103 protein-coding genes, 3 tRNA genes, 1 pseudogene and 1 other annotated feature (2 of these 108 only partly in view) are annotated in these 115,343 nt (G+C 37.7%); of the genes and pseudogenes, 92 read left to right on the top strand and 15 right to left on the bottom strand.

The genetic code is table 11. The annotated features are described in order from the left end of the window. The 19 genes from KQI83_RS15030 to KQI83_RS14940 form a co-directional block, all read left to right on the top strand. Positions 1–979: the 3' portion of a glycosyltransferase family 2 protein gene (locus tag KQI83_RS15030; protein WP_216559734.1), read on the top strand. Its footprint begins 53 nt before the window's first position; the window shows 979 of its 1,032 coding nt (coding positions 54–1,032); its start codon lies beyond the left edge, outside the window; the stop codon is at positions 977–979. Positions 980–993: 14 nt separating this feature from the next. Further along, positions 994–2,580, top strand: a complete 1,587-nt coding sequence (locus KQI83_RS15025; RefSeq protein WP_216559732.1) for a methyltransferase domain-containing protein — start codon at positions 994–996, stop codon at positions 2,578–2,580. A gap of 97 nt (positions 2,581–2,677) precedes the next feature. Next, entirely contained in the window at positions 2,678–3,025 is a 348-nt protein-coding gene (locus tag KQI83_RS15020; RefSeq protein ID WP_216559730.1) for a molecular chaperone, read from the top strand. Positions 3,026–3,101: 76 nt separating this feature from the next. Continuing rightward, positions 3,102–4,142, top strand: a complete 1,041-nt coding sequence (locus tag KQI83_RS15015) for a hypothetical protein (RefSeq protein WP_216559728.1) — start codon at positions 3,102–3,104, stop codon at positions 4,140–4,142. Positions 4,143–4,162: 20 nt separating this feature from the next. After that, the gene (locus tag KQI83_RS15010; RefSeq protein ID WP_216559727.1) at positions 4,163–5,047 is read left to right on the top strand and encodes an NAD-dependent epimerase/dehydratase family protein; all 885 of its coding nucleotides are present in this window, start codon (positions 4,163–4,165) and stop codon (positions 5,045–5,047) included. 15 nt (positions 5,048–5,062) lie between these two features. Then, positions 5,063–6,106, top strand: a complete 1,044-nt coding sequence (locus KQI83_RS15005; RefSeq protein ID WP_216559725.1) for a sugar phosphate nucleotidyltransferase — start codon at positions 5,063–5,065, stop codon at positions 6,104–6,106. A gap of 18 nt (positions 6,107–6,124) precedes the next feature. Then, entirely contained in the window at positions 6,125–7,909 is a 1,785-nt protein-coding gene (locus KQI83_RS15000; protein ID WP_216559723.1) for a thiamine pyrophosphate-binding protein, read from the top strand. A 17-nt stretch (positions 7,910–7,926) separates the two neighbouring features. After that, positions 7,927–9,060: a LegC family aminotransferase gene (locus KQI83_RS14995; RefSeq protein ID WP_216559721.1), complete on the top strand. Its 1,134-nt coding sequence runs from the start codon at positions 7,927–7,929 to the stop codon at positions 9,058–9,060. A gap of 27 nt (positions 9,061–9,087) precedes the next feature. Further along, positions 9,088–9,981: a methionyl-tRNA formyltransferase gene (locus KQI83_RS17150; RefSeq protein ID WP_330622450.1), complete on the top strand. Its 894-nt coding sequence runs from the start codon at positions 9,088–9,090 to the stop codon at positions 9,979–9,981. Continuing rightward, positions 9,974–10,972, top strand: coding sequence for an N-acetylneuraminate synthase (neuB, locus tag KQI83_RS14985; protein WP_216559719.1), 999 nt, complete (start codon positions 9,974–9,976; stop codon positions 10,970–10,972). Before KQI83_RS17150 ends, neuB begins: the two co-directional genes overlap by 8 nt. Continuing rightward, on the top strand, positions 10,969–12,132 hold the full coding sequence (gene neuC / locus KQI83_RS14980; RefSeq protein ID WP_216559717.1) for a UDP-N-acetylglucosamine 2-epimerase: 1,164 nt from the start codon (positions 10,969–10,971) through the stop codon (positions 12,130–12,132). Before neuB ends, neuC begins: the two co-directional genes overlap by 4 nt. Positions 12,133–12,143: 11 nt before the next feature. Further along, entirely contained in the window at positions 12,144–13,124 is a 981-nt protein-coding gene (locus KQI83_RS14975) for an NAD-dependent 4,6-dehydratase LegB (RefSeq protein ID WP_216559715.1), read from the top strand. A 24-nt stretch (positions 13,125–13,148) separates the two neighbouring features. Further along, positions 13,149–13,844 carry a hypothetical protein gene (locus KQI83_RS14970; RefSeq protein WP_216559714.1) on the top strand — a complete coding sequence of 232 codons (696 nt, stop codon included), beginning with the start codon at positions 13,149–13,151 and terminating at the stop codon, positions 13,842–13,844. Between the two features lie 25 nt (positions 13,845–13,869). After that, positions 13,870–16,230, top strand: coding sequence for a glycosyltransferase family 2 protein (locus KQI83_RS14965; protein WP_216559712.1), 2,361 nt, complete (start codon positions 13,870–13,872; stop codon positions 16,228–16,230). Continuing rightward, a complete protein-coding gene (gene rfbF, locus KQI83_RS14960) occupies positions 16,227–17,000 on the top strand; it encodes a glucose-1-phosphate cytidylyltransferase (RefSeq protein ID WP_216559710.1) in 774 nt (257 codons plus the stop codon). Before KQI83_RS14965 ends, rfbF begins: the two co-directional genes overlap by 4 nt. A gap of 2 nt (positions 17,001–17,002) precedes the next feature. Beyond that, complete coding sequence (rfbH, locus tag KQI83_RS14955; protein ID WP_216559812.1) at positions 17,003–18,340, top strand: lipopolysaccharide biosynthesis protein RfbH; 1,338 nt, start codon at positions 17,003–17,005, stop codon at positions 18,338–18,340. 2 nt (positions 18,341–18,342) lie between these two features. After that, on the top strand, positions 18,343–19,416 hold the full coding sequence (gene rfbG / locus KQI83_RS14950; RefSeq protein WP_216559708.1) for a CDP-glucose 4,6-dehydratase: 1,074 nt from the start codon (positions 18,343–18,345) through the stop codon (positions 19,414–19,416). Beyond that, entirely contained in the window at positions 19,388–20,695 is a 1,308-nt protein-coding gene (locus tag KQI83_RS14945; RefSeq protein ID WP_253295647.1) for a glycosyltransferase family protein, read from the top strand. Before rfbG ends, KQI83_RS14945 begins: the two co-directional genes overlap by 29 nt. A gap of 69 nt (positions 20,696–20,764) precedes the next feature. Beyond that, positions 20,765–20,971: a hypothetical protein gene (locus KQI83_RS14940; protein WP_216559706.1), complete on the top strand. Its 207-nt coding sequence runs from the start codon at positions 20,765–20,767 to the stop codon at positions 20,969–20,971. On the opposite strand, the gene KQI83_RS14935 is transcribed toward KQI83_RS14940, so the two are convergent. Then, positions 20,968–22,074: a polysaccharide pyruvyl transferase family protein gene (locus KQI83_RS14935; RefSeq protein WP_216559704.1), complete on the bottom strand. Its 1,107-nt coding sequence runs from the start codon at positions 22,072–22,074 to the stop codon at positions 20,968–20,970. The two genes, KQI83_RS14940 and KQI83_RS14935, sit on opposite strands and share 4 nt — an antisense overlap. 101 nt (positions 22,075–22,175) lie before the next feature. On the opposite strand from KQI83_RS14935, the gene KQI83_RS14930 reads away from it, so the two are divergent. The 5 genes from KQI83_RS14930 to KQI83_RS14910 are packed head-to-tail and all read left to right on the top strand — an operon-like array spanning position 22,176 to position 27,793. Then, positions 22,176–22,643, top strand: a complete 468-nt coding sequence (locus KQI83_RS14930) for a hypothetical protein (RefSeq protein ID WP_216559702.1) — start codon at positions 22,176–22,178, stop codon at positions 22,641–22,643. A gap of 11 nt (positions 22,644–22,654) precedes the next feature. After that, a complete protein-coding gene (locus KQI83_RS14925) occupies positions 22,655–24,238 on the top strand; it encodes a DUF4422 domain-containing protein (protein ID WP_216559700.1) in 1,584 nt (527 codons plus the stop codon). Then, positions 24,225–25,595 carry a glycosyltransferase gene (locus tag KQI83_RS14920; protein ID WP_216559698.1) on the top strand — a complete coding sequence of 457 codons (1,371 nt, stop codon included), beginning with the start codon at positions 24,225–24,227 and terminating at the stop codon, positions 25,593–25,595. The genes KQI83_RS14925 and KQI83_RS14920 overlap by 14 nt, the downstream gene beginning before the upstream one ends. A 1-nt stretch (position 25,596) precedes the next feature. Further along, positions 25,597–26,667, top strand: a complete 1,071-nt coding sequence (locus KQI83_RS14915) for a glycosyltransferase family 4 protein (RefSeq protein WP_216559696.1) — start codon at positions 25,597–25,599, stop codon at positions 26,665–26,667. A gap of 16 nt (positions 26,668–26,683) precedes the next feature. Further along, complete coding sequence (locus KQI83_RS14910) at positions 26,684–27,793, top strand: glycosyltransferase family 2 protein (RefSeq protein ID WP_216559694.1); 1,110 nt, start codon at positions 26,684–26,686, stop codon at positions 27,791–27,793. A gap of 109 nt (positions 27,794–27,902) precedes the next feature. On the opposite strand, the gene fliD is transcribed toward KQI83_RS14910, so the two are convergent. Beyond that, positions 27,903–29,198 carry a flagellar filament capping protein FliD gene (fliD, locus tag KQI83_RS17145; RefSeq protein ID WP_216559692.1) on the bottom strand — a complete coding sequence of 432 codons (1,296 nt, stop codon included), beginning with the start codon at positions 29,196–29,198 and terminating at the stop codon, positions 27,903–27,905. A gap of 358 nt (positions 29,199–29,556) precedes the next feature. Here fliD and rpmG point away from each other — a divergent pair, with 358 nt between their 5' ends. From rpmG to tuf, 13 genes are all read left to right on the top strand, one after another. Continuing rightward, positions 29,557–29,706, top strand: coding sequence for a 50S ribosomal protein L33 (gene rpmG / locus KQI83_RS14900; RefSeq protein ID WP_117697288.1), 150 nt, complete (start codon positions 29,557–29,559; stop codon positions 29,704–29,706). Positions 29,707–29,732: 26 nt separating this feature from the next. Next, complete coding sequence (gene secE / locus KQI83_RS14895) at positions 29,733–29,939, top strand: preprotein translocase subunit SecE (protein ID WP_216559690.1); 207 nt, start codon at positions 29,733–29,735, stop codon at positions 29,937–29,939. A 16-nt stretch (positions 29,940–29,955) separates the two neighbouring features. Next, positions 29,956–30,471: a transcription termination/antitermination protein NusG gene (gene nusG / locus KQI83_RS14890; protein WP_216559688.1), complete on the top strand. Its 516-nt coding sequence runs from the start codon at positions 29,956–29,958 to the stop codon at positions 30,469–30,471. Positions 30,472–30,501: 30 nt separating this feature from the next. Further along, a complete protein-coding gene (gene rplK / locus KQI83_RS14885; protein ID WP_216559686.1) occupies positions 30,502–30,927 on the top strand; it encodes a 50S ribosomal protein L11 in 426 nt (141 codons plus the stop codon). A gap of 136 nt (positions 30,928–31,063) precedes the next feature. After that, the gene (gene rplA / locus KQI83_RS14880) at positions 31,064–31,756 is read left to right on the top strand and encodes a 50S ribosomal protein L1 (RefSeq protein WP_216559684.1); all 693 of its coding nucleotides are present in this window, start codon (positions 31,064–31,066) and stop codon (positions 31,754–31,756) included. Between the two features lie 33 nt (positions 31,757–31,789). Beyond that, positions 31,790–31,932 (top strand) — a sequence feature (ribosomal protein L10 leader region). 50 nt (positions 31,933–31,982) lie between these two features. Next, entirely contained in the window at positions 31,983–32,519 is a 537-nt protein-coding gene (gene rplJ / locus KQI83_RS14875) for a 50S ribosomal protein L10 (RefSeq protein ID WP_216559682.1), read from the top strand. Between the two features lie 133 nt (positions 32,520–32,652). Beyond that, a complete protein-coding gene (gene rplL / locus KQI83_RS14870) occupies positions 32,653–33,030 on the top strand; it encodes a 50S ribosomal protein L7/L12 (protein ID WP_216559680.1) in 378 nt (125 codons plus the stop codon). A 508-nt stretch (positions 33,031–33,538) separates the two neighbouring features. Further along, complete coding sequence (rpoB, locus tag KQI83_RS14865) at positions 33,539–37,396, top strand: DNA-directed RNA polymerase subunit beta (protein ID WP_216559678.1); 3,858 nt, start codon at positions 33,539–33,541, stop codon at positions 37,394–37,396. Between the two features lie 21 nt (positions 37,397–37,417). Continuing rightward, complete coding sequence (rpoC, locus tag KQI83_RS14860) at positions 37,418–41,068, top strand: DNA-directed RNA polymerase subunit beta' (RefSeq protein ID WP_216559676.1); 3,651 nt, start codon at positions 37,418–37,420, stop codon at positions 41,066–41,068. A gap of 244 nt (positions 41,069–41,312) precedes the next feature. Beyond that, positions 41,313–41,735, top strand: coding sequence for a 30S ribosomal protein S12 (rpsL, locus tag KQI83_RS14855; protein WP_216559674.1), 423 nt, complete (start codon positions 41,313–41,315; stop codon positions 41,733–41,735). Between the two features lie 202 nt (positions 41,736–41,937). Beyond that, on the top strand, positions 41,938–42,408 hold the full coding sequence (gene rpsG, locus KQI83_RS14850) for a 30S ribosomal protein S7 (protein WP_216559672.1): 471 nt from the start codon (positions 41,938–41,940) through the stop codon (positions 42,406–42,408). 46 nt (positions 42,409–42,454) lie between these two features. After that, on the top strand, positions 42,455–44,572 hold the full coding sequence (gene fusA / locus KQI83_RS14845) for an elongation factor G (RefSeq protein ID WP_216559670.1): 2,118 nt from the start codon (positions 42,455–42,457) through the stop codon (positions 44,570–44,572). Positions 44,573–44,728: 156 nt separating this feature from the next. Then, positions 44,729–45,916 (top strand): elongation factor Tu, encoded by a 1,188-nt coding sequence (gene tuf / locus KQI83_RS14840; protein WP_216559668.1) that lies wholly within the window; start codon positions 44,729–44,731, stop codon positions 45,914–45,916. A gap of 68 nt (positions 45,917–45,984) precedes the next feature. On the opposite strand, the gene KQI83_RS14835 is transcribed toward tuf, so the two are convergent. After that, on the bottom strand, positions 45,985–47,031 hold the full coding sequence (locus tag KQI83_RS14835) for a site-specific integrase (RefSeq protein ID WP_216559666.1): 1,047 nt from the start codon (positions 47,029–47,031) through the stop codon (positions 45,985–45,987). Further along, a pseudogene (locus tag KQI83_RS14830) lies at positions 47,021–48,484 on the bottom strand (IS1182 family transposase). The gene KQI83_RS14835 and the pseudogene KQI83_RS14830 overlap by 11 nt, the downstream one beginning before the upstream one ends. Positions 48,485–48,964: 480 nt before the next feature. Here KQI83_RS14830 and KQI83_RS14825 point away from each other — a divergent pair. The 7 genes from KQI83_RS14825 (at position 48,965) to KQI83_RS14795 (ending at position 56,059) form a co-directional block, all read left to right on the top strand. Then, entirely contained in the window at positions 48,965–50,428 is a 1,464-nt protein-coding gene (locus KQI83_RS14825; RefSeq protein WP_216559665.1) for a methyl-accepting chemotaxis protein, read from the top strand. A gap of 99 nt (positions 50,429–50,527) precedes the next feature. Continuing rightward, positions 50,528–50,878 (top strand): hypothetical protein, encoded by a 351-nt coding sequence (locus tag KQI83_RS14820; RefSeq protein ID WP_253295644.1) that lies wholly within the window; start codon positions 50,528–50,530, stop codon positions 50,876–50,878. Positions 50,879–50,936: 58 nt separating this feature from the next. After that, a complete protein-coding gene (locus tag KQI83_RS14815) occupies positions 50,937–52,310 on the top strand; it encodes an MATE family efflux transporter (RefSeq protein WP_216559663.1) in 1,374 nt (457 codons plus the stop codon). Positions 52,311–52,326: 16 nt separating this feature from the next. Next, entirely contained in the window at positions 52,327–53,556 is a 1,230-nt protein-coding gene (locus tag KQI83_RS14810; RefSeq protein WP_216559661.1) for a glycosyltransferase, read from the top strand. Between the two features lie 55 nt (positions 53,557–53,611). Beyond that, a complete protein-coding gene (gene rbr, locus KQI83_RS14805; RefSeq protein WP_216559659.1) occupies positions 53,612–54,232 on the top strand; it encodes a rubrerythrin in 621 nt (206 codons plus the stop codon). Between the two features lie 108 nt (positions 54,233–54,340). Next, the gene (locus KQI83_RS14800) at positions 54,341–55,201 is read left to right on the top strand and encodes a YitT family protein (protein ID WP_216559657.1); all 861 of its coding nucleotides are present in this window, start codon (positions 54,341–54,343) and stop codon (positions 55,199–55,201) included. A gap of 108 nt (positions 55,202–55,309) precedes the next feature. Next, positions 55,310–56,059, top strand: coding sequence for a LuxR C-terminal-related transcriptional regulator (locus KQI83_RS14795; RefSeq protein WP_216559655.1), 750 nt, complete (start codon positions 55,310–55,312; stop codon positions 56,057–56,059). A 1-nt stretch (position 56,060) separates the two neighbouring features. Here the strand turns inward: KQI83_RS14795 and KQI83_RS14790 are convergent, their stop codons facing one another. Continuing rightward, positions 56,061–56,843, bottom strand: coding sequence for a Tim44 domain-containing protein (locus tag KQI83_RS14790; RefSeq protein WP_216559653.1), 783 nt, complete (start codon positions 56,841–56,843; stop codon positions 56,061–56,063). Between the two features lie 33 nt (positions 56,844–56,876). Then, on the bottom strand, positions 56,877–57,539 hold the full coding sequence (locus tag KQI83_RS14785) for an HAD family hydrolase (protein WP_216559651.1): 663 nt from the start codon (positions 57,537–57,539) through the stop codon (positions 56,877–56,879). 118 nt (positions 57,540–57,657) lie between these two features. Here KQI83_RS14785 and pdaA point away from each other — a divergent pair, with 118 nt between their 5' ends. The 3 genes from pdaA to KQI83_RS14770 all read left to right on the top strand — a co-directional run bounded on the left by pdaA (position 57,658) and on the right by KQI83_RS14770 (position 60,068). Then, on the top strand, positions 57,658–58,470 hold the full coding sequence (pdaA, locus tag KQI83_RS14780; RefSeq protein ID WP_216559649.1) for a delta-lactam-biosynthetic de-N-acetylase: 813 nt from the start codon (positions 57,658–57,660) through the stop codon (positions 58,468–58,470). 128 nt (positions 58,471–58,598) lie between these two features. Next, positions 58,599–59,015 carry a hypothetical protein gene (locus KQI83_RS14775; protein ID WP_216559647.1) on the top strand — a complete coding sequence of 139 codons (417 nt, stop codon included), beginning with the start codon at positions 58,599–58,601 and terminating at the stop codon, positions 59,013–59,015. Positions 59,016–59,120: 105 nt separating this feature from the next. After that, the gene (locus KQI83_RS14770) at positions 59,121–60,068 is read left to right on the top strand and encodes a zinc ribbon domain-containing protein (protein WP_216559646.1); all 948 of its coding nucleotides are present in this window, start codon (positions 59,121–59,123) and stop codon (positions 60,066–60,068) included. Positions 60,069–60,071: 3 nt separating this feature from the next. Here the strand turns inward: KQI83_RS14770 and KQI83_RS14765 are convergent, their stop codons facing one another. Continuing rightward, positions 60,072–60,560 carry an HD domain-containing protein gene (locus KQI83_RS14765; protein ID WP_216559644.1) on the bottom strand — a complete coding sequence of 163 codons (489 nt, stop codon included), beginning with the start codon at positions 60,558–60,560 and terminating at the stop codon, positions 60,072–60,074. Then, positions 60,553–61,227 (bottom strand): Crp/Fnr family transcriptional regulator, encoded by a 675-nt coding sequence (locus tag KQI83_RS14760; protein ID WP_216559642.1) that lies wholly within the window; start codon positions 61,225–61,227, stop codon positions 60,553–60,555. Before KQI83_RS14760 ends, KQI83_RS14765 begins: the two co-directional genes overlap by 8 nt. A gap of 105 nt (positions 61,228–61,332) precedes the next feature. Between KQI83_RS14760 and KQI83_RS14755 the strand changes: the two genes are divergently transcribed. The 3 genes from KQI83_RS14755 to KQI83_RS14745 all read left to right on the top strand — a co-directional run bounded on the left by KQI83_RS14755 (position 61,333) and on the right by KQI83_RS14745 (position 66,538). Then, positions 61,333–62,043 carry a 4Fe-4S binding protein gene (locus tag KQI83_RS14755; protein ID WP_216559640.1) on the top strand — a complete coding sequence of 237 codons (711 nt, stop codon included), beginning with the start codon at positions 61,333–61,335 and terminating at the stop codon, positions 62,041–62,043. 35 nt (positions 62,044–62,078) lie between these two features. Next, positions 62,079–63,674: a hydroxylamine reductase gene (hcp, locus tag KQI83_RS14750; RefSeq protein ID WP_216559638.1), complete on the top strand. Its 1,596-nt coding sequence runs from the start codon at positions 62,079–62,081 to the stop codon at positions 63,672–63,674. Between the two features lie 164 nt (positions 63,675–63,838). Continuing rightward, positions 63,839–66,538, top strand: coding sequence for a hypothetical protein (locus KQI83_RS14745; protein ID WP_216559636.1), 2,700 nt, complete (start codon positions 63,839–63,841; stop codon positions 66,536–66,538). 100 nt (positions 66,539–66,638) lie between these two features. On the opposite strand, the gene KQI83_RS17140 is transcribed toward KQI83_RS14745, so the two are convergent. Beyond that, positions 66,639–66,938 (bottom strand): hypothetical protein, encoded by a 300-nt coding sequence (locus KQI83_RS17140; protein ID WP_330622448.1) that lies wholly within the window; start codon positions 66,936–66,938, stop codon positions 66,639–66,641. Between the two features lie 144 nt (positions 66,939–67,082). On the opposite strand from KQI83_RS17140, the gene KQI83_RS16870 reads away from it, so the two are divergent. The 8 genes from KQI83_RS16870 to phoU all read left to right on the top strand — a co-directional run bounded on the left by KQI83_RS16870 (position 67,083) and on the right by phoU (position 72,806). Next, positions 67,083–67,235 (top strand): LysR family transcriptional regulator, encoded by a 153-nt coding sequence (locus KQI83_RS16870; protein ID WP_253295643.1) that lies wholly within the window; start codon positions 67,083–67,085, stop codon positions 67,233–67,235. Between the two features lie 90 nt (positions 67,236–67,325). Continuing rightward, positions 67,326–67,925 (top strand): substrate-binding domain-containing protein, encoded by a 600-nt coding sequence (locus KQI83_RS14735; protein WP_253295642.1) that lies wholly within the window; start codon positions 67,326–67,328, stop codon positions 67,923–67,925. 19 nt (positions 67,926–67,944) lie between these two features. Next, positions 67,945–68,373 (top strand): SseB family protein, encoded by a 429-nt coding sequence (locus tag KQI83_RS14730; RefSeq protein ID WP_216559634.1) that lies wholly within the window; start codon positions 67,945–67,947, stop codon positions 68,371–68,373. Positions 68,374–68,605: 232 nt separating this feature from the next. Beyond that, the gene (locus KQI83_RS14725; RefSeq protein WP_216559632.1) at positions 68,606–69,523 is read left to right on the top strand and encodes a substrate-binding domain-containing protein; all 918 of its coding nucleotides are present in this window, start codon (positions 68,606–68,608) and stop codon (positions 69,521–69,523) included. A gap of 94 nt (positions 69,524–69,617) precedes the next feature. Then, on the top strand, positions 69,618–70,487 hold the full coding sequence (pstC, locus tag KQI83_RS14720; protein WP_216559630.1) for a phosphate ABC transporter permease subunit PstC: 870 nt from the start codon (positions 69,618–69,620) through the stop codon (positions 70,485–70,487). Beyond that, positions 70,484–71,344, top strand: a complete 861-nt coding sequence (pstA, locus tag KQI83_RS14715) for a phosphate ABC transporter permease PstA (protein ID WP_216559626.1) — start codon at positions 70,484–70,486, stop codon at positions 71,342–71,344. The genes pstC and pstA overlap by 4 nt, the downstream gene beginning before the upstream one ends. A 26-nt stretch (positions 71,345–71,370) precedes the next feature. Continuing rightward, positions 71,371–72,135 (top strand): phosphate ABC transporter ATP-binding protein PstB, encoded by a 765-nt coding sequence (gene pstB, locus KQI83_RS14710; protein ID WP_216559624.1) that lies wholly within the window; start codon positions 71,371–71,373, stop codon positions 72,133–72,135. Positions 72,136–72,137: 2 nt separating this feature from the next. Continuing rightward, entirely contained in the window at positions 72,138–72,806 is a 669-nt protein-coding gene (gene phoU / locus KQI83_RS14705) for a phosphate signaling complex protein PhoU (RefSeq protein WP_216559622.1), read from the top strand. Between the two features lie 28 nt (positions 72,807–72,834). On the opposite strand, the gene KQI83_RS14700 is transcribed toward phoU, so the two are convergent. Further along, positions 72,835–73,095 (bottom strand): hypothetical protein, encoded by a 261-nt coding sequence (locus tag KQI83_RS14700; protein ID WP_216559619.1) that lies wholly within the window; start codon positions 73,093–73,095, stop codon positions 72,835–72,837. Positions 73,096–73,180: 85 nt separating this feature from the next. After that, positions 73,181–73,426, bottom strand: a complete 246-nt coding sequence (locus KQI83_RS14695; RefSeq protein WP_216559617.1) for a hypothetical protein — start codon at positions 73,424–73,426, stop codon at positions 73,181–73,183. Positions 73,427–73,628: 202 nt separating this feature from the next. Between KQI83_RS14695 and KQI83_RS14690 the strand changes: the two genes are divergently transcribed. The 11 genes from KQI83_RS14690 (at position 73,629) to KQI83_RS14640 (ending at position 87,301) form a co-directional block, all read left to right on the top strand. After that, positions 73,629–74,477 (top strand): patatin-like phospholipase family protein, encoded by an 849-nt coding sequence (locus KQI83_RS14690; RefSeq protein WP_216559615.1) that lies wholly within the window; start codon positions 73,629–73,631, stop codon positions 74,475–74,477. Positions 74,478–74,502: 25 nt separating this feature from the next. Further along, complete coding sequence (locus KQI83_RS14685) at positions 74,503–75,669, top strand: exonuclease SbcCD subunit D (protein WP_216559613.1); 1,167 nt, start codon at positions 74,503–74,505, stop codon at positions 75,667–75,669. After that, positions 75,666–78,491, top strand: coding sequence for an AAA family ATPase (locus tag KQI83_RS14680; RefSeq protein WP_216559611.1), 2,826 nt, complete (start codon positions 75,666–75,668; stop codon positions 78,489–78,491). The genes KQI83_RS14685 and KQI83_RS14680 overlap by 4 nt, the downstream gene beginning before the upstream one ends. A gap of 302 nt (positions 78,492–78,793) precedes the next feature. Beyond that, positions 78,794–79,210 (top strand): hypothetical protein, encoded by a 417-nt coding sequence (locus tag KQI83_RS14675; RefSeq protein ID WP_216559609.1) that lies wholly within the window; start codon positions 78,794–78,796, stop codon positions 79,208–79,210. Between the two features lie 52 nt (positions 79,211–79,262). Further along, on the top strand, positions 79,263–80,285 hold the full coding sequence (locus tag KQI83_RS14670; RefSeq protein WP_216559607.1) for a hypothetical protein: 1,023 nt from the start codon (positions 79,263–79,265) through the stop codon (positions 80,283–80,285). Continuing rightward, positions 80,275–81,327 carry a hypothetical protein gene (locus tag KQI83_RS14665; RefSeq protein ID WP_216559605.1) on the top strand — a complete coding sequence of 351 codons (1,053 nt, stop codon included), beginning with the start codon at positions 80,275–80,277 and terminating at the stop codon, positions 81,325–81,327. Before KQI83_RS14670 ends, KQI83_RS14665 begins: the two co-directional genes overlap by 11 nt. Beyond that, positions 81,324–81,992, top strand: coding sequence for an ABC transporter ATP-binding protein (locus KQI83_RS14660; RefSeq protein ID WP_216559603.1), 669 nt, complete (start codon positions 81,324–81,326; stop codon positions 81,990–81,992). The genes KQI83_RS14665 and KQI83_RS14660 overlap by 4 nt, the downstream gene beginning before the upstream one ends. Positions 81,993–82,158: 166 nt before the next feature. After that, the gene (locus KQI83_RS14655; RefSeq protein WP_216559601.1) at positions 82,159–82,764 is read left to right on the top strand and encodes a histidine phosphatase family protein; all 606 of its coding nucleotides are present in this window, start codon (positions 82,159–82,161) and stop codon (positions 82,762–82,764) included. Positions 82,765–82,923: 159 nt separating this feature from the next. Then, positions 82,924–84,330 (top strand): radical SAM protein, encoded by a 1,407-nt coding sequence (locus KQI83_RS14650; protein WP_216559599.1) that lies wholly within the window; start codon positions 82,924–82,926, stop codon positions 84,328–84,330. Positions 84,331–84,594: 264 nt separating this feature from the next. Then, positions 84,595–85,527 carry a D-2-hydroxyacid dehydrogenase gene (locus KQI83_RS14645; RefSeq protein ID WP_216559597.1) on the top strand — a complete coding sequence of 311 codons (933 nt, stop codon included), beginning with the start codon at positions 84,595–84,597 and terminating at the stop codon, positions 85,525–85,527. Between the two features lie 25 nt (positions 85,528–85,552). Next, on the top strand, positions 85,553–87,301 hold the full coding sequence (locus KQI83_RS14640; protein WP_216559595.1) for a M3 family oligoendopeptidase: 1,749 nt from the start codon (positions 85,553–85,555) through the stop codon (positions 87,299–87,301). An 11-nt stretch (positions 87,302–87,312) separates the two neighbouring features. Here the strand turns inward: KQI83_RS14640 and pdxR are convergent, their stop codons facing one another. After that, positions 87,313–88,734: a MocR-like pyridoxine biosynthesis transcription factor PdxR gene (pdxR, locus tag KQI83_RS14635; RefSeq protein WP_216559593.1), complete on the bottom strand. Its 1,422-nt coding sequence runs from the start codon at positions 88,732–88,734 to the stop codon at positions 87,313–87,315. 127 nt (positions 88,735–88,861) lie between these two features. Between pdxR and pdxS the strand changes: the two genes are divergently transcribed. Both pdxS and pdxT read left to right on the top strand, forming a co-directional pair. Then, entirely contained in the window at positions 88,862–89,737 is an 876-nt protein-coding gene (gene pdxS, locus KQI83_RS14630; protein ID WP_216559591.1) for a pyridoxal 5'-phosphate synthase lyase subunit PdxS, read from the top strand. Position 89,738: 1 nt separating this feature from the next. Continuing rightward, positions 89,739–90,302 (top strand): pyridoxal 5'-phosphate synthase glutaminase subunit PdxT, encoded by a 564-nt coding sequence (gene pdxT / locus KQI83_RS14625; RefSeq protein WP_216559589.1) that lies wholly within the window; start codon positions 89,739–89,741, stop codon positions 90,300–90,302. Between the two features lie 88 nt (positions 90,303–90,390). On the opposite strand, the gene KQI83_RS14620 is transcribed toward pdxT, so the two are convergent. After that, positions 90,391–92,142, bottom strand: a complete 1,752-nt coding sequence (locus KQI83_RS14620; protein WP_216559587.1) for an LPXTG cell wall anchor domain-containing protein — start codon at positions 92,140–92,142, stop codon at positions 90,391–90,393. Between the two features lie 148 nt (positions 92,143–92,290). Here KQI83_RS14620 and KQI83_RS14615 point away from each other — a divergent pair, with 148 nt between their 5' ends. Continuing rightward, positions 92,291–93,049 (top strand): MerR family transcriptional regulator, encoded by a 759-nt coding sequence (locus KQI83_RS14615; protein ID WP_216559585.1) that lies wholly within the window; start codon positions 92,291–92,293, stop codon positions 93,047–93,049. 22 nt (positions 93,050–93,071) lie between these two features. On the opposite strand, the gene KQI83_RS14610 is transcribed toward KQI83_RS14615, so the two are convergent. Continuing rightward, a complete protein-coding gene (locus tag KQI83_RS14610; RefSeq protein WP_216559583.1) occupies positions 93,072–94,031 on the bottom strand; it encodes a zinc dependent phospholipase C family protein in 960 nt (319 codons plus the stop codon). Between the two features lie 389 nt (positions 94,032–94,420). On the opposite strand from KQI83_RS14610, the gene KQI83_RS14605 reads away from it, so the two are divergent. From KQI83_RS14605 to pulA, 12 genes are all read left to right on the top strand, one after another. Beyond that, positions 94,421–94,687 (top strand): acylphosphatase, encoded by a 267-nt coding sequence (locus tag KQI83_RS14605; protein WP_253295641.1) that lies wholly within the window; start codon positions 94,421–94,423, stop codon positions 94,685–94,687. Positions 94,688–94,706: 19 nt separating this feature from the next. Beyond that, on the top strand, positions 94,707–96,176 hold the full coding sequence (gene pap, locus KQI83_RS14600) for a polyphosphate:AMP phosphotransferase (protein WP_216559581.1): 1,470 nt from the start codon (positions 94,707–94,709) through the stop codon (positions 96,174–96,176). 15 nt (positions 96,177–96,191) lie between these two features. After that, positions 96,192–96,590, top strand: a complete 399-nt coding sequence (locus KQI83_RS14595; protein ID WP_216559579.1) for a PaaI family thioesterase — start codon at positions 96,192–96,194, stop codon at positions 96,588–96,590. A 298-nt stretch (positions 96,591–96,888) separates the two neighbouring features. After that, entirely contained in the window at positions 96,889–98,283 is a 1,395-nt protein-coding gene (mgtE, locus tag KQI83_RS14590) for a magnesium transporter (protein ID WP_216559802.1), read from the top strand. A gap of 136 nt (positions 98,284–98,419) precedes the next feature. Next, on the top strand, positions 98,420–98,971 hold the full coding sequence (locus KQI83_RS14585) for a TetR/AcrR family transcriptional regulator (RefSeq protein ID WP_216559577.1): 552 nt from the start codon (positions 98,420–98,422) through the stop codon (positions 98,969–98,971). Positions 98,972–99,011: 40 nt separating this feature from the next. After that, positions 99,012–99,521, top strand: coding sequence for a hypothetical protein (locus KQI83_RS14580; RefSeq protein ID WP_216559575.1), 510 nt, complete (start codon positions 99,012–99,014; stop codon positions 99,519–99,521). 65 nt (positions 99,522–99,586) lie between these two features. Next, positions 99,587–100,363 carry a hypothetical protein gene (locus tag KQI83_RS14575; RefSeq protein WP_216559573.1) on the top strand — a complete coding sequence of 259 codons (777 nt, stop codon included), beginning with the start codon at positions 99,587–99,589 and terminating at the stop codon, positions 100,361–100,363. A gap of 119 nt (positions 100,364–100,482) precedes the next feature. Continuing rightward, the gene (gene spoVT, locus KQI83_RS14570) at positions 100,483–101,031 is read left to right on the top strand and encodes a stage V sporulation protein T (RefSeq protein ID WP_216559571.1); all 549 of its coding nucleotides are present in this window, start codon (positions 100,483–100,485) and stop codon (positions 101,029–101,031) included. A gap of 97 nt (positions 101,032–101,128) precedes the next feature. Further along, positions 101,129–101,950, top strand: coding sequence for a bacteriohemerythrin (locus tag KQI83_RS14565; RefSeq protein ID WP_216559569.1), 822 nt, complete (start codon positions 101,129–101,131; stop codon positions 101,948–101,950). Then, positions 101,944–102,705, top strand: coding sequence for a tRNA threonylcarbamoyladenosine dehydratase (locus KQI83_RS14560; RefSeq protein ID WP_216559567.1), 762 nt, complete (start codon positions 101,944–101,946; stop codon positions 102,703–102,705). Before KQI83_RS14565 ends, KQI83_RS14560 begins: the two co-directional genes overlap by 7 nt. Before the next feature lie 71 nt (positions 102,706–102,776). Then, a complete protein-coding gene (locus KQI83_RS14555; protein WP_216559565.1) occupies positions 102,777–103,820 on the top strand; it encodes an aldose epimerase family protein in 1,044 nt (347 codons plus the stop codon). A gap of 110 nt (positions 103,821–103,930) precedes the next feature. Then, positions 103,931–106,546, top strand: coding sequence for a type I pullulanase (pulA, locus tag KQI83_RS14550; RefSeq protein WP_216559563.1), 2,616 nt, complete (start codon positions 103,931–103,933; stop codon positions 106,544–106,546). A gap of 111 nt (positions 106,547–106,657) precedes the next feature. Here the strand turns inward: pulA and KQI83_RS14545 are convergent, their stop codons facing one another. Next, a complete protein-coding gene (locus KQI83_RS14545) occupies positions 106,658–107,998 on the bottom strand; it encodes a butyryl-CoA:acetate CoA-transferase (protein ID WP_216559561.1) in 1,341 nt (446 codons plus the stop codon). Positions 107,999–108,242: 244 nt separating this feature from the next. On the opposite strand from KQI83_RS14545, the gene KQI83_RS14540 reads away from it, so the two are divergent. The 8 genes from KQI83_RS14540 to KQI83_RS14505 all read left to right on the top strand — a co-directional run. Continuing rightward, the gene (locus KQI83_RS14540; RefSeq protein ID WP_216559559.1) at positions 108,243–109,736 is read left to right on the top strand and encodes a methyl-accepting chemotaxis protein; all 1,494 of its coding nucleotides are present in this window, start codon (positions 108,243–108,245) and stop codon (positions 109,734–109,736) included. A 71-nt stretch (positions 109,737–109,807) separates the two neighbouring features. Then, positions 109,808–109,880, top strand: a tRNA-Phe gene (locus KQI83_RS14535). Positions 109,881–109,884: 4 nt separating this feature from the next. Then, positions 109,885–109,955: transfer RNA gene (locus KQI83_RS14530), tRNA-Gly, on the top strand. Between the two features lie 38 nt (positions 109,956–109,993). Next, positions 109,994–110,066 (top strand) — tRNA-Gly (locus tag KQI83_RS14525). Between the two features lie 140 nt (positions 110,067–110,206). Beyond that, positions 110,207–111,250 carry an HD-GYP domain-containing protein gene (locus KQI83_RS14520; protein ID WP_216559557.1) on the top strand — a complete coding sequence of 348 codons (1,044 nt, stop codon included), beginning with the start codon at positions 110,207–110,209 and terminating at the stop codon, positions 111,248–111,250. A gap of 43 nt (positions 111,251–111,293) precedes the next feature. Beyond that, positions 111,294–111,869, top strand: coding sequence for a TetR/AcrR family transcriptional regulator C-terminal domain-containing protein (locus KQI83_RS14515; protein WP_216559555.1), 576 nt, complete (start codon positions 111,294–111,296; stop codon positions 111,867–111,869). Positions 111,870–112,032: 163 nt separating this feature from the next. Further along, positions 112,033–114,117, top strand: coding sequence for an efflux RND transporter permease subunit (locus KQI83_RS14510; RefSeq protein WP_216559553.1), 2,085 nt, complete (start codon positions 112,033–112,035; stop codon positions 114,115–114,117). A gap of 17 nt (positions 114,118–114,134) precedes the next feature. Next, positions 114,135–115,343, top strand: the 5' portion of a protein-coding gene (locus KQI83_RS14505; RefSeq protein ID WP_216559551.1) for a hypothetical protein. It continues 930 nt past the right edge of the window; 1,209 of the gene's 2,139 nt are visible here — the first part of the coding sequence; the start codon lies at positions 114,135–114,137; its stop codon lies off the right edge, out of view.

Raw genomic sequence — 115,343 nt, 5'->3', positions numbered from 1 at the left:
AGAATGCCTGGAGTCATTGGAAAAGCAAACCATAGGAATGGAAAACTTACAAGTTATTTTAGTAAATGATGCATCTACGGATAATACATGGGAAATGATTTTAGAGTTCGAAAAGAGATATCCGGAGTCTGTAGTTGCCATAAATCTGCCGGAAAATCGCAGGCAAGGTGGAGCGCGAAATGAAGGGTTAAAGTATGCAAGCGGAGAATACATTGCCTTTTTGGACTCGGATGATAACGTATTACCACAAGCCTATGAACGGATATATCAATATGCTGTTAAGACAGATGCGGATATAGTTCAGTTTAATCACTATAATTATACGAAAAATGAAGAAGAGCTATGTGATAATTGCAAATTGGAAGGAACAATTCAGTTACAAGAAAAAGCCACCAGAAAACTATTTTTAATGACAGAAGCTATGACAATGGGATGTTGGAATAAGATATATCGTCGTAAGATGGTAGAAGAAAGTCAGGCAACCTTTGCAGAACATCGTATTTACGAAGAACCGAAGTTTGTATATCCACAAATGTTTTATGCCAGAAAAGTTTCTTGCATGAAAGATGCATTTTACCGAATACGAATGAATCAGGAAAGTACCATGCATTGCGAAGCGAAGAAAACAGGAAGATTGTTAGATCATCCGGAAGTGCAAATGCAGACATTTCAATATATGACCGAGCATCAAGAACTGATGAAGAATTATTATGAAGAAATAGAATTCTATTTTTTAAAGACTTATTATATCGAAACGTTGTTTTTCGCAGGACAGGGAAAACTACTGCTGGATGTTGATTACTTTAAAAAGATGCAGGACAATGTGAAGAATTTATTTCCCCGATGGAAAGAAAATTGCTATTTAAAGGAAAATGATGAGGAAAAACTAAGGAAAGTTTTGAGTACAGTACAAGAGACATATGATCAGGGAAAATTAAATGTATTGTGCGAAGATGTATATAACATTATGATGGGATGACAGAAGGTGAGAAAATGGAACAGCGCGAAGAGAAATTTGATACATTAGTAAGATTCATTGAAGAAGATGCTCTAAATGGGAAAAATTATGAGTATTTAGGTGATTATTATATGGAAGAAAACACAGAAAAGGCATATCTGTGTTATGAAAATGCACTCTTTTGGGGAAACGTGGATGAGGAAGAAATAAGAAATAAGATAAAGGAATTAGATAAGAAGAATGTTAATCACCATAAAGTATCTATTGTGATACTTTCTTATAATGCAAAAGAGATTATGAAAGGATGTATTGAAAGTATTCGTAAAAACAATCCTAAAACAGCATATGAGTTAATTGTGGTGGATAATGCATCTACAGACGGAGTTGTTGATTGGTTAAAGGAACAAAATGATATTGTTTTGGCATGTAACCAAGAAAATGTTGGTTTTCCGAAAGGGTGTAATCAGGGGATAGAACTGGCTGAAAAAGAAAATGATATTATGCTTTTGAATAATGATACCATTGTAACAGAAAATGCATTATTTTGGCTTAGAATGACCATATGTGAACACCCAATTGGGGCAGCCGGAAGTATTTCAAATATGACAGAAAAGGTATCGGCGACAGTAAAGGGAAAAGAAACAAGAAGTATGGAAGAGCAGTTGGAATATGCACGGTATAATAATGTATTATTAAAACATTCATTTGAATGCAGAGTGTCATTATTGGGATATGCCCTTTTGTTTAAGAGAACAGCATTAGAAAAAACCGGATATTTAGATGAGATATTTTCGCCGGGATGTTTTGAAGATTTGGATATATCGATTCGGTTGATTCAGGAAGGATACCAGTTGGCGTTGTGCTACAATAGTTTTATTTTCCATTACGGCAGTACAAGCTTTAAAAAGAATATTGATTGGTATGAAAATCTTATCACAAAAAATTTTTATGTATATAAAGAAAAATACGGATTTGATGTAGATTATTATATGAATCAGAGAGATGATTTGATTGAACATCTGCCAAACGACACCAATTGCGCATTTCAACTGTTAGATGTTGGTTGTGGGTGCGGAAGTACCATGCTGAGAATAGAAGGATTATATCCCAATGCAGAAGTAGTTGGAGTGGAAAAGTGTGTAGAAGCAGTGAAAATCGGAAAAAAATTAGCAGAAATTTATGAGATGGATATAGAAAAGCAAGAATTGCCTTTTGAAAAAAGCAGATTTGATTATATTTTTATGGGAAATGTTTTAGAACAGACATCGAATCCTAGAGAAGTTCTGCGAAAAGTAAAAAAATATCTAAAACCGCAAGGAAAAATCATTGCATCTATTTATAATTGTGGAAATGTAAAAAATATTTATGGATTAATGCAAGGAAAAGTATACGAAACAGAACGATATGGGCTTTGGGATATAAAAAATATACAGTGTTTTACAGGAGAAAAGATTCTACGATTATTTGAGAATGTAGGTTTGCAAGTTAAGGATATTACATATTTAGAGAATGAATTGTCCGAAGGAGAGGAACTGTTTTTAAGGCAAACGGAAGACATGCCAAACAGAGTGCCACAAGAGTTGTTGCGAGCCTATAATTATATTCTGATTGCTGAAAATTAAGTAGAAAAGAATAAGAATATAGACAATAAACATTAAGATATGTTAAGAAGAAACCGATATATATATTACATACAAAACCATGGAAGGAGAAAGAAAAATGCAGAATGAATTCAAGGAAGAAATAGAGGCAATGGAAACGTTAAAAGAATACAATAAAAAGGTTGTAAAGGCATTAAAAGAAATTGTACCGGAATTAAAAGGAGAAAAAAAGGAAGATACTGATGAGTATCTACAGCACATTTTAAAAGGGGTTAACTGGGAGATACAGGTGTTAAACGGTACCATGAATTATCTGAATCGAGAGAAGGAAGTCATTTCTAAGGAGAAGGCAAATAAAATCGTTACGGGCATCAATGAGGCAGTAAGCAGCAAGGATAATCAGAAGATAGCACAGGCGGTAGAAGAGGGCTTGCTTCCGTTTCTGGAAAAATTAAATGAAATATAAAATCCAAAATAGGGACTCTTAAAAAGAGTGCCCTGTTTTTGCATTAGAAAATTTACAGATTTTGGTGGGAAGAGAAATGGTATATTCGATGGCAGTTCCGCCATATACAATAGCGGACATAAATCAATATAATTGCAGTTATAATAATTTCCCGAACTATGCATTACTTTTGATAGATAAAGAAAGCTATATTTGTAGTTCGGTGATAGAAAATTCAGATGAAGGTCAAGTCCCTGATGATAGGGTGATACATAATCTTCAAGTAGGAAGATATTGTTCATTGTCAAATGATATATATTTTTTGATTGGCCGTGGAAAGGATTATAGTCGTATAACTACGTCTGCAGCAAAAGTATTTCATCAAGCGCCTAATGTGTTTCAAAAACACCGTGAGAAGGGAAGCATTATTATAGAAAATGATGTGTGGATAGGGCGCAAAGCATCGATTATGTCAGGAGTTACAGTACACAATGGTGCAATTGTGTCGGCGATGGCACATGTAGTAAAGGATGTTCCTCCATATGCAATTGTTGGTGGCAATCCTGCAAGGGTAATTGGATATCGTTTTGATGAGGAAGTCATAAAGAAAATGCAGACGATACAATGGTGGTATTGGACAGAAGAAAAAATTGAAGAAAACGCAAACTATTTCAATGACGATGTAGAGAGCTTTTGTTCACGGTTTTACAATGAGGCCAAAGAAGAAGTTGAGAAAATTGTTTCTAAGGCGGAAAAATGTGAGAAGGACAGATATTTCATCCTTTTGGATTATGATGACAATTATCCGGTGACACCAGATGTAGTAGACGAATTTTTAGATGTGAATGGAATGAACAAGGAGAAAGAGTTAATTGTATTTTATAATGGGGGTTCTCAAAAGTCGGGATTTGCAAGGCAACTTCAAGAGATAATAGCGAAATTTAATAAGAACCCACAGATACAATGTTCTATTCAATGGAGAGAAGGCGGAATGGAACAAATAAAGGAATTAATGCCAACTATAAAACATCTGATAATTAATAGAAGACCAGAAACGGTTCGACTAATGTGCTATGCGGATTTATATGGAGAAGAAGTAGAAATTATATCAGGTGTAGATTTACCTATTTTAAAATAATTTAAGAAAGAGAAGAACAGATGAAGATATTGATAACCGGAGCTAGTGGGTTTGTAGGAAGAAACGTAAAAGAGTATTTGGAAAAAAAGAATGAGGAATACGAGATATATGCTCCGACCAGTAAGGAATTAGATTGTTTAGATGAGCAGGAAGTAACGGAATATTTAAAAAAGCACAGATTTGAATATGTTTTACATTTTGCGGTATACGGAGACGGGATAGATAAAACCAAGGATGGCACAAAGATATTAGATTATAATCTGCGGATTTTTCTGAACTTTGCCAAGAATTCCATGTATTACGGAAAGATGTACTATACAGGCTCCGGTGCAGAATATGACAAAAGAAGTGAAATTGTAAGTGTGTCAGAGGAAGAAATAGGACAGTCCATACCGGTAGATCAATATGGATTGATGAAGTATACCATTCAACAGATAATAGAAAAAAGTGATAATATATATAATTTCCGACTGTTTGGTATTTTCGGAAAATATGAATATTATCCGGTTAAATTTATCTCTCTTGCATGCTGCAAAGCGATTAAAGGACTTCCACTTGCTATGAGACAGAATGTGTATTTTGACTATTTATGGATAGAGGATTTTTGCAGAATGGTAGAGCAGTTTTTATGGCAAGAACCTAAATTTCATACATATAACATGGTTTCGGGCCAAAAGATTAGTCTGGAAGAGATATGCAACATGGTATTGAAAGTAAGCGGAAAAGATTTACCGGTCTATATTTGCAAAGAGGGACTTGGAAAAGAATATACAGCATCAAACAAAAGATTTTTAGAGGAATGTCCGGACTTTGTGTATACCCCAATGGAACAGGTAATCGAAAAATTGTATCGATGGTATATGCAGAATGAAACAATGATTGACATATATAAATTACTTTATTAGGAAAGAGAAAAAACTATGAAGCTGGAAGATATGTTATTAACAGAAAAAGAAAGCGTAAAAGACGCAATTGTACGATTGGAAAAAGTAAGATGTAAAGTTGTCTATATCGTAAAAGGGAAAAAATTACTGGCATCGGTTTCGGATGGTGATATCAGAAGATTTTCTTTAAAATCCGGTGACATCAATGAGAGCGTTAGCTGCATTGCAAATTATGAACCCCATTCCTTCCGAGAGTACGAAAAGGATAAGTGGTTAGAAGTTTTTAAAGAAACACAGTTATATTCAGTTCCCATTACAAATCTGAATGGCGAGATTATCGGAATCGTATTCCGAAACGGAACTATCGTAAAAGAACAGAACAAAATGGATGTTCCGGTTGTAATGATGGCAGGAGGAAAAGGAACACGTCTTCATCCATATACGAAGATTCTTCCAAAAGCATTAATTCCAATTGGAGATATCCCTATCTCAGAGCATATTGTGAATCGGTTTTATGAAAGTGGATGTACAGAGTTTTTCTTTTTGGTAAACCATAAAAAAGGAATGATACAGTCCTATTTTGACAACATTGAAAGAAAGTATGCCATTCATTATATCGAGGAAACAGAGCCCCTTGGAACAGGAGGTGGTTTAAGCCTGTTAAAAGGACAGATTCAGCAGGATTTTGTTTTAACAAATTGCGATATATTAATCGATGCAGACTATACTGCAATATATAAAATGCATGAGAAAAAAGGAAACTTTATTACTATGGTGCTTTCAGAGTATAATGCACATATTCCGTATGGAGTAGTATCCATAGATGAAGAAAATAATTACGAAGGGGTAACGGAAAAGCCAACCCTTAAGTATCTGATAAACACCGGTGTATATATTGTAAATGCACGTGTAATAGAAGAACTTGCAGATAATACAGCCATTGGATTTCCTGATATTATTGAAAAATATCGAAAAGCGGGCGAAAAGATTGGCTGTTATATCGTAAATGAATCAGCATATATGGATATGGGACAATTTGAAGAATTAGAGAAAATGAAAGAACGACTAAATGTACAATAGAAGGAAAAGGACAGAAGGATGAAGAAACGAGTAGCAGATATTATCATGGATACATTGATAAAATATGGGGTCACAGATTGTTTTGCAGTTGTAGGCGGTGGAGCAATGCATTTGGATAATGCTTTGCTGGTATGCGACAAGATGAATAAATACTTTAATCATCATGAGCAGGCATGTGCTATGGCGGCGGAAGCATATGCGCGATACAGTGGAAAAATGGCGGCTGTTTGTGTAACTTCCGGACCGGGAGCTACCAATACACTAACAGGTGTTATGGGAGCATGGCAGGATAGTCTGCCGATGATTGTTCTTTCCGGACAGGTTCGCTATGAAATTTCCGTTCCGAAGTCAGGTCTGAATCTTCGCTATAGAGGTATTCAGGAATTTGAAATCATACCAACCGTAAAAAATATGACAAAATATGCAGCAATGCTTACCGACCCGTTAGCGGTAAAAAGAGAAGTGGTAAAAGCAATTCAAATCGCCATGGATGGAAGACGTGGACCGGTATGGCTGGACATTCCTCAGGATATTCAGAATGCAAGGGTAGAGGAAGAAGAATTGTATGCAATAGAGCCGTATCAAAGCAGTGTTCCAGAAGCGACAGGGGAAGAAGTAGAAAAGGTATTGAACATATTACAGGAAGCAGAAAGACCATGTATTCTGGCAGGTTCGGGAATCCGAAGCAGTCATTCTATGGAAGCATTTCTGAAATTTGCAGATAAAATGCAGATTCCGGTTATCGGAGGAGCATGGGTTGCAGATAATTTATATATGGAGCATCCACTTTATTTCGGACCATCCGGAAATATAGGACCAAGAACCGGAAATTTCATTTTGCAGAATGCAGATGTAATTCTTACTTTGGGAAATAGTCTTGGATTTCGACAGACAGGATTCAATCAGGAAGGATTTGCACCGAAAGCGAAAATCTATATGGTGGATGCAGACGCAGACGAAGCGAAGAAACCGGGAATAAAAATTGCAGGTTTCATACAGGCAGAATTGAATAAATTTTTTGAAACAACAGAAAGCCTGGAAATTCCGGTAAAAGAACATAAAGAATGGATGAATTATTGCAATAAATTAAAAGCAAGATTTTCTCCTTTTGAAGCAGTGGAAAAGGGAGTAGACCCGGCAGAAAGAGTTTGTGCCTACTATTTTTGGAAAATGTTTCGGATATATGAGCCGGAGGATAGCGTACTGGCACTTGGAAACAATACAGCAAATACAGCAAAACTTCAGGTCGGAGTACAAAAGAAAGAACAGCGTGTTATTACCAATTATACATGCGGTTCTATGGGATATGATGTGCCGGCAGCGGTAGGAGTAGCGGTAGCCTCCGGGAAAAAAGTATATTGTGTCACAGGGGATGGAAGTGTTATGATGAACTTACAGGAACTTCAAACCATTGTACAGTATAAGTTACCGATACATTTGACGGTATTTTCCAATGAAGGATACGGAGCAATCCGACAGACAAGTAAGAACTTTTTTAATGGAGCATATATTGGATGTACACCGGATACAGGAGTGAGCTTCCCGGATTTCAAAAAAGTGGCAGAAACATTTGGATTTCGATATATTTGTTGCCATAATAACGGGGAAGTGGAAAAGTGCATTCAGGAAATGATGCAGAGTAAGGAAAGAGTGTTACTGGAGGTGTTGCAGGCATTTGATGATCCGGTTACGCCAAAAGTTATGTCAAGATTGGATGAAAACGGAAAAATGCTGACACCTGCATTGCAGGATATGTATCCGTTTTTAGAAAAAGAAGAAATGGATAAGTTAATGTTTAATTAAGGACTGGGAGAAGAAAAATGATACATTTAGCAGAACCAAATTTAACAGGAAATGAGAGAAAATATTTAAATGAGTGTATAGATACCACGTTTGTATCTTCCGTTGGTGCATTTGTGAGCAAGTTTGAAGAGGAAGTGGTAAGGGTTACAGAAGCAGATTTTGGAACCGCAGTTTCTTCTGGAACCGCAGGATTACATATGGCATTGAAAGCAGTTGGAGTGGAAAAGGACGAGCTGGTATGTATTCCTTCTTTTACTTTTATTGCAACAGCGAATGCAGTAATGCATTGTGGGGCACAGCCGTGGCTGATTGATATTGCAAAGGATTCATGGACCATGGACCCTGATGTATTGGCACAGGAATTGCAGGAAAAGGCAGAGGTAAGAGACGGAAAAGTTTATCACAAGTCCAGCGGAAAAAGAATTGCAGCAATTATGCCGGTGTATACGTTGGGAATGCCGGCAGATATGGATAAGATAAAGCGTATTGCAGCAGAATATCACCTTCCGGTGGTTGCCGATGCAGCAGCGGCAATTGGTGCCAGATACAAGGGAAATAATATTGGAAAAATCGCAGATGTTACGGTATTTTCTTTTAATGGCAATAAAACCATTACCTGTGGCGGAGGCGGCGCACTTGTTAGCGCAAATCAGCAAATCATTGAAAAGGCACATCATCTGGCAACTACTGCAAGATGCGGTATCGAATACGAGCATGATATGGTAGGATACAATTATAGAATGACAAATATTCAGGCAGCAGTGGGTTGTGCACAGTTAGAGCGTGTAGACGAATTCGTAGAAAAGAAAAAATACATAAGAGAGTATTACAGTAAACATTTAAGTGGAATTAAAGATATTTCTTTCTTCCCGGAAGTAGAGTGGGCAGAAAGTGCATGCTGGTTTTCCGGTTTGGTTTTGAGTGATAAGTATGAAGTGAAAAAGGTTTGCGAACTTCTGAAAGAAAAAGGAATTGAAGCAAGAACATTCTGGAAACCGGTACATCAGCAGAAACCGTATGTGAATGAAGAACGGTCAGAAATGAAAGTTGCAGACAATCTTTGGAAACATGTATTAACATTACCAAGTTCCACAGGAATTACAGAGGAAGAATTGAAATATATTGTTTCAACTGTGAAGGAGATATTTTAATAATATAGGAAAAGAAGGTGTTTTGTAGTGAAAATAGGCTATTTTGGAGATGGAAAGTGGGCACATGAGGCTTTTAAAAAGATTATGTCTGATAAAGACTTAGAGATTGTTTTTGTGGTTTTAAGATATGATAAAAAGGACCAAGTATTACAAGAAATGGCTGAACAGGAGAATATACCGGTAATTGTTCATAAAAATATTAATTCAAAGGAATTTCAAAGTCTTATTTCTCAATATGAAGCAGATATATTTGTTTCAATGTCATTTAATCAGATTTTTAAAACAGAGACAATTAATCTTCCAAAATATAAGACCATTAACTGTCATGCAGGAAAATTACCGTTTTATAGAGGAAGAAATATATTAAATTGGGCTCTAATTAATGATGAAAAAGAATTTGGAATAACAGTTCATTATGTAGATGAAGGGATAGATACAGGCGATATTATATTACAGGAAACATATCCAATTACTGATGAAGATGATTATGGAACTTTGTTAATGCGCGCATATAGTGGATGCGCTGATGTACTTTATAGGGCGGTAAAGTTAATACAAGAGGGAAAGGTACAAAGAATTAGGCAATCTGAAATAGATGCAGTAGGAATGTATTGCGGAATACGAAAGGAAGGGGATGAAGTAATTGACTGGAGTCAGACAAGTCGGGAAATTTTCAACTTCATTCGTGCGTTATGTTTTCCGGGTCCCAAAGCTATATCGTGGATAGAGGGAAAAAAGATTAGTATAAACAAAGCTAGAATGATACCTGGAGCTCATAAATACAAAAATATAGAGGGACAGGTTTTGGGAAAGACAGATGGTGGCTTGATAATAAAAACAGGCGATACAGTATTGGAAGTATTAGAGTATGATTATGAAGGAATTGTTAGAATAGGAGATAGATTAAAGGCACATGAATAAAGTATTTGTTATTGCAGAAGCAGGGGTCAATCATAATGGAGATATCAATATTGCAAAAAAACTGGTTGATGTAGCGGTAGAAGCGAAAGTGGATGCAGTTAAATTTCAGACATTTAGAGCGGAAAGCTTAGTATGTAAAAATGCTCAAAAAGCAGAGTATCAGATGGAGACAACTGATAAGAAGGAAACGCAATTTGATATGTTGAAGAAATTGGAATTAACGCTAGATATGCATAAAGAATTAATAGAGTATTGCAAGCAAAAGAATGTTGCATTTTTATCTACTCCGTTTGATTTGGAAAGCATTGACTTGCTAGAACAATTAGGAATGGAAGTGTATAAGATTCCATCCGGAGAGATTACCAATCTTCCGTATCTTAGAAAAATTGGAAAGTTGGGAAAAAAGGTAATTTTGTCTACTGGAATGAGTACAATACAGGAAGTTCAAGATGCAGTAAAGGTATTAAAAGATAGTGGAAGTGAAGACATATCTGTACTTCATTGTAATACTCAATATCCAACTCCTATGGAAGATGTAAATCTAAATGTAATGCAAACAATGAGAGAGGCATTAAAAGTGCCTGTTGGGTATTCAGATCATACACAAGGGATTGAAGTGCCTATTGCAGCAACAGCCTTAGGAGCAACTGTAATAGAAAAACATTTTACATTAGACAGGAACATGGAAGGACCAGATCATAAAGCAAGTTTAGAACCCGAAGAATTAAAACAAATGGTTCAGGCAATTAGAAATGTGGAAAAAGCTTTAGGAAAAAAGGAAAAGACACCTACTGCATCAGAGAAAGATAATATTCCTATTGTTCGAAAAAGTATTGTGGCAAAAATACCAATTAAGAAAGGGGAAAACTTCTGTGAATCCAATATTACTACGAAAAGACCAGGAACCGGATTGTCTCCAATGTTATGGGACAAGGTAATTGGTCAAAAAGCGAATAGGGATTTCCAGGCGGATGAAATGATAGAGCTATGAAAAGGGTATGTGTAGTAACAGGAACGAGAGCGGAATATGGATTGTTAAAGCCCGTAATCAATAAAATTAGTAAAGATGATGAACTAGAGTTATGTTTGATTGTTACCGGAATGCATTTGTCTCCTGAATTCGGAATGACGTATAGAGAGATTGAGAATGACGGATATGAGATAGGACATAAGGTTGAAATGCTATTAAGTGCAGATACCCCTAGTAGTATTGTAAAATCTATGGGAGTTGAAATGATAGGTTTTGCAGATGTATATGCAGAAGAACAACCGGATATGGTAGTTTTGCTGGGGGATAGATATGAGATATTGGTGGCAGCTACAGCAGCAATGGTTCATAGAATACCAATAGCACATATTCATGGAGGCGAGTCAACAGAGGGAGCGATTGATGAGGCAATAAGACATTCTATTACCAAAATGAGTATGTTGCATTTTGCATCCACGGAAGTTTATAAAAAGAGAATTATTCAGTTGGGAGAACAACCAGAACGAGTATTTTCAGTAGGAGCTTTGGGAGTTGAAAATGTAAAGTCTCTTTCGTTATTGTCTAGAAAAGAGTTGGAAGAATCTATACAATTTTCTTTTGACAAAGCAACGGTAATGGTTACATATCATCCGGTAACATTGGAAAATGATACGGTAGAAAACCAGTTTACGAATTTATTGACAGTATTGAAAAAACATAAAGAGTTGCAAATCATTTTTACAAAGGCAAATGCAGATACAGATGGAAGAGTTATAAATCAAATGATCGACCGGTTTGTTTTAGAAAATTCTAACAGAAGTATTGCCTTTACTTCAATGGGACAATTACGTTATCTGAGTGCTTTACAATATTGTGTGGCAGTAGTAGGCAATTCCTCTAGCGGGATTATTGAAGTTCCGTCTTTTGGAATACCGACAGTAGATATAGGAGAACGGCAAAAGGGTCGTGTTCGGGCAGAAAGTGTTATTCATTGCGGAACGGAAGAAAGTGAAATAGAAAGTGCGATGAAAGAAGCGTTAAGTGATGCGGGCAGAGAAAAAGCAAAGCAGAGCATGAATCCTTATGAGGGAGTTGATACTTCCAAAAGAATTATAGAGGTAATAAAGAAATATTTGAAGCAGGGTATTGTATTAAAGAAACACTTTTATGATATAAATGGTTAGGAGACGGTTAGATGAAAAAAGTTTTAGTTACAGGTGCAGATGGGTTTATCGGAAGTCATCTTACAGAAAGTTTATTAGAAAAAGGATATGATGTAAAGGCATTTACTATGTATAATTCCTTTAATACATGGGGATGGTTGGATACATTACCAAAGGAAAAATTAGACCAGATAGAAATTTTCAGTGGAGATGTAAGAGACCCGAATGGAGTAAGAGAAGCAATGAAAGGAGTAGATGGAGTGTTCCATCTTGCAGCTTTGATTGCAATTCCATTTAGTTATCATTCTCCGGATTCTTATGTAGATACTAATATTAAAGGAACCCTAAATGTATTGCAGGCAGCACGGGAGCTGGAAACAGAAAGAATTATGGTTACATCAACATCAGAAGTATATGGTACAGCACAGTATGTTCCCATTGATGAAAAACATCCATTTCAGGGACAGTCTCCATATTCTGCAACAAAGATTGGCGCAGATAGATTAGCGGAAAGTTTTTATCGTAGCTTTAATCTTCCGGTATCAATTGTCAGACCGTTTAATACATATGGTCCAAGACAATCTGCCAGAGCGGTTATTCCTACCATTATAACCCAGTTATTAGCAGGAAAAAATGAAATCCAGTTAGGGTCCTTAACACCAACCAGAGATTTCAATTTTGTAAAGGATACTGCAGCAGGATTTATTGCCATTGCAGAATCGGATAAGACAATCGGAGAAGAGATTAATATTGCAACACAGCAGGAAATTTCTATTGGAGATTTGGCGCAGGAAATTATTCGACAAATCAATCCAAGCGCAAAGATTATTTGTGATGAGCAACGTTTAAGACCGGAAAAAAGCGAGGTTAATCGTTTGCTTGGTGCCAATGAGAAAATAAAGAGATTAACAAACTGGACACCAAAGTATACATTTGAAGAAGGTATCAAAGAGACCATTGCATGGCTTCGTGAGAATTTAGATAAGTATAAGACAGATATATATAACGTATAGAGCGAAAAAGGAAGTAAGAATGTTATGATATTAGCATTGACAAAGAACGAACTGAGAAATTATATGGGAAAACAATTAGAAAACTTTTTTCCGGATGGATTGACCGAGAAATATTACAAGGGAAGAGATATTGATATAGCCTTAGATTTGGCATTACAACGAACAGAAAATTGTTTTAAACATATTAATAATGCGGCATACAGTGATGAAAAGGGACAGACCTATTTTTCGCATTTGCACTCGGATCAGTATTCTCAGTTCTTATACTTTTTTATGAATAGCCTGTGGCAGGAGTCAGAAAATAAAAATATTTGTGATAAAATTATCGTATTGAACAGAACGCTAAACAGTATATTCGTATCATATAAGTGTGCACTACCGGATATTTTTTTCTTTGGACATCCGGTAGGTACTATATTAGGAAATGCTAAATATTCGGACTATTTATATGTATCTCAGAATGTAACAGTGAATACCGGAGGAAATGGCGCAAAGAGTTTGACACCGGAGTTGGGAAAAGGATTGTTTTTAGCGGCAGGAGCCAAGATTATAGGCGATGAGAAAGTCGGCGATAGAGTGGCAATCGGTGTGGATGCGGTTGTATATAAGCAAGAAATCGGTGATGATAAATTGGTAATTCGAGACGAAACAGGCAATATTGTAATAAAAGAAAATAAAAAATGTATACAACAATCTTTTTTTAGAACAACCATAAAGTGATTGGAAGAATAAGAGGAATGTAACTATGAAAACACAAACAGAAGAATATTATCAGGTGTTGAATAACATTGAAAATTCTTTGCCGGAAATGGCGATAGAAACAGCAGAAGCGTTACTGGAAGAGACCTTTCAGATAAAGCCGGTAAGGTTAAAGTGGTATCTGGTAAAAGCACAAGTTATGCTGAAAAAGGGCACTCCGGTAGAAGAGATTATTGAGTTTTTATCAGATAAATGTGCACCGTGGTATGATTATGATAATGTAAACGAGTATTTTGAAATGTTAAGTGAACTGTCAAAATACAAAGGAGATATTTTAGAGAGCGAGCGATATCGTTATAAAGAAAATAAAATGAATCTCTATTTTCATGGAGGCGAAGATAAAAACCATGCCATGGATGCAGAGCGTAAGAAACTTGTTTTAGAAATGGAAAAACAAGAGGAGTGGCAGCAGGAACAAATAGAACGGTTAAGAGACTTATATTATATGAGTGGAAATATTTATTTGTATTTGTTGTGGCAAACAGTGATAAATCGTCTGTCTGATGCAGAAGCACCGGTACATGAATGGATATTGAAGAAATTCAATGTGGGTTATTACTATGAAAGATTGCTTAGTGATATAGAAGAAACTTTTGTAGTTATGGCGTCCAATGAAGCAGAGGAAAAAGAGTGTCAGTTAATTGCAAGAGCGTTAAAAAGCTTGAAAAAACAGGCAATTGTCTTTTCTGCTCCTGTTTTATGGGAAGAAGGCGAAGATATAAAGGATGCAGTATTAAAAAGTGTAGAATCCATAGCACAAAAAGAGGATTATATGACGGCAACCGTTTACTATCTTGAAGCTCCGGAAGGGAGAAGAGATAGTAAGAAAGAATTGTTAGAATATGTAGAACGCTCTTACAGTCCAAGCGGAGTAGTTATGATATTGGGAAGCGGTATTCTCTTAGATCAGACTGCAATGGACAATCGTATGAAACCGAAATTCGAGCGTTTAACGGACGTGGAAGCCGATTATATGGAAGAGAATATGGCGGTAGCAAGGTATGGAGATTATCTTGCGTATATTTCCAATATTTATCTAACATCAAAGGAAGAAGTAAAGAAAGATTTATATAAAAAACCAACTTGTCGTTTTTCCATTATTATTCCTTGCAGAAATGCAGGAAACACCTTATATTACACCTTAAAAACCTGCTTGAATCAAAGTTTTCAAGGGGAATACGAAATTGTTATAAGCGACAATTCAGACAGAGCATGGGGAGCAGATACACCTACCTATCAGATTTGTCAAAAATTAAATGATAGCAGAATTAAGTATTATCGGGCACCCAGAGATCTTTCTTTGATGAAGAACTTTGAATATGGGTATTTGAAGGCAGAAGGAGAGTTTTTGCTTTCCATGGGCGCAGATGACGGTATATTACCATGGGCATTGGAGGAGTTAGACAGTATTCTTGCAGAGTGTCCGCAAAGACCTGTATGGTTATGGCATGAGGCGTTTTATAAATGGGCAGAGGTAGATAATAATATTATGGAAGGTTCAGGAAAAGCTGTCTTAAATGTGGAAAACACATATCAAAAGGGAAGCCCAAATATATTCCAATATGCTACGAAGGGTATCTTTCAGAATGCCTTTACGCAGTATGCCTATATGTATTATTTACCACAGATATATCATAATTCGGGAATACGACGAGAATATCTGGCAACGTTATATGAAAAGACAGGCGTATTGTGGGCAGGTATTTCTCAGGATATGTGTATGGCAGTGACAGTTGCAAATGTGGAGCAGGAATTAGGATTTATAGACAATCTGCTTACCATTACCGGAATCAGCAATGCATCTATCGGTGCTAACTGTCGAAGTGGAAACACAGATTTAGAACAGGAAACGATGGAAAAGAAAATGCAGAAAACATTTTCACAGGGCTGGCATGTGCAGGGATATATGGAGCGACTATTCCCGATTATAGGAACAGAATTTGCAGGATTATATGCTTGTATTATGTATGCATTTTCGATAGGTGTAATTTCGGAACAAGTTTTGGAAGAAGCAGATGCAAAAGTGATGTATGAAAAAATCATAAGAGAAAATGATAAGAAAAATATTTTGTTTGATTCTATTCTGCATCGAATTCGCTATGCAGTATCTCTTCAGGGCGAGGAACTTTTGGAATGGTTTGATAATAATTTTTATTATCAGTGCTTAATACCGGAGAGTGTAAAGAAGGAAGATATGAACCGGTCAAAAGAGGAATATAACGAAAGTATCGTTATAAATAATCAGATGATTGGAGCAGAAAAAGGCAGTATTAAAGATGTATATGAAGTATCATTATTTTTAGAAAAATTTTTTGCAAAAGAAAATAGAAATGGAGAAAGCGTATGAAGGTAGTAATTTTAGCCGGGGGGCTGGGAACCAGAATATCAGAAGAAAGTCATTTGAAACCAAAGCCAATGATTGAAATAGGAGAAAAGCCTATTTTATGGCATATTATGAAGGAATACTCTCATTATGGATTTAATGAGTTTATTATCTGCTGTGGATATAAGCAGCACATAATAAAGCAGTGGTTTTCTGATTATTATTTGTATAATAGTGATGTGACATTTGACTTTTCAGAACATAATAAAATGATTGTACATAACACAGAAACCGAAAACTGGAAAGTGACCGTTGTGGACACGGGATTAAATACCTTAACCGCAGGAAGAATTAAGCGGATTCAAAAGTACATAGGAAATGAAACCTTTATGATGACATATGGTGATGGGGTTTGTTCTGTTGATATTAATGATTTAGTACAGTATCACAAAAATAGCGGAAAAGCTGCAACCTTAACAGCTGCATTGGTAGAGCAGAGATTTGGTGTTTTAAGTATTGATGAAGACAATACAATTACAAGTTTCCGTGAAAAATCCAAAGAAGATGCTACCAGGGTAAATGCAGGCTATATGGTATTGGAACCGGAAGTATTTGATTATATTCCGGAGGAAGATGTTTATTTTGAGCAGGAACCATTAAAAAATCTTGCAAAAGACAGAAAGCTTGGTGCGTATAAGTTTAATGGATTTTGGCAGCCGATGGATACAATGCGTGACAAAGAAAAATTAGAGGAATTATGGGCGAGCGGACAAGCACCATGGAAAGTGTGGTAAAGATGTTTGAAGGAATGAATGAATCAGAGGCAAGACAGAAAATATTATCTGAAGTGGCAGAATATTGTCGTATTTATCATAAGAAAAAAGAGTATAAAAAGGGCGATAGAATATCCTATGCCGGAAGAGTATATGACGAGGAAGAAATGGTAAACCTTGTAGACAGTTCTTTGGAATTTTGGCTTACAGCAGGTCATTATACAGAGCAATTTGAAAAAGAGATGGCAGAGTATTTAGGAATAAGATATTGTGCCGTTGTAAACTCTGGTTCTTCTGCAAATCTTGTGGCATTTATGACGCTTACTTCTCCGCTGTTGGGCGAAAGACGAGTAAAGCCGGGAGATGAAGTTATTACGGTTGCAGCAGGATTTCCAACAACGGTAACTCCTATACTTCAGTATGGAGCAGTACCGGTATTTGTAGATGTTACCATTCCACAGTATAACATCAATGTGGAACAGTTAGAAAATGCACTTTCTGATAAAACAAGAGCGGTTATGATTGCTCATACATTAGGAAATCCATTTGATTTGAAATCAGTAAAGGCATTTTGTGACAAACATAACCTGTGGCTGATAGAAGATAACTGTGATGCATTAGGAAGTGTATATGAGATAGACGGAGTGCAAAAATTTACCGGAACAATTGGAGATATCGGAACTTCCAGTTTTTACCCACCACACCACATGACAATGGGAGAAGGTGGTGCAGTCTATACAGATAATCCGCTATTAAATAAGATAATCCGTTCTATGCGTGATTGGGGAAGGGATTGTATTTGCTCTTCCGGAAGAGACAATATGTGTGGACACAGATTTGACAAGCAATACGGAGAGTTGCCGTTAGGTTATGATCACAAATATGTATATTCTCACTTTGGATATAACTTGAAGGCAACTGATATGCAGGCGGCAATCGGATGCGCACAGTTAAAGAAGTTTCCGTCTTTTGTAGAGGCAAGAAGAAAGAATTTTGCGCATTTATCTCAAAGATTGCAGTGTGTTAGTGAAAAATTGATATTACCGGAGGCGTGTCCGAACTCAAATCCAAGCTGGTTTGGATTTATGATTACATGCAAAGAAGGTATTGATAAGAATAAAATTGTTACATACTTAGAAGAACATGGAGTACAGACCAGAATGCTTTTTGCAGGAAATTTAACAAAGCAGCCATGCTTTGATGAAATGCGTAAGAGCGGAGAAGGATATCGCATAGTAGGAAGTTTGGAAGTAACAGACAGAATTATGCGAGATACCTTCTGGATTGGAGTATATCCGGGAATGAATACAGAAATGTTGGATTACATGGCAGATACAATAATAGAAGCAGTGGAGAAATAGATATGGTAGATACGGGATTTTACAAGAACAGAAAAGTATTGATTACAGGACATACAGGATTTAAAGGGGCATGGATGTGTCAGGTATTAAAGGAATTAGGAGCAGATGTGACAGGATATGCACTAAAACCGCCAACAGATCCAAGCCTGTTTTTCTTGTGCAAAATGGAACAGTATATCCATTCGGTAGAAGGAGATATTAGGGATTTAAAACATTTGCAGCAGGTGTTTGAACGTGTGCAGCCGGAGATTGTAATTCATATGGCAGCGCAGCCAATTGTGCGGGAATCCTATAAAAATCCGGTTTACACTTATGATGTAAACGTAATGGGAACCGTAAATGTGATGGAATGTGTTCGATTAACAGATTCGGTAAAATCAGTAGTAAATGTAACAACAGATAAAGTATATAAAAATAAAGAGTGGGAATGGGGCTATCGGGAAAATGAAGAATTAAACGGATTTGACCCATATTCTAACAGTAAGTCCTGTTCTGAACTGGTAACAGAAAGTTATAAAAATTCCTTTTTTGCCGATAGGAAAACAGCAATTTCTACCGCAAGAGCAGGTAATGTAGTTGGCGGAGGGGATTTTGCAGCAGATAGGATTATTCCGGATTGTGTAAGAGCCATTGAAAATAATTGTGATATTGTGATTCGAAACCCTCATTCCACCAGACCATATCAACATGTACTGGAGCCGATTTTCGCATATTTAATGATTGCAGAAAAGCAGTATAAGGATGCGGCATATGCGGGTCATTATAATGTGGGACCGGATGAAAATTCCTGTGTTACTACCGGTGAGTTAGTGGGTACATTTTGTAAATGCTGGAACTCACTGACAGGGAAAACGCTGAACTGGGTACAGCAAGGAGATGGTGGTCCTCATGAAGCTAACTTTTTGAAACTGGATTGTTCTAAGATAAAAAGCAAATTAGGCTGGAAACCAAAGTGGAATTATGAGGAAATGTTGGAAAAAACAGTAGAATGGGTACAGTCCTATATTGCAAAAAAAGATGTATCGGAAGTAATGATGAGGCAGATTTATGAGTATAAAAAAGCTGGAAGAGAATAAGAAAAAAATTGCGTTTATCATGTGCAGTAATGACAAGCAAGAAACAGAGGAATGTCTTTTTTACTTAAGAAACTTGAAAATTCCAAAAGGATATGACATAGAAATCATTCCGGTTTATAATGCTGTGTCTATGGCAGCTGGCTATAATATGGGCATGAGAGAAAGCGATGCAAAATATAAGGTATATTTGCATCAGGATACCTTTATTATAGATACCGATTTTATATATGAGTTGTTAAAGGTGTTTGAAGCAGATTCTCAAATCGGTATGGTGGGATGTGTTGGACATCGAAGAATGCCCAAAGACGGATTCCCGATAGATAGTTGGAATACCGGAAAAGTTTATCATAATTTAGGTAGCTGCTGTCAATATGAACATGGTATTTGTGAAGTAGATGCAGTGGACGGATTATTGATAGCAACGCAATATGATATTCCATGGAGAGAAGATTTGTTTCAGGGATGGGATTACTATGATATATCCCAGTGTTATGAATTTCATCGTCAAGGAAGAAAGGTTGTTGTACCAAAGCAAGAGGGATATTGGTGCTATCATGATAACAAATTCAGTAGATTGGCAGATTACGACAGGTGGCGGAAGAAGTTTGTAGCGGAATATCAGGATGTATATCCTTTTGAGTATATCCCTCGTGTTACAGAAAATCAGAAGGAAATGGAGGAGTTGATAAAAAGTCTTTCTGATATTTTAAAACAGCATCTCACAAGAGGCGAAATGCAGGAATTTCATGCAATTTGTTCCAATAGTGAGATAAAACAAAAGCTTTGGGCAAGAGAATTTTGTGAGATAAGTAATATTTCCAGAGGAGAAGAAAACGGAAATACAGAAAAGCACATTTGCCAGAAAGATGCAGAAAGTACCTTAAAGCATTTGAGAAGATTAAGACACTTATTGAAGCGCGTGGAATATAATGCGGGGAAACAAGAAGATAACCTGCGGGAAATTATAGAAGGTTATTCTATGTATGCTATCTGTATAGTTTCTATTAGTTATTGTAAAAATAGAAAGAAGATATATGAAAGTCTGCAAAAATATGTGTTTGCAAAAAGTATAAAGGTAAGGGAATTATTTTTACTTGAGCAGATAAACAAAGAAGAAACGGATTTAGAAAGACCGCATATGTGTCCGCTTGTTTTACCAGAAGAAGATTGGAAAAAAGTTTCAGAGAAGCAAATATTAATAGTGGCAGATACAGTAGGAAAACAGAGGGAAAAAGTGCTGGAATTATGCCGAAACATGAAAAAGCATTATGAGGTCTGATTAGTTGTACAACAATATGAAGAAGATGTTTTACAAGAGTTGGACCGGATGCATATAGAAACTTTCTATATGGAAAAACCAATGTATTTGGTATGGGACATGAAAGAGAAGCTTTATCAACAGTTTGAAGAAGTTGTAGTAATAGGCACAGATATGAAACGTATCGTAGAACAGTGGCACCGTACAGATGTCCTTGTAAAATGGTATGTGGATAAGAAACAGGTGCAGGGTGCCACTAAATACAGTAATAATATCACAATCATAAACGAACATTAGGAGTGAGAGGAGAGATTCTCTAACTCCTTTTGTAGTCTATCGTTTTCTGTAAGAAGGGAATTGGAAATAGCAAGAACACGTTCTAGCGTAGAAGCATCCTTTTGGATTTGGTTTTCCAGTTCTTGACGAATCTCTAACATATGATACAAGGAGTTGCGCATATGCTGTGTACGGTCTATATAGAGAGAACGGTATAGAGAACAATCCGGAAGCAGGGAACAATCCGGGGTTTGGTTGTCTACTGTATTTATAAACTGGTTGCACCGTTCTATCATGCTATTTCTCAAAGGAAGACTATCGGTGTTTTTCGTAGGATGAAGTAACATATCATTTATGTTTCCGGCTAATAATTCTGTTTCATTGCAGCAGGTAAAAAAATCAGAAAAACTAGACAGTCGTTCGTAAAAATCAGTATCATATTTTCCAAGAAAAATAACAGGAGTCTCTAGCGCAACAGAAGGAAGCGCACAGTGTAAACGTGTTGTAATAACAAGGTCTGCGCCCTGATAAAGTTTCAGGTATTCTTCCAGACGCTGTTCCCGTTGAGACCAGGAAAGACCGACTTCCTGTGGTTCTAGCTTGTGTGTTTTACATACAATATTTTTATCAGGAAAAAGTTCTTTTATATAGGAAAGAACTTCATCAGAAACATCTGTTAAAACAATGCTATGATTTGGAGTTACATCCGGGAATTTTTTTAGTGTTAGGGTAAGGCATCCGGAAAAATAACTGTCAATTTCCTTTTGCCGGAGTACTTCCATGGTATGAAGGTCACGACAACCAATGGGTGCATGTTGTTGTAAATAGTCAGAAACATTTCCGTCTAAATAGGAGTAATCATTAAATATTTTCTGATCCTTACTAAAATGGGTTCCAATGAATAATGGAATAAGGTAAGGTGAGGGTTGAAAAGTATAGTGATAGTGAAGATACCAGCCATTTAAAATAGTTGCAACATATTCTTTTGTTTCAGGTAAAAATACATCAAGACTTTCACGGTCAATATAATAGTCAACATGAGGAAGAAACTGTTTTCCGGAATAACTTAAAATATCATCCCCAAGATTATCTGTATTATGGTAGTAAACCATTCCATATTTCATGAGTGCACCTCCGATTATTTTTAAGATAAGTATAAGGTATTTGAGGAATTTATACAACTATGTTAAAATAAAGGCAGTTGATTAATGGGAGAGGGTACAGAATGGAGAGCATGATACTTACCAATGAAACGGATATCTATGTTTTTTTTGAAATCATAGATAAAGTAGAAGCAGAGAGCATTTTAGATGTAGGAATGTTCTTAAAAAGAGTGGGAAGTGTGTCCAGACAGATTAAGGATAAGGAGATTTCCGGGGATAAGACGTTGGTAGGGGTAGATTTTTTCCCGGAGGTAATATGCCCGATTTGGAATCGTATATATAATGCGGTTTATACACCAGACCAGCTTTTTCAAAAGGAGCATACCCGGAAATATGAGCTGGCAACAGTGCTAAGGTTAAAGGATTGCATGAGTGACACAGAGGCTGCCACCATGTGGAAGTGGTTGAAAAAGCATGTGTCTTATCTGCTAACTGACTGGGATTTCACGGAGATTTCAAAGGTTATAGACGTAAGAAATGAAAGAAAAATAACAGTAGATGATAAGTCATATAGTTTCATTACTATGTAGGAGAGGGGATTATGGATACAAGAATTTATGTTATGACACATAAAAAAATAGAGCCAATTCAAAATGAGATTTATATTCCGCTTCAGGTAGGGAAAAAAGGCAAGGAAGACCTGGGCTATATAGGTGATGACACCGGAGATTCTATTTCAGAAAAAAACAGTAGTTATTGTGAATTGACCGGATTGTATTGGCTTTGGAAAAATGTAAATTGTGATATGGTAGGAATTTGCCATTATAGGAGATTTTTCGTAAAGAATGAGCAGATTCTGGATAAGGAATATATTGAAACCACGCTGCAAAGTTACGATATGATAATTCCCGATAGCAGATGTGCAGAGGAAGGATGTATGGAAGCCCATTATGCAGCAAGACATGATGTGGAAGACTTGGCATTGTGTGGCGAAGTGATACGGGAAAAATATCCGGAGTATACAACTGCATTTCAGGTAGCAATGCATGCGAACCTAATCACTATGGGAAATATGTGGATTACCCGAAAAGAAATTTTTGATGCATATTGCACATGGTTGTTTGATATTTTATTTGAAGTAGAAAAGAGAATAGATTTTTCAAAATACGATGATTATCAGGGAAGAGTTATGGGATTTTTATCAGAACGTTTATTTCGTGTGTGGCTGTTGAACCAGTCATATTCCGTTCGGGAAGAGTACGTTAAAATGATAGAAACAAAGGACTTCTTAAATGATATAAAGGGTATGCAACTCAAATACCAATATGTAAAAACAGTAGTAAAACCCTTATTGCAACTATATGAATCCTATGCAGGAAATAGGGAACAGATGAAAAGCCTGGCAGAAGAAATTTATCAAAAGGATGACTTTGAGGGAAAAATACCCATATGGGTGTGTTGGTGGCAAGGCGAGGATTCCCTTCCGGAGTTGGTACAGGTGTGCCTAAAGAGTATTCAGAAAAACATTCCCGGGGAAAAGGCAGTACTTCGTTTTATTACACTGGAAAACTGTATGGAGTATGTTACGTTTACAGATACAATCATCCGGAAGTTTCAGGAAGGAAAGATAACACTTACGCATTTGTCAGATATATTGCGGGCAGAACTGCTGTATCGTTATGGTGGAATGTGGATAGATGCTACCTATTTTGTTAGTGATAGCTTGGAAAAAGCACTTTTAGAAAAAGATACGTTTTGGACAATCAAATACCCCAATGCTATTTGGAAGTCGGATGTAGCACAGGGGCGATGGTCTTGTAATTGCCTGAAAGTTCCGCCAAAGAGCCTGTTTGCACGATTTTTAATGGAGAGCTTCTGGTATTACTGGGAAGTAAATGACTCTTTGATAGATTATTTCCTGATAGATTATGTGGCAGCGGTGGCATATGATACGTTTTCAGAAGTACATAAGATGATAGAAGATTGCCCGGTAAGCGATACGGTAGTATTTGAATTACAGAAGAATCTGAACCGAAAGTTTGACAGAAAGAAATATCGGGAGTGGACGACAAAAGCATCTTTTTTTAAACTTAACTGGAGAACAAATTTAGAAGAAACCACAATTACACAGAACCAGACATTTTGGGGGTACTTAAGAGAGAAGGAAGTTTATGATAGCGAATAAGAGACCAACGGATATGTGTTATCCAAAAACAGCCATTGTAATTATATCTTATAACAATGCAGAATTAACCAAAGAATGCATCAAGAGCATTCGAGTAAACAATCCGGCAGAAATATATCAGCTCATTGTAGTGGATAATGCTTCAACAGATGGGATTGTGGAGTGGCTAAGGGAGCAATCCGATGTTATATTAATTGCAAATACAGAAAACAAAGGATTCCCTTATGCTTGTAATCAGGGAATTGCAGCAGCGGACAAAGAAGCAGACATATTTCTTTTAAATAACGATACCATTGTACCGAAAAATGCACTGTATTGGCTGCGAAAAGGACTTTATTCCAGTGAAAAAGTAGGCGCGGTGGGAAGTGTTTCTAACAACGTGGTGAATTACCAACAAGTGCCGGAACAGTTTAATACCGTAGAAGAGTGGATGGCGTTTGCAGAGAAGAATAATGTAGAAATGGAATATCCTTATGAGAAAAAGGGATGGCTGGTAGGTTTTGCCATGCTGATTAAGCGAACAGCCATTAATAAAATATTAGAAGCCGAAGGAACAGCAAAGGACCGTTTGCCGGAGGTGTTGGATAATCGTTTTTCGCCGGGGAATTATGAAGATAATGACCTGAGTATTCGGTTACTGAAAAATGGATATGAATTGCTACTGTGCAAAAATAGTTTTATCTTTCATCATGGCGGAAAATCCTTTGGAAAACAACAGGAGAAATATAGAAAAATATTGCTGGAAAATCAGTCTAAACTGGCAAACAAATATGGAATAGACTATATTCCTTACAGCTATGTGGAATCAGCATTGGTAAATATGATAAAACCACAGCAAGAAGAATTTTCCGTATTGGAAGTAGGGTGTAAGCTGGGAGCAACACTGGCAAGAATTCAAAGTAAATATCCGCAAAGCCGTGTGTGCGGTATTGAGAAAAACGAAAAACTGGCAGAGCTTGCAACACATGTGGCAGAAGTAACATGCACCGATTTTTTAGAAACAGATATGTCATTGAAAGCGTATGATTATGTGATTTTGGATGGAGTATTAAACCCGAAAAAGAAAGCAGACAAAATGTTGAAAAAGGCAAGTAAATGTGTAAAAGCAGGAGGAAAATTGCTGCTCACTGTGGATAATAGGCAATGTATCAGCCGGCTTAAAGATGGATTTACATTGGATGAAATCGTAGCATTGTTTAATGAATGTGGAGTAGCGTTAAAAGACTTTCATTATAGAGCGGCAGTACTTAATAAGGAAGAAAAAAAGCAATTAGAGGAACTTATGGCAAGTAGAAATCCGGCAGAAAGACCACTGTATGAGGCAGAGCGGTTTGTTTTTGCAGCAGAAAGGCAATAAGATGAAAAAAATGACAGTGCTGGTACCGTGTCTGGAAGGAGCGGGAGGAATCGGTGTATTAAGAAATTTGTTGTGGGTATTAAAAGAAAAGTATGAGATTACGGTTATATCTCAGCTAGAAGGTGCCATGGGGCAGAAGTTTCAACAAATGGGAATGAAAGTTCAAATTGAACCGGATATGCTTTCAGAGACATTTCTTGCACAAGTAACGGAGGCAGACGAAGTTTTTGCAAACACACTTTCTATGTTACCGATAGTGGAAAAATTAAATGGATGTGGAAAAATACTGCATTGGTGGATTCATGAACCACCGGCTTATTTTAAAGTGTATAAGGATAACATAAAAGATGAGTTTTGGAATCAGCTTAACGAGAATGTGAGAGTATATGCAGCGGGAGACTTAGTACATGATTATATTAAGGAGACATATCATTATAATACCCAAGTGTTGAACTTTGGAGTAGAGGATATTGTGTCGGGACAAACAGAGGATGCGGCTGAACAATCCGCAGAAACGGTTTCTTCCAAGGTGCGCTTTTTACTTCCAAGCTACTATTTTGATTATATAAAAGGACAGGATTTACTGCTTAAGGCAATTCTTGATTTGCCCCAAACATTTTTAGAACGTTCCGAATTTTTCTTTTTAGGGCATGTGGAAGAAGATATGAGGCATTTATACCACATTATTCAAAAATTGGAAAATGCATGGGGGAATGTTCACCATTTGCCACCGGTGGAGCACGAAGAAGTGTTAGAGCTGATGAAAACCATGGACTGTCTGGTAGCACCTTCCAGAGAAGATGCAACGAATGCCTGTATCGTAGAGGGCATGATGTTGTCAAAATTATGTATTTGCTCGGATATGACGGGGGTGTCACGTTATTTAGAAGATTGCGTCAGCGCATTGGTATTTCCGGCAGGAAATGTAGAAGAATTAAAGAAACGATTGTTGTTAGTAATAGACAGTTTTCCGGAATTAAAAGTGATTGGGGAAAATGGAAGAAAAGTGTACGAAACAATTTTTTCTCAGAATGCTTTTGAAAAACGGGTGTGGGAACTGTTTGGAGAATAGGAAAAAGGAATATCACATGTTATCGGTTTGTATTATTGCAAAAAACGAAGAAAAGAATATTGCACGCTGTCTTCAGTGTTTAAAACCTTATGATTTTGAGATAGTAGTAGTGGATACAGGTTCTACGGATAGAACCAGAGAAATTGCAAGTCAATATACCGATAAGGTATATGAATTTGCATGGCGTAATGATTTTGCCCTTGCAAAAAATTATGCCATATCAAAAGCACAGCAGCCATATGTAATGGTGATAGACAGTGATGAGTTTTTAGAAGAAATAGATACGGAAAAACTATATGATTTGCTGAATGAATATCCAGAGCAGGTAGGGAGAATCCGAAGAAAAAATATTTTTACCAGAAATCAGCAGGAGCAGGAAAATCAGGAATGGATTAATCGTATTTTTTCAAAAGAAAGATTTTGCTATGAAGGAAGAATCCATGAGCAGGTTGTGGCAAAAGATGGAAGTCAGTACAAAACGTATCAGGCACCGGTTGTCATAGCACATACCGGGTATGATTTAACTCTGGATGAGCGAAAGAAAAAGGCAGAGCGGAATTTTCTTTTATTACAACAGGAACTACAATGTTTAGAAGAAGAGAAAGAGAAAAATAAGAAAGACACAACAGAATATCAGAAAATAGAAGAACAAATCCCATATATCCTCTATCAATTAGGAAAGAGCTGTTATATGGCAGAACAATATCAGGAAGCATGCGAATATTTTTCCAAGGGACTTTCTTATGACTTGAATCCGAAGTTAGAATATGTGATAGATATGGTAGAGGCTTACGGATATGCACTTTTGAATAGTAATCAGGCACAGACAGCACTTTTCTTTGAAAATATTTACGAAGAGTTTAAGGACAGCGCGGATTTCCAGTTCTTGATGGGGCTTATTTATATGAATAATGCATGCTTTACACAGGCGGTTGAAGAATTTCAAAAGGCAACGCAGCATAAAGAGTGTAAAAATAAGGGCACTAATTCCTATTCAGCTTATTATAATATAGGTGTTATATATGAATGTCTTGGAGAAAAAGAAGAAGCTGTTTGCTATTATAAGAAATGTGGCAATTATGAACCGGCGAAAAAAAGAATATTAGAAATAGAGGGAAGAATATAAAGAAAAAAGTGCTCCGCTGAGGATATATGCCTCGGGGAGATGAAATTAGTGGTAAACATACCACTTAAATACGAAAGAGTCCGACCAGCGGACTCTTTGTTTCTATACTTTAACAATACCGATCCATCATCATACCAGAATAGATGGAAGTGATGTATGGTGTAACCAGTGTTTTATTTGGATTTTTATAAACAACAATAATTTTATCTACATACTTCATTGGGTCGAGAGAAGCGGTAGTTGCTTTTTTATCTAACAGATTTTTAAAATCATTTAATACAGAAAAACTCTCATCCGGATGCTCCGTATCAACGGCATCTGCCAACAAAGCTTTGTCAACGTAAATCTCACCGTTAGATTCCACCATAAGTCCCACAGCCTCTAAATCATTTTGCAAAGTAAAAGCAGCACTACTCATATCATGGTATAAAAGTGCGCTTTGCGGCTGTGATTCGGAATATTTATCGGAAGTTTCGATAATATCGTTATAGGAATCAACCAGCGTCTGAATGTTATCGGCAATGGCATCTACATTTGCTTTAAAACCAATGGTAGCAGGATTTCCTTCCTCACTAATACTATGTAAGGTCAGTTCAAATGCATTATTAATACTGAAAGTATTGGTAAAAGAGGAACGCTCCTTGCCGTCTAAAAGAAATTCTGCATTCTGAGAAGGTTCAACAATACGGTCAATACCCAGAACATTCAAGGCGGTCATGGAATTATGGTTTCCCTGAGGGGTAATATTGAACAGATACTCCTCGCCAACATTACGTCCTGTATTTACGGATTCAATTCGAATAGCACTTCTGCCCTGTGAATCTTCAATTACAGAAGACTGCAAGTTAATGCCCGAATTTGTAATTAAATTTGCGATTTTTTCCTGAACATCGTAATTGCTATCGGTAGGTGCAACGGTAAATTGGAATTCATATGCGGCAGAATTTGTACTTAAATCAAAAGCATAGGTATCCGGTCTTAAGTCTAAATGATCTTTTGCCAGGAAAGAACCCAGATTTACCTGAGGTTGCGCAAGCTGCCGAACCTCTATTTCAAAACTGTTTATATTTTCAGCCTGCTGGGAAGTCCCAATATAATTAGCCGTTACAATATCCTCTTGAGTAGAAAAAGCAATTTTCTTTTGGAAAGCCTTGGTGATATCATCATCATCGGAAAGAGAAGCCACTACGTTCTTGATATTGCGGGCATTTTCTTTGATGTCAATGGCAAACCTTTGAACATCCCCTGTATTCTGAATCTTATATAGAGGGGACTCTTTATTGATTTTTACGATTGTGTTATAGATGTTACGCAGTTCGCTCTTTTTGTGCGTATCATAGCGGGATGCAGATTTACTGGCATAAGTACTAAGATAATAGCCGTAAGCAGTATCTATTGTAGCCACATCAATCCCCTCCTTTCATCCGTGAAATTCATGCCGAAGCATGGGGGTTTTGTTACTCCGTGTAATCCTTTATGGAGTATATCGGTTAATTATTGAAAAAAATTACACTTGATTTGTAAAATTTTTATAATTTCATATTATATAATAAGAAAAGAAGTTTGTCACTAGTAATTTATAACTAGTAAAATGAAAATAGAAAAAGACTTGATTTCTACTATATGTAGTGCTACAATATTTGAATCAGTCAATTATGTAAAAAAGAGTTGACGCGAAAAAGGGATTGTGATATATTAGACTAGCGATGGAAGTAGGTCTTTTTTTTATGCCTAAAATTAGAAATTAAGTGGAGGTGGAAGTTGTGCGCACAAAAATTACATTGGCATGTACAGAATGTAAACAACGTAATTACAACATGACAAAAGATAAGAAAGCTCATCCAGACAGAATGGAGACAAAGAAATATTGTAGATTCTGTAAGACACATACATTACACAAAGAAACGAAGTAATAGGATTGAGCAAAGGAAGTGACAAAATGGGAGAAACCAATACAGAAAAAGCTCCGAAGACGAGCTGGTTCACCGGTCTTAAGGCTGAATTTTCAAAAATTATTTGGCCAGACAAGAAATCACTTATCAAACAGACAACGGCTGTTACAGTTGTTTCAATTATCTTGGGTCTGATTATCGCCATACTGGATTCAATTATCAAGTATGGTGTGGATATCCTGGTAAAATTATAGGAGGCATAGGTGATTTATGGCAGAGGCAAACTGGTATGTAGTTCATACCTATTCTGGTTATGAAAACAAAGTCAAAGAGAACATTGAGAAAACAATTGAAAATCGGCACTTAGAAGATCAGATTCTGGAAGTAAGGGTTCCGATGCAGAGCGTTGTGGAAATGAAAAACGGTATGAAAAAGACTGTTGAGAAGAAAATGTTTCCGGGATATGTTCTTATTAACATGGTTATGAATGATGATATATGGTATGTGGTTAGAAATACCAGAGGCGTAACCGGATTTGTTGGTCCGGGATCCAAGCCGGTACCACTCACTGAAGCTGAAATGAGACCGTTGGGTATCCAGGTTGACAATGTGGTTGTAGACTTTGAGGAAGGCGATTCCGTAAGAGTTACCGGCGGCGTGTGGAAAGATACCGTTGGGCTTATCCAATCCATTAACCATGGAAAACAGATGGTTACAATCAATGTTGACTTGTTTGGTCGTGAAACACCAGTAGAAATAAGTTTCACAGATATTAGAAAGTTATAAGATGCAAAAATTTAAAGGAGGAATTTCCAAATGGCAAAGAAAGTAGAAGGATACATCAAATTACAGATTCCTGCTGGAAAGGCTACACCTGCACCACCAGTTGGACCTGCACTTGGACAGCATGGTGTAAATATCGTTGAATTTACAAAACAGTTCAACGCAAAAACAGCTGATCAGGGAGATTTAATTATTCCGGTAGTTATTACCGTATATTCAGATAGAAGCTTTAGCTTCATCACAAAGACTCCACCAGCACCAGTATTAATCAAAAAGGCATGTAACATCAAATCTGGTTCTGCTGTACCTAACAAAACAAAGGTAGCAACTATTTCCAAGGCAAAAGTTCAGGAAATCGCAGAATTAAAGATGAAAGATTTAAATGCAGCTACATTAGAAGCAGCTATGAGCATGATCGCAGGAACAGCTCGTAGTATGGGTGTTACTGTAGAGGAATAGGCTGAAAGCAACTTGGCAAAATCGAGCCCATGGCGAAGATTGCGCCTTAGTGAACAGAACTACCTTATAAATTGAATTGATATGTAAAATCGTGGGAGGGACCTACTCCCGATATTACCACTAGGAGGTTATTTTAATGAAAAGAGGAAAGAAATACGTTGAAGCTGCAAAAGCTATCGACAGAGCTGTGCAGTATGACACAGCAGAAGCAATCAGCTTAGTAAAGAAAGCAGCAGTTGCTAAATTTGACGAAACAATTGAAGCTCATATCAGAACCGGTTGTGACGGACGTCATGCAGAACAGCAGATTCGTGGTGCGGTAGTATTACCACACGGAACTGGTAAGACTGTAAAAGTTTTGGTATTCGCAAAAGGCGATAAAGTAGACGAAGCATTAGCAGCAGGAGCAGATCACGTTGGAGGAGAAGAATTAATTCCAAAGATTCAGAACGATGGATGGTTAGACTTTGACGTTGTTGTTGCTACACCTGACATGATGGGTGTTGTTGGTCGTTTAGGACGTGTACTCGGACCTAAGGGATTAATGCCAAACCCAAAAGCAGGAACTGTTACTATGGACGTTACCAAAGCTGTAAATGACATTAAAGCTGGTAAGATTGAGTACAGATTAGATAAAACAAACATTATCCATGTGCCAGTTGGAAAAGCATCTTTTACAGAAGAACAATTAGCGGACAACTTCCAGACTCTTATGGATGCCATCATCAAGGCTAAACCAGCAACCTTAAAAGGTCAGTACTTAAAGAGCGTTTCTTTAGCTCCTACAATGGGACCTGGTGTAAAGGTTAACACAGCTAAGTTTGTTTAAAATTGGTGTTGACATCTAATATAGACAGTGCTATAATAGCAAAGCATATTGCCGAAGACAGCAGGTGCCGTAAGGCATAACCATAGGACCTGCCGAGGAAATTTACCGAATGGTGAATACGAAATGATTATTTCAAGCCTCTTTGTCTCGGACAAAGGGGCTTTTAAAGTGCTTATTTGCAATTTAAAAGCCCGCATATAAAAATATATAAGGAGGTGCACGATTCGTGGCAAAAGTAGAACTGAAACAGCCTATCGTACAGGAAATTTCTGAACAGATTAAAGACGCACAGTCAGTCGTATTAGTTGACTACCGTGGACTTACTGTTGAAGAAGTTACAGCATTGCGTAAAGAATTAAGAGAAGCTGGTGTTACTTATAAAGTATATAAGAACACATTAATGAATTTTGCATTCAAGGGAACAGATTTCGAAAGCATGTCTTCTTTATTAGAAGGACCAAATGCTATTGCAATTTCTAAGGATGATGCAACAGCACCAGCAAGAATCCTTTCTAAGTTTGCAAAAACAGCACCAGCATTAGAATTAAAAGCAGGTGTCGTAGAAGGTACTTTCTATGATGCAGATGGAATCAAAGCAGTTGCTTCTGTTCCATCCAGAGAAGAATTACTTTCCAAATTGCTTGGAAGTATTCAGTCTCCTATTACCAACCTTGCTCGTGTTCTTAACCAGATTGCAGAACAGGGTGGCGCAGCAGATGCAGCAGTAGCTGCACCAGCAGAAGAAGCTCCAGCAGCAGAATAAGCAACCGCAGAAGCTGAAAACAACGAGAAATCGTTTGAATTTAGTGAGATAAACGAGTTGCAAATTTGTTCTTATGAAAGAACGATAGTAAAATAAGAAAAATAAAACCAATATTAAACGGAGGTAAACTATAATGGCAAAGTTAACAACAGCAGAATTTATCGAAGCTATTAAAGAGTTAAGCGTATTAGAATTAAATGATTTAGTAAAAGCATGTGAAGAAGAATTTGGTGTATCCGCAGCAGCAGGTGTTGTAGTAGCAGCAGCTGGTGGAGACGGAGCAGCAGCAGGCGAAGAGAAATCTGAGTTTGACGTAGAATTAACAGAAGTTGGACCAAACAAAGTTAAGGTTATCAAAGTAGTTCGTGAAGTAACTGGATTAGGATTAAAAGAAGCTAAAGAAGTAGTTGACGGAGCTCCTAAGGTATTAAAAGAAGCTGCAGAAAAAGCAGAAGCTGAAGATATCAAGACTAAGTTAGAAGCAGAAGGCGCAAAAGTTACTTTAAAATAATCGCGTAAGCATTGAGACGTGTAAAGCGGAAAGAAACCGCTCTGAGAGAATTTATTCTCGGCAGAGTGGTTTCTTTTTGCTTTATAGGGCGAAAGCCCGCGTTTCCACGGAAAACGAAGTTTTCTGTGGAAATCACGTCTCAATGTTGAAGTTGAAAGCGCAACGCGTGCCGGTGGCAGAGGATTGTCACTGGCAATCCGCTGAAAAGGCAATGCGATTTTGAAAGAATTTATTCTCGGCTCAATACTTAATGAGAAAATCCCATATATTTATTGAAAAAAATAATTTAAAAAATATCTTGACGTTTTATGGGGAGTTATGCTATCATATAGGGTGCACTATTGTGGTGACATAGGCTCATTTCATTAGGAAATATAGGAAAATCAAGCCTTGCATGCATTTTGTGAAATGTATGTGGATGAGTACAACATTTTGTTGTTTTTCATTCTGATTTAACTGCATATTGCTATTAGATAGATATAAATATAAAACGAGAGGTGAAACGTCAATGGAGAAAAACAGAATACGTCCGATTAAAGCAGGAAAAAGCGTTCGTATGAGTTACTCGCGACAAAAAGAAGTATTGGAAATGCCAAACTTGATTGAGGTTCAGAAGGACTCCTATCAATGGTTCCTTGACGAAGGATTAAAAGAAGTGTTTGCCGATATTTCTCCAATCGCAGATTACAGCGGACAGTTGAGTCTGGAGTTCGTTGATTTTACATTGTGTGAGGACGATGTAAAATATTCAATCGCGGAGTGTAAGGAAAGAGATGCAACTTATGCCGCTCCTTTGAAAGTAAAAGTAAGATTTTACAACAAAGAGGCTGTTGAAGAAGTTAAAGATTACGAAATCTTCATGGGCGATTTGCCTCTTATGACAGAAACAGGAACATTCGTAATCAATGGTGCAGAACGTGTTATCGTTAGCCAGTTGGTACGTTCTCCTGGTATTTATTATGGGATTGCACACGATAAAGTGGGTAAGACCCTTTATTCTTGTACCGTAATTCCAAACCGTGGAGCATGGTTAGAGTATGAAACAGATTCTAACGATGTCTTTTATGTGCGTGTAGACCGTACCAGAAAGGTACCGGTTACTGTTTTGATTCGTGCATTAGGTATTGGAACCAATCAAGAAATCATTGATTTATTTGGTGAAGAACCAAAAATCGTTGCAAGTTTTGGAAAAGATACAGCAACCAACTATCAGGAAGGTTTGCTGGAGTTATATAAGAAGATTCGCCCGGGTGAACCACTCACTGTAGAAAGTGCAGAAAGTCTTATTAATGCAATGTTCTTTGACCCAAGACGTTATGATCTTGCGAAGGTAGGACGTTATAAGTTTAATAAGAAACTGGCTCTTAAGAACCGTATCAGCGGACAGGTATTAGCAGAAGATGTAGTGGATGCATCTACCGGAGAAATCCTTGCAGAGAGCGGAACTCTTGTAACAAGAGAATTAGCAGAATCTATTCAGAATGCTGCTGTTCCGTTTGTATGGATTCAGGGCGAAGAACGTAATATCAAAGTATTATCTAATATGATGGTAGACGTTACAAGCTATGTTGATATTGATAAGGCAGAGGCAAAGAAACTTGGTATTACAGAATTAGTATATTACCCTGTTTTAGAAAAAATATTAGAAGAAAACGAAAGTTTAGATGAAATCAAAGAAGCGCTTCATAGAAATGCTACTGATTTGATTCCAAAACATATTACTAAGGAAGATATTCTTGCATCTATTAACTATAATATGCACTTAGAATATGGATTAGGAAACGATGACGATATTGACCACTTAGGAAACAGACGTATTCGTGCAGTGGGTGAATTATTGCAGAATCAGTATCGTATCGGTCTTTCCAGAATGGAAAGAGTAGTTCGTGAGAGAATGACTACTCAGGATTTACAGGGAATTTCTCCGCAGAGCTTGATTAATATTAAACCGGTAACAGCTGCGGTAAAAGAATTCTTCGGTTCTTCCCAGTTGTCACAGTTTATGGATCAGAACAACCCATTGGGTGAGTTAACACATAAGAGACGTTTATCAGCATTGGGACCAGGTGGTTTGTCCAGAGACCGTGCCGGATTTGAAGTTCGTGACGTTCATTATTCCCATTACGGAAGAATGTGCCCAATCGAGACTCCTGAAGGTCCTAACATCGGTTTGATTAACTCCCTTGCAACTTATGCGAGAATTAATGAATATGGATTCATTGAAGCACCATATCGTAAGATTGATAAAACAGATCCAAAGAATCCACGCGTAACCGATGAAGTTGTATATATGACAGCGGACGAAGAAGATAACTATCATGTAGCACAGGCGAATGAAGCATTAGATGCAGAAGGACATTTTGTTCGTAATTCTGTATCCGGTCGTTATAGAGAAGAAACACAGGAATACGAAAAGGCTATGTTTGATTACATGGACGTATCTCCTAAGATGGTGTTCTCCGTGGCTACAGCGTTAATTCCTTTCTTGGAAAACGATGATGCAAACCGTGCGTTGATGGGATCTAACATGCAGCGTCAGGCAGTACCGCTTTTGACAACAGAAGCACCGGTTGTAGGAACCGGTATGGAACCTAAGACAGCAGTTGACTCCGGAGTTTGTGTAGTTGCAAAAAATGCAGGTATTGTAGAACGTTCTGTATCTAACGAGATTACCATTAAAACAGATGATGGTAACCGTGATGTTTATAAATTAACTAAGTTTTCAAGAAGTAACCAGTCTAACTGCTACAACCAGAGACCAATCGTGTTCAAGGGTGAACGCGTAGAAAAGGGTCAGGTTATTGCAGACGGACCATCTACATCTAACGGAGAATTGGCATTAGGAAAGAACCCGTTAATCGGATTTATGACCTGGGAAGGTTATAACTACGAAGATGCTGTTCTGTTAAGTGAAAGATTAGTACAGGAAGATGTTTACACTTCCGTACACATCGAGGAATATGAAGCAGAAGCGCGTGACACCAAATTAGGACCGGAAGAAATCACAAGAGACGTTCCGGGGGTTGGTGATGATGCACTGAAAGATTTGGATGAAAGAGGTATCATTCGTATCGGTGCGGAAGTGCGTGCCGGCGATATCCTGGTAGGTAAAGTTACTCCGAAGGGAGAAACAGAACTTACAGCAGAAGAAAGATTACTTCGTGCAATTTTCGGTGAGAAAGCAAGAGAAGTAAGAGATACATCCTTAAAGGTACCACATGGTGAATATGGTATTGTTGTAGATGCAAAAGTATTTACAAGAGAAAATGGAGATGAATTGTCTCCTGGAGTAAATCAGGCAGTTCGTATTTACATTGCTCAGAAGAGAAAAATCTCTGTTGGTGATAAGATGGCTGGTCGTCATGGTAACAAGGGTGTTGTTTCCCGTGTATTGCCGGTAGAAGATATGCCATTCTTACCAAATGGACGTCCGTTGGATATCGTATTGAACCCATTGGGTGTGCCTTCTCGTATGAATATTGGACAGGTGCTTGAAATTCATTTGAGTTTGGCAGCTAAGGCATTAGGATTCAACATTGCAACTCCTGTATTCGACGGAGCGAACGAAGTTGATATTATGGATACCTTGGATTTAGCAAATGATTATGTAAATCTGTCTTGGGAAGAATTTGAGAAGAAACATGGCGAAGAACTTTTACCAGAAGTTTTAGAATACTTATCCGAAAACAGAGACCACAGAGAATTGTGGAAAGGTGTTCCAATCTCTCGTGACGGTAAAGTAAGACTTCGTGATGGTAGAACAGGAGAATACTTCGACAGTCCGGTAACCATTGGACACATGCATTACCTGAAATTGCATCACTTGGTAGACGATAAGATCCATGCACGTTCTACCGGTCCTTACTCATTAGTAACACAGCAGCCATTAGGTGGTAAGGCGCAGTTCGGTGGACAGCGTTTCGGAGAAATGGAAGTTTGGGCATTAGAGGCATATGGTGCATCTTATACATTGCAGGAAATCTTAACAGTAAAATCCGACGATGTTATTGGACGTGTTAAGACTTACGAAGCAATTATTAAGGGTGACAATATTCCTGAACCGGGAATTCCAGAATCCTTTAAGGTACTTTTAAAAGAACTTCAGTCTTTAGGTTTGGATGTAAAAGTCCTTGATGAAAATAGAGAAGAAGTAGAGCTGATGGAAACCAGCGAATACGGAAATACTGATTTGAATTCTGTGATTGCGGGAGATCGTAATTTCGCATTTGAAGAAGACGAATCCTTCGGCGAGATGGGATTCCAGAAGCAGGAGTTCAATGAAGACGAAGAATTAGTAGATGTAGAAGAAGAGGCAAACGAAGAGGACGATTTCGGCGACTTTGATGATGTTCTTGACGAAGAATAAAAAGGGAAAGGAGTGTCATACATGCCAGAGACAATGAATAAAGAAAATTACCAGCCAATCACATTTGATGCAATTAAGATTGGTCTGGCATCACCTGAAAAAATCAGAGAGTGGTCCAGAGGCGAGGTAAAAAAGCCAGAGACCATTAACTATAGAACTTTAAAACCGGAAAAAGATGGATTGTTCTGTGAGAAGATTTTCGGACCAAGTAAGGACTGGGAATGCCACTGTGGTAAATACAAGAAAATCCGTTATAAAGGCGTTGTGTGCGATCGCTGTGGTGTAGAAATCACCAAAGCGAGCGTGCGTAGAGAGCGTATGGGACATATTGAGCTTGCAGCTCCTGTTTCCCATATCTGGTACTTCAAGGGAATCCCAAGTAGAATGGGATTAATCCTTGACCTTTCTCCAAGAACATTGGAGAAAGTATTGTACTTTGCTTCCTATATCGTATTAGATAAAGGAACTTCAGATTTGCAGTATAAGCAGGTATTGTCTGAAGCAGAATATCAGGAAGCAAGAGAAAAATTCGGTAGTGACTTCCGTGTAGGAATGGGTGCAGAGGCAATCAAAGAATTGTTGCAGGCCATCGATTTGGAAAAAGATGCTGCTGAATTAAAGGCAGGATTAAAGGATGCTACCGGACAAAAACGTGCAAGAATTATTAAACGTTTAGAGGTAGTAGAAGCATTCCGTGGATCTGGAAACAAGCCGGAATGGATGATTATGGATGTAATTCCTGTAATTCCACCAGATTTACGTCCTATGGTACAGTTGGACGGTGGACGTTTTGCAACTTCCGACTTGAACGACTTGTATCGTAGAATTATCAATAGAAATAACCGTTTAAGAAGATTATTAGAATTAGGCGCACCGGATATCATTGTTCGAAACGAAAAGAGAATGTTACAGGAAGCAGTAGATGCTTTGATTGACAATGGTAGAAGAGGTCGTCCAGTTACCGGACCGGGTAACAGAGCATTGAAGTCCTTGTCTGATATGTTAAAAGGTAAGTCCGGACGTTTCCGTCAGAACTTGCTTGGAAAACGTGTTGACTATTCCGGACGTTCCGTTATCGTAGTAGGGCCGGAACTTAAGATTTATCAGTGTGGACTTCCAAAAGAAATGGCAATCGAATTATTCAAGCCATTCGTTATGAAAGAGTTAGTTGCGAATGGAACAGCTCACAACATTAAGAGTGCTAAGAAAATGGTAGAAAGACTTCAGTCTGAAGTTTGGGATGTGTTAGAAGAAGTAATCAAAGAACATCCGGTTATGTTGAACCGTGCTCCTACACTTCATAGACTTGGTATTCAGGCATTTGAGCCCATTTTGGTAGAAGGTAAGGCAATTAAGCTTCATCCATTGGTTTGTACCGCATTTAACGCGGACTTCGACGGAGACCAGATGGCTGTGCATCTTCCATTATCTGTTGAAGCACAGGCAGAATGCCGTTTCTTACTGTTGTCGCCAAACAATCTGTTGAAACCATCTGATGGTGGTCCGGTTGCCGTTCCTTCACAGGATATGGTACTTGGTATTTACTATTTGACACAGGAAAGACCGGGCGCATTAGGAGAAGGTAAGTTCTTCAAGAGTGTAAACGAAGCAATCTTGGCATATGAGAACGAAGCTTTGACGTTGCATTCCAGAATTACTGTTCGTATGACAAGAACTATGCCGGACGGTGAAGTAGTAACAGGAATGGTAAATTCCACCTTAGGAAGATTTATCTTCAATGAGATTCTTCCACAGGATTTAGGATTTGTAGATAGAACAAACCCGGAAAACAAACTGAAATTGGAAGTAGACTTCCATGTTGGTAAAAAAGGTTTAAAACAGATTTTGGAAAAAGTTATCAATATTCATGGAGCAACTAAGACTGCTGAAGTTTTGGATGATATTAAGTCCATGGGATATAAGTATTCTACAAGAGCTGCTATGACCGTTTCTATTTCTGATATGACTGTACCAGAAAAGAAACCAGAGTTGATTCAGAAAGCACAGGATACTGTTGATAGAATTACAAAGAACTACAAACGTGGTTTGATTACAGAAGAAGAAAGATATAAAGAAGTAGTAGAAACATGGAAAGAGACTGACGATATTCTGACCAAAGAGCTGTTAGACGGTTTGGATAAGTATAACAACATCTTTATGATGGCTGATTCCGGAGCCCGTGGTTCTGATAAGCAGATTAAACAGCTTGCCGGAATGCGTGGTTTGATGGCAGATACAACTGGTCGTACCATTGAGTTGCCAATCAAGTCAAACTTCCGTGAAGGTCTGGACGTATTGGAGTACTTCATGTCTGCCCATGGTGCTCGTAAGGGTCTGTCCGATACAGCACTTCGTACCGCTGACTCTGGTTACTTAACCAGACGTTTGGTAGACGTATCACAGGAATTGATTATTCGTGATATTGACTGCTGCGAAGGAAAAGAAGCACCAGGAATGTATGTAAAGGCATTCATGGACGGAAAAGAAGAAATCGAAAGTCTGGAAGAACGTATTACAGGACGTTTCTCCTGCGAAGATATCTGCGATGCAGAAGGAAATGTATTAGTTAAAGCAAACCATATGATTACACCAAAGAGAGCAGCACTTGTAATGAGCAAAGGTGTAGACAAGGATGGTAATGCATTAGACAAAGTAAAGATTCGTACCGTACTTACTTGTCGTTGTCATAACGGAATCTGTGCAAAATGCTATGGTGCAAACATGGCAACAGGTCAGGCAGTACAGGTTGGTGAATCTGTTGGTATTATCGCAGCACAGTCTATCGGTGAACCGGGTACACAGTTGACCATGCGTACATTCCATACCGGTGGTGTTGCTGGTAACGATATTACACAAGGTCTTCCTCGTGTCGAAGAATTGTTTGAGGCTCGTAAGCCAAAGGGACTTGCAATTATCACAGAGTTTGCTGGTACAGCAACACTTAAAGATACAAAGAAGAAACGTGAAGTTATTGTAACAAATAATGAAACCGGAGAAACAAAGGCTTATCTGATTCCTTATGGTTCCAGAATCAAGGTAATGGATGGAGCTGAGTTAGAGGCTGGTGATGAACTGACCGAAGGTAGTGTAAACCCACATGATATCTTAAAGATTAAAGGTGTTCGTGCGGTTCAGGACTACATGATTCAGGAAGTTCAGCGAGTATATCGTCTCCAAGGTGTAGAAATCAACGATAAGCATATCGAAGTAATCGTGCGTCAGATGTTGAAGAAGATTCGTATCGAGAACAACGGAGATTCTGATTTCTTACCGGGAACTTTAGTAGACATTTTAGACTACGAAGATATGAACGAGAAGTTGGTAGAAGAGGGCAAAGAGCCGGCAGAAGGAAAACAGGTAATGCTTGGTATTACCAAGGCTTCCCTGGCAACAAACTCCTTCTTATCAGCAGCATCCTTCCAGGAAACAACCAAGGTATTAACCGAGGCTGCAATCAAAGGAAAGATTGACCCATTGATTGGTCTGAAGGAAAACGTAATCATTGGTAAGTTGATTCCTGCCGGAACCGGTATGAAACGTTATCGTGATATTAAACTTTCTACAGATGTAAATAGTCTGGATGAAATCTATTTTGATGAAGATATGATGGATTTCAGTTATCAGCCGGAAGAAGCTGAAAATACAGAAGAAGCAGAAAAAGTAGAAGAGTAATAGTAATAAAATAAAAGAAGGAGCTGTCCGCAGTTGATTTTTATCGGCTGTGTGGCAGCTTCTTTTTTGGAGAACAATAATCTGAGAAGTGGAAAAACGTGTTTCTTATGATAAAAAATGCGTATATTACATGTAAAATGCGGGAAAATTACTAAAAAATGCTTGACATAGGACTTTTATACTTATATAATTATTTAGCGTGCATGCGAATGCATGTTGATAAATAATACAGGAGGTGAAAAGGATGCCAACATTTAACCAGTTAGTAAGAAAAGGAAGACAGACATCTGTTAAGAAGTCTACAGCACCGGCTTTACAGAAAGGATATAACTCCTTGAAGAAACGCCCAACTGATACAGCTTCTCCACAGAAGAGAGGTGTTTGTACTGCAGTTAAGACTGCAACTCCTAAGAAACCTAACTCTGCTCTTCGTAAAATCGCCAGAGTACGTCTTTCTAACGGAATCGAAGTAACAAGCTACATTCCAGGTGAAGGACACAACTTACAGGAACATAGCGTTGTTCTTATCCGAGGCGGAAGAGTAAAGGACTTACCAGGTACCAGATACCACATCATCCGTGGTACATTGGATACAGCAGGTGTTGCAAATAGACGCCAGGCTCGTTCCAAGTATGGTGCTAAGAGACCAAAAGACGCTAAGAAATAAATTTTAGTGTAGCAATAGTATCACAGTAAGAGCAGTGTTTTATTGGACAAAATGTTCGGTAAGAAGCAATTGCAATGGTTAGTGTTGGAAAACGCGAGAGCGTACATTCTTTTTGAATAGATAAATTTCCGCACGAACACAAAAATGTGAGTACCGTTGAATTAATCGAAAAAATAAAAACATGATTAAGGAGGGAAGCGACGTGCCACGTAAAGGACATACTCAGAAAAGAGACGTTTTAGCAGATCCAATGTACAACAACAAAGTGGTTACAAAACTTATCAATAACATTATGTTAGATGGTAAGAAAGGCGTAGCTCAGAAGATTGTATATGGAGCATTTGACAGAGTTGCAGAGAAGACCGAAAAGCCAGCTATCGAAGTATTCGAAGAGGCTATGAACAACGTAATGCCAGTATTAGAGGTAAAGGCAAGACGTATCGGTGGAGCAACATATCAGGTACCAATCGAAGTAAGAGCTGACAGACGTCAGGCTTTAGCTCTTCGTTGGTTAACTCTGTTCTCCCGTAAGAGAGGCGAGAAGACCATGGAAGAAAGATTGGCAAATGAGATTATGGATGCAGCTAACAATACAGGCGCATCTGTAAAGAAAAAAGAAGATATGCACAAGATGGCAGAAGCAAACAAGGCTTTTGCACATTATCGTTTCTAATCGAAACAGCATTATCTTTGTTTAAGAAATTTAGGAGGAAAAGACCTTGGCTGGAAGAGAATATCCATTAGAGAGAACCAGAAACATTGGTATTATGGCTCATATTGATGCTGGTAAGACAACAACAACAGAGCGTATTCTTTACTATACCGGTGTTAACTATAAGATTGGTGATACTCATGAAGGTACTGCTACCATGGACTGGATGGAACAGGAGCAGGAAAGAGGTATTACCATTACTTCCGCCGCTACAACATGTCACTGGACTTTGGAAGAGTTTACAAAGCCAAAGAAAGGTGCACTGGAACACCGTATCAACATCATTGATACTCCAGGACACGTTGACTTTACAGTTGAAGTTGAGCGTTCACTTCGTGTACTTGATGGCGCCGTTGGTGTCTTCTGTGCAAAGGGTGGAGTAGAACCTCAGTCTGAAAACGTATGGCGTCAGGCGGATACCTATAACGTACCTAGAATGGCATTCATCAATAAGATGGACATTTTAGGAGCTGATTTCTATGGAGCAGTAGATCAGATTAAGACACGTTTAGGTAAAAATGCAATCGTTCTTCAGTTACCAATCGGTAAGGAAGATGATTTTAAGGGAATTATCGATTTATTTGAAATGAAAGCCTACATCTATAATGATGAAAAGGGTGATGATATTTCTGTAGTTGATATTCCTGATGATATGAAAGAAGACGCAGAACTGTATCATACAGAGTTAGTAGAAAAAGTATGTGAATTAGATGATGATTTGATGATGGAATACTTAGAAGGTGAAGAACCATCTGTAGATGCAATGAAAGCAGCATTAAGAAAAGGAACTTGTGAGTGTACAGCTGTTCCTGTTTGCTGTGGATCTGCTTATCGTAACAAAGGTGTTCAGAAGTTATTGGATGCTATCGTTGAATACATGCCATCTCCATTAGACATCCCTGCTATCAAGGGTGTTGACTTAGATGGTAATGAAATCGAAAAGCATTCTTCTGATGATGAACCTTTCGCAGCTCTTGCATTTAAGATTATGACAGACCCATTCGTTGGTAAACTTGCGTTTATCCGTGTTTACTCAGGTACAATGAATGCTGGTTCTTATGTATTGAATGCAACAAAGGGCAAGAAGGAACGTGTAGGACGTATTCTTCAGATGCATGCAAATAAGAGAGAAGAACTTGATAAAGTTTACTCTGGAGATATTGCAGCAGCAGTTGGATTTAAGTTTACAACAACAGGTGATACCATCTGTGATGAACAGCATCCTGTAATCTTAGAGTCTATGGAATTCCCAGAACCAGTTATCGAGTTGGCTATTGAACCTAAGACAAAAGCTGGACAGGGTAAGATGGGTGAAGCTCTTGCAAAACTTGCAGAAGAAGACCCAACATTCCGTGCTCATACAAATACAGAAACAGGACAGACAATTATTGCTGGTATGGGTGAGCTTCATTTGGAAATCATCGTTGACCGTCTGCTTCGTGAATTCAAGGTAGAAGCTAATGTTGGTGCTCCACAGGTTGCTTACAAAGAAACATTTACAAAGCCTGTAGATCAGGAATACAAATATGCAAAACAGTCTGGTGGACGTGGACAGTACGGACACTGTAAAGTTAGATTCGAGCCAATGGATGCCAACGGAGAAGAATTATTCAAATTTGATTCTGAAGTTGTTGGTGGTGCTATTCCTAAGGAATATATCCCGGCAGTTGGTGAAGGTATCGAAGAAGCTACAAAGGCTGGTATTCTTGCAGGATTCCCTGTAGTTGGTGTACACGCTACTGTATATGATGGATCTTACCATGAAGTCGACTCTTCTGAAATGGCATTCCATATTGCCGGATCTATGGCATTCAAGGAAGCTATGAAGAAAGCAGCTCCAGTATTATTAGAGCCTATCATGAAAGTAGAAGTAACTATGCCAGAAGAATACATGGGTGATGTTATCGGTGATATCAACTCCCGTCGTGGACGTATCGAAGGAATGGACGATATCGGTGGTGGTAAGATTGTACGCGCATTCGTACCACTTGCTGAAATGTTTGGATATTCTACAGACTTACGTTCCAGAACACAGGGACGTGGTAACTACTCTATGTTCTTTGAAAAATATGAGCCAGTACCAAAGTCTGTTCAGGAAAAAATTATTTCTTCAAAAGCAGAGTAATATTGAGAGAAAATACTTGAAAAACCTCTGATTATTTAATATAATCAGAGGTAGCCGAGTAACTTTTTAAGTCACTCATTTACAACAGCGTATGTAAATGAGTGCAATTATAGAAGATCGCCCTAAGGGGCATAAAATTAAGGAGGACGTTATAAAATGGCTAAAGCTAAATTTGAAAGAAACAAACCACATTGTAATATCGGAACCATTGGTCACGTTGACCATGGTAAAACAACTTTAACAGCAGCTATCACAAAAGTACTTGCTGCAAGAGTTGCAGGAAATGAAGCAACAGATTTCGAAAACATCGATAAAGCTCCAGAAGAAAGAGAAAGAGGTATCACTATCTCTACAGCTCACGTTGAGTATGAAACAGAGCATAGACATTATGCACACGTTGACTGCCCAGGCCATGCTGACTATGTAAAGAACATGATTACTGGTGCTGCACAGATGGACGGAGCTATCTTAGTAGTAGCTGCTACTGACGGTGTTATGGCTCAGACAAAAGAGCATATCTTATTATCCCGTCAGGTAGGTGTACCTTACATTGTTGTATTCTTGAACAAATGTGATATGGTAGACGACGAAGAATTAATCGAATTAGTAGAAATGGAAGTTACAGAACAGCTTGAAGAATATGGATTCACAGATTGTCCAATCATCAAAGGTTCTGCTTTAAAAGCTCTTGAAGATCCTAACGGAGAATGGGGCGACAAGATTATGGAATTAATGGATACTGTAGATAGCTATATCCCAGATCCACAGCGTGATACAGATAAGCCTTTCTTAATGCCAGTCGAAGACGTATTCACAATTACAGGACGTGGTACAGTTGCTACTGGTAGAGTAGAAAGAGGTACTCTTCACTTGAACGAAGAACTTGAAATCCTTGGTGTTAAGGATGAAGTTCAGAAGACTGTTGTAACAGGTATCGAAATGTTCCGTAAGCAGTTAGACGAAGCTCAGGCTGGTGATAACATCGGTGCTTTACTTCGTGGTGTTAACCGTGATCAGATCGTTCGTGGACAGGTTCTTGCTAAACCAGGTACTGTAACATGTCATCACAAATTTACAGCTCAGGTTTACGTTTTAACAAAAGACGAAGGTGGACGTCATACTCCATTCTTTAACAACTATCGTCCACAGTTCTACTTCAGAACAACAGACGTAACTGGTGTTTGTGAATTACCAGCTGGTATCGAAATGTGTATGCCAGGAGATAACGTAGAAATGACAATCGAATTGATTCATCCAGTAGCTATGGAGCAGGGTCTTACATTCGCTATTCGTGAAGGTGGACGTACTGTAGGATCAGGACGTGTTGCTACAGTTATCGAGTAATTAAATACTCTTAGAGTATCAATTGACTTAATTGGCTCAGCCCTTTGTTTACAAGGGGTTGAGCCTTTTTATGTGCGTCCGGCGAAGCCGACGCATGGGCTTAAGTCATTCTCGTGGACTTGCTGTGGGCTTATTTTATCCTTTGGACTTACGACTTTGAACTTTGTGTTCTGGGGTTGTGGATTCTTTTCAGGTTTATCTGAGGCTTCAGATGCACCGGCAGCTACTGTTTCCAACGTGTGCTGTCTCTGCATCATATCCACCACTTCCTGATGCTTATTCGGATACAAGTGGGAGTAGGTGCTTAAGGTGGTCGGTACCTTTTTGTGCCCTAACCGTTCTGAAATGAGTAGTGGTGCGCAGCCCAAGTTGATAAGATAGCTGGCGTGTGAGTGACGGATGTCGTGGATACTAATCTTTTTCACTCCGCTTTTCTTGCAAGCCCTTGCCATCGCATTATTGATATAGGATTTGGTGAAGGGTAAGACCCTGTCCGTATCTTTCAAATCATAAAGCTTTGACATATAATCTTTGACTTCGTTCATTACAAAGTCCGGTATGATGATGTTCCGGATACTTTTCGGCGTTTTTGGTGGTGTAACCACATCCTGCTTTTTAATCCGCTGAAGACTTTTGGTGATGTCGAGGGTATTCTTTTCGAAATCAAAGTCTTTCGGTGTCAAAGCGAGGAATTCTCCAAAACGGATACCGGAGTAGTACAGTAGTGAAAACGAAACATGTGCGGTAGGATCATCTTCCATTGCAGCCAGTATCCGGTCGAATTCTTCCTTTGTCCAGAAGTTTACCACAACCTCACGCTTACCCATTCTGCCCGCCTTGTGACAGGGATTCTCAGCTAAGTTGAAGTAGTCCACTGCATAATTGAAAAGTGCGGTGATCATATTCTGCATCCTGTCTAGGTAGGAATTGGAATAATCTTTTGCAATCATTTCATTCTGCCAGGCTCGGATGGAGGGCACTGAAAAACATACCATTTTTATTTTGACTTTAATAAAAAAGAAAAAATCCATCAGAGTTTTTATGATTCTGGTGGATTTTTTGTTAGGCGAAATATAAATTGCTTGTCTTTTTCGGACAAAGTTCTTATTTTTCATTCATTAATTTAATTATTCTCTTAAGATTTACTGCAAAGATCGTCATTGCTCCTTGCATTTCCATACAAATAAGACCTGATGATGACGCTACGTCATAACCATGCCGATGTTTTAGTTCGCTGTTCTTAGCTTCTATTTTATAGCGTTTCCGCATTTTTTCTTTGAAATGCTCAGTTTCCTGAAATTTAACCTGTTCACTTTGGGAATCGCAAATGATTGTTTCTGTGTATGTTTTCTTTTTGGCTCCTTCTTTGTAACAGCCATCACGATACGGACAACATTTACATTTTTCAATATCAAAAAAATAGACCATACGTGGTTTTTTGTTTTTTTTATCTTTTTTCCTTTTATCGAAATATTTATGAATGGCTAAATGTCCGGCTTTACACTGATACATTCCGGCATCTTTATTAAATTCAAACTCATCTTCCTTTCTTCGGTTACCTTGTGTAATAACCGGATTTAATTTTGCTATCAGTTCATAACCACATTCTTTTGCTGCCTCGATATTTTTCTTTTCAGAATAAGCCATATCTCCAATGACTGATTCAATCTGTATCCCAACAGCTTTACTTTTTTGTACAAGTTTTGGCAGTTCTTTGCCATCTGTTTTTTCGCCGCTGGTGATTGTGGCAGCTGTGATGATCCGTTCTTCTGTCATTGCTATGTGTGTTTTATATCCAAAGAATGAAGTGTCGGCTGTCTTATGACCAGTTTTTGCATCTTCATCCTTTGAAGTTTCTAAATGTTCCATGTCATCAGTGACAGATTCTTCTAGTAGATTTAATTTTTCCTGCACTTTTGGATAACTGCAAATTTCTTCATTTCCTTTTACAACATCAATAAGCTGTTTACAGTATTTTAGTTCTTTTTCTAAAGAATCCTCTGTGTTTTTATCAGGAAATTTTTCTTTCATTGTTTCATCAATCTCATAGATGCTACGGCGCAGTTTTTTTGATTGTTCCTGGAGTACTTGACGTGGTGTCTTTTGATTGTATCTTGATTTTGTATGCGTAGCATCCACAATAATGGATTTTGACTTAATAATTCCTTTTTCTAATGCCAACTGAATTGTTTTGGCAATCAGCATATCCAAAAGATTCATATCCTTTAAACGCAGCTTCCGAAATTTTGTCAATGAACTTGGATTTATAACTTCATCTTCTGGAGCCATGTCCAAAAAATATTTAAAAGACATATCGTATTTAGAACGTTCAACCACATCAACACCTGATAAATCATAAATTGATTTTAAAAGCAGATATTTAAACATTCGGATAGGTGGAACTGCATTTCGTCCGTTATCCAGACAATAATTAGCAAGCAATTCATCCTAAATAAAGCTAAAATCAACCAATTCTTTTATCTGTCGGAGAAGATTATCTTTCGGGATTACTAATTCATATATTTCCATGCATGGACTTAGCACCAATTTCTGCTGTTGTTCGATCATAAAAACACCGCCTATATTTGATAGATACATTGTACCAAATATAGACGGTATTATCTACTTTTTCAGTGCCCTCAGAATAATTATGATTTGATACATCGTGTTAAGTTTTCAAGGTACAAATATATATCAAAGGTCAGTGACCTTTTGACACCCTAATCACAATAGGAAATTGCGTCCTATTGCATAAAAACGCTTTGCTAAGGAGGCACACCTCGCGGAGATGAAATTAGTCATAGATGAAATTAGTCATAAATGACACAGCTCGGACGCGAAAGAGTCCAGCGAGCGGACTATTTGTTCTATAAAAATATAATGTAAGATATAGTATAAGGAAAATAATACGATTTTTGCACAGAATAATGAAAATATATGTAAAAGAATAAAAAAATAGTGATAATTATATACCTTTGTGATAAAATTACAATATATTAGGAATAAGGTAAGTAACAACTATAATGGGTGAATGGAGAAGGTAAAACTATGGATGAAAAAGTAAATACGGAATTGGAGAGAAATAATAAGGTAGCAATGATAGCACATGCAATTGATACTGCTGTAATGATTATATTTTGCATTCTTCAGGCTGTTGCGGGGCGGCAAACAGGAATTTATGTATTAATAATAAGTATTTTGGGGATTGCACCAATTATTGCGGAGTATGTATTTTGGAAGCAAAATCATGAAACATCTATGGTAAAACATTTTATGGCAATCGGTTTTGCTATTTTTTATACGGTTGCATTGTTTACATCAACCAATAATATGGTATTTGTTTTTGTAATACCAATGATTCTTTTAATTACCATTTATAATGATGCGCGATATTCATTGTTAATTAATATAGGAACGGTTTTAGAAAGTTTTATTGTTGTAATCGTTGGGGCAAATACGGGAAAATTTGGATATACAGGATTAGACTCTGCCATTATTCAAGTGATAGTTATGATATTAATAGGTATTTATTCTTTCATGTCTGCACAGGTTTTGAATATCAATAATAAAAATAAAGTAGAAGCAATAAAAAAAGCGCAGGGAAAAACAGAATTATTATTAAATAATATCTCAGAATTATCACAAAAGATGGAGAGTGGAATTGAAGATATTCATGTGGAGTTAGATAAGTTAAATGAAGCTTCAAGTGTAACACAGGATGCTATGAAGGAAGTTACAGTTGGAACCAATGATACGGCAGAGGCAGTACAAAAACAGCTTTTGCAGACAGAAGCTATTCAAAATAGGGTAAATATGGTCAATGAAGCAGCGGATAACATTACGGAAAGTATGCATGAAACGCTGAATGTATTGGAACGTGGAAATCAAGACGTTAAAATTATGGTTCAAATGGTGGAAAAGTCTGTACAAAACGGAGCCGATGTTGCAGAAAAGTTACAGACCCTGGATAAGTATATGGCAGAAATGAATTCTATTGTTGAGTTAATAAGTGGAATTACTTCTCAGACCAGTCTTTTATCATTGAATGCAAGCATAGAAGCAGCGCGAGCAGGAGAAGCGGGTAAGGGATTTGCGGTAGTTGCAACGGAAATCTCAGGGATGGCAACCCAGACACAGGATGCAACAGAGCAAATTACAGCACTTATTAATAATGTTTCCGGTGCCATTAGTGAAGTTGTGGAAGTAATTCATCAAATGATAGCAGGAATTGATGAAGAAAAACAGGGTGCAGCAAATACAGCCGACAGTTTTTCAGAAATTCAAAACAATACATATGCCATACGGGATAGTGCAAAAGATTTAATGAACCATATTGTAGAATTAAAAGAAGCAAATAATGAGATTGTAGATTCCATTCAAACGATTTCTGCAATTTCCGAGGAAGTTTCTGCACATGCTAGTGATACCTTAGAGTCAGAAGAAGCCAATACTAGTATTTTGGATAAGATGAAAGAAAAAATGCAAGAATTATTGCAAGAAATTAATCATTAAATCCTTATATTGCTGTCTAGAATTTTGTGTGATATAATGGGAACAGTCACAAAATAGTACATTAGAACTAGAAAATAAAATAGAAAAGGATGATAATGTATGATGACAGAAGAATTGCGAGAGCAATTAATTAGACAATTTTCGGCAGAAGTAATCGAGACAAAAGGTGAGATGGAGCAAACGTATTATTCTTGTCCGGCATGTAGTCGACCGGTAGCTAAGGGAATGGAACGATGTGTTTGCGGGCAGACGTTGAGTTGGAAGAATATTAAAGAAGCAGAAGCGGTAAGTGGGTTTAAAACAGCAAAATTGGAGTTTGAGGTACCGATAGAGTTTACCAAGGGTGATTGTCGCAAATGTCCGATTTCGTACATAGGAAAGAGTAATGGAGAAAACGTTTATGAATGTCCATTGAAGATGCGTGGAGATTGTAAGTTAGAGATTTCATAAAGTTTTTTCGTAGTATAGATAAGTAATAGGGGGAGTAATCAAAAGGTAGGTAACAGAAGTGAAAGATACGAAGACAACAACATTATTGACGGAGGGGACAATTTGGAAAAAAATCATTGCATTTGCAGTGCCGATTTTTCTGGGTAACCTTTTTCAACAGTTATACAATACAGCAGATTCCCTGATAGTAGGAAATTTTATCGGCAGTGATGCATTAGCTGCGGTAAGTTCATCAGGGAATCTCATTTTTTTGATGGTAGGTTTTTTTAATGGAATTGCCATGGGAGCGGGAGTTGTTATTGCCCGGTATTTTGGTGCGCGTAAGCTAGAAGAATTAGAAAAAGCAGTACATACATTAGTGGCATTTGGATTGGTGGCAGGAGTTGTTCTGACTGTCGTAGGAATGTTGGCAACACCATATATTTTGCAATGGATGGGAACCCCAGAGTCAGTACTTCCTAACTCCATATTGTATTTCCGAATTTATTTTGCAGGTTCTTTGGGATTTGTTATGTATAATATTTTCGTGGGAATTTTGCAGTCAGTAGGGGATAGTAAGCATCCACTCATTTACTTAATTATTTCTTCTATAACAAACATCGGGCTGGATTTACTCTTTATTGCTGTATTTAAAATGGGAGTAGGAGCAGCAGCGGCAGCTACAATTATTTCCCAGATATTAAGTGCGATTCTTTGTGCTGTTCGTTTATTAAGAAGTAAGGAAGAATACCGCGTACAGATAAAAAAGATTCGTTTTCATGGAAATATGATGAGTCAGATTATATCCAACGGTTTACCGGCAGGAGTACAGAATTCCATTATTGCTCTGGCAAATGTTGTGGTACAATCTAATATTAATGCATTTGGGGCAGCGGCAGTGGCTGGTTGCGGTGCATATGCAAAGATAGAGGGATTTGGATTTTTACCGATTAACTGTTTTGCAATGTCATTAACAACATTCATAAGTCAAAATCTTGGTGCAAAGCAGTATGAACGTGCAAAAAAAGGAGCCAGATTTGGGATTATTTGCTGTATTACCATGGCAGAGTTAATTGGTGCGTTATTGTTTATAGTTATTCCTCAATTGGTAGGTGCCTTTGATAGTACGCAAGATGTTATTCGGTATGGAACAACTCAGGCAAGAACAGTAACATTATTTTATTTTCTGTTGGCGTTATCCCATTGTTTAGCAGCCATTTTCAGAGGTGCGGGAAAGTCAACGGTTCCAATGATGGTAATGTTAGTCTGTTGGTGTATTATTCGAATTACCTATATTACCATAGCAGTAAAGTTTATACCGGTAATCCAGACGGTATTTTGGGCATATCCATTGACCTGGTCGTTAAGTTCTATTATTTTTCTGACGTATTATTTTAAGGCAGATTGGATACATGCATTTGACCGGCAGGAGGCACGAAGAAAAGCAAATTAAGAAAAGAAGGGGAAAAATGCCATCTAGAATTGTATTAATGACTGGAGGAGTGGAAACACTTACTTATTTTTCAAAAGAATTAGGAAATGTTTTTGAAGAGAAAGGCTATAAAGTGTTTTATTATGATTTGAAGGAATCGGAGACTTGTTTTTCCAGGTTAAAGAGATTTTTAAAGCCCAAAGAAACGGTTCTGATAACTTTTAATCACATTGGATTGAGCCAAGAGGATTTGTTATATCGCCCACAGCAAGGATATATATGGGAGCAGTTTCAAATTCCGGTTTACAATATTTTGGTGGATCATCCGTTGTATTACCATAATCATTTGAGTCATCCAATAAAAAATTATCATTACATAGGAATCGACAAAAAACACATTCAGTATGTGGAAAACTATTATCTTGATGTGAAGGTTTGTGGATTTCTTCCACTTGCAGGAATGAGGATGCCGGAGAAACGACCGGAGAAACAACCGGAGGAACAACCGGAGAAACAACCGGAAGAGCAAAAGGAAGAACAAAAGGAAAAACGAGAAATTCCGGTATTGTTTACAGGAAATTATCAGGCACCGGAGAAGTTTAATACATATATTGAACGAATTGATGAGGAATACACGCAGTTTTATCATAAGATTATTGACAGAGCATTAGCAGAGTCGGAAAAGACATTGGAAGAAGTGGCGAAAGAATGTTGTCTGGATGAAATGGGGACCATTTCCGATAAGGATTTTGCAGAGGTTCTGACGCATATGAATTTTATTGATTTGTATGTGCGAAATGTACGAAGAGGCAATGTAGTACGAACACTGTTGGACGCAGAAGTTTCAGTAGAAGCAGTAGGAGATGGATGGGAGAAGTTAGAGAGTAAGCATCCGGAACTTTTAAAAATTCATCCACAGACGGATACCAGAACTTGCTTGGAACTAATGCAACAGGCAAAAATTTCTCTAAATGTGATGCCGGAGTTTAAGGATGGAGCGCATGATCGGATTTTTAGCAGCATATTAAATGGAGCAGTTTCGGTAAGTGATGACAGTAGATATTTGCGAGAGTGTTTACCGGAAGGGGTAGGAATCTGTTATTATGACCGTAATCATTTAGCGGAATTACCGGAGATAGTAAAACACTTATTAGCAGTTCCAAAGGAAAGAGAAGAGATTGTTTTAAAAGGAAAGGCAGAGGTAGAAAAGAAGCATACCTGGAGGCAACGGGCAGAACAACTGATAGAATGGATAGAGGCGGTATAAAGTTTCTTTTTTTGCACAACATATTATGGAAATAATATGAAAGGCAGGGAAATTTATGGAAACAGAATTTAAGCAAAGCGAGACAATGAAAAATTTAATGCGGGCATTTGCAGGAGAAAGTCAGGCAAGAAACCGTTATACGTTTGCAGCATACCAGGCAAGAAAGCAGGGATTGTATGTTGTGGAGCAAGTATTTCAATTAACCGCAGACCAGGAGCGGGCGCATGCACAGGTGTTTTATAATCAATTGCAAACATTAGCGGGAGAAACTATTCATATTGAAGGCGGGTATCCGGTGGATATTAGTCCGAATATTGCAGATTTAATGAAAATGGCGCAACACAATGAGTATGAAGAGCATGATGATGTATATAAACATTTCGGGGAGATAGCAAAGGAAGAGGGATTTCACAAGGTTGCTTTTTATTTTGAAAAAATAGCGGAAGTTGAAAAATTACACGGAGATCGATTCGGAGCTTTTGCAAAGTTATTGGAGGAAAATCAACTCTTTGTTTCAAAGGTAGAGACAAAGTGGATTTGTTTAAATTGCGGGTACATTTTTGAAGGAAAGGAAGCACCGAATCAATGTCCCGTCTGTGAGCATGAAAGAGGCTGGTTTGTGCGAATGGAACTGGCACCGTTTTGCAGAGATGGTAATTATGAAAATTTTTCATAAAAACGATGAAAATTAATATGCAAATGAAAAAAAATATGCTAAGATAGATACCGGATTTGGCAAGACCAAATGAACAGAAGAAGTACCCAAGGGTGGAGGAAGTTAGTTATGGAAAAATGGAAAGTACGAAGAACAATAATTGATTATGCACTAATTACGGCGGCATCATTGATATTGGTTGTTGGAGTGTATTTTTTCAAGTTTCCCAATCATTTTTCCTTTGGTGGAGTAACAGGTATGGCGGTAGTATTGAGTGCTGTGACACCCTTTACCGCAGGTACCCTTAACTTTGTTATTAATATGCTTCTTTTGGTATTTGGATTTATATTTCTTGGGAAAAGTTTTGGTATTAAGACGGTATATGTAAGTATCTTAACCTCTGTGGGATTAAGTGCTTTAGAAAAAATGTATCCGATGTCTAAGCCATTGACAAATGAACCGGTATTGGAGTTGATTTTTGCGATTGTGCTTCCGGCAGTGAGTTCTGCAATCCTTTTTAATATCGGTGCCAGCGGTGGTGGTACAGACATTTTAGCTATGATATTAAAAAAGTATACTCCGGTTAATATTGGAACTGCATTGTTTTTGGTGGATTTGTTAATTACGGTTGCGGCATGCTTTATCTTTGACGCACAGACCGGACTGTGTTCCTTATGTGGGTTGTTGGCAAAATCATTGGTGATTGATAGTGCCATTGAAAATATTAACTTGTGTAAATATTTTACCATTGTTTGTGATGATCCGGAGCCAATCTGTGATTTTATTCATCAGGAGTTGAAGCGAAGTGCCACCATATTTAAGGCAGAAGGAACTTACACGCATCGACAAAAATATGTGATTCTTACTGTTATGAAACGAAGTCAGGCAGTGCAGTTACGAAATTTCATTAAAATGAACCAGCCAATGGCATTCATGATGATTACAAATAGTAGTGAAATTATCGGAAAAGGGTTTAGAGGATTAAATTAGTGACTTGATTTAATAACAAAAATGGTATACAATAATAAGGATGACGAAGGAGTCTGAGAATATCTCAGGCTCCTTTTATACGTTATTAGAGAAAGGGTGATATTCTTCATGAAAACATTAGAAACCAATGACTGGATGATATTAAACAGTATTATTTATAAAATTTATACAACGGAAAATCCTTTGACGATGCGCCAACAATTATTAGAGCAAATGAAGATGGTGCTGGATTTTGACAGTGCGGATTTCTATTTGGCTTCCAAGGAAGAAGAAGGAAAATTAATAGCTCCGGTAATGTACAATTGTGACGAAGATCAGTCGGAAAATTATGAGGAATTGGGAAGCAGCCGAGGGATTATGTATAGTGGAAAGAGTCTTGTTTATCGTGAAACAGATATTATTTCAGATGAAAAAAGAATGGAAACAGAATATTATAAGAAAGTATATCGACCCAATAATTGGCACTATTCACTTCAGATGATATTGGGAAAAGATAAAGAATTTTTAGGCGTAATTACATTTTATCGAACCATAGGCAAGGATAATTTTCAGTATGATGATATTTTTCTATTAGATTTGCTGAAGGATCATTTGGCATATCGATTGTATCGTGACCGTCAGGAGTGTAATAACGGACAGGAAAAATTAACGGTTACAGAAGCGGCAGAGAAATATGGTCTTACGAAGCGGGAACATACAATTTTACGTTTGTTGATGCAGGGAAAGGACAACAACCAGTTATGTGAGGAGTTGTCCATTAGTGTAAATACCTTAAAGAAGCACATTTTAAATATCTATCGCAAGTTGGGAATCCGAAACCGTGTACAAATGTTTAAAATGGTAAAAGAAAGAGAGTAAATTACAAATTGGAGAATTGACGGATATCCAGTTCATCTTTTTGGCGTATTTCGTCTAATACCCAGTTGTTATTTAAATAAATAAAACGCCAGTATTCGTAAAAACTCTCTGGATTTGTATTGCCACGAATACAAAGTTTTGTGTCTTTGTCAATATAATAACCAATCATTTTGCCGTGGATGAGATACCAGATTTGATCTTGTTCGGTGCCCTCATGGTCATCAACATAGACCGGATCGGCACTTAAAAGTTGGACTTGTTCTTGAACAACCTGCTCATTTCTGGTATCCATCCATTCTAGTTTCATACGAAAGTCATCTAACAAAGATGGACTTAAATAGGTAGCAGCATAGTCGGCATCTTGGCGACGCCAACATTCCTGAATTTGGAAGTAGGCTTGTTCTACCCGCTGCTGTATTTCTTTGTAATCCCAGTTATATCCGTATTTTGCAAATTCAGTCATACGATGTTTACTTATAAGCCGTGCTTTTTTGCGATGATAGAAAAAGACAATGGTACCACCACTTGCAATACAGATAAAAATAGCATATTGTATTACGCTGCTCATAGGGTTGTTGGAGTATCTTCCACGAGAGGAACGTCTGTAATTGTGGTCATCATAGTTACTGGAATGACTGCTGCTACTGCTACCACCTCCACCACCGCTGCTGCTACTGCTGCTACCACCACCTCCGGCTCGCGCCTGTGCAGATATGGGAGAAAGCAGTAGGAGTGCGGTAAGGCAAAAAAGTATCATTTGTTTCCAACCATTTTTGTGTTTCATAAAAGAATACCCCTTTTCTATTTTTGTTACGGATTAGTTCCAATTTGTAAGAAGTGTGGGAATATCATCAGCATGATGGGCAAAATGAGTTCCCCCATGTTGAATAAGAAAATCCTGATCACGGAAGCCCCAGGTAACACTGATACATGGAATGCCGGAATTTTTGGCAGTAGCAATATCTACATCTGAGTCTCCCACATAGATGCAGGTGTCAGGGGTAGACCCCAGTTCTTTCATTGCTTCAAAGACAGTATCCGGTGCAGGTTTTCTTGCAATGGACTGGGATTCTCCGATAGCAGTTGTAATATATGGAGTAAAAAAGTCTTTGCATAATTCTTTTACAGCCTGATCAAATTTATTAGAGACAATTGCCAGTTTATAACCGTCTTGAGATAATTGTTTTAATAATTCTAAGATGCCGGGGAAAGGGCGGGTGAAGTCTTTTTTATGAGCTTCATAATGTTCTTGAAATGTTTTTACACAGGCATCGTATTCTGGAAAGTTTCGACCATCTGGAATTGCCTGTTCAAATAATACATAAATGCCGTTTCCTACCATGCGGCGTACAGCATCTTCCGAATGAGTAGGAAAATGATATTGTTCCATAGCATAATTTACGCTATTGGTTAAGTCTGTCAGTGTATTTAATAAAGTACCATCTAAGTCAAAGATGACAGTATCAATCTTATGGGTCATAATATAATACCTCCTAGTTATGAATTCCCCCATATTATAGCAGTTTTTCTATAGATATACCAATAATATTTGTAGGAATAACAGAATATAATAGTAGAAAAAAACAGGGAGTTTGCATGTGAAACCTGATAAGAAAAAAAGTCTGGTAAAAATAGTAGTGATTTTTGTGGCTGCTTTTTTTGTGGGACATTTTGCAGCAAAAGTGGTAGATGTGACAGGAACATCGGCAATACAGTCATCAGAAGGAAATTGGGGATTGAGTTTTCAGGAGGAAGGAAAACTTCCAGTGGCAAACGCTTCCATAGAAGAGATGGCAAAATATAATGCATATTATGCAAAAGATACACAGGAGAAGGTGTTGTATTTAACATTTGATTGCGGATATGAAAACGGAAACACACCGGCAATTTTGGATGCATTAAAAAAGCATAATGCAAAGGGTACTTTTTTTATAGTAGGAAATTATTTATCAACCAGTCCCGATTTGGTAAAGCGAATGTTAGAGGAAGGTCATATTGTGGGAAATCACAGTTATCATCATCCGGATATGTCGGCAATGGATAAGGAGGCTTTTGCAAAGGAATTAGGCGAGCTGGAGACATTGTACCAGCAGACCATTGGAGAACCGATGAAAAAATATTATCGTCCGCCACAGGGAAAATACAGTGAAAATAATTTAAAAATAGCAAAAGAATTAGGATATAAGACGTTTTTCTGGAGTCTTGCTTATGTGGATTGGAATGTGGATAGTCAGCCAAGTCATGAAGAAGCCTTTGATAAGTTGTTAAAGCGGGTACATCCGGGAGCCATTGTATTGTTACATAATACCTCCAAAACCAATGGAGAGATTTTGGATGAACTTTTGACAAAATGGGAAGAAATGGGTTATATTTTCCATTCATTAGCGGAATTAACAGGAGAAAAAGAGTAAGAATATAACAAAAAAAGATAAAAAATCGACAAAATTCCGGGCTTTCCTATTGCAACAGACAAAAAAGTATGTTAAACTAAATTAGCACTTTGCAAAAATAAGATAAAATAAGAGAGGGACTTAGAGTTATGAGAAAAAAAAGTTTAGTAGTTGGTATGGTTTTAGCAATGTCTTTTGCTACATTAACAGCATGTGGAGATTCTAAACAGCAATATTTAGATGATGTTAAGGCAATCAGTGAAATGGGAGATGCATTCCAGGATATGGAAGATTTAGCAGATTTCTCTGATATTGTAGACGATATGGATATGAAAACCAAAGAAGGAAAAGAAATCAAGAAAGACATGGAAGAACTTGCAGGTTATATGGAAGAGCTTTCTGATATGATGGCAGATCCGGAAAATGCTGATACAGATAGAGCAACAGAAATTTCTGACAAAGCAACAGAACTTCAGAAAGATGTAGAAGATCATGTACAGGCATTCGAAGACGCAGCAAAAGATGCTGGTGTTAAGGATGAAGACTTAGAAGACATTGAATTTTAATTAAGAACAACAACTAGAACAGAATGCATATAGAAAAGAATTCCCCAGAGTATGAGGAATTCTTTTTTGATAGAGTACAGGGATAGAAAAGGCGGAGGAAAAAGAATGAAATATTGTATCAATTGTGGAAGTCAGCTATCTGACCAGGATAAGTTTTGTACGAAATGTGGAGCACCACAGGGAGTACAGCAGAACGTTGCGGCAGTAGAGCAGGAGGTACAGCAGAACCCAGCCACAACAGGGGAACAGGAAGTACAGCAGAATCCAGCAGCAGTAGCGCAGAAAATGCAACAGAACGTTGCAGCAGCAGAACAGGAAACACAGCAACAGAATGTAGCAGGTGTAGAGCAGGAAGTGCAGCAGAACCCAGCCACAACAGGGGGACAGGAAACACAGCAACAGAATGTAGCAGGTGTAGAGCAGGAAGTGCAGCAGAACCCAGCCACAACAGGGGGACAGGAAACACAACAGCAGCAACAGAGTTATGCACAGCTAGATCAAAGTTATATTTATCAGCAACCAGCAACAACCGCTAAATTTCCGGCAAAGGCGGCAATTTTATTAGTAGGAATTGTAGTAGTGGCATTAGGCGTGATTTATCTGGTATTCCAGTTAGTTACTGGTGGAAGTGGTTCTGTAGAAAAGGCAGTAAAGGAATATTATGAAGCAATCTGTGATAAAGATGGAGATACCTTACTGGATGCCACATGTACAGATTCTATGATAAAAGCATTAGAAGAGACAAGTGGCTATGAAAAAGATGATATTGCAGATGCTATGGAAGAAGCAGTAAGCTATAGTTATGAGGATTATGGTAAGGTAAAAGATATCAAGGTTGAAGAACAGGACAAGATGACAAAGGCGGAACTGCGTGAAGGCCTGGAGGGAATAAAAGAAGAAACAGGCGTAGACGTAAATATTTCCGAAATGCGTCAGGTAGAAGTTACATATAAATATTACGATACTTATTACAAAGAATGGAATGAAGATACCGAATACCTTACCGTATACAAATCAGGTTCCAAGTGGTATGTATTCCCTGATTCATTCTAAAAATTACAGAAACATGGTCTTGCAGATATGGATACCCGTATCTGTTTGAAAGATATGTTCTAAAGCATGAGAGATGGCAGAGGTATTTGCGCCGTCCTCATACAGATTTACGAGAAAATCTGCTTCTAAAAGAATCTGATAGTCTAAACCATCTACGTTTGTGTAGGTATGGTGGTGGGCTACCAGGTAGCAGACTCGTTCAATTACATCTGGATCATAGGAAAGAGAGGATAATAGTTCTCCTGCAGGGGAAGGACCTTCCTGTTCCTGAAGCTTTCCACTACAATTGCCGAACTTTGCTTCGGCATTTTTTATACCAATATCGTGGACGATTGCAGCAGTCTCTAAAATGTGCTGTGTCTTAGCATCCAGTCCTTCGGATTCCCCAATTATTTTAGCAAATTCATATACTTTCAGAAAATGTTGAATACGTTTCGGGTCTTTTGCATCGTAGGCAATCATTTTTAATAAAAGTTCATTATTGTTATTCATGAAAATTCTCCTTTAAAATAAAAGTATTTTTGTCATAGGTTAGAATACCTTCTTTTTTTAATTTTCCCAATTCATTTGACATAGCACTGCGGTCTACCGATAAATAGTCAGCCAGCTGTTGTCGGTTAAATGGAATGGAAAAGGAAGGACTTTTGGCTTTCAGTGATTCCCCGGAAAGATAAGACAGCAATTTATCCCGGGTAGTTTTTTGGGACATGTGTTCCAATTTGCGGGTAAGGGTCAAGTTCTTCTGAGCCAAAGTTGCCAACAGATTGTGAATCAGTTTGGTATGGAACTGGCAGGTGGAAGAACAGGTAGTCAATATTTTATGAAAATCCAGAAAAAGAATTTCACAATCAGAAGAAGCTACAACGCTGACTTCCAAGGGTACAGTGCCAATGCAGGCATAGGTTTCGGCGAAAAGAAAGCCACTGGAAACCTCCGATAAAATAGAACGATTGCCCCAAAAGTCCTCCTTGATAATTAGAGCAGAACCGGATAAAACCATTCCCACTTCATGTATGGTGTTTCCGGTATGCAGAATAAATTCTCCCTTTTTGTAAGTAGCCATGTGTGCAGAAAGGCAGGTGAGCATGGAAGAGATATCTTCTTTTGCGATACCGGTAAAAAGTGTGGTGTTACTTAAAAGTGTTAAATATTTTTCCATAGTTTTCCTTTAAAAATTTTTATAGTGTTGTAAAAACAACAGAAATGTTAGAAACATTCTATTATAATCAAAGCATAAAGTCAAGAATATCAAGGAGGAAATAAAATGGTAAGAAGAGTAATAGAGATTGACGAAGAAAAATGTAATGGATGTGGAATTTGTGCCCAAGCCTGTCATGAGGGTGCAATTGGAATCATAGATGGTAAGGCAAAACTTTTAAGAGATGATTATTGTGATGGCTTGGGAGATTGTCTGCCAACCTGCCCAACAGGAGCCATTCGATTTGTGGAACGTGAGGCAGCTGCTTATGATGAAGAGGCAGTGAAAGCAAATATGAAGAAAAGACAGGAAGAACAGAAAAAACCATTGCCATGCGGATGTCCGGGAACACAATCGAGACAGTTAAAAAGAGAAACAACTGCAAATGCAGCAGCAACACCTGTAACTTCACAGTTATCTCAGTGGCCGGTACAGATTAAGTTAGCACCGGTGAATGCACCATATTTTCAGGGAGCAGATTTATTGATAGCAGCAGATTGTACGGCATATGCCTATGGGGACTTCCATAATCGTTTTATCAAAGGAAGGATAACGCTCATCGGATGTCCCAAACTGGATATGGTGGAATATGCAGAAAAATTAACAGAAATTATTTCTAATAATGATATTAAGAGTGTTACCGTAGTGCGAATGGAAGTGCCATGTTGCGGTGGAATCGAACATGCAGCAAAGAGTGCATTGCAAAACAGTGGAAAATTTATTCCATGGCGTGTGGTTACAGTTTCCACTGACGGAAGAATTTTAAGCGAAATGTAAAAAAAGATAGAGAAAAGAGAAAAAGGAGTACAAAAATGAATCAGCAAATGTTTTGTTTTCAATGTGAACAGACCGCAGGATGTAGCGGATGTACAGGGGCACAGGGAGTTTGTGGAAAGTCAGCAAAGACAGCAAATCTTCAGGATGAGTTAACAGGGGCATTAATTGGATTGGCAAAGTCTTGTGGAAATAATCCGCATACAAATAAAACAACCGAAATTATCATAGAAGGATTATTTACTACCATTACCAATGTAAACTTTCACGACCAGGTATTGGAAGAAATGATTCAGAAGGTACATGAAGAAAAGGCACGAATTGTACCAAATTGTAGTAGTTGTGCAGAACCTTGCGGAAATACTTCTGATTATAATATGAAAGAGTTGTGGGAGGCGAACGAAGATATTCGTTCCCTGAAGTCCTTAATCCTTTTTGGCATTAGAGGAATGGCTGCTTATGCTTATCATGCATGGGTATTAGGATATTCTGACGAAGAAGTAAATGAGTTCTTTTACCAGGCATTATCCATTATTGGAAATGAATGGGAACAGGAAGATTTAATACCGATGGTGTTAGAGGTTGGAAAAATCAACTTGAAGTGTATGGAGCTTTTAGACCGTGCAAATACAGAAACATTTGGCACACCTGTTCCAACTAAAGTAACAAAAGAAGTAGAAAAAGGACCGTTTATTATTATTACCGGACATGATTTATATGACTTAAAGCTGTTATTAGAACAGACAAAAGACAAAGGAATTAATGTATATACCCATGGAGAAATGTTGCCGGCACATGCTTATCCATTGTTGAAGCAATATCCACATTTAAAGGGAAACTTTGGAACTGCCTGGCAGAATCAGCAGAAGGAATTTGATAATGTACCGGCTCCAATCTTGTATACTACGAACTGCTTGATGCCGGTAAAGGAAAGTTATGCAGATCGGGTATTTACCACAGAAGTTGTAGCATATCCGGAAATGGTGCATATTGGAGCTGAGAAAGACTTCACTCCGGTAATCAAAAAAGCCTTAGAGCTGGGAGGATATTCTGAAAATAAAACCTTCACCGGAATTAACGGTGGAAGTGAACTGATGACAGGATTTGGTCATGGCACGGTATTAGGTGTGGCAGATCAAGTGATTGATGCAGTAAAAGCAGGTGAAATCAGCCATTTCTTCTTGGTAGGAGGTTGCGATGGCGCAAGAGTCGGAAGAAATTACTATACAGATTTTGTAAAACAGACACCAGAGGATTCTATAATTCTTACATTAGCATGTGGAAAGTATCGTTTTAACGATTTGGATCTTGGCACAATCAAAGGACTTCCTAGAATTATGGATATGGGACAGTGTAATGATGCATATAGTGCAATCAAGGTAGCAATTGCCTTGGCAGAAGCTTTTGAATGTTCTGTAAATGAGTTGCCACTATCTATGGTACTTTCCTGGTATGAACAGAAAGCGGTTTGTATTTTGTTGACATTGCTCCATTTGGGAATCCAGAATATTTACTTAGGACCAACACTTCCTGCATTTCTTTCTGAGAATGTAACGAAGTTCTTAGTAGAGCAATATCATATTTCTCCAATTAGTACACCGGAAGAAGATTTGAAGAAAATTTTAAATAAATAAGTAAAAACGAAAGGAACGGCAGGGTTTGCCGTTCTTTTTTGTTGAAAAAATGAGTTCTCACTTTAAAATAGGCATAAAATGCAGAATGTCATTTGATTCTGGGGTATATTAAATTTTTTAAAAATGTGTTAAACTGTTGGCAGAATGAAAAGGGGATGAAAGATATGATTTTTCTAAAAGCCAATATAGAATTAAAACATACATTTGAACGTTTAATTCAGACAATGGAAGTACCGGTAAAATGGAACGAGTTGTTTGTGGTTTTAAATAATTTTCTTATATTACCGGGAGAAGTGCGCTCCCTGGTGTTTAATTTTGATAATCGAAAAGTAAATACCAACGTGATAGAGATTCCTATTGTAGAAGAAGCAATACAGCCTATTGATAAAAATGTATTAGTTACCAATGTGCTGGATATGATTTTGTATGCCTTTGGAAAATGGGGAACGATTAAAGGAATAAGAGTTGACAAGGATTATGCACAGTTAAATGCATTATTTACCGAGATATTAAAAGAGATAAAAGTCGAACCCGGATATCGAAATGATAATTTCCGCTTTTATCAGGAGGGAATACAGATTACCTATGAGGATGTGGTACAGGCAGCCTTAGAGGCGGGAGAGAAAAGTGAGGAAGAACTAGAGGCAGAATTAGAAGAAGAAAAACTGGGACTTTGGCACAATATGAAATGGGTTATCACAAAGACTTCTTTTCAAAAGGAAGAACCGGATCAGGTAGCCCAGGAAAGCGAAAGAATCGGAAATAATTTTTACATGGTGGGTTATCAGTGTCCAAATTGTGGAAAAAACCTGCACATGGTAGTTTATCCTGTGGATAAGGAGTTCTTGGTGGAAACGGAAGAAGGGAGAGTATATCTTGCAAGGGCATATGCCTGTGATGCCTGCAATCGCTTCTATACCCCAAGACCAGGAAAATTGTTGAGTGAGGGAGATGTTTATCTTTTAGATTTTGGCGAAGATCGGGATGCTTATGAAGATTATCAGGAATTATTGGGAGCCCAGGGAGAAAAGACCAGTAATTATAAGTTTAATGAATATGAATGGGAACGAAACAAGAAAAAGTCAAAGGAAGAACCGGAGGAAGAAGTAGAAGAAGCCGAAGAAGAGAGCTTGGAAGAAGCGGCTGCAACGAGAGAAGAAGCCGAAGAAGAGAATCCGGAAAAGGAACCGGAGCATGTCATAGAGAGGGAAAGAGAACAAGAGGAAAAGGAGCTTAAGAAAGAAAATTCTAAGGGGAGAAAATGCAAGAAAGAGATATATGAAAAAGATACATCAGGGGGAAACACTAAGGGAAAGGTATTAGGTGTTTCTAAGGAAGAAACATCGAAAATATCCAAAAGAGATTTGCAACAGTCAGAAGAAGCACAGTATAGTAAAATTCCAAAAGAGGAAAAGTCTCAGAAGGAAAAACAGATAGAAGAGGCAGTTGAAGCAGAGACAAACGGAGAAGTTAAAGGAGCCACTCCAGAGGATAAAGAAGCGGAAAAGGTACGACAAAAGTACGAGGCTCGGATGAAGGTAATCGAGAGAATGTCTCCAAGACAGTTAAAAGAGCTTCGTGAAAAAGTAAAAGTAGAAAAATTACTGCCGGAAGCGGATAAACAGGAATATGTACAAAAGATAGAAAACTATATACAAAAGAATCAAAAGGAAGAGTTGGAAAAACGGGCTGAGAATGGAAAAAGGGGAAACTATGCTCAATTGTGTCGAAGTATAGAAGAAATAGAAAGAACAGATATTCCGGCAGAAATGAAAGAGCCGATACTTGCGCCTTTGTATGAATTAAGAAATAAAAAAGCGCAGGAAGAGGCAGAGGCATTGATTGCCAATATGCCGGCTAATATGGATAGAAAGAGGTATAAGCTGTTTCGGGATAAATTAGCGCAATATAAAGAGGCAGATATCGCACCGTATGAAAAAAAATTAGAAGAGCAAAGAAAAAGGGCAGAAAGTCAGGAAATTGCCACGATGATGAATCGAGTTAATAAGAACGACAGAGGTGCGATTTTTCATATTTGGAAAACACTTCAGAGCCCTGATTTTTCTAAGGAAAATACAGAAAAGCCTTTGCAGGAGCTGCATGATAGACTGGAAAAATTAGATGAGGCAGCAATTGATAAAATCTGTCCAAATCTTACAAGTATGACTTTTGAAGAAGGTCAGAAAGCATATGAAAAAATCGAAAAGGGAATGTTTTTACCGGAGATAAAGAGTAATGCCTTAGAGATGATTGATAAGCGACTTACCAAAATTAAATCGGATGAAAGCGAGTTGTTAGTACAAAAGCTAAAGGGAGAATTTACAGAAAAATTGAAAGATACCTCTAGTTTGCATTACTATGCTGCGCGACAGGCAATGCGCGGGGAATGGGAAGGTGCAGAAGCGGCAATTGTAAATTGTGCATTAAAGACCTATGCCTCTGAGCATAGTCGCTATGAGTTCCCGGTAGTGGTATGCGATTCTACTCATAAAGGAACCGGGAGAGAAGGCTTTTTGTTGACGCCGGATCATTTATATTACAACAGTACGTTTAGTAGCGAATGTATACCGGTTTTAAATATAAAAGACATTTCCTTTAGTACCGGATTATTAAATAAGGGAGTTTATATTCAACAAAAAAACGGAGAAAAAACGAAGATTCCGGTAGGTGTGCCGAGTAAAGAATGGAAAGAATTTACACGCATATTAGGAGAGTTTATAAAGTATCTTCAGGAAAAACCGGAATCCAGAAAAGTTTCTTATCTGGCGAAGGAAGAACATGAGGTAAAATGTTGTTATCGTTGCGGTTATGTGTATAAGGGTGGCGATGTATGCCCGAAGTGTGGAAGTCGGGCAAATCGCTAACCGGTATGTAATTGTACAATGCTCATGAACCATTCAACGGCTTGAGGATCATAGTGAGAGAAAAAGAGGCTCTGTTCGCCATCGAGAGCTTCAAGTTCTTTTAAAGCAGATGTATTAAAATAGTCATTTTTTCCTTCTGCAAAAGGTCCCCAAGACATGATTTGAGTACCATAAAGTGAACCAGGTCAAGAGAGCGGTCAGGATAGCTTGGAAGTCCACATTTTTCAATGGCATTTCCAACTCCTTCTTTATTTCCATATGCCTGGGCAGTATCGATGCTGCGGTATCCAACTTGAATAGCATCTAATACACAACGTTCTGTGTCTTCTGGTGGAGTCTGATATACTCCATATCCTAATATTGGCATTTTTACACCGTTGATTAATGTTACATATTCCATAGAATCATCCTCCTGTTTTTCATATTTTGAAATATACTTTAGTAATTGCATTTCCTGTAATTCATGGTTTACATAGCTTTTTTAATAATGCACAATAGAAAAAAAGAAATATACATTTCATATAATGAATAGTGAGGAACAAAAATGTTGAATTTAGTTGAATTGGAACAATTTGTTTCCTTTGCCGATAATGGGACTCTTTCTAAGGCGGCAGAAGTAATGCATATTTCCCAGCCTACCATTACCAGAACCATGCGTCATGTGGAGAAAGCTTTTGGGGTAGTCCTCTTTGAGTGAGGGAAAAATAAAATTGCGTTAAGTGAAACAGGAAAACAGGCAGTAGCATATGCAAGAAAACTTTTAACGAAAGCAGAAAATGCAGTTCAGATGGTACAGACATTTGATAGAAGTCTGCACACAATTAGCATTGAATCTTGTGCTCCGGCACCACTTTGGACGTTGTTGCCCAAGTTGTCCGTGCAATATCCAGAGAATACCATTTCCACGAAGCTTTGCACAAACACAGAGGTGGTTTGTGATGTACTCGCCGGAAAGTGTCAGATAGGAATCCTGCCGTTTCCATGTTTGGAAGAGGGAATCATAGATATTCCTTTTGTCAGGGAACAGTTATTTGTTTGTGTTCCCAATGGTCATGCACTTGCGGTATATGATGAATTGACCATGGAGCAACTAAACGGACTTAACTGCTTATTAAGGGATGAAATTGGTTTTTGGACGGAGCTTTGTTATCAAAAAATGCCGGCTTCCCGCTTCCTGATTCAGAAAAATGAGTTTGAAATGCAGGAATTAGTACGAACGTCTACACTGCTTTGTTTTACTACAAATCTTGCAAGATATTCAGGGAATGCACTTCACAGAAGGAAAATCATTCCTATTATAAATGAACAGGCAGATGTTACATATCACTTAATTTGCTGTTCTAAGCAGTTAGAAGAACGGTTACGGGATATAAGTAGAAGAAGTTAAGGAAAGGATTTTAAAACATATGAATAATAATGAGAGAAAAATTGACAAAGGATTACAAGGTAATGAAAAGATAGAAGAAGCCATTGTGGCACTTCAAAAGGAATCGACACAGGAAATGTTAGCGCATACACTTACCGTAATACGTCGGCGTATGAAAGAAAACGGACAGTTTATTGTGGCAGTTGAGCCACAAAATGGAGATACCGGACTGAATGTACAGGCAGTTAAAACCCAGGACGGCGAACAGTGGTGGACCGTATTTACCAGTTTTGAGGAAGAAGTGAAAGGTTCGGGAAGTGTCATGTCTACCTTTTTAGCAGATATAGAGCAATTGTTTAGGTCTGCGCGGGAGGTAAAAGGGATAAAAGGAATCATTGTGAATCCATGGAACAAGACGATTATGTTGGATAAGTCTTTGATTGATATTGTGTTGGGAATACAGCCCTAAAATAAAAATTAGATAATAAAAATAGCGGGAAACATTGATGTATTCAGTGTTCCCGCTGTTTTTTTGTCTCTTGAAAGCAGAATCTTTCCGGTTTCTTTGCAAAGATTTTACATAGATTTTTCATAATCTGGTATTTATATTTTACGTTTGCCTTTTATACTCTTTCTTGCAGTCGGGAAAACCACTGATGAGAAAAAGAAGAAAATGAATGTAAAAGAGAGGAAGAAAGATTATGAAGAAACTCATCGTAGCTCTTATGGTTATGGCAATGACAGCCACCGCAATGGTTGGGTGCGGTTCAAACAACACAGACAGTAAAAATGACAGCAATGCAAGTACACAGGCAGATGCAAATGCAGATACGGATGAAGGAAGTTCTAATGCAGGAGGAACAATCAATGTAATCTCCCGTGAAGATGGTTCCGGTACAAGAGGTGCATTCATTGAATTATTTGGAATCGAAGAAAAAGATGCTGATGGCAATAAAGTAGACAATACAACAGAAGAAGCAACTATTGCAAACAGTACAGAAATTGTTTTATCAAATGTAGCAAGTGATCCAAGTGCAATCGGTTATGTATCCCTTGGTTCTTTAAATGACAAGGTAAAAGCATTAAAGATTGACGGAGCAGAAGCTACTGTAGATAACATCAAGAGTGGTACATACAAAATTTCTCGTCCATTTAATATTGCAACAAACGGAACTCCAAGCGATGCAGCTCAGGATTTCATTAACTACATTTTAAGCTCTGAAGGACAGAAAGTAGTAGAAGATGCTGGATATATCGCTTCCGTAGATAATGCAGAAGCATATGCAAACAGCGGAGCAAAAGGAAAAGTTGTTATTGCAGGTTCTTCTTCTGTAACACCGGTTATGGAAAAATTAAAAGAAGCATATGCAAAAGTAAATTCCGATGTAGAAATTGAAATCAACCAGAGCGATTCTACTACAGGTTTACAGGCAGCTATGGATGGAACCGCAGATATCGGAATGGCATCCAGAGAGTTAAAAGATAGTGAAAACTCATTAACACCTACAGTTATCGCAATTGATGGTATTGCAGTAATTGTAAATAATGATAATTCTGTTGATGATATGACAGCAGATCAGATTAAAGCAATCTTCACAGGTGAAACAACCACTTGGTAAAATTACCAAGTTCACCTTTATTCGATATCCCAACCTTGAGGGGGACTGCTGATACGGCAGTCCCTTTCAACCACGAAAAATGGAAGGAGTAATTATGGGAAAAAAAGTAAAAGAAACATTTGCGCATGTTATATTTTTTATAGCAGCATTGACATCTATTTTGGCCGTTTTACTAATCTGTGTATTCCTATTTGCAAATGGAATACCTGCTATGAAGGAAATAGGCTTATTTTCGTTTTTGACAGGTACAAAGTGGGCACCAAATAACTCTCCGGCATCTTTTGGAATTCTCCCTATGATTATAGGAAGTATTTATATTACTGCGGGAGCTATTATTGTAGGTGTACCGATTGGTATTTTAACAGCTGTTTTTATGGCATGTTTTTGCCCGAAAAAAATTTATGGTCCCTTAAAAGCAGCAATAGATTTGTTGGCAGGAATTCCATCCGTTGTCTATGGATTCTTTGGCTTGGTGGTATTAGTACCATTTATGCGAGAACTGTTTGCAAAATATGAGTGTAGAGGAACCAGTATAATTACCGCTTCGTTATTGCTGGGACTAATGATTTTACCAACCATTGTGGGAGTCAGTGAATCAGCGATTCGTGCAGTTCCGGAAAGTTATTATGAAGGAGCACTTGCATTGGGAGCAACCCATGAAAGAAGTGTATTTTTTACGGTGGTTCCGGCAGCAAAGTCCGGTATCATGGCAGGAGTTATATTAGGAATCGGACGTGCAATCGGAGAAACAATGGCAGTCATTATGGTAGCAGGAAACCAGCCGCGTATTCCAAACAGTATATTCCAGGGAGTGCGTACACTTACTTCTAATATTGTAATTGAAATGGGTTATGCAGCAGACTTACATCGTCAGGCATTGATAGCAACAGGAGTGGTACTGTTTGTATTTATTTTGATTATTAACCTGTTATTCTCAATTTTGAACAGGAGGAATGAAGCATGACAAATCAGAAAATCAGTAAAGGAAAACGTGGACCTTTGTCCTGGCTATTGTTTATATTAGTAATGGTAGCAGCACTTATTACCTTTAGTGCATTGCTTTTCCTCATTGTACATATTTTGTGGAATGGAATTCCACACATTAAACCAAGTCTTTTTGCATGGGAATACAACAGTGAAAATGTGTCTTTAATGCCGGCATTGATTAATACACTGTTAATTACCATTGTTACACTTATTATTGCAGTTCCCATTGGTATTGGCTCTGCCATCTATATGGTGGAATATGCGAAAAAAGGAAATAAAATAGTAAAAGTTGTGCGAATTACAGCGGAAACATTATCAGGTATTCCATCTATCGTATATGGTTTGTTCGGTATGTTGTTTTTTGTAACAACGTTGAAATTCCGTTTATCTCTTTTATCCGGTGCATTAACCTTGGCAATTATGATTTTGCCGTTGATTATGCGTACCACGGAAGAGGCATTAAAATCTGTACCGGATTCTTACCGAGAGGGAAGTTTTGGACTGGGAGCAGGACGTGTGCGTACAATTTTTCGAATTGTACTTCCGGCAGCAGTACCGGGAATTCTTTCCGGAGTCATTCTTGCAATCGGACGTATTGTAGGAGAGACAGCAGCATTGATGTATACCGCAGGAACCGTTACAGAAGTAGTAAGTGGAAAAGGACTTTCCTGGTTAATGGATTCCGGACGTACTCTTGCATATCATATGTATGCATTGTCATCCGAGGGATTTCATACAGACGAAGCATATGCAACAGCAGTTGTGTTACTGGTAATTGTTATGATTATTAACTGGGTTTCTAATCGCATTGCCAAAAAAATTGCGAAAGTGTAAGCAATAAACCGAAAAGGAGAATTGTTATGATAAAACAACCAACACCTAAAATTAACATTAGCGGGCTGGATTTATATTATGGAGATTTCCATGCGTTAAGGAATGTAAATCTTCCGATTTTATCCAACGAAATTACCGCTTTTATTGGACCTTCCGGATGTGGAAAGTCAACCTTATTAAAATCCTTAAATCGTATGAATGATTTAGTAGAGGGATGTAAAATTACAGGAGAAATAACCTTAGATGGTACCGATATTTATCACAATATAGACACCAATGAACTGCGTAAACGTGTGGGAATGGTATTCCAGAAGCCAAATCCATTTCCAATGAGCGTTTATGACAATATTGCCTATGGTCCTCGTACTCATGGAATCCGCAATAGAGCTCAGTTAGATGAAATTGTGGAAAAATCACTGAGAGATGCGGCAATCTGGGATGAAGTGAAGGATCGTTTGAAAAAGAGTGCACTGGGACTTTCCGGTGGACAACAGCAGAGAATTTGTATTGCCCGTGCCCTTGCGGTAAATCCGGAAGTAATCTTAATGGATGAACCGACTTCTGCCTTAGACCCGATTTCTACCTCTAAGATAGAAGATTTGGTCATAGAATTAAAGAAAGACTATACAATTGTAATGGTAACACATAATATGCAGCAGGCAACTCGTGTTTCTGACAAAACCGTATTTTTCCTTTTAGGTGAAATTGTAGAATATGGTGAAACAGAAAAAATGTTCTCTGTTCCACAGGATAAGAGAACCGAAGACTATATTACAGGAAGGTTTGGTTAATTATGAGAAATCGCTTTGACAGACAATTAGAACAACTGAATAATGAGTTAATTGAAATGGGCAATTTGATTGAGCAGGCAATTCAAATGTCTGTAAATGCGCTGATTCGCAAAGATGTAGAGGCGGCAAAAAATACCGTTGCGTTTGATCAGGAAATTGACCGACAGGAAAGAGATATTGAATCCTTGTGTATGAAACTTTTGTTACAGCAACAGCCGGTTGCAAAGGATTTGCGTTTGATTTCTGCGGCGTTGAAAATGATTACAGATATGGAGCGTATCGGAGATCAGGCATCTGATATTTCTGAGATTACCATTGCCCTGGCGAACGAACCATACATAAAGGATTTAACTTTGATTCCACAAATGGCAATGGAAACCACAATTATGGTGACACATAGTGTAGAAGCATTTGTACAAAAGGATTTGAAGTTGGCACAGTCAGTCATTGATAACGATGACACCGTAGACGACTTGTTCAGTGAAATTAAAGAAACGTTAATTGCTTTGATTCGTACCAATGCAGAACATAGTGAGCAGGCAACAGATTTGCTTATGGTAGCAAAATATTTTGAACGTATCGGAGATCATGCAACCAATATTGCAGAATGGGTAATTTATTCCATTACCGGACATCACGATTCTATTCCGGTAGATAACAAAGAAGAATAGCAAAAGGAAAAAGAGACTGGCGGGAGAATTATTTCTCCCGGATCCAGTCTCTAATTGGATTAACTTCTTTTGCTTTTTTCATAATATCAGCAGCATGATAAACGAGATAGTCGCTTAACTGCTGCAATTCCTCCGGAGAAAATCCAGAGGATTTTTCAATTGTACCACCGGGGAGAATTCCCTCGGCAAAGTCTTTTTCGCCACGTTCAAAGGATACCCGGACGGTTTTCTCACCTTTATGCATGAAAAGTCCGGAGTAGGTCATGCGAAGTTCTTCAGAACGATTCATCTTATTTCCTCCATTGATAATAAACAAGTTGAAAATAGAAACTATATTTATTATACAACAAAAAAAGAAAAAAATACGGTGAAAATTAATCCTGACGCATTAAATATAATAAAGATCCCCAGAAACCAAAGATAACTGTTATCCATCCACAGAAAATAAATACAAAAGTGGTAGGAGTGGTTGCCGGTAAATGAATCATGTCTTTTAGTAAAAATCCTACAATAAGAGAAGGAACAAATACTGCCAAAGTACGAAGAACCACATACATTGTAGTGGCAGATGCAAAACCATTGGATTCAAATTGTTGAGATAGTTTATATAATTGTTTCATAATAGTACCCTCCTTTTATAATATGAGGATAACAGAAGAAAGTAAAATGTAGTTCTAAGTATAAGTAAAGTGTGTGTAAAATTCTGGTAAACCATTTTGGGACAAAGAGTTGAGATAAAAAGGTTTTTTCTTGCTCACAAAACACGAAAGTTATATAATAAAAAATATATGGAGAAAAATAAGAGAGAAGGCAGGAATAGAAATGAAACTAGGAATTACAATGGAAGGCGGTGCCAGCAGAACCGTATTTAGCTGTGGCGTTACAGATGCATTTTTAGAGGAAGGAATTATGCCGGATTACTTTATCGGAGTTTCGGCAGGAATCGCCTATGGCGTATCTTATTTATCCAAGCAAAAAGGCAGAAATCTGGAATTGGCTACAAAATATATGCCGGACAAGCGTTATATGGGCGTAAAGCATTTATTGAAAAAAAGGAATTTTTATAATCTGGACTTTGCTTTTGGCGAGGTGCCGAATAAATTGTTGCCCTTTGATATGGATGCATTTGAAGCATATCCGGGAAAAGTAGTGGCAGGTGTGACAAATATTCATACCGGGAAGGCAGAATATATTGAAGTACCAAGAAGAGATGACAAGTATGAGGTAATTGTGGCAAGCTGTGCATTACCAATCTTATTTCAACCGGTAAAAGTAGGAAAGCATTATTATCTGGACGGTGGGTTAGCAGACTCCATTCCTTATAAACAGGCAATCAAAGAGGGATGTGACAAGAACATTGTAATTCTTACCAGAGAACGAGGCTATGTAAAGAAGCAGGAACGTGCGGGAGTTATTTCACAGAAATTATATAAAAAGTATCCGAAAATTGTAGAAGATTTAGAGAAAAGACCGGAACGTTATAATGTTTGTATAAAAGAGCTGTTTGAAAAGGAAGAGGCAGGAGAAGTCTTTGTAATAGCACCGGAAACTACTTACGGTATTGGACGTACAGAATCAGATCCGGAAAAACTTACAAAATTGTATGAAGAAGGCTATCGCCAGACAAAGGAATTGATGCCGGCATTGAAAAAGTATCTTGCCATGGAATAGGTTTGTAAAATAAAGGAGAGCAGATTTGAAAATCTTTCATTTATCAGATTTACACATAGGAAAGCAACTACATTATTATAGTCTTAAGGAGAATCAACAGGCAGTATTGCATCAGATTGTGGAACGGGCACAGGAATATGCTCCGGATGTAATTTTGATTTGCGGAGACATTTTCGATAAATCCGTACCATCGGGAGAGGCGTATACACTGTTTGATGATTTTTTAAATGAACTTTCTGAAAAATTGCCGGAAACACCGGTATTAATCATTGCAGGCAATCATGATAATGCGCAACGACTGAATTATGCCAGCAGTTTTTTGGAGAAACATCATATCTATGTGTCAGTTCTTCCACCACAGCAGCCGGAGGAACATTTAAAGAAAATACAGTTACAGGATAAATGGGGAACAGTGAATTTTTATTTGCTTCCCTTTTTAAAACCGGGATATGTCAGACATCTATTTGAAGAAGGTGTTGTAACGGATTATGAAAGTGCAGTGCGTGAAATCTTAGCAAGAGAAAATATTGATTACCAGGAACGAAATGTCTTACTGTCCCATCAGTTTTATACCAATGGCGGAAAAGCACCGGAGCTTTGCGAGTCTGAAAATACAGTGCTTTCCGTGGGAGGACTGGATAATGTGGATGTGTCTGTCATAGAACAGTTTGACTATGCGGCACTTGGACATATTCATGGAGCACAAATGGTCAAAAAGCCATCCATTCGTTATTGTGGCACACCGTTAAAATACTCCGTCAGTGAGGAACATCATAAAAAGTCCATTACTATGGTAACACTGGAAGAAAAAGGAGCAGAACCAATTATTGATACCATTCCGCTTGTACCGATACAGGAAGTGCGAAGAGAAAAGGGAATGTTAAAAGAGATATTAGCGCGGGCAACGAAGGAAAACTGTCATGACTTTATCAGTGTGACAATGACAGATGAAAAAGAGCCATATAATCCGAAAGAACAGTTAGAAGAAGTGTATGATTTTATTTTGGAACTTCGCATTGAAAACAGCAGAACCAAAAGTCTGATAGAAGAAAAAGAAGGATTAGATATGCAACTGCAACCAATGGAGATTTTCCGTTCTTTTTATGAAGAAATGAATCAGCAGACGCTGAGTGAAACAGAGGAAAAGATTGTGGCAGATATTATCAATCAATGCAGGGAGGATGAAGCATGAAACCGGTAAGACTTACTATGTCGGCATTTGGTTCCTATGCAGGTGTAGAAACCATAGACTTTGAAAAAGTAAACAATGGAATTTTCTTAATTACAGGAGATACTGGTGCCGGAAAAACAACAGTATTTGATGCCATTACTTATGCATTGTTTGACCAGACCAGTGGTGGGCGTAGAGAGGGAGAAATGATGCGCAGCCAGTATGCAGATGGAAACACACCTACTTATGTAGAGTTTGTTTTTTCCTACCAGGGACAAATCTATGGTATTCGCCGCAATCCCAACTATAAAAGAACCAGTAAAAGACGAAATAAAGAGGGAGAATTAACCCTTACCAATGAGGCTGCATCAGTAGAGCTTACCATGCCGGACGGTCAGGTGTTCCCCGGAAAGATTCGTGATATTAATGAAAAAATTATAGAGATTATCGGAGTGGATGCCGGACAGTTTACCCAGATTTGTATGATAGCACAAGGGGAATTTATGAAGTTGTTACATGCCCCATCCAAGGAACGAAAAGAAATCTTTGAACGTGTTTTTGATACGCGAATTTATCGTTTTATCCAGCAAAAACTGAAAGAGCAGGCAAAACAGGTATATGGAAATTTAGAAGATAATCGAAAACTGTGGGCACATGAAGTAGAGAGCGTTGCCTGCTTTACCAACAGCAAGTATTTTTCCGCATGGGAAGAATGTAAAGACAAGAAAGAAACCCAGGCAGAGCAAACCATAGAGATTGTAGGTCAGATGTTAGAAGAAATGAAGGAGCAGCGGGAAAAAGTAGAGGAATTTCTTCAGAAAAAACAAAAATGTGCCACAGACAACAGTATTAAGAAAAAACAGGCAGTAGATATTAATCATCAGTTGGAACAACTGGTGCAGGAAGAACAGAAAATTGCACAGACAAAACTTCAGATAGAAAATAATAAGGAAAAATTGCAGAAAATCCTGGAGCAACAGCAGGAACAGGCAAAAGTCTATCAAACGCAGATGCCAAGTCTGCAAGAGCAAATCGCAGGGTGGAGAGCACTTTTGCCGAAATATGTGATTTTAAAAGAAAAACAGGAAAGACTCCGTCAGACAGAACAAAAGAAAACAGAGGCAGAAAAGAGACTTGCAGTTTTAGAAAGCGAATTGCAGAAGAAAAAGCAGGAACTAGAGAAAAAAGCAGTGCAAATTCAACAGTTAGAACAGGCACCGGAAGTATTGTCAGAACTTCTATTAAAAGAGAGAGCATTAGCGGAAAAACAGCAAAGCCTAGAAGAAATGAAACAGCGGGCAGAGCTGATAGAAAAGTTACAGAAAGAGTGCGAAAAGCAAAGAGAACAGGTGCAAAGGCAACTGGAGGATTATCAGGAAAAGAGTAGAGCCTACGAAGAGAAAAATCGCATCTTTATTGAAGAACAGGTGGGAATCATTGCTGAAAAACTTCAGGAAGGGGAACCATGTCCGGTTTGTGGTTCCTTAGAACATCCCAAGAAGGCTTGCCTTTCCCAAGAGGCAGTTACCCAGCAGGAAGTGGAACAGGCAAAAAAACAGCGTGAACAGGCAGATAGTTTACTGAATCAGAAAAAAGAGGCTTATCAGGAAAAAAGAGGACAGGCAGAAAAGGAACAGTCTCTATTAGATCAGGAAGCACAGCGTATTTTTGGCAGAAAATTAGAAGCAGAAGAGATACTACAACAGCGTATACAGTGTAAAGAAGAATATGCCAAGGTAAAAAAACAGCGCGGTGAGGCAGAAGAACAAAAGAAGTCCTGCGAAGCATATAAAAAACAGCAGGAGAGGTTACTAGAGGAGCAGGAGAAATTATCCAAAGAGCGAGAAGATGCAACACAAAGCTGTTTTCAATTACAGGCAGAACAGAAAACGGCAAGTGAAACCTTGCAAAATATAGAACAGGAACTTCCTTATAAAACAGAACAGGAATTGCAGGAAAATCTGCGAAAAACAGAACAGAAAAAGACAGAACTGGAGCAGCAAAAAGAGACGTTGGAAAAACAAGTGCAGGAGTTGCAGCAGTCTCAGGCAAAGGAACAGGGAACGTTAGTTACATTAGAAGAACAGTTTGCCAAGAGAAAACAGGAGCTTTCCGGAAAAGAAAGAATAGATACAAAAGAGCTGGAGGAAGAAGCACAAAGACTGGCAGTGGAGATAAAGCAGTTAGAACAACAAAGAATTCTTATTGCCGGAAAAGAAAGTCGCAATCAGCAGGCGCAGGAAAATTTAAAAAAGCTGTTTCAAAAGAGAAATGTTTTGGAAAAGGAATATGAGGTTATCCATGATTTAGACCGTACTGCCAACGGAAATTTGAATCAGCAGGCAAGATTAGATTTACAGACCTATGTGCAAAGACGTTACTTTAAATATATAGTAGCAGAAGCAAATCGTCGTTTAGTAAAAATGAGCGACAGTCAATTTATATTGCAGTGCAGGGATATGGAGAATCTGGGAAAACGTGGAGAAGTAGGACTGGACCTGGATGTATATGACTTAGTTACAGATAAGGTAAGAGATGTAAAAACACTGTCAGGTGGAGAGTCCTTTATGGCAGCATTGTCTATGGCACTTGGAATGGCAGATATTATTCAACGTATGGCAGGAAAAGTACATTTGGATACCATGTTTATTGATGAAGGATTTGGTTCACTGGATGAAGAATCCAGAAGTAAGGCAATCGGAATCCTGACAGAATTAGCAGGAAATAGCCGACTGGTAGGGATTATTTCCCATGTAACGGAGTTGAAGGAACAGATAGACCGCAAACTGGTAGTAAGCAAAACCGAAAAGGGAAGTAAAGCACAGTGGATTTTGGAAAGTTAAAGAAGACTCAATACCCAAAACATTTTAAGTTATAAGTAATAATGAAAATATTATGCTTACACAATCATTTGAAGAGAAATGCAATAACGGTAAGAGGTATTTCAAATAAAAACATATAAAAATCAACATATTTTTTAAAAATCAAAAAGTATGTTGATTTTTTCTTTGAAATTTTCCTCAAAGTTCATGGTGTTTTTCGACAAAAAACGATAAAATGCAAAATCATAATACAAGGAGGTGGCAAGAGGTATAAGTAGTAGGAAAATTGAAAAAGTAAAATTGGGTAAAAGAAGGAGAGCGTTATGAAGAAAAAAAGAAATTTAATAGGTTTAGCAGTAATGGCAATTTGTATTTTGGGAATGGAAGTGCTGGCAAGTAATACATGGAGTTTAAGTAGTAGAACATATGTTGAAAATTATCATGAAGGAGGACTTAGTGATACATATGTGGGAACAGTATCGGTGTATGGGGCAGATTGGATAGATATAGGGGGAAAATTTGGTTATCCAACATATAGTAGAATTACATATGATGTGCAGGGTGATGTGTCATCTAAACAAGTTAATTCAACGGGACCTAATGATACAAAACAAAGAATAGGTAAAATTACAGTAAAAGATAAGTGGAATTTTGGTTCGAAAACAACATGCAAGTATAGCTTTGGAAAGGCAGGTAGAAATACAAATATACAACCATATACGGTGAAGGTATCAGAGTAAAAACTATATGGAGAGAGGTTTTTCTTTCTCCATATATAAAAGGAGTAAATACATGGCTTATAGAAAACAATGTATACTTTGTGCAATCATTAGTTGTCTAATAATGAGTTCGACCTTTATTTCTTTCACCTATTGTATAGGGAGAAGAATAGCAGCTAAAGATGTACCTTATGGATTATCAGAAAATTATATGAAACTTGTCAGGGAAAGCCTATGTGAAAAGTCAGTGGAAGAAATTATTGATTTAGAAAATGATACGAATGTAACAATTATTTCGGAATATTCTAATGAAAATTATATTGCGCTGTATGATCCAAGATATTATTTTTATAATGAAAATCCGGTGCAATCTATCGGTGAGCGAAGATATTTTTCTAAAAAAGATTATTTAGAACATACCAAGACAGGAGCAGCAGTAGCTTGGTCAGAAAGCCAACTGTTTGGGGGAAATATACAGCAGATGACACAGAAAGGAATCTGTGAAGAGTGCATTTTCTTAATTGACACATCAAGTAAATTGTATCAATCAGGAATTGATTATATAGTAAATATGACATCAGTGGAAAAAATGGGCGAGACAATATATATCGATAGTGACGATACAGAGAAACTACAAAAAATAGAGCATAGGCTTGTTTCAGAGGGGTATAGAGTAGCAGAAAAAAAACAAAATACATGGATAAAAATAGAAGATATAATACCACAGAGCTTGTATGAAATAGTAGTGTTTGCGGCAAATGCAGCATTATATCCTATTTATGCATTTGCGTGCGGTATGATGTTTTTTTATAACAGAAGAATACTGAAAATAAATAAGTTGTGTGGAGGAACAAGCTGGAAGATATTTTGCCATCTGTCAGAAAGATATTTTAAAGTAAATATCATAGGTTCGGCTATTATGACACTGGTTTGTCATGTTTTTATGAAAAATGCGGTTCCCCAATATGTAGGAATATGGAGCACTGTATGTCTTTATTTGGGGCATGTGCTGGTAACCGGATTCCTATTTTGGTTTAGTTATATTTGCAATATGCAAGTTTTAGAAATAAGGGGGACAAAAGCTTATGTTAAATGATATTTGGCTTGGCATAAAAGATATATGGAATGAAAAGTGGCTGGCATTGTGTTACATTTTATTTTTCTTAAATATGATGTTTATTGTGGTATCTACGACCGATTCGTTATATAGAGAGAAAATGGAAATAGAACAACAAAAAGCTCAGGATTATAAAAAATTTCAAACTTATGTAATTGGAATGCAACCGGAACAGCCGGAAGAATTTTTGAAAAATTTGAGTGACATTTATCAAAAAAATGCATTTTCTTATTGTCATGTACAGTTGCAGGCAAAGACAATAGGGGCGCTGGATACTTATATTGTATTTGGAGATGTTCCCAAAAAGCTATTTGAGAAAAAGCTTGAAAAAAATGTATCCATATTGGTCGGGAGTGGATTGACGCAGATTCGTGAGATAACGGTAAACGGAAAGAAGTATAAGGTAGATAGTGTAATAAAAGGCGATACAGAGTTTACCACCTTGGATAATGCAACAGAGTTTACAGATAATAAAGTTTTTATCATTATTTCAGAGCCTCAAATTTTAGAATGGGTAAGTCCTGAAAATTATGATGTAATGTATCAATTGGTAAAAAATACACAGATTCTTTCCAAAGATAAAGAGAGAGAGACACAGTTTTTAAGGAATGTTAATACAGGATTTTTAGATGTAAAAAAGGAAAAACCAAAAGATACAGAGGAAATTGCGTTTATTTTAAAATTTATAGACCCATTTTTGGTGATTATATTGCTGAGCTGTATGTTGTGTACCACACTTATTTTAAACGGAATGATAAAAAAGAGAATTCGAGAATTTTCATTACATTTGATACACGGAGCATTACTGACAGATATTTTTATGCGGGTTGTAACTTTTTTTGTAGTAATATTGTTAATTTCCACCGGTATAGGAATTTTTTTGGGAATTATTCAATTGGAAGAATTAGGGTTTTATGAATTATTGGAAGCAGGCATTATATTAATATTTGCAGGAATACTTACTCCAAAATTAAAAAGGCAAAATTATAGCTTAAACTTAAGAGATGGAGGTGCAATATGAAAATCGACTTGAACGGAATTACAAAAATATATAAGAGCGAGAATATGCAGACAACAGCAGTAGCTGATGTAAATTTATTTATGGCAGAAGGTGACAAGATAATTATTATTGGAGAGTCGGGAGCAGGGAAATCGACGTTATTAAACATTATAGGATGTATTGAGCGTGATTATGAGGGAAAGTATTGTTTGGATGGAACAGAAGTCAGAACATTAAAGAGAAAAAAGAAAGCACAAATCATGAATGAAGTGTTTGGATTTGTATTTCAGGAATACGCATTGGTAGAGGATGATACGGTATATGAAAATGTAAAGATCCCATTGTTGTATGGAAAGGTTAGAAAAAGTGATTATAGAGCACGGGTAAAAGAAGTGTTGGAGAAAGTACAACTGGAGCAATACATAGATAAGAAAGTAAGTGAAATGTCAGGGGGACAGCGTCAACGTGTAGCAATTGCCAGAGCATTGGTAAATAGACCATCTATTATTCTGGCGGATGAACCAACAGGGGCACTGGATAAAAAAACAGCAGAAGAAGTAATGGATATTTTATATGAATATGCAGACGAAAAAAGAATATTAGTAATTGTAACGCATGATTTGCAAAGAGTAAAAAGAGAAGGTGCTAAAGTAATAAAAATGGAACATGGAAAGATACAGGGATAATACCATACAAAGATAGGCGAAAATTTATAAATATTCAGAAAAATGTGGTATATTAAGATATAATGAGCAGTGAAAAAAAGCAGAGCTTTTTCGAACGTACATTGCGAAGTAAAGCTCGTATAGAATCACGATATGATGAAAATATCAAAATGAAAGGCTATCAGATATGGAAGTATATTTTATCCGACATGGAGGAACCAAGGGAAATACACAGCACCGCTATGTGGGAAGAACAGACGAAGAGATTCTTCCGGAGGCATGGACAGAACTAGAAAAAACAGGAAAAACTCTGGGACTGATGGATTATATATTTGTCAGTCCCTATGTGCGTTGTATACAAAGTGCAGAGGCACTTTTTGGAAAATCCCAAGAACTTCAAGGAAAAACGGAAGTGATAGAAAATTTTCGAGAAATGGATTTTGGCGCATTTGAGTATAAGAACTATCAGGAGTTAAATGGGAATCCGGATTATCAAAGGTTTATTGACAGTGGTGGAACGATTGCCTTTCCACAGGGAGAAGAACCGAAAGATTTTAAAGAACGCTGCATAAGAGCCTATGTACAGTGTATGGAAAAGGCAAAAAAGCAAAACTGGAACAGGGTGGCATTTGTGGTTCACGGTGGAACGATTATGGCAATTTTAGAGAAATATGGTCTTCCTAAGGCAAACTATTTTGACTATCAGGTAAGGAATGGAGAAGGGTTTGCAGGGAAGGTTGTAGAAGAAAATCATGTGAAATATCGAAAAATACAAAATGAAAAAAATGTATAAGGAATCAGACAAAAAAATAAAAATGTATAAATAAAAAATACAGATAAAAAGAATTGAATATGTAAAAAAAATCCGTTTTTTCTTATACTGAGGAAAGAAAATAGGATTAGAAGGAATGAAAAAAATTCTAATGCGTAAGATAAAACGGAGGGATATATTATGAGTAATTTATCACATGATTTGCAGAGAAAAGCCTTTAGTTTGGCAATAGACCAAACATTACGTCATGTAAATAAGGACAGGGAAAAAGGGCTTTTACAGATTTTAGACTTAGCCCAGAAGTTCATGGGAGATAATTTTACCAAGGAATCCTATGAAGGCGCAAAGAAAATGATTCAAAATCCGGATGGAAAGTGGATGCAGTATGTAAACCGCCTGTTAGATGAGGTGGATCCACATGTTGCCAAAATGACAGCATTAAACTTAGGATATGAAGCAGCATTTCGTGGAACGAAAACAATCCGTGAAATGAGAAAAGTACATAAATGCAATATTCCATGGCTAATCTTAATGGACCCAACCAGTGCATGTAATCTGAAATGTACCGGATGTTGGGCGGCAGAATACGGACATAAGTTGAACTTAAGTTTTGAAGATATGGACAGTATTATTACCCAGGGAAAGGAACTGGGAACCTATCTTTATATGCTGACCGGTGGAGAACCATTGGTGCGTAAAGATGATATTATCAAACTTTGTGAAAAACATAACGATTGTGAATTTCACGCATTTACCAATGGAACATTGATTGATGAAGCATTTTGTGAAGAAGTGCGCCGCGTAGGAAATTTATCCTTTTCTATTAGTTTGGAAGGTTTTGAAGCAGTAAATGACTTACGACGTGGAACCGGAGTGTTTGATAAAGTAATGCACGCTATGGATTTACTGAAAAAGTACGGATTGATTTTCGGAACATCCATCTGTTATACCAGCAAGAATATCGAGACAGTAACATCTGATGAATTCTTAGATATGATTATTGAAAAGGGATGTCGTTATGCATGGTACTTCCATTACATGCCGGTTGGAAATGATGCAGCAATAGACTTGCTTCCATCCAAAGAACAACGTGAATATATGTATCATAGAGTTCGTGAGATTCGTGGATTTGAAGGCGGCAAACAGATTTTTGCTTTTGATTTCCAGAATGATGGTGAATATGTGGGTGGATGTATAGCAGGAGGAAGAAACTACTGTCATATCAATCCAAATGGAGACGTAGAACCATGTGTATTCATTCACTATTCCGGTGCCAATATTCATGATGTAAGTTTGTTAGAGGCATTAAAGCAACCGTTGTTTATGGCATACCATGAGAATCAGCCATTTAACAATAACCATTTAAGACCCTGTCCAATGTTGGAAAACCCGGAAATTTTGCAGCGTATGGTAAAGGAAAGCGGTGCCAAGTCCACAGACTTACAGTCACCGGAATCCGCAGAGCATCTGTGTGGAAAATGTGCAGAGTATGCATGTCAGTGGAAAGAAAAAGCAGACGAATTGTGGAAAAAGCATCCACATGAGCCAAGAGGATATGTAAACTATAAGGTAGAAAAAGAGGCTTAAAATAGCATAGAATTGGAAAGGCAATCAGAAAAAGCAGAGAAAAAAATCGTGCTTCGTCTGATTGTTTTTTTATGCAATAGGAAATCGCGTCCCATTACATAAAAACGTTCCGCTAAGAAGGCGCACCTCCCGGAGATGAAATGAGTCGTAAACAATTAGCTGTAAATGGATAGGTCTTGAGAAAATCTGTGCGGGAACACAGTAGCCAAATGGAAAAAAACAGAGTATAATTTATGAGAAAAGGCAAAAGGAGGAGAACGTGAGATGAAGATAGTTTTTCTGGATGCAAAATCAATCGGAGAGGACATTGATTTATCAGGATATGAAGCACTTGGAGAAGTTGTAAAGTATGATTTTTCTACACCGGAAGAAGCCGCAGAACGCGTAACAGATGCAGATGTGGTTATCATAAATAAAGTTCCCATTAATGAACAGACAATCGGAAAGGCAGCGAATCTAAAATTGGTTTGTGTAACGGCAACGGGAACCAATAATTTAGATAAGGAATACTTGGATAAGCGTGGGATTGCATGGCGCAATGTAGCAGGTTATTCTACAGAATCGGTGGCACAGCACACCTTTGCTATGTTATTTTACCTGTTAGAACATCTTCCATACTATGATGATTATGTAAAAAGTGAAAAATACATAGGGGATTGTCTGTTTACACATTTTGATAAAAAGTTTTCCCAGCTTGCAGGAATGACCTGGGGAATTATCGGACTTGGTGCAATCGGAAGAAGAGTGGCAGATATAGCAAAGTGCTTTGGCTGCAAAGTAATTTACTATTCTACTTCCGGGAAAAACAGTCAGCCGGGATATGAAAGAGTGGACTTTGATACACTTTTAACACAGTCAGATATTGTATCTGTTCATGCACCGTTGACACCGGAAACAGAAAATCTCATGGACGAGAAAGCCTTCCACAAAATGAAACCCACAGCTATCTTCTTAAATGTAGGAAGAGGTCCAATTGTGGTGGAAGAGGATTTAGCACAGGCACTTGAGCAGGGAAAAATTGCAGCAGCAGGATTAGATGTACTTTGCGTAGAGCCTATGAGCAGTGAAAATCCACTAAGACGTGTAAAAGACAGTGATAAATTATTGATTACACCGCACATTGCATGGGCAAGTGTAGAGGCAAGAACCAGACTAATGGAAATTATTCTGGGACAAATAAAAGAATTTTTTGCATAAAATGACGCAATCGAAAGGAGATATTATGAATACAGAATGGTCATTAAAAGAAATTTATAATGGGTTTGATGATCCAAAGTATGAAGCAGACTTTAAAAAATTAGAAACTGCCATGAAGAAAGAAAAAGAACTGGTAGCGCAAGAAGGCACAAAGGATTTAAAAGACCTTGTAGAAGAATTAATCGTAGCAAATGAACAAGTGGCAGAGCTGGTATTTAATCTTGATACTTATATTTCTCTTATACAGTCTGTAGATACTGAAAATGGAGAAGCAATGGCGCAGCAGGGACGCTTGATGAAAATATGGTCAGAGGGTTCCGCAACACAGGCAGCAGCACAGAAAATCTATGCGAAAATTCCGGATGTAGATGCTATGGCAAAAGAAAGCGACCTGATTCGTGAATATACATTTATGTTAAAAGAAGCGAAAAAAGAGGCAGAACATCTCTTGAGTGATGAAGTAGAAGAGATGATTGCGGCTATGGATATTACAGGTGGTTCCGCCTGGGGCAAGCTGTTTTCCTATTTAACCTCTACGGTAAAGGTAGATTATCAGGGAAAAGAGATTACCTTATCAGAAGCTCGTAACCTTGCATACAGTCCGGATGCGAAAGTTCGTAAAGAAGCATACGAAGCGGAAATTGCATCTTATGAAAAGATTCAGGATTCCATTGCATTTTCTTTAAATAATATCAAGAATCAGTTTACTATGATTTGCAAAAAGAGAGGATATGCATCTCCGATAGATATGACTTTAGAACAGTCCCGCATGAGTAGAAAAACGCTGGATGCAATGATGACAGCCATTGAGGAATATCTTCCGGTGTTCCGTAAATATATGCGTAAAAAAGCAGAGATGTTAGGATACAAGAACGGTCTTCCTTGGTATGAACTGTTTGCTCCTATGGGAAAGAGTGATACCACTTATTCTTTGGAAGAGGCAAAAGAATATTTAGTGAATAATTTCGGAAAATTTTCACCGGATATGGCAGATATGATGAAAGAAGCCTTTGAAAATGAATGGATTGACTTTTATCCGAAGAAGGGAAAAGAAGGCGGAGCTTTCTGTGCAGGAGTGCCATCTATTAAGCAAAGCCGTATTCTTACCAACTATGATGGATATTTTGGTTCCATTCGTACTCTGGCACATGAATTAGGACATGCATTCCATAATGTGCAGATACAGGATCACCGTATGTTGAATCAGGATTACCCAATGCCGGTGGCAGAAACAGCATCTACCTTTAATGAGACACATCTGGTAAAAGCAGCGTTAAAGGAAGCAACCGGAGAAGAAAAGTTAAATCTGTTGGAAAACAGTTTGATGGAACATACACAGGTAATTGTAGATATTTATTCCAGATACTTGTTTGAAACATCTGTATTTGAACAGTGTCAGGACAAGTTTTTAATGGCAGAGGATTGTAAAAATCTGATGATAGAGGCACAGAAAAAAGCTTACGGAGATGGTTTGGACAGTAACTATCTGCATCCATACATGTGGGCATGCAAGAGCCATTATTATTCTTCCGGTCTTAGCTTTTATAACTTCCCATATGCATTCGGTGGATTATTCGCACTGGGACTTTATAGTAAGTTTGAAAAAGAAGGAGCAGACTTTGTTCCAAAATATAAAGCAATGCTCCATGCTACGCCGGTGTGCACCGTAGAACAGGCAGCAGCAATGGAAGGCATTGACTTGACAACTCCGGACTTCTGGAGACAGAGTCTTGCCCAGATTGAGGAGTTAGTAGAAGAGTTCTGTAAACTATAAGATAAATAAAACTATGCTAAATCCAGACAGGTACAAAGACGGTGAACAGCTTCAGGAATTTTCTCCGGTTCTAATCCGGAGTAATTCATGACTAAGGTGTGTTCCATGTTTTTTTGTGGATTATAGTAGTATTTAGACAGGCAGGCGATATGAAGTCCTGCCTGTTTTGCTTTTTCAATTAAGTCTTCATCGGACAATTTGGTGTCAAGCTTCAGTAGAAAATGCAAACCGGCATCTTCTTCCATAATCGTGGAGCGAGAAGCCAGCGGGCTGTTTTTAATACAATTCAAAAGAGTATCTCGCTGTGTTTTATAAAAATTTCTGGTGCGGTTGATGTGCTTTTCAAAATATCCCTGACTGATAAAGTGAGCAAGGGTGTACTGCTCGAAGTTGGATACCGTACAGGAGTAAAAGCCAAGCTGGCGGTAAAAGCGTTCCAATAAATGGTGTGGAAGCACCATATAGCTGATACGAATAGTAGAAGCAAGGCTTTTGGAAAAGGTGTTAATATAGATAACTTTTTCCATTACATCAATACTTTGTAGGGAAGGAATGGGTTTTCCCTGTAAACGAAATTCACAGTCATAATCGTCCTCGATAATATAGCGAGAAGATGATCTGGAAGCCCACCCCAGTAGTTCATAACGTCTGCTGATTGGAGTGACGATTCCGGTAGGGTAGTGATGAGAAGGCGAAATATGGATAATATCAGCTCCACTTTCTTCTAATGCTCCCAGTTCTACACCGTAGTTATCCAAAGGGATGTGTTTACAATTTGCCCGGTGACTGTTATAAATCTGTGCAATTTTTCGATAACCCGGGTCTTCTACGCCGAAAGTGTTGTTATTTCCTAACAGCTGTATAAGCAGTCCGTAGAGATATTCTGTACCTGCTCCAATAATAATCTGGGCAGGGTCTACTTTCATTCCCCGAAATTGAAATAAATATTGTGCAATGGCATTGCGAAGTTCCGGGATTCCACCGGCGGGAGGATTGGTCATAAGCGCATCACATTCCTCAGAAATAACTTCACGGATAATTTTTGCCCAAATGGAAAAAGGAAAATTATCGGCAGTAATACTATTGGAAACAAAGTCGGCAAAATAAGGTTTTTGCGTTACCGGAACTTCCGTTACCGGAGCATCTGTTACAGGAAAAAATGTGTTTGCGGTATTTTCCAAAACAGAAGTAGAGATATCCGCCACAAAATATCCTTTTTTAGGAAGGGAATAAATATAACCTTCTGCCATTAACTGGGCATAAGCATTTTCCACGGTAATGGTACTTATGTTCAGATTCTTCGCAAAATTTCGTTTGGAGGGCAGTTTTTCTCCAATGGTTAAAACCCCGTTTAATATGTCGTTTTTAATGCATTTATATAAATGTTCGTAAAGACTGTCTGAACCTAAATCGGCAAATGAATAGGTAAGCAATGGAAACTCCTTTCACAATCTGACCATTCTGAATATATTCAAAATGGATATTTTAATAAGGTCACTTTTGATTATAATAGGGAACATGTGAATTGTAAAGAAAATTGTAGGAAAAAGGAGAAACAAGATGGAACAGAAAAGATATGAATTAAATAAAGAATTAGCACAGATGTTAAAGGGTGGCGTTATCATGGACGTTACCACACCGGAACAGGCAAAGATTGCAGAAGAAGCAGGTGCGTGTGCAGTTATGGCATTGGAGAGAATCCCGGCAGATATTCGTGCAGCAGGTGGTGTGGCAAGAATGAGTGACCCCGCCATGATAAAGGGGATTCAGGAAGCGGTATCTATTCCGGTTATGGCAAAATGTAGAATCGGACATTTTGCAGAAGCACAGATTTTAGAGGCAATCGAAATTGATTACATTGATGAAAGTGAAGTACTTTCTCCGGCAGATGATGTTTATCATATTGACAAGACAAAGTTCAAAGTACCATTTGTATGTGGTGCAAAAGACCTTGGCGAAGCACTTCGTAGAATCAATGAAGGAGCATCTATGATTCGTACCAAGGGAGAGCCGGGAACCGGTGATGTAGTACAGGCAGTACGTCATATGAGAATGATGAACCAGGAAATTGCAAGAATCGGTTCTATGCGTGAAGATGAATTATTTGAAGCAGCAAAAGAGCTTCGTGTTCCGTTTGCATTAGTACAGTATGTACACGATAACAAACGTCTTCCGGTAGTAAACTTTGCAGCAGGTGGTGTGGCAACTCCGGCAGATGCAGCCCTGATGATGCAGTTAGGTGCAGAAGGTGTATTTGTAGGTTCCGGTATCTTTAAGTCCGGAAATCCACAGAAACGTGCGCAGGCAATCGTAAAGGCAGTTACCAATTATAACGATTATAAAATGCTTGCAGAACTTTCCGAAGACTTGGGAGAAGCAATGGTGGGAATCAACGAGCAGGAGATAGAGCTGTTAATGGCAAAACGAGGTGAGTAAAATGAAAATAGCAGTATTGGCAGTACAAGGAGCCTTTATTGAACATGAAAAGGTACTGGAAAGTCTGGGAGCAGAATGCATCGAATTGCGAAAAAAAGAGGATTTAGAACAGGACTTTGATGGTCTGGTGCTTCCGGGGGGAGAAAGTACCGTACAGGGAAAATTGATAAAAGAACTGGGTATGGAAGAGGAATTAAAAAAGCGGATACAAAGTGGAATTCCGGTACTTGCAACTTGCGCAGGAATGATTCTTTTAGCAGATGAAATTGAAGGGGGAGAATCTGCACACTTGGGATTACTTCCGGCTGTAGTAAAACGAAATGCCTATGGTAGACAACTGGGTAGCTTCTATACAGAAGCAGAAGTAGAAGGAATCGGAACGGTGCCTATGACTTTTATCCGTGCTCCTTATATTGAAAAGGTAAAGGGAGACACAGAAGTATTGGCGCAGGTAGACGGAAATATTGTAGCGGTAAAAAATAAAAATATGTTGGCATTGTCCTTTCATCCGGAACTGGATGAGGACAAGAGTATACATGAATATTTTTTGAAAGAGCTTTGCTAGAAGATAAGAAAATTATAAAAAATGCAAGCCAGAATGCTTTGAAAATGGAGTATTCTGGCTTGCGTTATGTTTATTTGTTGTAATTTAATTAATAGCGTGGATATTGTCTTTTTCTTGTCAATACGATTGTGCTACCACTTATGATAAGAAGAACTATCCAGAAAATAGCATAGCTGTTATCGCCGGTTTTGGGAGAATTGGAACTTTCCGGTTCTCCTATAATATGAAAACTTGTATTTGCTTTCATTTCTGCGCCATTTATATTTGATACAATTGACAAGGTATGTTCTCCTGTTTTTAATGTTTCCAGATATTCAGGTGTTAGTGTAACGATGGTAGAACCTTTTGATACCGTATAGTTTTTAGAATCAACAATCTTACCATCTATTTCTACACGAAGAAAATCTTCAAATTCTGCATTGCTGCGGAAGGTCAGGGAAGTATTACTGTTTTTTGTCCATCCGCCATTACTACCTTGGATAATAACCGGAGTTTCGACCTGTGGAGTTGTAGTTGGCGGAGTTTCGGTTCGTGGAGTTTCAGTCTGTGGAGCTTTATAGTCCGGATTTATTTCAGAGCATCCGTTCCTTCTGCATTTTTCAGCATTATTGCTGAAATCATGACCTAATGGTGCTCCGGAGGTGAATGTTTCTGTTCCTGCTGCTCCACATATTTCGCAGGATTTATAATATTTTGCTGCCGTGGTACAGGTTGCTGCACTTGCAAGGTATTTATCATTTGTAACATCAATCATTTTGTCATGAGTACATATGATTTCAAAATCTACACTTGCAGTCTTATCTGTATCAACGGTAATTTTTGCAGTATATGCACCTGGCTTTTTCGGTGCGCTACCCTGTGAAAGGGCACCACTGTTATCGGGGTCTGTTTTTAATTGTGTTCCCTTTAAATAATAACTGATGGTTGGAACTTGTAATCCGGCTGCGACCCAGTTTGTAGTATCCATGGTAGCTTCTTTTACAGTACCATCATATTTTGAATTATCTGCAAGAAGAGTTAGAGTAACAGGTGCGTCCTTGTAATTACAGGAACCCATAGCAACACAAGAGGCTTTTAATTGATTGGCATTTGCACCTGTTCCCACAGAATAATCCCAACTGTGTGTATGTTGCCACATGCCGATTAAAATCGTAAGTGCATAGTCGGAGTCGCATTTGATGTAGTCCCGATAAATGGTTGCATCCTGATGAAGAGAGGATATGTCTGCATATAAGTTTTCCGAGCATTTCATTGACATTCCGGGGTCAATTGTAATAGAGGAGTCATCTTTGCCATAGCCTCCGGATGATACTTTTATAGCTCCCCAGCCAAGTCCATGACCGGTTGCATAAAGAGAACCAGAAGGACTATTATTAATATGTATACTTCCATATCCCCAAAATGCGAAACTTCCATAAGTATCTTCAACACGTTTTTCACAGATTAATTCATTACTTCCGATTAAAGTGACATTAATTGTATCTACACAGCTCATAATCAAATCTCGGTAGCCTTTTAGTTTTAAATTACTAAAAGTCACATTGCGAAAGGTATCTGCGGGTGGCTCACTAAAATTTCCTAATTTTATGGTGTCTGATGTTGGAGCTGCCGTTGGATTCATGGCAATTGTAATATTATCGGTTAATATGGTAAGTTCTCCATTTTCATAAGTGTAGTCAGTTCCTTCAATAATTTCGGATGACTCTCTTGATAAAGTAAACGGTCCTGCAATGACAGAAGTGTTAGCTGCATTTACCCTTGGTGATATACTTAATATCATGCTACCTATGAGCGCAAGTGTAAGTATCTGGGTAACGATGCTTTTTCTCATTTGTTTCATAATTCATCCATCCCTTCTCGCTATATTTTGTTTTCAGGATATCTCTTTTTACTGGGAAATATCTATGTTATAATTATACTATTATGATACACCGTACATCGATGTACGATGCAATTGATTTGCAAAATATGTGGAAGGGGAAAGAGATATGAAAAAATTATTTTCAATTGGAGAAGCTGCACAGTTTGCAAAAATCACCAGAAGGATTATTTTAAATTATGAAACGCATGAGCTCATTACTCCTGATGTGAAAGACGGTCCATCGGGAAATCGTTATTACACAATAGATACTTTGACCAAAATCCGAACCATTCGGTCTCTTCAAAATTTGGGACTTTCTTTGGATGAAATTCGTGATTATTTTAACAATTCCAGTGACTTGTTACCGATAGTAAGACGTTTGGAAGCCCTGCGTGATGAGTTAAATTTGAATATTAAAATGTTATATGAACGTATTGACCGGGGATTCAATCAAGTTGAGGAAGTTACAATGCCGGAGCAAACGATTTATTGTCGTACAGAATATGCAGAAACCGTAGTAGAGAAAACAAACTTATTGCGTGACACTGCATTAGAAGCTATGCATGCATACGATACAAGTAGCGCAAAGTGTATTTATTTTACGGAGTGTCCCATAGATAATCCTAAAAAAGTAACATTTTGTGTTGTTATGCCGGCAGAAAGCGAAGGCAACAATATTGTTACGCTTCCTGCCACAAGGGCAATTTGTCTCTATTATCATGGTGCTTATGAGGGAATTCCTGCGTCACACCACATACTGATTGCCTATGCACAACAAAAGAGTCTTGAGCCAACAGGAGTGTTTCGTCACAATTTTTTAGAAGGTCCCCCTCAGCACAAAGATAAAAGTAAATACATTACTCAGATTATATTGCCCATAAAATGATATGGGAAAAGTATTAAAATAACTATTTTTCAGACGCTAACCCACTGTGGTAAGAATTGCATCCTAAGCGTTTTTTCAGAGAAGCAGTATAGCTTTGTTCTTCTTTGGAATGAGGAAAACAGGAAAAAACATGGAAGAGTTGTTTTAATATAGAAAGATATTCCTGTCGGGTATCATCCATTAAATCAAAAAAGGATGCTGTGGAAGTGAAGGACTTGTCCCATGGATTATGCCACTCTTTGTGAAGAATGTTTAACGGATCCAGATAAAAAGTCAGGCTGTCACTTGGTATCATAGAAGATAGCAGAGGATAGCCTAATGTCATGCCTTCCAGTTTGCGTAGTAGTACTTTTTTCTGACCGGAAGAATCTCTTAAAAGGCGAGTACCAAGCTGCATAGAGCAAATGGAAATATTCATGGTGCTGCGCCAAATGCCAAGTTCCGGATAGGTTTTGGCATAGACATAGTGTAGAATCGAAGCAATCGTGTGTCGTTGCAAAGGACTCAGCATAATGGTGGATTCCTGGCGAAAACGAGAAGGAGCCTTATGTTTATACAGTTGCAAAAGTTCTGCATCAATGTCCACTTCCAAGCGCATATGTGCACCATGGTAACGGGAGTTTTTTTCCTCAAAACGACTTTTCCAGTAAATATAAGGGTGACAATGGGTATCCAGTAGATAGTGTCCTAAAAATCCTGCAATGTAAGCCTCTGCAATTTTGTGTTCTTCGGAATCCGGAAATAGTTTTCTACTTTCAATCAGATAGTGCAAAAAAGTTCCGGTGCGTTTTTCATGGGCAATCGCACCAATATTATCGGCATGTACCAGATAAGACGGAAGAAAATAAAAGAAAACATCAGGTCCCTGAAGTCCGAGACTGTATGAAGCATGATTTTCGTGAATATGTTTTTTTATTTCAATGTCATCTAAATGCTTATAAGTGTTTAAACCAAATAAATAATGTGTTGTAAAACCGGGCATATCATTCATCTCTCTTAATCTTATTAATCTAAAGTATTCCTAGACTAACTATAGTATATACAACAAGTATAAAAAAGAATAGAAGAAAATGTAAAATGAGTAAGTTGTCAAGTGGACGTTTTACAATGAAGTTTGCTATAGAACATATTGATGAAGCAGAGTATGCAAACTAAAGTAAAAAAGATAATTATAACAGTCATTGTAATATGCGCAATCGGAATTCCATTAAGGAATGCGTATATATAATAAAAGTGCAGTAGAATTTAAAGATGAGAATATGAAAAGGGTTATGGCCAGTAAATTTATGTTTACTGGCTATTTTTCAATATTGCAGGAATGAAAAAAAATATTTATAATGATACTATATACAAAGGAGAATTATAAAAAACATGATAAGAGAACATATGATATTTACCGGAAGAGTGCAGGGCGTAGGCTTTCGCTATAAGGTATGTTATATAGCGAGGCATCATGGAATGACTGGATTTGCCCGAAACGAGTATGACGGTTCCGTTACGGTGGAAGTACAGGGAACCAAAGAGCAGATTGACGAATTAATTGAAATCCTGCAACATGACAGCTACATACGGATTGAGCAGATTCTAAGAGAAGAGATAGAACTGCAAGAGGAAAACGGATTTCAGATACAAGGCTGATGCCGAAGGAGGAGAAGGTATGCTAGAGAATTGGAACAAACCACAGAAACCGGAAGATGCAGAGTTAGAAGAAAGATTGAAGGCAGCCAGAGAAAAGTTGTCTGTACAGCAAATGTTAATAAAGGAGCATAATTTACCGGTATTGGTACTGTTTGAAGGCTGGGGAACGGCTGGAAAAGGAAGCGTATTGGGGAAAGTAATTCGTAATATTGATCCTCGTTTTTTCAAGGTGGCAACCATGGATATGCCAACAGAAGAAGAAAAGAGAAAACCATTTTTGTATCGTTATTTTGTAAAGATTCCAGAAGCAGGAAAATTTATGTTTCTAGATTCCGGTTGGATGGATGAAGTAACGGGAGATTGTCTTCAGGGAAAGTTAAAGGAAAAAAATTATAAGAAAAGAATAGAAAGCATCAAGCGTTTTGAACGTCAACTTACCGATAATGGGTATTTGGTAATGAAATTTTTTTTCCAGATAAGTCAAAAAGAGCAGAAAAAGAGAATCGAAGGGTTAGAGGCAGACAAAAATACCAGTTGGCGGGTGAGTGAAAAAGACAGTTGGCAAAACAAACATTATGAAAAGTGTCTGGCGGTATTTGACCGATACTTAAACGACACGAATGCATCGGCAGACCCATGGTATCTGATAGATGCAAAAAATAAAAAGTGGGCAGAATTGCAAGTGTTGGAAACACTGGTTAGTGGTATTGATACTGCATTGAAGAACAGTGCGATGGCAGTACCGTTGTTACAGAATGTATTTCCGTTGGAAAAAATACCTAAGTTACAGGAAGTGTCCTTGGATAAGGCACTTACAGATGAAGAATATCGGAAAAAGTTGCATGAATTGCAAAAGCAGTTAGGAGAGCTTCATAATAAATTATATCGCAAGAAAGTGCCTGTAATTATTGCCTATGAGGGCTGGGATGCAGCAGGGAAAGGTGGAAATATAAAAAGAATCACGGGAGCATTAGACCCAAGAGGATTTGAAGTGCACCCGATTGCCAGTCCGGAACCGCATGAAAAGGCAAGACATTATTTATGGAGATTTTGGAATCGACTACCAAAGACAGGACATATTGCTGTTTTTGACCGTACTTGGTACGGCAGGGTGATGGTAGAACGTCTGGAGGGATTTTGTAGCGAAAATGACTGGCAACGAGCTTATAATGAAATCAATGAATTTGAAAAAGAGCTGGCAGACTGGGGAGCTGTAATTATCAAATTCTGGGTTCAGATTGATAAAGATACTCAGTTAGAGCGATTTAATGAACGTCAGAATACACCGGAAAAACAGTGGAAAATTACAAAAGAGGATTGGCGTAATCGAGAAAAGTGGGATTTGTATGAGGGAGCAGTGAACGAAATGCTGCAAAAGACCAATACCGCATATGCGCCATGGCATATTTTAGAATCCAATGATAAAAAATACGCCAGAATAAAAGCGTTAGAATTTGTAATAGATGCCATTCAAAAGGCATTGAAGTAAGGAAGGAGCAGCAAAGTGTTACTAGAAGAGTGTCAGGAACTTTTAAAGCAGAATCCATTTGCAAATCTATTAGACATGGAATTGCTTGAAGTTTCAGAAGGATTTGTAAAGGCAAAGATTCCGTTTCAGGATAAGATACAAAACATATACGGAGATTTTCATGGAGGAGCGTTGTATTCCGCAGCAGATACTTTGTGCGGAATAGCAGCCTCTTCTTATGGGTATTATGTGACAACCATAAATGGAAGCATTCAGTATTTAAAAGCAGGAAGAAATACAGAATATGTTATTTGTGAGGCAAAAGTCATTAAGCCGGGAAGAAATATTTCGGTAGTAGAATTTCAGATTATGGATGAACGGGATATGTTGTTGAATACAGGAACCTTTCATTTTTACAATTTGAAAAAGAAGTAAAGAAAACTTTACTTGACCTGAAAGGGCAGGAAATATATAATAGTGTTGAAATTTTCAAGGAGGTGGAATTCATGGACAGTTGTGATAGTACGGGACGAAGTACATATATCGGTGGCATTTTGAATGTTTTCGGAATACAGGTGTCTATGAAAATCTGACATCTCATATATGAAATATGCTTTCTGATACCATCGATTTATATTCCGATACTATAAGCTGAAACTTGTAGGTCTGCTTTAGGATATAAAGCGGTGGATTTTTTATGCCCTTTTTGAGGCAAATAGGAGGCAGAAAAATGATGAGAAAAGAAGTATTAAAAGAACCAACTTATGTAGAAGAATTATTAGAAATATTTAGAAGTGGTTTAGGAAAAGAGGAACTTTTGAACAAGCTCTCAGATTACCATGAGAGTGATATTGCAGATGCGCTTGAAGAAATGAGCGTAGAGGAAAGAAAAAAGATTTATCCGGTTCTTGGTGCAGAGTATGTGGCAGAAATATTTTCTTATATTGAGGATGCTACACAATATTTGCAGGAAATCCATATTGAAAAGGCTGCAAAAGTAATTTCTGAGATGGATGCAGATGATGCGGTAGATATTTTGGAAAATATGGATGAAGATATTCGAAGGAAAATCGTAGAACTTTTGGATGAAGATGCCAGTGAAGATGTAAAGCTGATTTTATCTTATGAAGAGGATGAAATCGGTAGTGAAATGACCACGAATTTTATTGCAATAAATAAGGGTCTTAATATCAGACAGGCAACTCATGAACTGATTAAACAAGCAGGAGATAATGACAATATTACGACTATTTATGTAGTTGATGAAAAAAATCATTACTATGGTGCAATCGATTTAAAGGACTTAATTATAGCCAGAGAATATCAGGATTTGAATGATTTGATTTCTACATCTTATCCATATGTAAATGCTCACGAGAAAATCAGTGAGTGTATCGAAAGACTGAAAGATTATGCAGAGGATTCCATTCCGGTGTTATCTGATTCCGGAGAAATTCTCGGAGTTATTACTGCATATGACGTTGTTGAAGCAGTGGATGAAGAAATGGGTGATGATTATGCAAAGCTGGCTGGTCTTACTGCCGAAGAAGATTTAAAGGAAACTACTTTGCAGAGTATGAAAAAAAGACTTCCATGGCTTATTATTCTGTTGTTTCTGGGAATGGGCGTATCTTCTGTAGTTGGCATTTTTGAAACTGTTGTAGCAGTGATTCCTCTTGTGATGTGTTTTCAATCGTTAATTCTTGATATGGCAGGAAATGTGGGAACACAGTCACTGGCTGTAACCATAAGAGTTCTTGTGGATGAAAATCTTGAAAGTAAAGATAAAATAAAACTCATTTTAAAAGAAATGAGAGTAGGCTTAGCAAACGGTCTGTTCTTAGGTATTATGGCATTTTTATTTATAGGATTATATGTTTGCTTACTCAAGGGAAACGGAATTGGTTATTCCTTTTTGGTATCCGGATGTGTGGGAGTGGCACTCATGCTATCCATGGTAATTTCAAGTCTGGTTGGAACATTAATACCTATATTTTTCAATAAAATTAAAATCGATCCGGCGGTTGCATCAGGTCCGTTGATTACAACGGTAAATGATTTAGTTGCAGTAATTACCTATTATGGATTGGTTTGGATATTACTTATTGACATATTAAAGATTGGATAGGAGAAAATAAAAAGGAAAGGTTGGCACATATCATGGGATGTGTGCCGACCTTTCTTTGAAGTATTGACATTGTTGCACACATGTGTCATGCTTTATTAGAGAGTTAGACAAAACGAACCCGGGCGGTGTAAATTATATGAAAGAGTCGTTATCTACAAAAGAAATTATCAAAGATACATTGCTAAATTTGCTGAGGGAACAAAATTATTCTCAAATTCAAATGAAGAAAATTGCAGAAAAAGCCAATGTAGGAAGAAGAACATTATATCGGTATTTTCAAACCAAAGACGATATTGTCAAGTATATTTCCGATTCTCTAATGGATGAGTTTGCGGATGCATTGTTAGAAAATGATGCCATAAGATTAGAAGAGACTACGAAGACCTATTTTTCCTTCTGGGAAAAAAATATAGAGATTTTTCATTGCTTGGATAATAGTCATCTTTTACACCATATCGAAGACCATCTTGCAGAGTATATCATGCAGGTGGCACTTAAAACTAAAATGAAAGATATAGATATGAATTTACAACAAATTCTTTTGAAGATGTCTAAACAAGAACTATATGGTTTCTATTTTACGATAGCGGGGTATTGGGAACTGACAAAACGTTGGATGAGAGAGGAGAATAGAGATACACCGGAAGAAATAAGCCGGATTGTGTTAGAGATATTAGCGGAGAAATAGGCAAAAGAAATTTGGCAGATTTAGAAAGGAATGGAGAAAAATGGATTTTTTAACAATTTTAATTGAAACAGTTGTATTAACAATTTTATTTACCATAGCAGTAATAGCAGGGAGTCAGAATCCTGTAGATACAGTTTATGATATGCCGGAACCTATTATAAACAGATGTTTGCAACTGGGCTTAATCGATGAGAGTAAGAAGGCAGACAGTTTTCAAACCAGAATGCGAAGATTAAGTGCAGCATTTGTAGTTACAGTGGTAATGGCGTTATTTCTGTATTTTATAAATCATGCAGAGAGCTTTATACAGGGATTTATGATTTCTTATATTATATGGCTGGTAATTGACTGGTATGATTGCTTTGTCATTGATTGGGGATGGGTATGCCATAGTAAAAAGCTGATTATTCCGGGAACAGAGGATTTAGTTGATTCTTACAAGGATTACAAATTTCATTTTATAGGGAGCCTAAAAGGAATGGTATTAGGACTTCCTGTGTGTCTGATGGTAGGAGTTATCGTACAGATTGTTAATTGGATTATAAAATAGTGAAAAGAGGGGAATGGTATATCATTGTTACTTATAAGTGTTTATGATAAAATAAAAGACAAATGATGAAACAAAATATAACAGAAACGATTGTAATCAACATAGAAGACAAAGTTGATCCGTATTATTTTACCGTTTTAAAAGATAGATACGAGAAGGTACCAACAGAATATCAAGATGCCAAGACATTATTTGAAATGTATGCAGAAAAAATGGTCATGGTTCCACTCTGTAAGGAGGAGAGTGAGCAAGGAGGTATCTCTCGATATGAACCAGCCAATAAAAAGATTTGGATTGATGTGCAGAAGGATATATATGCCATAGAATCAGGTGGAATTTTTTTTCATGAGTTTGCCCATATGGTTGTGGATTTAAATCATATGTATGAAAAGGATGTTCCTATAGGAAAGTTTAAAGAATTTTCAGAAGCACTAATTGCCGAGGCTTCAGATTATATCGGTAAATGGGAAAAGCAAGCATCAGAACTGGCTGAAAAATATAGGGTTGCACCGGAAAGACGGGAAAAATTCATTTACAATAAGACCATGGAATTAATGAAAAAAGATATCTTGGAAAGTAATAGTTGCTTTTTTCCGTATGGGAGTCTGTCCGACATTTTAGACGGAGGTAGTCATGATAAATATCAGATTTCCCAAGGTCATTGTCCGGAAGATGGACATGCGTATTGGGAATTACCTTATCACCTTCCGGATGAGGCATTTGCGGATATTTTTAGATGCCAGATACTTGGATTGAAAGAGGAGATTACTAAAATTAAAAAGATTTTTTCAAAATCATATGAGATGTACAATACAATACTCAAAAGTATCATAAATAAATGAAGATGTTATGAAATATTGTAAAGTAAAAGTGGTTTATTAATTTAGCACCCCAAGTATAATCCGGAGAAATTTCCACATAATAACTCCAAAGCTCAAATTTAGCATTGGAGGAAAACATTATGAAAGCTACAGGAATTGTTAGAAGAATAGATGATCTTGGAAGAGTGGTGGTGCCCAAAGAGATTCGGCGTACATTGCGAATACGAGAAGGCGATCCATTAGAAATATTTACCGGACGAGAAGGAGAGATTATATTAAAAAAATATTCGCCGATTGGAGAGTTAAGCCAGTTCGCCGGACTATATGCAGATAGTCTTGCACAGAATACAGGATGCCTTATTTGCATAACCGATAAGGATCATGTAGTAGCGGCAGCAGGAAGTGGAAAGAAAGATTACGATGGAAAACCTATCAGTAGGCAACTGGAAGAGGTCATTAATGAGCGGGAAAATTTTCTGGCAAGAACGGGAGAAGAGGAATATATAAAAATAACCTTAGATGATGCAGCACAACATTCGGCGCAGGTAGTTACAACAATTATCTGTGAAGGAGATGCAATCGGTGCAGTTATTCTATATAGTAAGGAAGAAAAGTCGGAAGTAGGAGAAACAGAAATAAAGCTTGCAAAAGTTGCGGCTACTTTTTTAGGAAGACAAATGGAACAATAGAGAAAGAAAAGAAAACAGTTTATAAAAAGTATATCTGTTTTCTTTTTTTTATGGTAAAATAAAAGCAAAATAAAGATTCATACAGGGAGGTAGTATTATGTATCGTTTTACAGAAGATTGCCTGATTGGAATTGATCAGATTGATGAAGAACACCGTCATTTATTCGAGCTTATTAATGCAGTTATGGATTTGCTTCATAATGATGCAATTGCAGATAAGTATCACCAGCTCAATGCCTTGCTGGATGATTTAAAAGAATATGCAGATACACACTTTGAGCATGAAGAAGCATATATGGAGAGTATACAAGATCCGGAGCTGGCTGTACAAAAACAGCAGCATCAGGAGTTTCGAGAGAAAATAGACAGTCTTGATATACAGAGTAAGGATAGCGAAGAAGAACAAAAAGAAATGTTGGAAGAAATGATGATGTATCTTACAAAGTGGCTTTATCATCATATTTTAGGCAGTGACATTATGATAGGAAAACTGCATTCCATACAAGAAAATCCAAGTGTTTTCGATGAAAAATATTATACCGGTATTGAATTTATTGATGAAGAGCACCGCAGATTGTTCGAGATTATAGAAGAAGCCAATCAATTGATAAAAGCGGAGCTTTTGCATGATAAATACGATGAAATTGTAAGAATCTTAGGCGAACTGAAAGAATATACCCAGGAACATTTCAAAGACGAAGAAGAATACATGGAACGAATTGGATATTCAGGATTAGAAGCGCAAAAACGCGCACATGAAGCCTTTGTGGAAAAATTAACAGAGATTAATTTAGAAGAGGTGGATGAACGCCAACAGGAATATTTAGAAGAGCTTATGGAATTTTTACTTGGTTGGTTAATCAATCATATTCTAAAAGCAGATAAAAAAATTGGAGAAGAAAGTAAGAAAGAATGTTAAATCAATTTTCAAGAACAGAATTATTAATAGGGAAAGACGGAATGGAAAAACTGGCAAATGCCAGAGTAGCAGTGTTTGGAATCGGAGGTGTCGGCGGATATGTAGTAGAAGCCTTAGCCCGTAGCGGAGTAGGAACACTGGACTTGATAGATGATGACAAGGTATGTTTAACCAATATTAATCGTCAGATATTTGCTACCAGAAAAACCGTAGGAAAATATAAAATAGAGGTTGCAAAGGAACGAATTTTAGAAATCAATCCGGATGCAAAAGTAAATCTGCATCAGACATTTTATTTGGCAGATACCGCAGACCAGTTTGATTTTTCACAGTATGATTATGTGGTAGATGCCATAGATACCGTAAGCGGTAAACTTCAACTGGTAGAACAGGCCAATAAGGCAGGAGTTCCCATTATGAGCTCTATGGGAGCAGGAAACAAAATGGACCCAACAGCGTTTGAAGTAACAGATATTTATAAGACCTCTGTGTGTCCATTGGCAAAAGTTATGCGCCGGGAGTTAAAAAAGCGTGGAATTAAAAAATTAAAAGTTGTGTATTCCAAAGAAAAACCATTGGTACCCATTGATGATATGGCAATCAGTTGTAAGGCAAACTGCATCTGTCCGCCGGGAACAGTAAGAAAATGCACACAACGCCGACAAGTGCCTGGTAGCAATGCTTTTGTACCATCGGTAGCAGGGTTAATTATTGCAGGAGAAGTAGTAAAGGATTTAATCGGATATGGGAAATAGCACTTGTATTTGATAAACTACGAGTATAAAATAAAATCAATAGTGAAAACGAATATGCAGGAGGAATTCAAATGGAAAAAATATCATTTGGAAGAACAAAAAAGGGTGAAGAAGCAACATTATATGTATTGGAAAATAAAAATCATACTACGGTAAAAGTAACCGATTACGGAGCAGCTTTGGTAGCATTTGTATTTACAGATAAAAATGGAAAAAGGCGAGATGTAGTATTAGGTTATGATGATGTAACAGGTTATGAAGAACATGGCAGTTATTTTGGAGCAACCGTAGGAAGAAACGGAAACCGTATTGCCAACAGTCAAATGGTGATTAACGGAAAAGTTTGGAAGATAGAGGCAAATGAGAAGGGGAATAACCTTCACAGCGGAAAGAACGGATTTAACAGCCGTATGTGGAAGGTTGCAAAGTCTTCGGATACCAGCATTACATTTTCTCATTACAGTCCACAAGAGGAACAAGGCTTTCCGGGAAATATGGATGTAGAAGTAACTTATACCATTACGGAAAACGATACTTTAGAGATTTCTTATCAGGCAAAGGCAGATGCAGATACGGTTATGAACTTTACCAACCATACTTATTTTAATTTAGGTGGACAGGATAGTGGAGTAATTACAGGACAAAAATTGCAGATTTTGGCAGATGCTTTTACACCGGTAAAAGATTCTACCTGTATTCCAACGGGAGAAATCGTACCGGTAGAAGGAACTCCAATGGATTTTAGAACGATGAAGCCAATCGGACAGGATATTGATGCAGATTTTGAACAGTTAAAGTTTACAGGCGGATATGACCATAACTATGTTTTGAGTGATAAAACAGGCGAGATGCGAGTTATGGCAAATGCATACTGTGAAGAGACAGGTATTGCCATGGAAGCATCTACCGATTGCTGTGGGGTACAGCTTTATGCAGGAAACTTTATCGGAGCACAGAAGGGTAAAAATGGAGTTACTTATGGTGACCGCAACGGTTTCTGTTTGGAATCCCAGTTCTATCCAAATGCAGTAAATCAGGAGAATTTCCCATCTCCGGTTGTAAAAGCAGGGGAATTATATACCTCAAAAACTACATATAGATTGTATTTAAAATAGGATAAAAACAATCCCATAAAAAAACAACACATATAAAAGAAAATTGATATGTACACCCTTTCATTGGCTCTTTATAATATAGGTAATAAGGACTAATGGGAGGGTTTTTTATGAAAAAATTAAAAAAGCTGGCTGCTGTGCTATTAGCAGTCTCAATGCTGTGCCAGATAATTGGGTGTTCAGGAAAAAATAGTACTGTCACATCTAAGACACAGACAAAGGATGCATCACAATCGCAGGAAATTACAGTAAATTTGCATTATTTGCGAAGTGATGACAAGTATGATGGATGGAATGTATGGTTTTGGACAGATGGTGATGGCAAATCCTATGAATTTGATGAAAGTAACAAAGATGATAATGGAGTAGTAACTACCATTTCATTAGCACCGGAAACCATGCAACTTGGGTTTATCATAAGATTAAATGAGTGGGAATCCAAAGATACGGACGGAGACCGTTTTGTGGATTTGGCAGAAGTGATTTCAGGAACAGTGGATGTTTATGTAACTTCAGGAGAAGAGGACTTTAAGGTAGTAAAAGGAGATGACGTACAAACTGGTATTAGTGTGTATGACGTTCAGGTAAAGGATGACTACCAAACAGTGGAATTTAAGGTTTCCAGTGAATTGAGCCAGAAAGACGTCAAAAAAATTAAAATTTTGGATGGAGATTTAAAAGAAATGGAAACAACAGAAATTTCAATGGACAAGAAAAAGGGTACTGCAAAAATCAAAGGTACATTTGAGAAAAAAGGTGATTACTATGTATCTTTAGAAGGTGGAAATCCTGTACAGGCAACTATGCCGGATATTTACTCTACGGAAGAGTTTGAGTCAGAATATGCTTATGATGGTGATGACTTAGGAGCAACCTGGACCAAAGATGCAACAACCTTTAAAGTATGGGCACCAACCGCAGATGCAGTATCTGTGAACCTCTATAAAGAAGGAGAAGCAGGAAAAGACGATAAAATCGAAACCGTAGAAATGAAAAAGGGTGATAAAGGCGTATGGAGCGTGGAAAAATCCGGAGATTTAAACGGCGTATATTACACCTATACGGTAAAAGTAGATGGTCAGGAAAACGAGGCATGTGACCCATATGCAAAAACAACAGGTGTAAATGGAAATCGTGCTATGGTAATAGATATGGAATCCACCAATCCGGAGGGATGGGATGCAGATGTACGTCCGAATACAGACCTTAACATTACAGATGCGTTTATTTATGAACTTCAGGTGCGTGACCTTTCTGCGGATGAAAGTTCAGGAATTACCAATGTAGGAAAATTCTTAGGGCTGACAGAAACAGGAACAACAACACCAAGTGGTATTTCTACCGGATTAGATCATATGAAAGAGTTGGGAATTACACATCTTCATTTGAATCCGGTATATGATTTTGCTACCGTGGATGAAACAAAATTAGACAGCAATCAGTATAATTGGGGATATGACCCAAAGAACTACAATGTACCGGAAGGTTCTTACTCAACAGACCCATATCATGGCGAAGTGCGTGTAGAAGAATTCAAGCAGATGGTAGAAACACTTCATCAAAACGGTATCAGCGTAGTTTTGGATGTGGTATATAATCATACATACAGTGGAGAAGATTATTGCTTCAACCAGATTGTACCTGGATATTTCCATAGAATTAACGAAAACGGAGTATGGTCCAATGGTTCCGGATGCGGAAATGATGTTGCATCAGAAAGAGCAATGGTATCAAAGTATATTGTAGACTCTGTAACTTACTGGGCAAAAGAGTATCATGTAGATGGTTTCCGATTTGATTTAGTAGGATTGACAGATGTAGATACAATCAATGCGATTCGAGCTTCTTTAGATGAAATTGATCCATCAATTATTATGTATGGAGAAGGTTGGAGCTTAGATACACAGACAACCAAAGAAGGTGTAAAACTGGCAACTCAGACCAATGCAGTTGATATGCCTGGAATGGCACTGTTTTCTGATAATATCAGAGATGCAGTAAAAGGAAGTGTATTTGAAGCATCTGAACCGGGATATGTAAATGGTGATGTAACCGGAACTTACAGTACAATTATGAAATCAGCTGAAGGAAAGCCGGGCTGGTCAGCGACAGCATCTCAGGTTATCAATTACGTTAGCTGCCACGACAATCTTACCTTATGGGATAAGTTAAATTCCACCAGTGCAGATGACACCTTGGAAGAAAGAATCAAGCAGAACTTATTGTCAGCCTCTATTGTTTATACTTCACAGGGAGTACCATTTATTTTGGCAGGAGAAGAAATGCTTCGTTCCAAGGTAAAGGATGACGGAACCTTTGATGAGAACAGTTATGCATCCCCAGACTCTGTGAATAGTATTAAATGGAGTAACTTAGATGATGAAAACACCAAGATGGTATATGAATTCTACAAGGGATTGATTGCATTCCGTAAGGCACATCCATCTCTTCGTATGGAAAGTACAACAACAGAGCAGATTGAATTTTACAATCAGGGAGAAAATAAAGGCGTTATTGCATACCAGATTGCACCGGAAGCAGATGGCGCATCAGGAAATGTATTTGTTATCTATAATCCATTAGAAAATGATGTTACCGTAACACTTCCGGAAGGAAAATGGGATGTTTATGTAAAAGGACAGACAGCGGGAAATGAAGTACTGGAAACCGTAAGTGGTGATGTCAGTGTAGAATCTGTTTCCTGTATGGTATTGGTAAAAGAATAATAGTAATATGTAGAGAGAAAGTAGAAAAGTAAAAAAGTGGTTGATATCTGTAAGTAACAGATACCAGCCACTTTTGAATGTAATAGGAAATTGTGTCAGAAACAATAAAAATTATTTGTTGCTTCTTCTCCAAATATGCATCTTTTCAGCTTCTTTGATTAACTCATCTCTGAAGTCAGGATGTGCAACAGAGATAATCTTTTCACATTTCTGCCAAGCAGATAATCCTTTTAAGTTAACCTTACCATATTCGGTTACCAAATAGTGAATGTTTGCACGAGTATCGGTAACAACAGAACCTGGATGAAGAGTAGGAAGAATTCTGGACTTCACTTCACCATCCTTTGTTGTGAAGGTAGAAGAACAGCAGATAAAGCTCTTACCACCATTAGAAAGGTATGCACCAAGTACAAAGTCTAACTGTCCGCCTGCACCACTGATATGTTTGATACCGGAAGTTTCAGAACTTACTTGACCAAATAAGTCAATATCTACAGCATTGTTAATGGACATGAAGTTATCTAAAGCAGCGATAGAACGGATGTCATTTGTATAACTTACAGGTGCACTACACAATTCAGGGTTTTCATCTAAGTAATCATACATCTTTTTGGTACCGGCACCAAAACCATAAGTCTGGCGATAACGGTCGATATTCTTCTTAGAACCGTTGATTTTTCCGGCTTTGGCGATGTCTACGAAAGCATCAACATACATTTCAGTATGTACACCTAAATCTTTTAAATCAGATTCGGCAATCATAGAACCAACAGCGTTTGGCATTCCACCAATTCCAAGTTGCAGACAGGCACCATTTGGAATCTCTTCTACGATTAATTTTGCAACAGCCTTGTCTACGTCAGTAGCTGCTCCACCACCGCCAAGTTCACCGATTGCAGGATTCTCGCCTTCTACAATAAAGTCTACTTTGGAAATATGGATACCGTTTTCAAAACCACCTAAACAACGAGGCATGTTTTCGTTTACTTCTACGATGATTTTCTGAGATGTTTCACATACTGCAGCAAGGTGAGAAGCATTTGGTCCAAAGTTAAAGTAACCATGCTTATCCATTGGTGCAACCTGGAACATTGCTACGTTGTTTTTAGTATCTGATTCACGGTAATAACGTGGTAATTCAGAGTAACGAATTGGTGCATAAAAAGCACAGCCGCGGTTGATTAATCTACGTTCAATACCGGACATATGCCAAGAGTTCCAAGTAAAGTGTTCGCCGGCATCTTCACGTTCAAATACTGCCAATGGTTTTAAAAGAATACCGCCACGAAGATTTACGTTCTTCAATTCGTCAGTACGTTTTGCCAGTGCTTTGTCTAAAGCGTCAGGTGTTCCGGTACACCATCCATAATCTACCCAGTCACCTGAATTGATGATTTTTACAGCTTCCTCAGCAGATACAAGTTTCTGCTGGTATTCCTGATTGAAATCCATGATATGACCTCCTTAGAAAATTAAGATTGTTAAATTTGTAACATACTTGTATATTAACACCTTTCGCCTTAAGGGTCAATAAGGGAGTGAGAGTAAAATACTTAAAATCTATGGAAAAATATAGCAAAACTCGGGGAAAATCATAAAAAAATATGGAAGAAAAAGGCGAAATATATTATAATAAGGAAGATAAAGGGAAAAAACCGTAAACAATTTTGGATGGTTGGCCTGTAAGGAGGAAAATATGGAAGAAAAGAGTAAATTTCGATTTAACAATGAAAGTGAAAGATATCATGTATTAAATCGACTTTTTGTACTAGCCACAGATGCACTAATGGTGATTTTCTTAATATTCTTGTGGTTAAAGTTTGCCATGAAGAGCATGTCGCTTTCGATAGCAATAGAAAATACAGTAGTTATTTTAGTTGCAACGCTTATCAATGCAATTATATTTTTTGGTAAGAAAGATCATAAACAATTAAAAACAATTATTTCAGTAGAAATAGGGGTGGAAGTATTTCTGTTAGGAGTACAGACAGATGCAGCATTTCTTGGTTTGGCATTGGTTTGTGCATTAGCAGTACAAATCCCATATTATGATAAAAAGAAGTATATGGTAACTGTTTTTATTTATGTGGGATTATATCTGATAATCGAGATACTTCAAAGTGTAACAGGAAGGGTGGTGCAGGATGTAGGAGCCGTTTGTTCTGTACTGATGATGTTAGGAGCTTTTTATGTGTTGATTCGTGAAGGAACGATTTCTAAAGCATTTAGTGCTCATGCGCTGGGAGCAGTGCATGAGCAAGGGAAAAAGCAGAAAGAAATGTTAGAAGATATTGTTTCTATTTCCCAAACAGTAAAAGAAGAATCTGATAAAAGTACGGATATGGTAAATAGCCTTGTAGAAACAACACAAACAGTTACCAGCAGTATGCAGGAGATTTCCTCTGCAACCAATTTAACTGCACAAAATATTGAAGAACAGAACAATATGACCCAGAGTATTCAAGAGGCAATTGATATGACAGGGGAAAGCTCCAAGAAGATGGTAAATATTGCCACAGAGTCCAATCAAAGCATTCAAGAAAATATGCAGGTAATGGAGAGCCTGAAAGAACAATCTGCACAGATTGCCAATACCAATAGTCAGGTAACGGAATCCATGGAGCGACTTCAGAATAAGACAAAAGAAGTGGAAAATATAGCAGGAATGATTCTGAATATTTCCAGTCAGACCAACTTATTAGCATTAAATGCATCCATTGAGAGTGCAAGAGCAGGAGAAGCGGGAAGAGGATTTGCAGTAGTAGCAGAGCAGATACGTCAATTAGCGGAACAGACCAGAAGTTCCACAGAAGAGATTACCAGAATTATTAATGAATTAAATGAAAATGCCAATGAAGTGGTTATTTCCGTAGAAAGTTCTGTAGGGGCGACTGAGAGTCAGAATGAAATGATTTTATCTGCAGTGGAGACATTTGAAAAATTAAATTCCAACATGGTAGCGTTAATCGGAAATATACAGGAAATGGATGAAAGAATTACTAATTTATCCGATTCCAACAATAAGATTGTGGAAAACATTTCGCAGCTTTCTGCAACCACAGAAGAAGTAACTGCAAGTGCAGAACAGGCAAGTAATATGAGTGTACAGAATCTGGAATTTGCCCAGCAGGCAAAGGACGCAATTGACCAAATTAAAAGCACAGCAGATAGTTTGGAACAATACATTTAAAAAATATAAAAAAAGGTATTGACAATTGTGTAAAAAACAGATAAAATAATACCGTTGCTGAAACGCAGCGGGCCCAGTTAGCTCAGTTGGTAGAGCAGAGGACTGAAAATCCTCGTGTCTCTGGTTCGATTCCGGAACTGGGCACTCCGCGGGTGTAGTTCAATGGTAGAACACCAGCCTTCCAAGCTGGATACGTGGGTTCGATTCCCATCACCCGCTTATAATATGAGATACATTGTATTTCGTATGTTATATATGCGATAGTGGCGTAGTTGGTAACGCGCGACCTTGCCAAGGTCGAGACCGCGGGTTCGAGCCCCGTCTATCGCTCTAATAGAACTTAGTAACCACTAAGTTCTATTTTTTTGTTTTGTAGCATTTCAATTTTTTTTGTAATATGTTAAAATAAAAATCAGAATAAAAGATACTTGAGAGAAAAGAATGAGAGAGTAATCGGGAGGAATTGCAATATGCGGTATATGCCCATATCTAGAATAGAAGAAGGGATGGCGCTTGGTCAGGATATATATGATGGAGAGGGAAGATTGATTCTTGGTAAGCATTTGATACTAAATGACGAATATATCCGTAATTTATCTAGTCTTGGATTTCCGGGAATTTATATTGATGATGAATTTTCGGAAGATTTAATTATTCCGCAGGTGATTCGGCCAGAGGTAAAGAGGGAAGCATTAAAGAAGGTACATGACTTATTTTTGGAAAATCCGACTTTACCAATGGAGCAGCAGAACTTGCAAAAAGTTGTCATGGACGTTATGGAAGACGTATTAAATAATGGCGATGTTATGTGTAATATGTTGGATGTCAAGACATATGATGATTATACCTATTTCCATTCTGTAAATGTAGCGGTATTGTCAGCAATGATTGGTGCCGCATGTAATATGAATCAGACGGAATTAAATATTCTTACCACGGCAGCAATGCTTCACGATGTAGGAAAACGTTTTTTGGAGAAAGATATTTTATGTGCGCAAAGAGAACTTACCGAAGAAGAACGAGAACAGATCAAACAGCATCCGAAGTTAGGATATGAGTTTTTAAAGGATAATTTTGAATTTTCCAGTCATGTTTATACAGCGGTATTACAACATCATGAGTGGTACAATGGTGGTGGTTATCCACAGCAAAAGTCAGGAACAGAGATTTCGATTTATGCGCGCATTATTAAGTTGGTGGATGTATATGATGCATTGACTTCTAAGGTACCATACCATGAAGCAGTATCGCCTTCCGAAGCGGTAGAATATATCATGGCGAATGCAGGAGCAGAATTTGACCCGGAATTGGTAAATATTTTTATGCGAAAGATTTCAGTATATCCGGTGGGGTGCGAGGTAGAACTTTCGGATGGAAGAACAGCAGTGGTTATGGAGAACTACCGAGACTTTATTTTAAGACCGAAAGTAAAAGTAATACCGGATGGAGAGATTATTGATTTGAAATCGGATGAAAAGGCAAGGTGCTTGACGATATTAGAACTTTTAATGTAGAATAGGGAACAAACGAGGGAATTTACAACAGGATGGTGAAAGTGTGGCAGCACAGATTAAGGAGACCATAGATATACTACTGGCAGAGAGCTTTAAGGAGTTAGCATGCCAGCAGCCTATTGAAAAAATTACAATCAAGGAAATTACAGACAAAGCAGGGGTTATCCGACCAACCTTTTATAACCATTTTCAAGATAAGTATGAATTATTAGAGTGGATTATTAAGAAACAGATATTAGAGCCAATTCGGCCATTGATACTTGCGGGGATGGTAGATGAAGGATTGGTATTGATGTTTACTACGATAGAAAAGGAGAAGGAATTCTATAGTAGAGCAGCACGATTAGAAGGACAGAATTCTTTCGAGGGTATCGTAAAGAGATGTATTTTACAGACGTTATCCGAGGCATTGCAGGCGGAGCACCCAAGACAACATTCTAAAAGGGGAAAATACCCATGGTTAAATGCCAAGAATGTGGCAGAGTTCTATGCCCAGTCTATGTGTTTTGTTGTAATTGACTGGATAAAGGGTGGAATGAGCATTACACCAAGAGAGATTACAGATGTCTATAATTACATCATGTCAACCCCGATGAATGAAGTATTGAAGGAATTGTAAGGTGTATGTGAAGAATATACACTTCGGTATATGTGTAAAGAGTAAAACGACAAATCTATAAAAATGTATAATTGAATTATACAGCCGGGAAAGATTGAATATGTATTTATTCAGTCTTTTTTTTTATACTTTACCATAGAAAAAAGAAAGAGAGTGTGAGCAAATGATTAAATTTGGAAAAAAAGTCGTTAAATTCAGAATACCAATTCTGATTATCAGTTTCTTGTTGCTGATACCGGCTACCTTTGGATATGTAAATACCAGAATTAATTATGATATTTTATCCTATCTGCCAAGCGACATTGAAACAATGAAAGGGCAGGATATTCTGCTGGATGAATTTGGAACAGGCGCATTTTCCCTATGTGTAGTACAAGGGATGGATGAAAAAGATGTAGTTTCGTTGGAAGAACAAATGCGAGAGGTAGAACATGTAAAGGATGTTCTTTGGTACGATTCTCTTGCAGATATTTCTATTCCAATGGATATTTTACCGGATGAAGTAAAAGATGCATTTAATAATGAAGAGAAAAACAGTACTTTAATGATTGTTACTTTTGACACATCCATGTCAGCAGATGAGACATTAGATGCAATTCAGGAGATAAGAGGTCTTACAAAGAATCAGTGCTTCTTAAGTGGTATGTCAGCTACCGTAACCGATATCAAGAAGATTTGTAACAGTGAGGCTGTTATGTATGTAGTAATTGCGGCTGGCTTATCTGCAATCGTATTAGCATTGACTATGGATTCTTTCCTGGTTCCGGTATTCTTCTTATTAAGTATCGGAATGGCAATCCTATATAATTTAGGAACAAACTTTGTGAGCGGAGAAATTTCCTTTATTACACAGGCGTTGGCAGCGGTATTGCAGTTGGCGGTAACCATGGATTACTCCATTTTCCTGTGGCATAGTTATCAGGAGAATCAGGAACGATTCCCGGGAGATAAAAATCGTGCTATGGCGCATGCGATTTCTAATACCATTACTTCAGTAGTGGGAAGTTCTATAACAACTGTTGCTGGTTTCGTGGCAATGTGCTTTATGACATTTACTCTTGGTATGGACCTTGGTATTGTTATGGCAAAAGGTGTAGTAATCGGTGTAATCGGATGTGTAACGATTTTACCAGCTATGATCCTTGTATTTGACAAGGCAATTGAAAAAACAAAGCATAGAGCAATCATTCCGGATTTAGGAAAAATCGGAAATTTCGTAACAAAGAAATATGTAATATTTATTGTTCTGTTTTTAGTAATATTAGGACCTGCATTATATGGATATACACACAACGAAGTATATTATGACTTAGCAGGAACTTTGCCGGATGACTTGGAAAGTGTACAGGCAAACAACAAACTGGAAGAAGAATTTGATATGGGCGCAACCGACATTATTCTTGCAGATAGCAATCTGTCCGCAAAAGACGCATCTGCAATGATTGATGAAATCAAGAATCTTGATGGTGTAGCCTTGGTATTAGGAAAAGATGCTTTGATTGGACCGGCAATTCCTACAGAGATGATTCCGGACGATATGTTAAAAGATTTAGATAACGGAAAATATCAGATGATTTATGTAATGTCTGAGTATAAGACAGCGTCTGATGAAGTAAATGCACAGTGTGATGCTATTAAGGAAATCATCAAGAGATATGATAAGAGTGCAATGCTCATTGGTGAAGCACCTTGTACCGAAGATTTGATTACAATTACAGATAAAGACTTTAAGACAGTAAGTACCGTATCTATCGTACTAATCTTTATCATTATTGCAGTAGTATTAAAATCAATTTCCTTACCGGTTATTCTGGTAGCAGTTATTGAATTTGCAATCTTCATTAACATGGGTATTCCGTCTTATACAGGAACGGTATTACCGTTTATTGCATCTATCGTTATCGGAACAATTCAGTTAGGAGCAACGGTTGACTATGCAATTCTTATGACTAATAAGTATAAGAGAGCAAGAAGCCGAGGAGCAGAAAAGAGAGAAGCAATTGCAACAGCATTGAACAGTTCTTTACAGTCTATCGTTGTTAGTGCATTGAGTTTCTTCGCAGCAACATTTGGTGTAGGTATTTACTCCAGTATTGATATGATTAGTTCTTTGTGTACATTGTTAGCAAGAGGAGCAATTATCAGTTTGTTCGTTGTAGCATTTGTTTTACCTGCAATGTTCATGGTATTTGATAAATTGATTCTTCATACAAGTATCGGATTTAAACCAGAAAAAAGTGAAAAATAGAAAGTGAGGAAACAAATATGAAAAATGTAGAATTAAAGAAAAGATTCAAAAATAAATATGTGATTCGTATTGCAGTAGGTGCAGTTACCATTGCAGTATTAGGAACCGGAGTAGGCGGTGCATACGCTGTACATGCAGAAAAAGCAAAGACAGAAGAAAGCGCAGAAACTCAGAATGCAGATGCAGATACAGAAGATAGCACAAAAGATGCAGAAAATAAATTGTTAAATGCATTGTCCGGAGATGAAACACAAACAGAAGAAGCTGGAAAAGAAGAAACTGTTTATGTAGTATCTAAGGCTGATGGTACAGCAGATAACGTAATCGTAAGTGAGTGGTTAAAAAATAAAGACGGAAGCGATACCATAAAGGACGCATCCGACTTAAAGGATATTAAAAACGTAAAAGGAGACGAAACTTTTACACAGAATGGAGACGAAGTAACCTGGGATGCCAAGGGAAATGATATTTATTATCAAGGAACTACGGATAAAGAGCTTCCAGTTACCGAAAAGATTACTTACTATCTTGACGGAAAAGAAGTAACACCGGAAGAAATTGCAGGAAAGAGCGGAAAGGTAACGATTCGTTTTGATTATACCAACAATGAAAAAACTACACAGGTTGTAGATGGCGAAGAGCATGAGGTATATGTTCCGTTTACTGTTATGACCGGAATGATTCTTCCGGAAGATTACAGTAATGTAGAAGTTACCAATGGTAAAGTAATTTCTGATGGTAGCAAAAAAGTCGTTGTAGGTGTTGCAATGCCGGGACTTAAAGATAGTTTACAGATTGAAGACGGTGATTTAGATGCAGATGTAGATATTCCGGATTATGTAGAAGTAACAGCAGATGTTGAGAACTTCTCCTTAGATATGACAATGTCTGTCATCATGAATGATTTATTGGGAAGCACAGATTTGGATCAAGCATTTGACTTAACAGACTTAGAAGACAGCATTAATACTTTATCTGATTCTTCTAAACAGTTAGTAGATGGAAGTAGTGATCTTGCAAAAGGATTAGACACATTAAAGAATAGCATGAAGGAATTCTCATCCGGTGTAAATACTTTAAAAGATGGTGTTACTTCTTATACAAATGGAGCTTCTGAAATCAATGCAGGTGCAGCAGCATTAGATACCGGAATTGAATCATTAAGCCAGGGAGTATCTACTTTAACTTCTGCATTAGGAACAGCAATGAGCGACAGTGAAAAGCAG

It is taken from the genome of Roseburia sp. MSJ-14 (assembly GCF_018918225.1).
Taxonomy (GTDB): Bacteria; Bacillota; Clostridia; order Lachnospirales; family Lachnospiraceae; genus Petralouisia.
The sequence above is the reverse complement of the archived record's forward strand: the minus strand, read 5'-3'. Positions and strand labels throughout refer to the sequence as shown.

Excerpts from the sequence above, each read along its gene's own strand:
- KQI83_RS15025 (WP_216559732.1), top strand. The coding sequence starts at position 994 with ATGGAACAGCGCGAAGAGAAATTTGATACATTAGTAAGATTCATTGAA.
- KQI83_RS15020 (WP_216559730.1), top strand. The coding sequence starts at position 2,678 with ATGCAGAATGAATTCAAGGAAGAAATAGAGGCAATGGAAACGTTAAAA.
- KQI83_RS15015 (WP_216559728.1), top strand. The coding sequence starts at position 3,102 with ATGGTATATTCGATGGCAGTTCCGCCATATACAATAGCGGACATAAAT.
- KQI83_RS15010 (WP_216559727.1), top strand. The coding sequence starts at position 4,163 with ATGAAGATATTGATAACCGGAGCTAGTGGGTTTGTAGGAAGAAACGTA.
- KQI83_RS15005 (WP_216559725.1), top strand. The coding sequence starts at position 5,063 with ATGAAGCTGGAAGATATGTTATTAACAGAAAAAGAAAGCGTAAAAGAC.
- KQI83_RS15000 (WP_216559723.1), top strand. The coding sequence starts at position 6,125 with ATGAAGAAACGAGTAGCAGATATTATCATGGATACATTGATAAAATAT.
- KQI83_RS14995 (WP_216559721.1), top strand. The coding sequence starts at position 7,927 with ATGATACATTTAGCAGAACCAAATTTAACAGGAAATGAGAGAAAATAT.
- neuB (WP_216559719.1), top strand. The coding sequence starts at position 9,974 with ATGAATAAAGTATTTGTTATTGCAGAAGCAGGGGTCAATCATAATGGA.
- neuC (WP_216559717.1), top strand. The coding sequence starts at position 10,969 with ATGAAAAGGGTATGTGTAGTAACAGGAACGAGAGCGGAATATGGATTG.
- KQI83_RS14975 (WP_216559715.1), top strand. The coding sequence starts at position 12,144 with ATGAAAAAAGTTTTAGTTACAGGTGCAGATGGGTTTATCGGAAGTCAT.
- KQI83_RS14970 (WP_216559714.1), top strand. The coding sequence starts at position 13,149 with ATGATATTAGCATTGACAAAGAACGAACTGAGAAATTATATGGGAAAA.
- KQI83_RS14965 (WP_216559712.1), top strand. The coding sequence starts at position 13,870 with ATGAAAACACAAACAGAAGAATATTATCAGGTGTTGAATAACATTGAA.
- rfbF (WP_216559710.1), top strand. The coding sequence starts at position 16,227 with ATGAAGGTAGTAATTTTAGCCGGGGGGCTGGGAACCAGAATATCAGAA.
- rfbH (WP_216559812.1), top strand. The coding sequence starts at position 17,003 with ATGTTTGAAGGAATGAATGAATCAGAGGCAAGACAGAAAATATTATCT.
- rfbG (WP_216559708.1), top strand. The coding sequence starts at position 18,343 with ATGGTAGATACGGGATTTTACAAGAACAGAAAAGTATTGATTACAGGA.
- KQI83_RS14945 (WP_253295647.1), top strand. The coding sequence starts at position 19,388 with ATGAGTATAAAAAAGCTGGAAGAGAATAAGAAAAAAATTGCGTTTATC.
- KQI83_RS14940 (WP_216559706.1), top strand. The coding sequence starts at position 20,765 with ATGGAAAAACCAATGTATTTGGTATGGGACATGAAAGAGAAGCTTTAT.
- KQI83_RS14935 (WP_216559704.1), bottom strand. The coding sequence starts at position 22,074 with ATGAAATATGGAATGGTTTACTACCATAATACAGATAATCTTGGGGAT.
- KQI83_RS14930 (WP_216559702.1), top strand. The coding sequence starts at position 22,176 with ATGGAGAGCATGATACTTACCAATGAAACGGATATCTATGTTTTTTTT.
- KQI83_RS14925 (WP_216559700.1), top strand. The coding sequence starts at position 22,655 with ATGGATACAAGAATTTATGTTATGACACATAAAAAAATAGAGCCAATT.
- KQI83_RS14920 (WP_216559698.1), top strand. The coding sequence starts at position 24,225 with ATGATAGCGAATAAGAGACCAACGGATATGTGTTATCCAAAAACAGCC.
- KQI83_RS14915 (WP_216559696.1), top strand. The coding sequence starts at position 25,597 with ATGAAAAAAATGACAGTGCTGGTACCGTGTCTGGAAGGAGCGGGAGGA.
- KQI83_RS14910 (WP_216559694.1), top strand. The coding sequence starts at position 26,684 with ATGTTATCGGTTTGTATTATTGCAAAAAACGAAGAAAAGAATATTGCA.
- secE (WP_216559690.1), top strand. The coding sequence starts at position 29,733 with ATGGGAGAAACCAATACAGAAAAAGCTCCGAAGACGAGCTGGTTCACC.
- nusG (WP_216559688.1), top strand. The coding sequence starts at position 29,956 with ATGGCAGAGGCAAACTGGTATGTAGTTCATACCTATTCTGGTTATGAA.
- rplK (WP_216559686.1), top strand. The coding sequence starts at position 30,502 with ATGGCAAAGAAAGTAGAAGGATACATCAAATTACAGATTCCTGCTGGA.
- rplA (WP_216559684.1), top strand. The coding sequence starts at position 31,064 with ATGAAAAGAGGAAAGAAATACGTTGAAGCTGCAAAAGCTATCGACAGA.
- rplL (WP_216559680.1), top strand. The coding sequence starts at position 32,653 with ATGGCAAAGTTAACAACAGCAGAATTTATCGAAGCTATTAAAGAGTTA.
- rpoB (WP_216559678.1), top strand. The coding sequence starts at position 33,539 with ATGGAGAAAAACAGAATACGTCCGATTAAAGCAGGAAAAAGCGTTCGT.
- rpoC (WP_216559676.1), top strand. The coding sequence starts at position 37,418 with ATGCCAGAGACAATGAATAAAGAAAATTACCAGCCAATCACATTTGAT.
- rpsL (WP_216559674.1), top strand. The coding sequence starts at position 41,313 with ATGCCAACATTTAACCAGTTAGTAAGAAAAGGAAGACAGACATCTGTT.
- tuf (WP_216559668.1), top strand. The coding sequence starts at position 44,729 with ATGGCTAAAGCTAAATTTGAAAGAAACAAACCACATTGTAATATCGGA.
- KQI83_RS14835 (WP_216559666.1), bottom strand. The coding sequence starts at position 47,031 with ATGAAAAATAAGAACTTTGTCCGAAAAAGACAAGCAATTTATATTTCG.
- KQI83_RS14825 (WP_216559665.1), top strand. The coding sequence starts at position 48,965 with ATGGATGAAAAAGTAAATACGGAATTGGAGAGAAATAATAAGGTAGCA.
- KQI83_RS14820 (WP_253295644.1), top strand. The coding sequence starts at position 50,528 with ATGATGACAGAAGAATTGCGAGAGCAATTAATTAGACAATTTTCGGCA.
- KQI83_RS14810 (WP_216559661.1), top strand. The coding sequence starts at position 52,327 with ATGCCATCTAGAATTGTATTAATGACTGGAGGAGTGGAAACACTTACT.
- rbr (WP_216559659.1), top strand. The coding sequence starts at position 53,612 with ATGGAAACAGAATTTAAGCAAAGCGAGACAATGAAAAATTTAATGCGG.
- KQI83_RS14800 (WP_216559657.1), top strand. The coding sequence starts at position 54,341 with ATGGAAAAATGGAAAGTACGAAGAACAATAATTGATTATGCACTAATT.
- KQI83_RS14795 (WP_216559655.1), top strand. The coding sequence starts at position 55,310 with ATGAAAACATTAGAAACCAATGACTGGATGATATTAAACAGTATTATT.
- KQI83_RS14790 (WP_216559653.1), bottom strand. The coding sequence starts at position 56,843 with ATGAAACACAAAAATGGTTGGAAACAAATGATACTTTTTTGCCTTACC.
- KQI83_RS14785 (WP_216559651.1), bottom strand. The coding sequence starts at position 57,539 with ATGACCCATAAGATTGATACTGTCATCTTTGACTTAGATGGTACTTTA.
- KQI83_RS14775 (WP_216559647.1), top strand. The coding sequence starts at position 58,599 with ATGAGAAAAAAAAGTTTAGTAGTTGGTATGGTTTTAGCAATGTCTTTT.
- KQI83_RS14770 (WP_216559646.1), top strand. The coding sequence starts at position 59,121 with ATGAAATATTGTATCAATTGTGGAAGTCAGCTATCTGACCAGGATAAG.
- KQI83_RS14765 (WP_216559644.1), bottom strand. The coding sequence starts at position 60,560 with ATGAATAACAATAATGAACTTTTATTAAAAATGATTGCCTACGATGCA.
- KQI83_RS14760 (WP_216559642.1), bottom strand. The coding sequence starts at position 61,227 with ATGGAAAAATATTTAACACTTTTAAGTAACACCACACTTTTTACCGGT.
- KQI83_RS14755 (WP_216559640.1), top strand. The coding sequence starts at position 61,333 with ATGGTAAGAAGAGTAATAGAGATTGACGAAGAAAAATGTAATGGATGT.
- hcp (WP_216559638.1), top strand. The coding sequence starts at position 62,079 with ATGAATCAGCAAATGTTTTGTTTTCAATGTGAACAGACCGCAGGATGT.
- KQI83_RS14745 (WP_216559636.1), top strand. The coding sequence starts at position 63,839 with ATGATTTTTCTAAAAGCCAATATAGAATTAAAACATACATTTGAACGT.
- KQI83_RS17140 (WP_330622448.1), bottom strand. The coding sequence starts at position 66,938 with ATGGAATATGTAACATTAATCAACGGTGTAAAAATGCCAATATTAGGA.
- KQI83_RS16870 (WP_253295643.1), top strand. The coding sequence starts at position 67,083 with ATGTTGAATTTAGTTGAATTGGAACAATTTGTTTCCTTTGCCGATAAT.
- KQI83_RS14735 (WP_253295642.1), top strand. The coding sequence starts at position 67,326 with ATGGTACAGACATTTGATAGAAGTCTGCACACAATTAGCATTGAATCT.
- KQI83_RS14730 (WP_216559634.1), top strand. The coding sequence starts at position 67,945 with ATGAATAATAATGAGAGAAAAATTGACAAAGGATTACAAGGTAATGAA.
- KQI83_RS14725 (WP_216559632.1), top strand. The coding sequence starts at position 68,606 with ATGAAGAAACTCATCGTAGCTCTTATGGTTATGGCAATGACAGCCACC.
- pstC (WP_216559630.1), top strand. The coding sequence starts at position 69,618 with ATGGGAAAAAAAGTAAAAGAAACATTTGCGCATGTTATATTTTTTATA.
- pstA (WP_216559626.1), top strand. The coding sequence starts at position 70,484 with ATGACAAATCAGAAAATCAGTAAAGGAAAACGTGGACCTTTGTCCTGG.
- pstB (WP_216559624.1), top strand. The coding sequence starts at position 71,371 with ATGATAAAACAACCAACACCTAAAATTAACATTAGCGGGCTGGATTTA.
- phoU (WP_216559622.1), top strand. The coding sequence starts at position 72,138 with ATGAGAAATCGCTTTGACAGACAATTAGAACAACTGAATAATGAGTTA.
- KQI83_RS14700 (WP_216559619.1), bottom strand. The coding sequence starts at position 73,095 with ATGAATCGTTCTGAAGAACTTCGCATGACCTACTCCGGACTTTTCATG.
- KQI83_RS14695 (WP_216559617.1), bottom strand. The coding sequence starts at position 73,426 with ATGAAACAATTATATAAACTATCTCAACAATTTGAATCCAATGGTTTT.
- KQI83_RS14690 (WP_216559615.1), top strand. The coding sequence starts at position 73,629 with ATGAAACTAGGAATTACAATGGAAGGCGGTGCCAGCAGAACCGTATTT.
- KQI83_RS14680 (WP_216559611.1), top strand. The coding sequence starts at position 75,666 with ATGAAACCGGTAAGACTTACTATGTCGGCATTTGGTTCCTATGCAGGT.
- KQI83_RS14675 (WP_216559609.1), top strand. The coding sequence starts at position 78,794 with ATGAAGAAAAAAAGAAATTTAATAGGTTTAGCAGTAATGGCAATTTGT.
- KQI83_RS14670 (WP_216559607.1), top strand. The coding sequence starts at position 79,263 with ATGGCTTATAGAAAACAATGTATACTTTGTGCAATCATTAGTTGTCTA.
- KQI83_RS14665 (WP_216559605.1), top strand. The coding sequence starts at position 80,275 with ATGTTAAATGATATTTGGCTTGGCATAAAAGATATATGGAATGAAAAG.
- KQI83_RS14660 (WP_216559603.1), top strand. The coding sequence starts at position 81,324 with ATGAAAATCGACTTGAACGGAATTACAAAAATATATAAGAGCGAGAAT.
- KQI83_RS14655 (WP_216559601.1), top strand. The coding sequence starts at position 82,159 with ATGGAAGTATATTTTATCCGACATGGAGGAACCAAGGGAAATACACAG.
- KQI83_RS14650 (WP_216559599.1), top strand. The coding sequence starts at position 82,924 with ATGAGTAATTTATCACATGATTTGCAGAGAAAAGCCTTTAGTTTGGCA.
- KQI83_RS14645 (WP_216559597.1), top strand. The coding sequence starts at position 84,595 with ATGAAGATAGTTTTTCTGGATGCAAAATCAATCGGAGAGGACATTGAT.
- KQI83_RS14640 (WP_216559595.1), top strand. The coding sequence starts at position 85,553 with ATGAATACAGAATGGTCATTAAAAGAAATTTATAATGGGTTTGATGAT.
- pdxS (WP_216559591.1), top strand. The coding sequence starts at position 88,862 with ATGGAACAGAAAAGATATGAATTAAATAAAGAATTAGCACAGATGTTA.
- pdxT (WP_216559589.1), top strand. The coding sequence starts at position 89,739 with ATGAAAATAGCAGTATTGGCAGTACAAGGAGCCTTTATTGAACATGAA.
- KQI83_RS14620 (WP_216559587.1), bottom strand. The coding sequence starts at position 92,142 with ATGAAACAAATGAGAAAAAGCATCGTTACCCAGATACTTACACTTGCG.
- KQI83_RS14615 (WP_216559585.1), top strand. The coding sequence starts at position 92,291 with ATGAAAAAATTATTTTCAATTGGAGAAGCTGCACAGTTTGCAAAAATC.
- KQI83_RS14610 (WP_216559583.1), bottom strand. The coding sequence starts at position 94,031 with ATGCCCGGTTTTACAACACATTATTTATTTGGTTTAAACACTTATAAG.
- KQI83_RS14605 (WP_253295641.1), top strand. The coding sequence starts at position 94,421 with ATGATAAGAGAACATATGATATTTACCGGAAGAGTGCAGGGCGTAGGC.
- pap (WP_216559581.1), top strand. The coding sequence starts at position 94,707 with ATGCTAGAGAATTGGAACAAACCACAGAAACCGGAAGATGCAGAGTTA.
- mgtE (WP_216559802.1), top strand. The coding sequence starts at position 96,889 with ATGAGAAAAGAAGTATTAAAAGAACCAACTTATGTAGAAGAATTATTA.
- KQI83_RS14585 (WP_216559577.1), top strand. The coding sequence starts at position 98,420 with ATGAAAGAGTCGTTATCTACAAAAGAAATTATCAAAGATACATTGCTA.
- KQI83_RS14580 (WP_216559575.1), top strand. The coding sequence starts at position 99,012 with ATGGATTTTTTAACAATTTTAATTGAAACAGTTGTATTAACAATTTTA.
- KQI83_RS14575 (WP_216559573.1), top strand. The coding sequence starts at position 99,587 with ATGAAACAAAATATAACAGAAACGATTGTAATCAACATAGAAGACAAA.
- spoVT (WP_216559571.1), top strand. The coding sequence starts at position 100,483 with ATGAAAGCTACAGGAATTGTTAGAAGAATAGATGATCTTGGAAGAGTG.
- KQI83_RS14565 (WP_216559569.1), top strand. The coding sequence starts at position 101,129 with ATGTATCGTTTTACAGAAGATTGCCTGATTGGAATTGATCAGATTGAT.
- KQI83_RS14560 (WP_216559567.1), top strand. The coding sequence starts at position 101,944 with ATGTTAAATCAATTTTCAAGAACAGAATTATTAATAGGGAAAGACGGA.
- KQI83_RS14555 (WP_216559565.1), top strand. The coding sequence starts at position 102,777 with ATGGAAAAAATATCATTTGGAAGAACAAAAAAGGGTGAAGAAGCAACA.
- pulA (WP_216559563.1), top strand. The coding sequence starts at position 103,931 with ATGAAAAAATTAAAAAAGCTGGCTGCTGTGCTATTAGCAGTCTCAATG.
- KQI83_RS14545 (WP_216559561.1), bottom strand. The coding sequence starts at position 107,998 with ATGGATTTCAATCAGGAATACCAGCAGAAACTTGTATCTGCTGAGGAA.
- KQI83_RS14540 (WP_216559559.1), top strand. The coding sequence starts at position 108,243 with ATGGAAGAAAAGAGTAAATTTCGATTTAACAATGAAAGTGAAAGATAT.
- KQI83_RS14520 (WP_216559557.1), top strand. The coding sequence starts at position 110,207 with ATGCGGTATATGCCCATATCTAGAATAGAAGAAGGGATGGCGCTTGGT.
- KQI83_RS14510 (WP_216559553.1), top strand. The coding sequence starts at position 112,033 with ATGATTAAATTTGGAAAAAAAGTCGTTAAATTCAGAATACCAATTCTG.